General features: G+C 69.2%; 93 protein-coding genes and 1 pseudogene. 34 read left to right on the forward strand and 60 right to left on the reverse strand.

From position 1 onward, the window contains the following. Window positions 1–88 precede the first annotated feature (88 nt). From uvrB to ACFWQC_RS04775, 6 genes are all read right to left on the reverse strand, one after another. Window positions 89–2,230, reverse strand: a complete 2,142-nt coding sequence (gene uvrB / locus ACFWQC_RS04750; protein ID WP_378673785.1) for an excinuclease ABC subunit UvrB — start codon at window positions 2,228–2,230, stop codon at window positions 89–91. A gap of 166 nt (window positions 2,231–2,396) precedes the next feature. Next, window positions 2,397–3,578, reverse strand: a complete 1,182-nt coding sequence (locus ACFWQC_RS04755; RefSeq protein ID WP_378673788.1) for a sulfotransferase family protein — start codon at window positions 3,576–3,578, stop codon at window positions 2,397–2,399. Next, complete coding sequence (locus ACFWQC_RS04760) at window positions 3,571–4,365, reverse strand: SDR family oxidoreductase (protein WP_008360049.1); 795 nt, start codon at window positions 4,363–4,365, stop codon at window positions 3,571–3,573. The genes ACFWQC_RS04755 and ACFWQC_RS04760 overlap by 8 nt, the downstream gene beginning before the upstream one ends. Window positions 4,366–4,427: 62 nt before the next feature. Further along, window positions 4,428–6,827 carry a protein kinase gene (locus ACFWQC_RS04765; protein ID WP_378673792.1) on the reverse strand — a complete coding sequence of 800 codons (2,400 nt, stop codon included), beginning with the start codon at window positions 6,825–6,827 and terminating at the stop codon, window positions 4,428–4,430. A 44-nt stretch (window positions 6,828–6,871) separates the two neighbouring features. Beyond that, a complete protein-coding gene (locus ACFWQC_RS04770; protein ID WP_378673795.1) occupies window positions 6,872–8,038 on the reverse strand; it encodes a hypothetical protein in 1,167 nt (388 codons plus the stop codon). Further along, window positions 8,035–8,919, reverse strand: a complete 885-nt coding sequence (locus ACFWQC_RS04775; protein ID WP_378673798.1) for a TIGR03619 family F420-dependent LLM class oxidoreductase — start codon at window positions 8,917–8,919, stop codon at window positions 8,035–8,037. Before ACFWQC_RS04775 ends, ACFWQC_RS04770 begins: the two co-directional genes overlap by 4 nt. 46 nt (window positions 8,920–8,965) lie before the next feature. Here ACFWQC_RS04775 and ACFWQC_RS04780 point away from each other — a divergent pair, with 46 nt between their 5' ends. After that, window positions 8,966–9,451 carry a nitroreductase/quinone reductase family protein gene (locus ACFWQC_RS04780; protein WP_378673800.1) on the forward strand — a complete coding sequence of 162 codons (486 nt, stop codon included), beginning with the start codon at window positions 8,966–8,968 and terminating at the stop codon, window positions 9,449–9,451. Between the two features lie 13 nt (window positions 9,452–9,464). Then, on the forward strand, window positions 9,465–9,905 hold the full coding sequence (locus ACFWQC_RS04785) for a nuclear transport factor 2 family protein (RefSeq protein ID WP_378673803.1): 441 nt from the start codon (window positions 9,465–9,467) through the stop codon (window positions 9,903–9,905). Window positions 9,906–9,909: 4 nt separating this feature from the next. Here ACFWQC_RS04785 and ACFWQC_RS04790 read toward each other — a convergent pair whose 3' ends face one another. Further along, entirely contained in the window at window positions 9,910–10,299 is a 390-nt protein-coding gene (locus ACFWQC_RS04790; RefSeq protein WP_378673805.1) for a winged helix-turn-helix transcriptional regulator, read from the reverse strand. 63 nt (window positions 10,300–10,362) lie between these two features. On the opposite strand from ACFWQC_RS04790, the gene ACFWQC_RS04795 reads away from it, so the two are divergent. Further along, the gene (locus ACFWQC_RS04795; protein ID WP_378673807.1) at window positions 10,363–11,097 is read left to right on the forward strand and encodes an SDR family NAD(P)-dependent oxidoreductase; all 735 of its coding nucleotides are present in this window, start codon (window positions 10,363–10,365) and stop codon (window positions 11,095–11,097) included. A 261-nt stretch (window positions 11,098–11,358) separates the two neighbouring features. Here the strand turns inward: ACFWQC_RS04795 and ACFWQC_RS04800 are convergent, their stop codons facing one another. Then, window positions 11,359–12,672, reverse strand: a complete 1,314-nt coding sequence (locus ACFWQC_RS04800; protein WP_378673810.1) for an HNH endonuclease signature motif containing protein — start codon at window positions 12,670–12,672, stop codon at window positions 11,359–11,361. Between the two features lie 47 nt (window positions 12,673–12,719). Between ACFWQC_RS04800 and ACFWQC_RS04805 the strand changes: the two genes are divergently transcribed. Both ACFWQC_RS04805 and ACFWQC_RS04810 read left to right on the forward strand, forming a co-directional pair. Next, entirely contained in the window at window positions 12,720–13,061 is a 342-nt protein-coding gene (locus ACFWQC_RS04805) for a histidine phosphatase family protein (RefSeq protein ID WP_378673813.1), read from the forward strand. A 256-nt stretch (window positions 13,062–13,317) separates the two neighbouring features. Further along, window positions 13,318–13,821, forward strand: coding sequence for a hypothetical protein (locus ACFWQC_RS04810; RefSeq protein ID WP_378673816.1), 504 nt, complete (start codon window positions 13,318–13,320; stop codon window positions 13,819–13,821). Window positions 13,822–13,824: 3 nt separating this feature from the next. Here ACFWQC_RS04810 and ACFWQC_RS04815 read toward each other — a convergent pair whose 3' ends face one another. The 6 genes from ACFWQC_RS04815 to ACFWQC_RS04840 form a co-directional block, all read right to left on the reverse strand. Then, window positions 13,825–14,553 carry a class I SAM-dependent DNA methyltransferase gene (locus tag ACFWQC_RS04815; protein ID WP_378673819.1) on the reverse strand — a complete coding sequence of 243 codons (729 nt, stop codon included), beginning with the start codon at window positions 14,551–14,553 and terminating at the stop codon, window positions 13,825–13,827. Between the two features lie 73 nt (window positions 14,554–14,626). Next, the gene (gene pcaD, locus ACFWQC_RS04820) at window positions 14,627–15,409 is read right to left on the reverse strand and encodes a 3-oxoadipate enol-lactonase (RefSeq protein WP_378673821.1); all 783 of its coding nucleotides are present in this window, start codon (window positions 15,407–15,409) and stop codon (window positions 14,627–14,629) included. A 92-nt stretch (window positions 15,410–15,501) separates the two neighbouring features. Then, entirely contained in the window at window positions 15,502–16,083 is a 582-nt protein-coding gene (locus ACFWQC_RS04825) for a hypothetical protein (protein WP_378673824.1), read from the reverse strand. Window positions 16,084–16,232: 149 nt separating this feature from the next. Further along, a complete protein-coding gene (locus ACFWQC_RS04830; protein ID WP_378673827.1) occupies window positions 16,233–17,282 on the reverse strand; it encodes a 2Fe-2S iron-sulfur cluster-binding protein in 1,050 nt (349 codons plus the stop codon). After that, window positions 17,272–17,577: a hypothetical protein gene (locus tag ACFWQC_RS04835; protein ID WP_378673830.1), complete on the reverse strand. Its 306-nt coding sequence runs from the start codon at window positions 17,575–17,577 to the stop codon at window positions 17,272–17,274. Before ACFWQC_RS04835 ends, ACFWQC_RS04830 begins: the two co-directional genes overlap by 11 nt. After that, complete coding sequence (locus tag ACFWQC_RS04840; protein ID WP_378673833.1) at window positions 17,577–18,746, reverse strand: Rieske 2Fe-2S domain-containing protein; 1,170 nt, start codon at window positions 18,744–18,746, stop codon at window positions 17,577–17,579. Before ACFWQC_RS04840 ends, ACFWQC_RS04835 begins: the two co-directional genes overlap by 1 nt. 93 nt (window positions 18,747–18,839) lie before the next feature. On the opposite strand from ACFWQC_RS04840, the gene ACFWQC_RS04845 reads away from it, so the two are divergent. From ACFWQC_RS04845 to ACFWQC_RS04865, 5 genes and pseudogenes are all read left to right on the forward strand, one after another. Then, window positions 18,840–20,042, forward strand: coding sequence for an acyl-CoA dehydrogenase family protein (locus tag ACFWQC_RS04845; protein WP_378673836.1), 1,203 nt, complete (start codon window positions 18,840–18,842; stop codon window positions 20,040–20,042). A 23-nt stretch (window positions 20,043–20,065) separates the two neighbouring features. Beyond that, the gene (locus tag ACFWQC_RS04850) at window positions 20,066–21,142 is read left to right on the forward strand and encodes an acyl-CoA dehydrogenase family protein (protein WP_378673839.1); all 1,077 of its coding nucleotides are present in this window, start codon (window positions 20,066–20,068) and stop codon (window positions 21,140–21,142) included. A gap of 944 nt (window positions 21,143–22,086) precedes the next feature. After that, window positions 22,087–22,967 (forward strand): annotated as a pseudogene (locus ACFWQC_RS04855) (DUF222 domain-containing protein); the annotation flags it as partial. A 90-nt stretch (window positions 22,968–23,057) separates the two neighbouring features. Then, window positions 23,058–23,231 carry an HNH endonuclease gene (locus tag ACFWQC_RS04860; RefSeq protein ID WP_378674474.1) on the forward strand — a complete coding sequence of 58 codons (174 nt, stop codon included), beginning with the start codon at window positions 23,058–23,060 and terminating at the stop codon, window positions 23,229–23,231. Window positions 23,232–23,606: 375 nt separating this feature from the next. Beyond that, the gene (locus ACFWQC_RS04865; protein WP_378673841.1) at window positions 23,607–24,266 is read left to right on the forward strand and encodes a hypothetical protein; all 660 of its coding nucleotides are present in this window, start codon (window positions 23,607–23,609) and stop codon (window positions 24,264–24,266) included. 22 nt (window positions 24,267–24,288) lie between these two features. Here the strand turns inward: ACFWQC_RS04865 and ACFWQC_RS04870 are convergent, their stop codons facing one another. Further along, complete coding sequence (locus ACFWQC_RS04870; RefSeq protein ID WP_378673843.1) at window positions 24,289–24,741, reverse strand: MarR family winged helix-turn-helix transcriptional regulator; 453 nt, start codon at window positions 24,739–24,741, stop codon at window positions 24,289–24,291. A 58-nt stretch (window positions 24,742–24,799) separates the two neighbouring features. On the opposite strand from ACFWQC_RS04870, the gene ACFWQC_RS04875 reads away from it, so the two are divergent. Then, window positions 24,800–25,168: a VOC family protein gene (locus ACFWQC_RS04875; protein WP_378673846.1), complete on the forward strand. Its 369-nt coding sequence runs from the start codon at window positions 24,800–24,802 to the stop codon at window positions 25,166–25,168. Window positions 25,169–25,195: 27 nt separating this feature from the next. On the opposite strand, the gene ACFWQC_RS04880 is transcribed toward ACFWQC_RS04875, so the two are convergent. Beyond that, window positions 25,196–25,684, reverse strand: coding sequence for a DUF6234 family protein (locus ACFWQC_RS04880; RefSeq protein ID WP_378673849.1), 489 nt, complete (start codon window positions 25,682–25,684; stop codon window positions 25,196–25,198). A 41-nt stretch (window positions 25,685–25,725) separates the two neighbouring features. Between ACFWQC_RS04880 and ACFWQC_RS04885 the strand changes: the two genes are divergently transcribed. Continuing rightward, window positions 25,726–26,229 (forward strand): hypothetical protein, encoded by a 504-nt coding sequence (locus tag ACFWQC_RS04885; protein ID WP_378673852.1) that lies wholly within the window; start codon window positions 25,726–25,728, stop codon window positions 26,227–26,229. A 46-nt stretch (window positions 26,230–26,275) separates the two neighbouring features. Here ACFWQC_RS04885 and ACFWQC_RS04890 read toward each other — a convergent pair whose 3' ends face one another. The 4 genes from ACFWQC_RS04890 to ACFWQC_RS04905 form a co-directional block, all read right to left on the reverse strand. Beyond that, window positions 26,276–26,821: an AAA family ATPase gene (locus ACFWQC_RS04890; protein WP_378673855.1), complete on the reverse strand. Its 546-nt coding sequence runs from the start codon at window positions 26,819–26,821 to the stop codon at window positions 26,276–26,278. Between the two features lie 4 nt (window positions 26,822–26,825). Next, the gene (locus tag ACFWQC_RS04895; RefSeq protein WP_378673857.1) at window positions 26,826–27,647 is read right to left on the reverse strand and encodes an alpha/beta fold hydrolase; all 822 of its coding nucleotides are present in this window, start codon (window positions 27,645–27,647) and stop codon (window positions 26,826–26,828) included. Window positions 27,648–27,818: 171 nt separating this feature from the next. Next, window positions 27,819–28,928, reverse strand: a complete 1,110-nt coding sequence (locus ACFWQC_RS04900) for an NAD(P)H-dependent flavin oxidoreductase (RefSeq protein ID WP_378673860.1) — start codon at window positions 28,926–28,928, stop codon at window positions 27,819–27,821. Then, on the reverse strand, window positions 28,925–30,589 hold the full coding sequence (locus ACFWQC_RS04905) for an acyl-CoA synthetase (RefSeq protein ID WP_378673863.1): 1,665 nt from the start codon (window positions 30,587–30,589) through the stop codon (window positions 28,925–28,927). Before ACFWQC_RS04905 ends, ACFWQC_RS04900 begins: the two co-directional genes overlap by 4 nt. Window positions 30,590–30,637: 48 nt before the next feature. On the opposite strand from ACFWQC_RS04905, the gene ACFWQC_RS04910 reads away from it, so the two are divergent. Next, a complete protein-coding gene (locus tag ACFWQC_RS04910; protein ID WP_378673866.1) occupies window positions 30,638–31,441 on the forward strand; it encodes a crotonase/enoyl-CoA hydratase family protein in 804 nt (267 codons plus the stop codon). Window positions 31,442–31,453: 12 nt separating this feature from the next. On the opposite strand, the gene ACFWQC_RS04915 is transcribed toward ACFWQC_RS04910, so the two are convergent. The 6 genes from ACFWQC_RS04915 to ACFWQC_RS04940 are packed head-to-tail and all read right to left on the reverse strand — an operon-like array spanning window position 31,454 to window position 37,619. Continuing rightward, entirely contained in the window at window positions 31,454–32,077 is a 624-nt protein-coding gene (locus tag ACFWQC_RS04915; protein WP_378673869.1) for a cytochrome b, read from the reverse strand. Further along, entirely contained in the window at window positions 32,077–33,678 is a 1,602-nt protein-coding gene (gene fadD8, locus ACFWQC_RS04920) for a fatty-acid--CoA ligase FadD8 (RefSeq protein ID WP_378673872.1), read from the reverse strand. The genes ACFWQC_RS04915 and fadD8 overlap by 1 nt, the downstream gene beginning before the upstream one ends. A gap of 52 nt (window positions 33,679–33,730) precedes the next feature. After that, complete coding sequence (locus tag ACFWQC_RS04925) at window positions 33,731–34,447, reverse strand: PaaI family thioesterase (RefSeq protein ID WP_378673874.1); 717 nt, start codon at window positions 34,445–34,447, stop codon at window positions 33,731–33,733. After that, window positions 34,448–35,683, reverse strand: coding sequence for an NADH:flavin oxidoreductase (locus ACFWQC_RS04930; protein ID WP_378673877.1), 1,236 nt, complete (start codon window positions 35,681–35,683; stop codon window positions 34,448–34,450). Beyond that, window positions 35,680–36,537, reverse strand: coding sequence for an SDR family oxidoreductase (locus tag ACFWQC_RS04935; RefSeq protein ID WP_378673880.1), 858 nt, complete (start codon window positions 36,535–36,537; stop codon window positions 35,680–35,682). Before ACFWQC_RS04935 ends, ACFWQC_RS04930 begins: the two co-directional genes overlap by 4 nt. 32 nt (window positions 36,538–36,569) lie before the next feature. Continuing rightward, window positions 36,570–37,619 carry an LLM class F420-dependent oxidoreductase gene (locus ACFWQC_RS04940; protein WP_378673883.1) on the reverse strand — a complete coding sequence of 350 codons (1,050 nt, stop codon included), beginning with the start codon at window positions 37,617–37,619 and terminating at the stop codon, window positions 36,570–36,572. Between the two features lie 83 nt (window positions 37,620–37,702). On the opposite strand from ACFWQC_RS04940, the gene ACFWQC_RS04945 reads away from it, so the two are divergent. The 6 genes from ACFWQC_RS04945 (at window position 37,703) to ACFWQC_RS04970 (ending at window position 43,381) form a co-directional block, all read left to right on the forward strand. After that, complete coding sequence (locus tag ACFWQC_RS04945) at window positions 37,703–38,668, forward strand: Zn-ribbon domain-containing OB-fold protein (RefSeq protein ID WP_378673886.1); 966 nt, start codon at window positions 37,703–37,705, stop codon at window positions 38,666–38,668. 10 nt (window positions 38,669–38,678) lie between these two features. Beyond that, complete coding sequence (locus tag ACFWQC_RS04950; protein ID WP_378673889.1) at window positions 38,679–39,749, forward strand: thiolase domain-containing protein; 1,071 nt, start codon at window positions 38,679–38,681, stop codon at window positions 39,747–39,749. Continuing rightward, window positions 39,746–40,909, forward strand: coding sequence for a thiolase domain-containing protein (locus ACFWQC_RS04955; protein ID WP_378673892.1), 1,164 nt, complete (start codon window positions 39,746–39,748; stop codon window positions 40,907–40,909). Before ACFWQC_RS04950 ends, ACFWQC_RS04955 begins: the two co-directional genes overlap by 4 nt. Before the next feature lie 59 nt (window positions 40,910–40,968). Further along, window positions 40,969–41,775, forward strand: a complete 807-nt coding sequence (locus tag ACFWQC_RS04960) for an enoyl-CoA hydratase (RefSeq protein WP_378673895.1) — start codon at window positions 40,969–40,971, stop codon at window positions 41,773–41,775. 68 nt (window positions 41,776–41,843) lie between these two features. After that, window positions 41,844–42,812 (forward strand): NAD(P)-dependent alcohol dehydrogenase, encoded by a 969-nt coding sequence (locus ACFWQC_RS04965; RefSeq protein ID WP_378673898.1) that lies wholly within the window; start codon window positions 41,844–41,846, stop codon window positions 42,810–42,812. Window positions 42,813–42,874: 62 nt separating this feature from the next. Beyond that, window positions 42,875–43,381, forward strand: a complete 507-nt coding sequence (locus ACFWQC_RS04970; RefSeq protein ID WP_378674477.1) for a GNAT family N-acetyltransferase — start codon at window positions 42,875–42,877, stop codon at window positions 43,379–43,381. On the opposite strand, the gene ACFWQC_RS04975 is transcribed toward ACFWQC_RS04970, so the two are convergent. After that, window positions 43,372–44,595, reverse strand: coding sequence for a cytochrome P450 (locus ACFWQC_RS04975; protein WP_378673900.1), 1,224 nt, complete (start codon window positions 44,593–44,595; stop codon window positions 43,372–43,374). The genes ACFWQC_RS04970 and ACFWQC_RS04975 overlap by 10 nt on opposite strands. A 200-nt stretch (window positions 44,596–44,795) precedes the next feature. Here ACFWQC_RS04975 and ACFWQC_RS04980 point away from each other — a divergent pair, with 200 nt between their 5' ends. Genes ACFWQC_RS04980 through ACFWQC_RS04995 form a run of 4 tightly spaced genes read left to right on the forward strand, consistent with a single transcriptional unit; the run spans window position 44,796 to window position 50,455 of the window. Next, window positions 44,796–45,959 (forward strand): steroid 3-ketoacyl-CoA thiolase, encoded by a 1,164-nt coding sequence (locus ACFWQC_RS04980; RefSeq protein ID WP_378673904.1) that lies wholly within the window; start codon window positions 44,796–44,798, stop codon window positions 45,957–45,959. Window positions 45,960–45,961: 2 nt separating this feature from the next. Beyond that, complete coding sequence (locus ACFWQC_RS04985) at window positions 45,962–47,584, forward strand: GMC family oxidoreductase (RefSeq protein WP_378673907.1); 1,623 nt, start codon at window positions 45,962–45,964, stop codon at window positions 47,582–47,584. A gap of 34 nt (window positions 47,585–47,618) precedes the next feature. Beyond that, window positions 47,619–49,202 (forward strand): succinic semialdehyde dehydrogenase, encoded by a 1,584-nt coding sequence (locus ACFWQC_RS04990; protein ID WP_378673911.1) that lies wholly within the window; start codon window positions 47,619–47,621, stop codon window positions 49,200–49,202. Then, window positions 49,199–50,455: a hypothetical protein gene (locus ACFWQC_RS04995; RefSeq protein ID WP_378673913.1), complete on the forward strand. Its 1,257-nt coding sequence runs from the start codon at window positions 49,199–49,201 to the stop codon at window positions 50,453–50,455. Before ACFWQC_RS04990 ends, ACFWQC_RS04995 begins: the two co-directional genes overlap by 4 nt. Window positions 50,456–50,458: 3 nt before the next feature. Here ACFWQC_RS04995 and ACFWQC_RS05000 read toward each other — a convergent pair whose 3' ends face one another. From ACFWQC_RS05000 to ACFWQC_RS05065, 14 genes are all read right to left on the reverse strand, one after another. Further along, window positions 50,459–50,884 (reverse strand): nitroreductase/quinone reductase family protein, encoded by a 426-nt coding sequence (locus tag ACFWQC_RS05000; protein WP_378673916.1) that lies wholly within the window; start codon window positions 50,882–50,884, stop codon window positions 50,459–50,461. Window positions 50,885–50,949: 65 nt separating this feature from the next. Next, window positions 50,950–52,563, reverse strand: a complete 1,614-nt coding sequence (locus tag ACFWQC_RS05005) for an FAD-dependent oxidoreductase (protein WP_378673919.1) — start codon at window positions 52,561–52,563, stop codon at window positions 50,950–50,952. After that, on the reverse strand, window positions 52,560–52,997 hold the full coding sequence (locus tag ACFWQC_RS05010) for a carboxymuconolactone decarboxylase family protein (RefSeq protein ID WP_378673922.1): 438 nt from the start codon (window positions 52,995–52,997) through the stop codon (window positions 52,560–52,562). The genes ACFWQC_RS05005 and ACFWQC_RS05010 overlap by 4 nt, the downstream gene beginning before the upstream one ends. 15 nt (window positions 52,998–53,012) lie before the next feature. After that, complete coding sequence (locus tag ACFWQC_RS05015; protein ID WP_378673925.1) at window positions 53,013–53,870, reverse strand: NAD(P)-dependent oxidoreductase; 858 nt, start codon at window positions 53,868–53,870, stop codon at window positions 53,013–53,015. Continuing rightward, entirely contained in the window at window positions 53,867–54,631 is a 765-nt protein-coding gene (locus ACFWQC_RS05020) for an SDR family oxidoreductase (protein ID WP_378673928.1), read from the reverse strand. Before ACFWQC_RS05020 ends, ACFWQC_RS05015 begins: the two co-directional genes overlap by 4 nt. After that, a complete protein-coding gene (locus ACFWQC_RS05025) occupies window positions 54,628–56,112 on the reverse strand; it encodes an aldehyde dehydrogenase (protein WP_378673930.1) in 1,485 nt (494 codons plus the stop codon). Before ACFWQC_RS05025 ends, ACFWQC_RS05020 begins: the two co-directional genes overlap by 4 nt. After that, complete coding sequence (locus tag ACFWQC_RS05030; RefSeq protein WP_378673933.1) at window positions 56,109–56,708, reverse strand: hypothetical protein; 600 nt, start codon at window positions 56,706–56,708, stop codon at window positions 56,109–56,111. The genes ACFWQC_RS05025 and ACFWQC_RS05030 overlap by 4 nt, the downstream gene beginning before the upstream one ends. Next, window positions 56,709–56,903 carry a ferredoxin gene (locus tag ACFWQC_RS05035; protein ID WP_378673936.1) on the reverse strand — a complete coding sequence of 65 codons (195 nt, stop codon included), beginning with the start codon at window positions 56,901–56,903 and terminating at the stop codon, window positions 56,709–56,711. Further along, window positions 56,900–58,270: a cytochrome P450 gene (locus ACFWQC_RS05040; RefSeq protein ID WP_378673939.1), complete on the reverse strand. Its 1,371-nt coding sequence runs from the start codon at window positions 58,268–58,270 to the stop codon at window positions 56,900–56,902. Before ACFWQC_RS05040 ends, ACFWQC_RS05035 begins: the two co-directional genes overlap by 4 nt. Beyond that, complete coding sequence (locus ACFWQC_RS05045) at window positions 58,267–59,043, reverse strand: SDR family oxidoreductase (RefSeq protein WP_378673942.1); 777 nt, start codon at window positions 59,041–59,043, stop codon at window positions 58,267–58,269. Before ACFWQC_RS05045 ends, ACFWQC_RS05040 begins: the two co-directional genes overlap by 4 nt. A gap of 145 nt (window positions 59,044–59,188) precedes the next feature. Continuing rightward, window positions 59,189–60,421, reverse strand: coding sequence for a cytochrome P450 (locus tag ACFWQC_RS05050; RefSeq protein ID WP_378673945.1), 1,233 nt, complete (start codon window positions 60,419–60,421; stop codon window positions 59,189–59,191). Window position 60,422: 1 nt separating this feature from the next. Continuing rightward, window positions 60,423–60,971, reverse strand: coding sequence for a TetR/AcrR family transcriptional regulator (locus ACFWQC_RS05055; protein ID WP_378673948.1), 549 nt, complete (start codon window positions 60,969–60,971; stop codon window positions 60,423–60,425). 75 nt (window positions 60,972–61,046) lie between these two features. Beyond that, entirely contained in the window at window positions 61,047–61,835 is a 789-nt protein-coding gene (locus ACFWQC_RS05060; protein ID WP_378673950.1) for an enoyl-CoA hydratase/isomerase family protein, read from the reverse strand. A 9-nt stretch (window positions 61,836–61,844) separates the two neighbouring features. Further along, a complete protein-coding gene (locus ACFWQC_RS05065; protein WP_378673952.1) occupies window positions 61,845–63,452 on the reverse strand; it encodes a GMC family oxidoreductase in 1,608 nt (535 codons plus the stop codon). A 62-nt stretch (window positions 63,453–63,514) separates the two neighbouring features. Between ACFWQC_RS05065 and ACFWQC_RS05070 the strand changes: the two genes are divergently transcribed. Beyond that, entirely contained in the window at window positions 63,515–64,354 is an 840-nt protein-coding gene (locus ACFWQC_RS05070; RefSeq protein ID WP_378673955.1) for an LLM class F420-dependent oxidoreductase, read from the forward strand. Here the strand turns inward: ACFWQC_RS05070 and ACFWQC_RS05075 are convergent, their stop codons facing one another. Then, window positions 64,355–65,227: an alpha/beta hydrolase gene (locus tag ACFWQC_RS05075; RefSeq protein WP_378673958.1), complete on the reverse strand. Its 873-nt coding sequence runs from the start codon at window positions 65,225–65,227 to the stop codon at window positions 64,355–64,357. 87 nt (window positions 65,228–65,314) lie between these two features. On the opposite strand from ACFWQC_RS05075, the gene ACFWQC_RS05080 reads away from it, so the two are divergent. Then, the gene (locus tag ACFWQC_RS05080) at window positions 65,315–65,767 is read left to right on the forward strand and encodes a nuclear transport factor 2 family protein (protein WP_378673961.1); all 453 of its coding nucleotides are present in this window, start codon (window positions 65,315–65,317) and stop codon (window positions 65,765–65,767) included. A gap of 22 nt (window positions 65,768–65,789) precedes the next feature. After that, window positions 65,790–66,200, forward strand: a complete 411-nt coding sequence (locus tag ACFWQC_RS05085; RefSeq protein ID WP_378673964.1) for an RpiB/LacA/LacB family sugar-phosphate isomerase — start codon at window positions 65,790–65,792, stop codon at window positions 66,198–66,200. Window positions 66,201–66,224: 24 nt separating this feature from the next. On the opposite strand, the gene ACFWQC_RS05090 is transcribed toward ACFWQC_RS05085, so the two are convergent. The 6 genes from ACFWQC_RS05090 to hsaA are packed head-to-tail and all read right to left on the reverse strand — an operon-like array spanning window position 66,225 to window position 71,155. After that, window positions 66,225–67,175, reverse strand: coding sequence for a cation diffusion facilitator family transporter (locus tag ACFWQC_RS05090; RefSeq protein WP_378673967.1), 951 nt, complete (start codon window positions 67,173–67,175; stop codon window positions 66,225–66,227). After that, on the reverse strand, window positions 67,142–67,477 hold the full coding sequence (locus tag ACFWQC_RS05095; RefSeq protein WP_378673970.1) for an ArsR/SmtB family transcription factor: 336 nt from the start codon (window positions 67,475–67,477) through the stop codon (window positions 67,142–67,144). Before ACFWQC_RS05095 ends, ACFWQC_RS05090 begins: the two co-directional genes overlap by 34 nt. A 57-nt stretch (window positions 67,478–67,534) precedes the next feature. Then, window positions 67,535–68,116, reverse strand: a complete 582-nt coding sequence (locus ACFWQC_RS05100) for a flavin reductase family protein (RefSeq protein ID WP_378673973.1) — start codon at window positions 68,114–68,116, stop codon at window positions 67,535–67,537. Window positions 68,117–68,146: 30 nt separating this feature from the next. Next, window positions 68,147–69,043: an iron-dependent extradiol dioxygenase HsaC gene (gene hsaC, locus ACFWQC_RS05105; RefSeq protein WP_378673976.1), complete on the reverse strand. Its 897-nt coding sequence runs from the start codon at window positions 69,041–69,043 to the stop codon at window positions 68,147–68,149. Continuing rightward, entirely contained in the window at window positions 69,040–69,960 is a 921-nt protein-coding gene (gene hsaD, locus ACFWQC_RS05110) for a 4,5:9,10-diseco-3-hydroxy-5,9,17-trioxoandrosta-1(10),2-diene-4-oate hydrolase (protein WP_378673979.1), read from the reverse strand. Before hsaD ends, hsaC begins: the two co-directional genes overlap by 4 nt. 1 nt (window position 69,961) lies before the next feature. After that, the gene (gene hsaA / locus ACFWQC_RS05115; RefSeq protein WP_357351517.1) at window positions 69,962–71,155 is read right to left on the reverse strand and encodes a 3-hydroxy-9,10-secoandrosta-1,3,5(10)-triene-9,17-dione monooxygenase oxygenase subunit; all 1,194 of its coding nucleotides are present in this window, start codon (window positions 71,153–71,155) and stop codon (window positions 69,962–69,964) included. Window positions 71,156–71,344: 189 nt separating this feature from the next. Here hsaA and kstD point away from each other — a divergent pair, with 189 nt between their 5' ends. The 3 genes from kstD to ACFWQC_RS05130 all read left to right on the forward strand — a co-directional run bounded on the left by kstD (window position 71,345) and on the right by ACFWQC_RS05130 (window position 75,505). Next, a complete protein-coding gene (kstD, locus tag ACFWQC_RS05120; protein ID WP_378673987.1) occupies window positions 71,345–73,045 on the forward strand; it encodes a 3-oxosteroid 1-dehydrogenase in 1,701 nt (566 codons plus the stop codon). Next, window positions 73,045–73,941, forward strand: coding sequence for a MaoC/PaaZ C-terminal domain-containing protein (locus ACFWQC_RS05125; RefSeq protein ID WP_378673990.1), 897 nt, complete (start codon window positions 73,045–73,047; stop codon window positions 73,939–73,941). The genes kstD and ACFWQC_RS05125 overlap by 1 nt, the downstream gene beginning before the upstream one ends. Window positions 73,942–74,038: 97 nt before the next feature. Then, a complete protein-coding gene (locus ACFWQC_RS05130) occupies window positions 74,039–75,505 on the forward strand; it encodes an FAD-binding protein (RefSeq protein ID WP_378673993.1) in 1,467 nt (488 codons plus the stop codon). A gap of 467 nt (window positions 75,506–75,972) precedes the next feature. On the opposite strand, the gene pulA is transcribed toward ACFWQC_RS05130, so the two are convergent. The 4 genes from pulA to ACFWQC_RS05150 form a co-directional block, all read right to left on the reverse strand. Beyond that, entirely contained in the window at window positions 75,973–81,252 is a 5,280-nt protein-coding gene (gene pulA, locus ACFWQC_RS05135; RefSeq protein WP_378673996.1) for a pullulanase-type alpha-1,6-glucosidase, read from the reverse strand. A 144-nt stretch (window positions 81,253–81,396) separates the two neighbouring features. Next, the gene (locus ACFWQC_RS05140; RefSeq protein WP_378673999.1) at window positions 81,397–82,785 is read right to left on the reverse strand and encodes an alpha-amylase family protein; all 1,389 of its coding nucleotides are present in this window, start codon (window positions 82,783–82,785) and stop codon (window positions 81,397–81,399) included. A gap of 403 nt (window positions 82,786–83,188) precedes the next feature. Next, entirely contained in the window at window positions 83,189–83,758 is a 570-nt protein-coding gene (locus ACFWQC_RS05145; RefSeq protein ID WP_378674002.1) for a GNAT family N-acetyltransferase, read from the reverse strand. Next, window positions 83,755–85,023, reverse strand: coding sequence for an XRE family transcriptional regulator (locus ACFWQC_RS05150; RefSeq protein WP_378674005.1), 1,269 nt, complete (start codon window positions 85,021–85,023; stop codon window positions 83,755–83,757). Before ACFWQC_RS05150 ends, ACFWQC_RS05145 begins: the two co-directional genes overlap by 4 nt. 224 nt (window positions 85,024–85,247) lie before the next feature. Here ACFWQC_RS05150 and ACFWQC_RS05155 point away from each other — a divergent pair, with 224 nt between their 5' ends. From ACFWQC_RS05155 to ACFWQC_RS05170, 4 genes are all read left to right on the forward strand, one after another. After that, window positions 85,248–85,967: a TetR/AcrR family transcriptional regulator gene (locus ACFWQC_RS05155; RefSeq protein WP_378674008.1), complete on the forward strand. Its 720-nt coding sequence runs from the start codon at window positions 85,248–85,250 to the stop codon at window positions 85,965–85,967. 90 nt (window positions 85,968–86,057) lie between these two features. Next, complete coding sequence (locus ACFWQC_RS05160) at window positions 86,058–86,969, forward strand: radical SAM protein (RefSeq protein WP_378674011.1); 912 nt, start codon at window positions 86,058–86,060, stop codon at window positions 86,967–86,969. Window positions 86,970–86,988: 19 nt separating this feature from the next. After that, window positions 86,989–87,753 carry an AAA family ATPase gene (locus tag ACFWQC_RS05165; protein ID WP_378674014.1) on the forward strand — a complete coding sequence of 255 codons (765 nt, stop codon included), beginning with the start codon at window positions 86,989–86,991 and terminating at the stop codon, window positions 87,751–87,753. After that, the gene (locus tag ACFWQC_RS05170) at window positions 87,750–88,583 is read left to right on the forward strand and encodes a phosphotransferase (protein WP_378674017.1); all 834 of its coding nucleotides are present in this window, start codon (window positions 87,750–87,752) and stop codon (window positions 88,581–88,583) included. The genes ACFWQC_RS05165 and ACFWQC_RS05170 overlap by 4 nt, the downstream gene beginning before the upstream one ends. 20 nt (window positions 88,584–88,603) lie before the next feature. Here ACFWQC_RS05170 and ACFWQC_RS05175 read toward each other — a convergent pair whose 3' ends face one another. The 6 genes from ACFWQC_RS05175 to ACFWQC_RS05200 all read right to left on the reverse strand — a co-directional run bounded on the left by ACFWQC_RS05175 (window position 88,604) and on the right by ACFWQC_RS05200 (window position 95,465). Further along, the gene (locus ACFWQC_RS05175) at window positions 88,604–89,767 is read right to left on the reverse strand and encodes a lipid-transfer protein (protein ID WP_378674020.1); all 1,164 of its coding nucleotides are present in this window, start codon (window positions 89,765–89,767) and stop codon (window positions 88,604–88,606) included. Further along, the gene (locus ACFWQC_RS05180) at window positions 89,764–90,147 is read right to left on the reverse strand and encodes a MaoC family dehydratase (RefSeq protein WP_378674023.1); all 384 of its coding nucleotides are present in this window, start codon (window positions 90,145–90,147) and stop codon (window positions 89,764–89,766) included. Before ACFWQC_RS05180 ends, ACFWQC_RS05175 begins: the two co-directional genes overlap by 4 nt. Continuing rightward, window positions 90,144–90,572 carry a Zn-ribbon domain-containing OB-fold protein gene (locus ACFWQC_RS05185; protein WP_378674026.1) on the reverse strand — a complete coding sequence of 143 codons (429 nt, stop codon included), beginning with the start codon at window positions 90,570–90,572 and terminating at the stop codon, window positions 90,144–90,146. The genes ACFWQC_RS05180 and ACFWQC_RS05185 overlap by 4 nt, the downstream gene beginning before the upstream one ends. Next, complete coding sequence (locus ACFWQC_RS05190) at window positions 90,569–91,096, reverse strand: MaoC family dehydratase N-terminal domain-containing protein (protein ID WP_378674029.1); 528 nt, start codon at window positions 91,094–91,096, stop codon at window positions 90,569–90,571. The genes ACFWQC_RS05185 and ACFWQC_RS05190 overlap by 4 nt, the downstream gene beginning before the upstream one ends. Then, a complete protein-coding gene (locus ACFWQC_RS05195) occupies window positions 91,093–93,273 on the reverse strand; it encodes an acyl-CoA dehydrogenase (protein ID WP_378674032.1) in 2,181 nt (726 codons plus the stop codon). Before ACFWQC_RS05195 ends, ACFWQC_RS05190 begins: the two co-directional genes overlap by 4 nt. A 65-nt stretch (window positions 93,274–93,338) precedes the next feature. Beyond that, window positions 93,339–95,465 carry an acyl-CoA dehydrogenase family protein gene (locus ACFWQC_RS05200; RefSeq protein ID WP_378674035.1) on the reverse strand — a complete coding sequence of 709 codons (2,127 nt, stop codon included), beginning with the start codon at window positions 95,463–95,465 and terminating at the stop codon, window positions 93,339–93,341. Window positions 95,466–95,636: 171 nt separating this feature from the next. Here ACFWQC_RS05200 and ACFWQC_RS05205 point away from each other — a divergent pair, with 171 nt between their 5' ends. Continuing rightward, window positions 95,637–96,272 (forward strand): TetR family transcriptional regulator, encoded by a 636-nt coding sequence (locus ACFWQC_RS05205; RefSeq protein ID WP_378674038.1) that lies wholly within the window; start codon window positions 95,637–95,639, stop codon window positions 96,270–96,272. 4 nt (window positions 96,273–96,276) lie between these two features. Here the strand turns inward: ACFWQC_RS05205 and ACFWQC_RS05210 are convergent, their stop codons facing one another. Together ACFWQC_RS05210 and ACFWQC_RS05215 are read right to left on the reverse strand one after the other, a co-directional pair. After that, on the reverse strand, window positions 96,277–97,119 hold the full coding sequence (locus ACFWQC_RS05210; RefSeq protein ID WP_378674041.1) for a hypothetical protein: 843 nt from the start codon (window positions 97,117–97,119) through the stop codon (window positions 96,277–96,279). Further along, on the reverse strand, window positions 97,097–98,200 hold the full coding sequence (locus ACFWQC_RS05215; RefSeq protein ID WP_378674044.1) for a hypothetical protein: 1,104 nt from the start codon (window positions 98,198–98,200) through the stop codon (window positions 97,097–97,099). Before ACFWQC_RS05215 ends, ACFWQC_RS05210 begins: the two co-directional genes overlap by 23 nt. Window positions 98,201–98,444 lie beyond the last annotated feature (244 nt).

Consider the following 98,444-nt stretch of genomic DNA (forward strand, 5'->3'; position numbering starts at 1 on the left):
GACCAACACGGTCCCATCTGCGCTAGATGGAGCCGTGTTGGTCTCGACACGCCTCCGCCTAGCGGCTCCGGCGGCTCGACCAGCGAAACTACTTGGTGGCTTCCATCATCTGCCGCAGCTCCTTCTTGAGGTCGGAGATCTCGTCGCGCAGACGGGCGGCGACCTCGAACTGGAGCTCGGCGGCGGCGCCCTTCATCTGCTCGGTGAGGTCACCGATGAGCTGGGCCAGGTCGGAGGAGGGGAGGCCGACGAGGCCGCGCTCGCGGGCCTCGCGGGCGGCGTCGCCGAGCATCGGGGTGGGAGCCTTGGCGTTCGTCTTGCCGGCCCGGCCCTTGGCCTCGGTGCCGGCCCAGGTGTTGAGCAGCTCCTGGGTGGACTCCTCCTCGCGGGCGAGCATGTCGGTGATGTCGGCGATCTTCTTGCGCAGCGGCTGCGGGTCGATGCCGTTGGCCTCGTTGTAGGCCGTCTGGATCGCGCGGCGGCGGTTGGTCTCCTCGATCGCCGACTCCATGGAGGGGGTGATCTTGTCGGCGTACATGTGCACCTGACCGGAGACGTTTCGGGCCGCACGGCCGATGGTCTGGATCAGCGACTTGTCCGAGCGCAGGAAGCCTTCCTTGTCGGCGTCGAGGATCGAGACCAGCGACACCTCGGGAAGGTCGAGACCCTCACGGAGCAGGTTGATGCCGACCAGGACGTCGTACTCCCCCAGCCGCAGGTCGCGGAGCAGCTCGATCCGCTTGAGCGTGTCGACCTCGGAGTGGAGATAGCGTGTCCGGATCCCGGCATCGAGCAGGTAGTCGGTGAGGTCCTCGGACATCTTCTTGGTGAGCGTGGTGACCAGGACGCGCTCGTTCTTGGCGACCCGGTCGTTGATCTCGCCGATCAGGTCGTCGATCTGGCCCTTGGTCTGCTTGATGATCACCTCGGGGTCGATCAGGCCGGTCGGGCGGATGATCTGCTCGACCACGTCAGGTTCGCCGCCGTCGCGGGTGACCAGATCCAGCTCGTAGTTGCCCGGGGTCGCGGAGAGGTAGATCGTCTGGCCGATCCGCTCCAGGAACTCCTCCCACTTCAGCGGCCGGTTGTCCTGGGCGCTGGGCAGCCGGAAGCCGTGCTCGACCAGGTTGCGCTTGCGGGACATGTCGCCCTCGTACATTCCGCCGACCTGCGGGACCGCGACGTGGGACTCGTCGACGACGAGGACGAAGTCCTCCGGGAAGTAGTCGAGCAGACAGTTGGGTGCCGAGCCGCGCTCACGGCCGTCGATGTGCATCGAGTAGTTCTCGATCCCGGAGCAGGACCCGACCTGCCGCATCATCTCGATGTCGTAGGTCGTGCGCATCCGCAGTCGCTGGGCCTCGAGCATCTTGCCCTGCTTCTCGAAGGTGTTCAGCTGCTGGTCGAGCTCGGCCTCGATGCCGTTGATCGCGCGCTCCATGCGTTCGGGGCCGGCGACGTAGTGGGTCGCTGGGAAGACGTAGAGCTCTTGGTCCTCGGTGAGGACCTCGCCGGTCACCGCATGCAGCGTCATCAGCCGCTCGATCTCGTCGCCGAAGAACTCGATCCGAACCGCGTGCTCCTCGTAGACCGGGAAGATCTCCAGGGTGTCGCCGCGCACGCGGAACGTGCCTCGGGTGAAGGAGAGGTCGTTGCGGGTGTACTGGATCTCCACCAGCCGGCGCAGGATCGAGTCGCGGTCGTGCTCCTCCCCCACCCGCAGCCGGATCATCCGGTCGACGTACTCCTGCGGCGTGCCGAGACCGTAGATGCAGGAGACGGTCGAGACCACGATGACGTCGCGCCTGGTCAGCAGCGAGTTGGTGGCCGAGTGGCGCAGCCGCTCGACCTCCTCGTTGATCGAGGAGTCCTTCTCGATGTAGGTGTCGGTCTGGGGGACGTACGCCTCAGGCTGGTAGTAGTCGTAGTAGGAGACGAAGTATTCGACCGCGTTCTCCGGGAAGAGCTGGCGCAGCTCGTTGGCGAACTGGGCGGCGAGGGTCTTGTTGGGCTGCAGCACCAGTATCGGGCGCTGCAGCTGCTCGGCGGTCCAGGCGACCGTCGCCGTCTTTCCGGTGCCGGTCGCGCCGAGCAGGACGACGTCCTTGACGCCGCCCTGGATCCGCTTGGTGATCTCCGCGATCGCGGCCGGTTGGTCACCCGAGGGCTGGTAGTCGGAGACCACCTTGAACGGGGCGACACGACGCTCGAGATCAGTGACAGGACGCATGGGATCCAGGCTACGCGGAGGCACCGACATTTCCCCGTCGGTCAAGCCGCGAGGCCGTCCACGGCCGAGCGTGTCGAGACCAACACGGTCCTGTCGAGCGGCGAGGGGACTGTGTTGGTCTCGACACGTCTCCGCCTAGCGGCTCCGACGGCTCGACCAGCGGGTCCTACTCGAAGGCGGAGCGCACCTGATCCTCGGTGAGGCCGTAGTCGGCCAGGCTGTAGTCGTGCTTGGGCCGGGCGCTCCCCGATCGTGACTCGGCGTCGATGCGGGAGACCTCGGCGCGGGCGGCGTCGCTCCAGGGGATGTCGAAGTGGGCGTAGATGTTCTCGACGGTGCCGACCGGGTCCTTGACGAACCCGCGGTAGTCGACGTCGAGGAACTGCGCCGGGTCGTACCTCTTCCGGGCCTCACCGAAGGAGCGCCACGAGCGGGAGAGCATCTCGAGCTGGGTCTGGCCGATGATCTCCCCGATGAAGGTGGTCGACATCCCGGCGGTCGCCTCGGCGGAGAGCGAGCAGCCGGAGGCGACCGAGACGACCGGGTCGCGGTGGGTGACCACCACGAGTGCGTCCGGGTAGACCTCCATCAGCGCGTCGAGCGCGACCAGGTGCGAGGGGTTCTTGAGCACCCAGCGCTTGTCGGTGTCGTTGAGCCCGATGAGCTGCAGGGTGCGGCGGTGCAGCTCGTACGCATCGCGCCAGTCCTGCTTCGCCAGCCAGGCCGAGTAACGCGGGACGTGGGCCAGGGACTCGAACGAGATCGACTTGCCGCTCTGGCGCAGCACCCGCCAGCACTCCTCGACGCTGGTGGCGTCCATGTAGTGGATCCCCATGAACTCGGGGTTGGTGACATGGTGCTGCCGGTAGGCGTTCTGCAGCGCGTTGAAGACCGGGTCCTGCTCCCATGTCTCACAGGGCGGCCGCGGCTGGGGGAACTCGGTCAGCCAGGTCTCCAGACCCTGGTGCGCCGGGTCGGCGGCGAGCAGCCGGTGCAGGGCCGTGGTGCCGGTGCGGACGAGGCCGGTGACGAAGATCGGGCGCTCGATTCGTACGTCCTGGTGCTGGGGGAACTCCGCGAGCCGGGCCTGCGTCATCAGCCGGCCCACGAGGGCCGACTTCACCTGGGACCGATGGAAGTAGTTGCCGACCGGGGTCAGCCCTGCCTCGGGCGAGGCGAGGTCCTCGACCAGGAGCCGCAGCCCCTCCTCGTGGTCGGTCCCGGAGCTGTGTTCAAAATATTCGGCGCTCAGCCCGGTGGTGCGGACAGCGGCGGCGCAGATGTCCTCGTACGTCCCCACATCCGCCCGCTCACGCTGTGTCGTCTTTCCTGGGCCAGTCTCAGTCATGGAACTCCCCGCAGTCCACGTTGAGCACGGTCCCGGTGACGGCGGAGGCCAGGTCGCTGCCCAGGAACAGGGCCGCCCGGGCGACCTCCTCGGGGGTCGCGAGCCGCTTCAGGTCGGTGGGGGCGGCCTTCTCGGCGTACACCTCCTCGTGGGTGCGCCCCGACTCCGAGGCCATCCAGTCGAAGTAGGCCTTGTTGACGTCCTCGTAGATGTAGGACGGCGCGACGGAGTTGACCCGGATGCCGCGCGGACCGAGCTCGGTAGCCAGCGATGAGGCGAGGTGGGCGAGCGCGCCCTTGGAGAGCTTGTAGCCCGCGAACTCGGGCTGGCTCTGGTAGAGCACCGCGGAGTTGATCATCACGATCGCACCGCCGGGCTTGTCCGGGGTGGCCGCGAGCGCGTCGGCGAAGAGCGCCGAGAGCCGCAGCGGGGCGTACACGTTGGACTCCTGGGCCAGCCGGAGCGCATCGAGCGGGATCTGGGTCAGCGGGTCCATCGGCGGGATGCCGAAGGCGTTGTTGAGGAGTACGTCGACGCGCCCGAACTCCTCCAGCGCGGCGTCGACCAGGTGCCGGCGCGCGTCCTCGTCGGTGATGTCGGTCGGCACCACCAGCGCACGTCGTCCGTGCTCCTCGATGACGCCGGCCATCTTCTGCAGTCGCTTCTCGGTGCGGCTGGCGAGCACCAGGTCGGCGCCCATCAGCGCAGCCTGCTCGCCCAGCGAGCGGCCGAGGCCGGGGCCGACCCCCGAGAGCACGACGACCTTGCCATCCAGGAGTCCAGTCATGGCGCCTAGACTAGAACGTGTTTCACTTTTGCGGAAGGGCCAGCGGGAATGACCAGCCTGCCTCAGGTCGGGAAGCTGAACCGGGCGACCTCGTCGACCCATTCGGCGTACGCCCCGACCTCCTTGGGCACCTCCTGGACCCGGACGAGGTCGGCATGGGCGCGGAGCACCCGCGACCAGTCCGCGCACAGCCCGCAGGTCGCGCGGCCGCACTCGGCGGTGTGCTCGCGCGCGACCTTCTCGAGGAGCTTGCGGAAGGTGCCGTCGTCCTCGCCGGCGGCGAGTGCTTCCACGACCGCACCGAGCACGTGGACCGACTGTGCCGGCGCACCCACCAGGATCGCCATCAGGATCCCCAGCGCGTGATGGCCGGCGGGATCGACACCGGCCCCCTTCACCGGCGCCGTGCGCGCGAGGCGGTAGACGGCCAGCAGCTTCCGTGCCCCTCCCGGCGTGGCGCAGAACCTGGCGAGCTCGCTCATGAACAGCGCCTCACCGGGGGCCATCTCCAAGCTCTCGACCGTGACCGGGCCCCGGTCGCCGGCACCGGCGGTTAGAGCCGAGGGCCACGACGGCACCGCCTGCCGCATCAGCGAACGCATGAACCTCACTGCCGGGTCGCCTGCGAAGGCCCGCAACCCGAACGGCACGTCGAAGACCCGGGCCAGGTACGCAGCCGGCTCCGCCACCCGGCCCGCGATCGAGCGCTGCATCGCCTGAGCGTCAACCGCCGCGACGACAGCGACGCCCTCCTGCGAGCCCAGCTCGTCGATCGCCCGCAGCACCCCGGCTGCGGTCGCCGGGTCGCACCGGTCGAGGTCATCGACGTAGACGACGGTGCGCAGCACCGGCGAGCTCGGCGGCGGCCCCGGCGGGGCGGCGCGCAGGGCGGCCTCGTAGGCCGCAACCTCACGGTCCATCGCCGCGAGCGCCATCGTGGTGGTCATGGGCTGCGCGCCCCGGCGCTTGCCGCGGGCGCCGTCGTCGTCTGGCAGCCCCGCCAGCGCGGCACGCAGCTCGGCGGTCCGTCGCTGCGCGGCCTGATGCTTGGTCACCAGCGGCGGTGGGGCGCTGCGCCCGTCGCCGCGGACGGCGTCGAGCACGGCGCCCGCGACATCGCCCTCGGCGAAGCGGCGGGCGTCGAGGCGTACCTGGCGGGTGCGGGCGGAGTAGGCCTCGTCGCGCTCGACGAGCCAGTCGATGCGCTCCTGCACCTTCCGCATGAAGGTCGACCTGCCGCTCCCCGGCTGGCCCTGGATCGCCACCGAGAGCGGCAGCTGGGTGTGGTTGGAGGCGAGCAGCCGGGCCATCCGGTCGACGTCGGCGCCGTGGCCGAGTACGTCCTCGTCCTGGTCGGGCCACTCGGGCACCGCGACCACGGGGCCGATGACGACCGGCACCTCGGCGGTGTCCCCGGACGCCTGCGACGGGTTCGAGGCCGGCGACAGGGGCGGCGGGACCGGCATCGGGACCGGCATCGGGACCGGCATCGGGTTGGGGGCCATCTCGGACCGTGGCTTGGTGATGGACTCGGGATCCGGTTCGGGCTCGGGATCGGGCCGAGGGTCGGACTCAGATGTGGATCCGGCGTCGGGTTCAGGATCGACCATCTCCGCCAGCGGCGTGACGGGAAGCCCGAGCTCCTTCTCGACCCCCTGTAGCGCCTTCGCGAAGTCGGCGGCACTCCAGTGCCGCCCGGCCCGGCGCTTGAACATCGCCTTGCGCAGCGCTTCCTCGAACGACGCCGGAACGTCGTCGCGGTCGATGGACAGCGGGTCGTACTCCCGGATCCGCTCCGCCAGCGCCGCGGGGGCGTGGTCACCATCCGGCCCCTCGAACGGCGTACGTCCCGCGAGCAGCGTGTAGCAGGTCGCGGCCAGGCTCCAGATGTCCGCCCAGGCGCTCGGTTCGGGCGGATCGGAGAGCATCTCCGGCGCCATCCACGGCAGCGAGGTCGAGTCGGCGCCGCCAGGGCGACCAGCCGAGGAGAGGCCACCGAAGCCGACCAGCTGCGGCTCCCCGCCACTGGTCATCAGGATGTTCACGGGCTTGAGGTCGCCATGCAGGATCCCGTGCCGGGCAGCGACGTCGAGCGCTCCGGCCACCTTGATCGTGATGCTCAGTGCCTCGGCGACCGGGAGCCGCTTGCGCTTCCAGCGGGTCTGCAGGTCGCCTCCGGCGCGATGGTCCATCACCACGAAGCAGCGGTCGTCATCACTGACGCCGACGGCGTGCAGCGGCAGCACGTGGGGGTGGGCGGCGAGCTCGGCGACCTCCTTGGTCTCTCTGGCGAGCGCGTCCTGGGTCTCGCCGCTGAGCAGGTCGTTCCAGACCTTGACGGCGACGTCGCCCTTCTCCTGCGGCCACTCGTAGAGGAAGACTTCCGAGGAGCCGCCGGCGCCGATCAGCCGACGGTGACGGAAGCCCGGGATCGTCGGCGGCTCGTGGTGGGGACTGGCCATGGGCGGCAAGCATAGGCGTCCTACGCCTTCGCGTCGCGCCCCGCTCAGCTGAGCATCCTGCGCGCAACCGCCCGCTGACGTGCGGCAATCCGCTCTGCATACCCCCTGGGGCTCATCGTCTCGGCGTACGGGAGCAGGTCGCGTACGTCCTCAACAGCCACCTTGTGAACCACCGGCCCGTCGGCGGCAGTGAGGTCGCGTTCGAGCCGCTGCCAGCGCAGCATCAGCGAGCCGGTGCGGTGGCCGGTGGTCTCGAGCCAGTTCGCGATCGGCCTGCCGTCCAGGGGCGGCTGCTCGGAGATCACGAAGCGCATCACGCCATCGGGGTCGGTGAGCGCCTGGGCCTTGGTGAGACTGGTCTGGTGGGTCTCGTAGTCGGTCGAGGCGTACCAGTCCGAGCCGACCTGGATGCCCTGGTAGCTGCAGTCGTCGCAGCGCGGCACCTCCACCACGAGCGCCTCGTCCTCGGCCAGCTCGTAGTGACCGATCGAGGAGAACTGCGACTCCAGCCCGCCCGGGGTCCGGGCCGGGACCGTGAGCGTGTTGACCGGCTCCTTGTACTGGAAGAACTGGGGGAAGGCGAACCAGGTCTGGATCGAGCCGGTCAGCGACCGGGCGGCGACCTCGTACTTCTTCCGGAGCAGCTCCTGGGTGAGCGGGCGCCGCGGCCGGCCGAGGGTGTCTGGGCGCTCGATGGTGATCGCGCCGCGGGTCTCGGTGTCCCAGTCGTTGAAGACCTCGCGCACGATCAGGGTCTTCGCGCCCGGCTCGGCCACATAGGTGAACTCGAAGGACCCGGTGTCGTCGAGCTGGAGCTTGCGGTCGTCGAACGCCATCAGGCTGGTCGCGGCGGAGTCCGCGGTGTAGGCGCCGCCCATCACCTGGAAGGAGAGGTCGGCACTGGTCCCGCGACGGCCACGGACGACGTACTCGACGCCTTCTCGCAGGTAGGCGTTGAAGTAGATCGCATCGGGGTTGTCCAGGCCCTGCTTGGAGAACTGGTGGGTCGGGTTCACGAAGAGCGGCTGCTCGAGGTCGTAGTCGAAGGCCGTCTGCATCGCCATCCGGATCCGGCCGGAGAGATACTCGTAGCCCTCGAGCCTGTCGGCCTCGGTCCGAATGAAGGGCGCGTTCGCGATCAGCTCCTCCGCCTCCGCGATCGCCCGCTGGAGCGGCTCGGTCAGGCCGTACGCCGCGCTCTGCTCGGTCACTGCGCAGCCTTCGCGATGATGTTCTCCCCGTACCACTCCAGGTGCTTGATCTTCTTCTCCAGCGGCTCGGGGTCGGCGCCCTTCACATACGGGTCACGGAACCCGACGATGCAGTCGGTGACGCCCTTGTCCTCGAGTCGCTTGATCCCGTCGAGGTCGTACGCGTCATAGCTGATCACGTGGACCTCGAAGTCGTCACGGGTGTCGCCCTCCTCGCGCCGGATCTCGGCCAGGCGCACCAGGAGACGGTCGAGCTCCTCACCGTCGCCGCCGGCGTGCATCCAGCCGTCGCCCTTGAGGACCGCGCGGCGCAGGGCGGCGTCGGCGTGGCCGCCGACAAGGAGGGGGATCTTCTCGGTCGGCGCGGGGCGCTGCTGGAGCGGCGCGAACTCGTAGAACTCACCGTCGTAGCCGAAGAAGTCGCCGGAGGGATCGGTCAGGCCACGCAGGATGTCCATGCACTCGTCCATCCGCTTGCCGCGGCGCTTCCAGTCGACGCCGAGGGCGGCGAAGTCCTCCGGCCACGGGGACAGGCCGACGCCGAGCCCGAGCCGATTGCCGGAGAGGGAGGCGAGGCTCGAGGCCTGCTTGGCGGCCAGCACCGGCGGGCGTACCGGCAGCTTGACCACGAACGGCGTCAGGCGCAGCGTCGTGGTCACCGCGAAGAGATGGGCGCACAGGATGAACGCCTCGATGAAGTCCTTGCCCTGCAGGAACTCCCGGTCGCCGGTGTCGGTGTAGGGATAGGTGGAGTCGGACTCCTCGGGATAGATCAGGCTGTCGGCCACCGTCATGCTGGTGTAGCCGGCGGCCTCCGCCGCCTGAGCCAGCGGTGCGTAGTAGTCGGCCTGCGTCATTGCCTCGGCATAGGTGAAGCGCATGCGCCAACACTAGAACGTGTTCTAAGTTTCTGCCAGAGTGTTCGTCATGTCGCCTTCTCTCGAACGTCCCGCAGGCTTGGACTCGCCGCTGACGGCGAGAGTCATCAAGTACGGCGCCCGCGCCAACACCGCGCTGTTCAAGCTGACCAACGGCCGCGTCGGCGGCACCTGGCGGGTGATGGCCGGTTGGCGCAAGCCCGCGCCCGTGCTCCTGCTCGAGCACGTCGGCCGTAAGTCGGGCCGCACCTTCACCACTCCCCTGCTGTTCATGCGCTCGGGAGCGGACCTCGTGGTCGTCGGCTCCCAGGGCGGACTTCCGAAGGACCCGCAGTGGGTCGCCAACCTGCGGGCCCAGCCCGACGTCGCGGTCCGCGTCCCTCGTGGCGGGCGCCGGCTCGTCCGGGCACGTGTCGCCGACTCCTCCGAGCGGGCTGAGCTGTGGCCACAGCTGCTGGAGACGTACGCCGACTTCGAGACCTACCAGACCTGGACCGACCGGGAGATCCCGGTCGTCGTCCTCTCGCCCCGCTGAAGGAGACATTTTCATGACTGCGCACATCAAAGGCGTTCAAGAGCTGATCGACCGCGCCGAGATCACCGACGCGCTGACCCGCTACACGCTGGCCGTCGACGACGGCGACTGGGACGCGCTCGACACGGTCTTCGCCGCCGACGCCACGATCGACTACTCCGAGTCCGGCGGCACCGTCGGCGAGATCGCCGACGTCAAGAAGTGGCTCGCCGCGATGCTGCCCGCGTTCTCCCAGAAGCGCCTGCACACCATCGGCCAGGTCTCGATCACCTTCACCGACGAGGGCGCGGACGTGGTGGCGTACTTCGACAACCCGATGGTCATCGCTGACGGCTCAGGCGGCGAGCGTGTCGTCGAGGTGGGCGGCCGCTACCGGCACTCCTTCGTGCGTACGCCGGACGGCTGGCGTTCCCGCCACCTCCATGAGGAGGTCTTCTGGACCCGCGGCTTCTGAGATCTCAGGCCGCCCGGCCCCGGATCACCCAGTCCGCGAGCCCGGCGAGCGGCACCAGCAGCTCCCGGCCACGGTCGCTGAGTCCGTACTCCACACCCGGCGGCACCGTCGGGAAGACCGTACGCGTCACGATCCCCTTCTCCTCCAGGACGCGCAGCGTCCGGGTGAGCATGCGCTGGCTGATCCCGTCGACGCGGCGCCGCAGCTCGTTGTAGCGATGCGGCCGCTCGGCCAGCATCATCACGATCAGCAGCGTCCACTTGTCCCCGAGCATCTGCACGGCCTGTGTCACCGGACAGGTCTCGTACTCCCCCGCCGGGACCTTCTGCGGCAGGCCGGGCCCGAGCGCCGCGCTCACGATGTGTCGGGGCACATCGGTGTTCCCATCTGACATTGAAGTGCCTTCTTCCGCGAACGCCGCCGGGCGGCGAGGGTTGCTGACATCAGCAACCTATCCATGAGGGAGAAGAAGATGAGCACGATCGCGGTCCTCGGCGCCGGCCCCGGCCTCAGCATGTCGGTGGCGAGGAGGTTCGCCAAGGAGGGGTACGCCGTCGGCCTGGTCTCACGCAGCACGGACCGGCACCTGGGCTATCTGGAGGAGCTGTCGGCGAGCGGCGTACCCGCTCTCGCGGTTGCCGCCGACCTGCGGGCGCCAGGCGCCGTCGCCGATGCCCTCGCCGAGATCACGGCGGCTCTCGGACCGATCGACGTCGTCTACCACGGCCCCGGCGCCCAGAACCTGAGCGCACCCACGGTCGGGATCCTCGAGTCCGAGCCCGCCGACGTCCGTCGTGCGATGGCCGAGACCCTCGAGCCGGCCGTCGAGGTGGCCAACTTGGCCCTCCCCACGATGCGCTCGCGCGGCGGCGGCGCGCTGGTGTACGTCTCCGGGCTCAGCGCGCTCGTCCCCTTGCCGTTCCTCGGCCCATACGCCCCCGCTTCGGGCGCCCTACGAACCTACGCCCGCACCCTGGCCGCCGCGGCAGCCGAGGACGGAGTGCACGTCGGCTCCCTCGTCGTCGGCGGCCTGATCGAGCGCGGCGACATCCACCGGATGCTCACCGACCCCACCACTCCCACCGCGTACGCCACCCTCGACCCCGACGAGCTCGCCGACGCCGTCTGGCGCCTGGCCTCCGGCGAGGAGCAAGAGCTGGTCTTCGACGTGCTCACGCAGCCTGGCCAGTGAGCCCCTCGCACACAAGTCGCATGGGCCCCATGGGTTCTGAGCAACACGATGTCCGGGTGACCCATCTCGTACGTCCCCGTCAACCGGACGATCTGCCGGCCCTGACCGAGGCACTGCTCGAGCAGCAGTCGCTTACCCGGCTCTGGGTCTCTACGAGTCGAGAGGCTGGACCGAGTTGCTCCGAGCCGCCCGGACTGGCTCGCCGACGCACCCGGACGTGAAGGGCTTGAGGTCGCCGTCATGGTTCTTGGCTGAGGGAGCTCAGGCGGCGCCGGCCCCGAGCCGTTCGTAGCTCCCGTCGGGGTAGCGGATGTACTCGATGCCGAGCGGCGAGCGCCAGATGAAGGTGCCCGGAGTGGGCTGGGAGTAGGTCCAACCGCCGAAGGTCTTGAGGCGGTGGTGGCTGCGGCAGGCCTTGGCAAGGTTGGAGCTGGTGGTCTGGCCGCCGGCGTCGTACGCCTCGAGGTGCTCCGTGTCAGCCAACCAGGCCGATCGGGTGCAGCCTGGGTAGACACATGTGCCACCAGCGATGAGCGCGGCCTGTTCGCGCTGCGTGACCGACGGAGCGTAGCCGTCGCGAGTGACCTCGGCGTTCAGGTCGATGACCTTGACGGGGCGCACGACGGTGCCGGGGGCAATGGCCCACTCATCAACGCGTTCGAGCGGGACGACAGCGCCGTAGTTGTCGACGCTGACCAGACCGGTCCCGCGCAGCTCGCCTTGGTCCACGTGGCAGTAGAGATGGAGCACACGAGCCGTGCCCGACTCGCTACTGCCGGAGGTGTAGCGGCGGGCGAGCTCGCCGAGGGCCTTCGCTCGCCGGCGGTCGAGAGACCATCCGGCGAAGCGGTCGTCACCTCCGAGGTCCTTGGCGATCGTGGCCACCGCGTTCTCGAGGTCGGCGGCGTCGGCGAGATCCATGGTCGCGTCGACATGAGCGTGGCCGGTGACCGGTCCGTCGCCGAGGTGGCCGGCGTCCTCGTCGAAGAGCGTGGGCGCGTCGAGGTCGACGTCGACCCGGAACTGTTCCGCCTTCTCCTCGGCCGCTAGCGCAGCACCCTCGGGATCGAACGTCCCAAAGGCCTTCTCGACCAGACGCGAGATGGTGACTCGACCTCGTTTGTGCAGGATCGGCGCGACCTGGGCATCAACCCACCCAGCCGCCTCCGGCGACAGCTTCTTGGTGAGGTCTGCGACCTGTCGCGCCCGCCATCCTTCGACCGAGTAGTCCAGGACCCGCGCCCACGCCCTCGGCAGGCGCTGAGCCAACTCCATCACGTCACCGGCCAGCCGCCGTACGGATCCCAACGGCATCCCCAACACCGGCCCCAGCTCCATGACCGCGAACTCCGAGACCTCGACAGCACCTTCGCCCGCAAGGTTGAGTGCACGGTCGCCGAAGAGCCCCGCATCGCGATCGTAGGCGACATCATCAGGCCCTCGCGGTGGCCGCTCCAGCAGATACGCCGCAACCAGAACGAGCCGGTCGTTGGCTGCCTTGATCTCGTCCGCGCGGGCCTGGGCAAGGCTGTCGAGAAGGTTATGAGTGGGGGTTGTCCCGAGCCGTGATTGCATGCCCAATTCTACCTCTGACCTGCGGAAAGAGGAACCTGATTCGGGCGGTGGCTGTAGGTGAGGCACTTGGCGGTTGCGCGATTGATGCCATGTTCCATAGCCCGCTCGGTCGAGCAGCCAAGGCTGCGGAGATCGTCGCCGAACTCCTTTCACTGCCAACCGTCGAAGTCGCCGACCTGGCCGAGGTTCACCACGGGGACATGGCAGGCCTGAGCGACAGATCGACAAACGATTCCCAGGAGCGTTCAACGAGCGCGACCGCGACAAGTACATCTGGGCCTTTCCCAACGGTGAGAGCTACGCCGACGCCGAGTAGCGCGCTACCGCAGCACTCAACACGATCGCCGATACGGGTACTCGCCGGCCGGTCATCGTCTCGCACGAGATGATCGGCCGGATGCTCCTCAAGCAGTTGCTCGGGCCGGAGCCGCGCACGGCCCTTCGCCGAAAGACAACCGAACAACGTCGTTGACGTCGTCGCCCCGCGCTCCGCTGAGCGCACCACCACCGTCGACTAGGCACAGCCACCCCCAGCCCGAACCTGGGGAGCGCACCCTCGACCGCCATTTCCCCACCTTCGAGGCCCACCTTCGAGGCTGAATCAGCGATCGGCGGCGGCGCACGCATTCGACGTAGTGTCGACTCATGGAGATCAGCAGTCCACTGCCCCCACCGGATGCCGTGTCAGCTGCGGTTCTTGCGCTCGCAGCCTCCAAGCAGCCGAGGACGTTCGGCGAAGGGCTAGACCTGCTGAGGTCGGCTGGAATCGGCAACGGGGCGGTGGCCCGGACCGAGAATGACGCCTCCAGGTTTGCCGTAGAGACCACCGAGGCATGGCACACGACCAACTCAGGCCTGATGCTCGACTCGAGTGGGGCCGTTGAGCACTTCTGGTCCCACCTCTGGGTTGCCGACGTTGCCGACGGACTCCGGCCCGGTTTCGCTGCTCTCATCGAGTCGATCACCGTTGTCCTCGGTGCCGCCGACGACGATGACTTGAAGGCGGACGGCTCGCATACTGCGTACTGGCAAGGACATACGGCCGAGGTCGAGCTCTACCTCCACGCCGAGAGACCCCCGGCCGTTGCCGCGGCACAGATCGGGATCACGTGGGCTGATGGCACGGTCCGCGCCGCTCGAGTGACCTGATCGTCAGGCAATCGCAAGGGCCAAGAAGACATGCTCCTTGCCAGGACGGTCCGGGGCGTCGCGTACGTCGCTCACGGCAAAGCCGTGGGCGAGGAGGTCGCGCTCGATCTCCGGGCGGTCGCGGAAGCGGAGAGTGGAGAACGAGGTCAGGATCTCGTCGCCGATGGTGGTCGACCCCTCGAAGGTGACCAGCGGGAGGTCGACGACGGTGACCGTGCGAGTGACGACCGCGGCACGGCCATCTGGGAGGTCGACGGTTGTCGGCGCGATGTCCCAGTCCTCCCAGGCCCGGACCTCGGGCCGACGGGTCTCGAAGACGAACCAGCCGCCAGGACGGAGCGCGGCGTGGACCGCGGCCAAGGTCTCGGACCAGTCCGCGTCGGAGACGAAGACCTGGGCGACGTTGCCGGTCATGACCGCCATGTCGGCAGTGCCGGAGAGGCCGGCGAGAGCGGTTGCGTCGCCGTTGATCCAGGTGACCCGGTCGGCGTATGGCTTGGTGCGGGCGACGTCGAGAGATGCCGCGGCTGGGTCGAGGCCGACGACAGTGATCCCTTCACCTACCAGCCGAACGGCGAGTGAGCCCGTCCCGCACCCGATGTCGATGACGTGACGGGCACCGAGCTCATCGGCGATCGCGACATAGGCATCCAGGTCGGAACGGTCGTCGTCGAGGACGTCGTAGAGGACTGCTTGACGTGGGTCCGCGAACGCGGCATCGGGTTCTCGCATCGGCTCCGAACCTAGCCAGGTCGCGCACCTGGACGCACCTGGTTATCCACCCGAGACCGTTCGGCGGTGCCCGTCAGGTCGCTTCGAGGTGGTCGATGATGGCGCGGGTGATGATCTCGGGTTGCTGGGCGTTGGCCAAGTGTGCCGAGTCGGGGACCACCAGGAGCCGGCCGTCCTGGACGGCATCGGCGATGGCCTCCAGGTGCGGGGTCGGCGTGGCGGGGTCGTCGGCACCGGCGATGGCCAGGGTCGGGGCGGTGATCGCGGGGAGATCGGGGCAGAGGTCCATGGCGGCGATGACCTCACAGCAGCCGGCGTAGCCCTCGTCCGGGGTGGCAGCGACCGTGGCCTCGCAGGTCGCCTTCACCTCGGGGTTCGCCTCGAGGAATCCCGGTGTGAACCAGCGGGTTACGACCGCCTCGGCGACGGCCTGAGTGCCGTCGGCTCGCACCGTGGCCGCACGGTCATGCCAGGCGGAGGAAGGGGCCAGATGTGCTCCGGTGCACAGGAGGACGAGGCGGTCGACGCGGTCGGGGTTGCGCGCGGCGAGGCGCATCCCGGTCATGCCACCCAGGGAGAGGCCCACGAAGTGGGCCCGCTGGACGCCGAGGCGGTCCAGGAGGGCGACGACGTCGTCGGCCAGGTCGTCGATCGCGTATGGGCCAGCGGGCACGGGCGAGGACCCGTGTCCGCGGGTGTCGTAGCGCACCACGCGGAAGTGCCGCTCGAGGTCAGGCAAGTTCTCGTCCCACATCGCGTGAGTCGCGCCCAGCGAGTTGGACAGCACCACCACCGGACCGTCCGGCTGGCCCGAGACGACGTGGTGCACTCGGATGGGTTCGTAGGTGGCGTCCATGCCCGAGAATCTAGGATCGCCGACCTGTTGTTGGGAAGTACCGATTCGCGGACGATTGATACGCCCGGCGTATCAACCTCCGCGCGGCGCGCTCAGCCGAGGCCCGGACGGGCGTGCAGACCGCCGCCGGACTCGTAGAGCAGACCCTTGTCCTTGATGAGCTGGCCCGCGGCGGCCAGGATCGGGCTGTCGCCCACGGCGGAGCCCGCCATCGAGGCGATCGCCTCGAACATCTTGATCGCGGCGTCGTCCACGGCCGGCCAGTTCCACTCCGAGGGAGCGGCGCCGACCGGCTCGACGGCGTGCCACCGGGCGGCACGGGCCTCGGCCATGGTGGTGAGAGTGCTCCAGCCGAGGCCGCCGAGGCCGACGACGCCACCGAAGTTGAGCCCGATGAGCCCCCAGCCGTTGCACTGGTACTCGAACGCTGAAGGACCGAACTCGGACTCGTCCAGCTGCACCCGGGTGATCACCGGCTCGGGGCCGGTGTTGGGGGCGTAGAGCTTGAACGCCGGACGCGCGGCCAGCAGCGAGGCCGATGCCGTCGTGGTGATCTCGCTCAACGGCTGGCCAGGTGCCGAGTAGGCGTCGAAGACTCTGAAGCCGAGGTCGAGCGCATAGCCGACGACGAAGCGCCGATCGTCCTGGGCGGCGTAGAAGTTGCGATTGAACACGTTGGGGGAAACCTCGCTTGAGCCCAACCGGTCAGCCGACGACGTTCCTCGGGGTGACTCGGTGGGATGTGATTCGGGCAGCGCGACACTATCGCGCCACGCACGTCGACCTGGCAACCGGTTGGTGATCTGTGTCTCTCGCGAGTCCCTCAGGAGTAGGTGCCGCGGACGGTGTCGGTGGTCGGCAGCGACTGGCAGCCCAGCCGGATCCCGTCGTCGAGGTCCTCCTGCTCGAGCACGTCGTTGCGAACCATCTTCACCTCACCCTCGAGCAGCCGGAACGCGCACGCCGAGCACTCGCCCTCGCGACAGGAGTAGGGCGCCTTGACGCCCTTCGCCTCGAGGAAGTCGAGCATCGGAGTTCCCGGGTCCCAGTCGTCGTACGTCGAGGTGACGCCGTCGAGCTCGATCTCGAGCTTGACGGGCTGCTTGGGCCGGTCGTCGACGACCTCGGCCTCCGCCTCCTCGACCGGGGCGACCTCGCCGAACGGGTTGCCGCCCAGGGAGGCGAACTTCTCCTGATGCCGCCGCGCCCGCGGGAACTCGAGCTCCTTGAGCGCCGCGACCGTCGCCTTCATGAACGGAGCCGGCCCACAGACGAAGGCGTCGTACGTCAGATGGTCGGCCGCGAACGCCTTGAGCTGCTCACCGGTCGGCAGGCCCTGGACCGACTCGAGCCAGTGGATCACCTGGAGCCGGTCGGGGTGCTCGGCGGTCAGCCGCGCCCACTCCTCGGCGAAGATCACCGAGCGCTCGTCGCGGTTGGCGTAGAAGACCACGATCCGCCCTGTTCCCTCCCTCAGGGCGGATCGGGCGATCGAGATGATCGGGGTGACGCCCGATCCGCCGGCGAAGAGCAGGAAGTCTGCGTCGATGTCGGCAGGGGTGAAGATCCCGCTCGGCGGCAGCACGCGGAGCGTGTCCCCGGGGCGCAGGTTGTCGCAGATCCAGTTGGAGGCGTAGCCGTCCACGGTGCGCTTGACGGTCACCGTGAGCGGGTCGCCCGGCGCGCTGGAGAGCGAGTAGCAGCGTGCCGCCAGGCCGTCGCGGTCGCTCGGCACGGCGACGGTGAGGAACTGCCCCGGCTTCGGCTGGAAGGCGTGCCGCACGTCCTCGGGGAGCTCGAAGACGATCGAGTGCGCGTCGGCGGTCTCCTTGACGATGTCGCTGACGGGCAGCAGGAAAGAGTCAGTAGCCATCCTCGGCTCCGATCTGGATCCGGCCGTCGGCGACGGCTGCTTCGATAGAGGCTGCCAGACGAGGGCAGCGGGCGTGGACGAGCCGCGCGCCGTCGGCGGCGGCCTTGCGGCGTACGAGATCCGGACACTGGGCCTGCGCCTCGGCCGTCCACTGGACGGAGGTCTGGTGCTCGCTGTTCTTCTTCACCCCGACGCGGGCGAGGCAGTCGAGGCACTCCACCTCGACCAGGCGGGCCTGGGTGTAGAGCCGCTGGTCCTCGACGGTCTCCTGCGACGTGGGGACGAACGAGGCCATCAACTGACCCCGGCGTCGCTCGACTCAGGGCTCTCCGCCTTCTCGGCCTCGATCCGGCGCAGGTTCTCGGCGACCTCCTCGTGCCAGAACTCGTTGGCCTTGGTGGTGTCCACCTCGAACTCGAACCGGGCACGCATCTCGGGCTCGATGTCGGCGACGTCGACGTAGAACTGCTCGTACCAGCGGCGCAGCTGGTAGACCGGGCCGTCCTCCTCGCACAGCAGCGGGTTCTGCACCGGCGCCTTGTTCTCCCAGATCGCCACGTCCTGGAGGAACCCGTCGCCGAACATGTCGGCGTACTTCTTGCCGATGAAGTCGGCGGTCTTGTCGTCGAGACCCTCGGGCTTCTTGACCGTGATCCCGTACTGCAGCAGGAACGAGTCGGGGCCGGTCGGGATGTGGCAGTTGATCAGGATCACCTCGGTCACGAAGCCCTTGTAGTCGACCTCGAGCCAGTTGATCATGTACGCCGGGCCGTAGTAGGTCGCCTCGGACTTCAGGAACATGTCGGCGTCGCCGTAGCCGCCGGCCACATCCGGGCGCCCCTTCGATGCCATGTACTGCGTCGCGGTGTGGTCCTCGAAGACGTTGCGGAAGTCGGTCGGGAAGGCGAAGTGCACGTAGTAGAAGTGCGCCATGTCGACCACGTTGTCGATCAGCTCGCGGCAGTGGCTGCCCTTGATCGGGACCGTGTTCCAGATCCAGTCGGTGTAGACCTCGCGGTTGCTGACGTCGGGCAGCTCCGGCGGCAGGATGTCGTAGTCGGCCTTCGAGCCCTCGGGGTCGTGCCAGATCAGCAGCGAGTCGTTGCGGATCACCGTCTCGTAGGCCTTGGTGCGGGCGCGCAGCGGCACTCGACGGGCGTAGGGGATCTGCTTGCAGCGGCCGTCGGCGCCCCAGCGCCAGTCGTGGAACGGACAGCCGACCTCGTCGCCCTTCACCGCGCCCTGGGTCAGGTCACCGCCCATGTGACGGCAGTAGCCGTCGAGCACGCCCAGCTCGCCCTTGGTGTTCTCCCAGACCACCAGCTTGCCGCCGAACGCCTCGACCGCGTGGGGCTTGCCGTCCCTGAAGTCGCTGGCCAGACCCAGACAGTGCCAACCGCGCGCGAAGCGCTCGGGCTGGGTGCCGTGGTCGAGCGTGCGGGTCTGGGTGGTGAGGTCGGCCATCGTCGTACCTTCCGCTGGGTCATCTGGGTAACGCACCGGCCCTGTTCGCGCTGGGCCCTGGTCAAGAAGTGGAACCTGTTCTAGTTTTATCACATGCATGTGGCCTTGACACCCGCCCAGGAGCAACTTCGCTCAGAGCTCACCTCCTATTTCGCCCAGCTGGTCACGCCGGAGCGCCGAGCTGCGCTCGCGCGGGCCTCGGGCGAGTTCGGGGATGAAGGCGACAAGGAGGTCTATCTCTCGACCATCCGCCAGATCGGCGCCGACGGCTGGCTCGGGATCGGCTGGCCGAAGGAGTACGGCGGCCAGGACCGCTCCATGGTGGAGCAGCTGATCTTCACCGACGCCGCCGCCGTGGCGGGGGTGCCCATCCCCTATCTCACGCTGAACACGGTCGGCCCCACGATCATGCGGTTCGGGACAGAGGAGCAGAAGGCGTACTTCCTGCCGAAGATCCTCGCCGGGGAGCTGCACTTCTCGATCGGCTACTCCGAGCCGGGCTCGGGGACCGACCTCGCCTCGCTGCAGACCAAGGCGGTGCTCGACGAGGGGTCGGGCGAGTGGGTGATCAACGGCCAGAAGATGTGGACGTCCCTGATCCAGTATGCGGACTGGATCTGGCTCGCCTGTCGGACGGAGCCGGAGGCGTCGCGCCACAAGGGGCTGTCGATGATCCTGGTGCCGACGTCGTCCGAGGGGTTCTCCTACACGCCGGTCCAGACCGTGGCCGGCGTCGGCACCTCGGCGACCTACTACTCCGACGTCCGGGTGCCGGCCTCGAACCTCGTCTCCTCGCGCGGCGGGGGCTGGGCGCTGATGACCAACCAGCTCAACCACGAGCGAGTCGCGCTGACCTCGGCGGCGCCGCTGGTCCACTCGCTCGGACTGGTGAAGGAGTGGGCGCTGACCACGGTGCTCCCTGACGGCGGCCGGGTGATCGACGCCGAGTGGGTCCAGCTGGCCCTCGGGCGAGCGCACGCACGTATCGAGGCACTGTCGCTGATCAACTGGAAGCTTGCCTCGGACGCCGACCACGGGGTCGCGCTCTCGCCGGCCGAGGCGTCCGCGACCAAGGTCTACGGCTCCGAACTGGCCACCGAGGTCTACCGCACGCTGATGGAGATCGTCGGACCGCACGCGGGTCTCACGGCCGACTCCCCTGGTGCTGTGCTGGCCGGCCGCCTGGAGCGGTTCCACCGCTCCTCGCTCGTCATGACCTTCGGCGGCGGCACCAACGAGATCCAGCGAGACATCATCGGCTACGTGGGCCTCGGCCTCCCCGCCGCCAAGCGTTGACCATCCCGACCCGAGGACACCTCATGGACTTCTCCTTCACCACCGAATCCGACGACGCCGCCGAGCTCGCGGCGAAGATCGTCGGCGACGCCACCACGCTCGAGCGGCTACGTACGGTCGAGGCGGCCGCCGGCGACCGCGGCCGCTTCGATGCCTCCCTCTGGTCCGCCCTCGGCGAGGCCGGGCTGCTCGGGCTGCATCTGCCCGAGACGTACGACGGTGCTGGGCTCGGGCTTGTCGAGCTGTGCCGGGTGCTGGTCGAGGCCGGGCGGCAGGTCGCGCCGGTACCGCTCGCCGTGCACGGGCCGTGCGGCCTGTTCCTCGCCGAGACAGCGGCGGACGCCCTGACAGGCGTCGCCGACGGATCCCGGCTCCTGACGGCCGCGGTCGCCGAGGAGCACACCCACCTGCCCGGCGTCCCCATGGTCGTGGCCACGGGCGACACCGTGACCGGCGTGAAGACGGTGGTCAGGGCCGGGATGATCGCCGATGCGTTCCTGGTGACCGCGGCATCCCCGGACGGCACCGTCGGGGTCTTCCTGGTCGAGGCATCCGCCGAAGGCGTCGACCGCCGTGCGCAGCACACCAGCGACGGCGACGTCACCGCGCTGGTCTCGTTCGCCTCGGCCCCCGCTCGTCGTGTCGGGGACTCCTCGGCCGCTTCCCGGCTCGGCTCGCTGCTGACCGTGGCGGCGGCCGCCGAGCTGTTGGGAGTCACCGAAGGAGCCCTCTCGCTCACGTCGTCCTACGCCAAGACCCGGGAGCAGTTCGGCCGCGCCATCGGCACCTTCCAGGCCGTCTCCCAGCGGCTGGCCGACGGGTTCATCGACGTACTCGCCCAGCGGCTCACCCTCTGGCAGGCCGTCTGGCGGGTCTCCGCCGGCCTCCCCGCCGCCGACCAGGTCGCCGTCGCCAAGCTCTGGGCCGCCGACGCCGCTCACCGGCTCGCCCACACCACCGTCCACGTCCACGGCGGTGTCGGCATCGACCTCGACGGCGAAGCCCATCGCTACTTCACGACCGCCAAGCGCTTCGAGTTCGTCTTCGGCGGGGCTACCGAGCAGGCGCTGCGTATCGGACGATCTCTCGCTGCATCCTGATCGGGTACTGATCTTCTGAGGGGCCTGGCGGATGCCGGGCCCCTCTTCTTGGCTGGTTGCCTGTGCTGTATCGCGGCAAACGACCTCGATGTGCGATAGCGCTTCGACCTAGTTGCGACGGCTTTTGCTCTCTTGATGCTGGGTAGACGCCGAGGCGGACCGACTGCGGGTTGCATGGGCACCAACGGGTTGTGCTCTGGCGCGCTGCTCGAAACCGCACTCACCCACGAAACTGTGTCCTCGTCACGGTCGCCACTGCCCTGCGCTCCGTCCGGAACATGGGTGCCGGCGCGGCGCATGGGCCCTCCCCCGGCCTCGCGAGGCGGCTCGAGCACTGCTCCGCGCAATGGGGAAGACGTGTCGGTGTCGGGCGGTTTGCGAATCTTCGCTGGCCGCCTTCGGGTGGGTCGGCTTGATGTGTGTCTGTTTGGTCTCGTGTCGGGTTCCAGCACGGGTGGGGCCAATACGTTGTTCGGGTTGGGAGATTTAGAGCAGGGTGCCTGGGGTGGGTGCGATGTGGCTGTCTTGCGGGCTTCCAGCAGCGGTCTGGGTTTGGGATTGGGATATCTGTCCCTGATTGGGTTTCGAGCTATTTCCGTGGCTTTGACTTTGCGTTGTGTGGTAGGCTCGGCGCAGGCGTAAACGTGAAGGCCGACCACCTCTCAAGAGGCGTGCCCTATCCATCCGAGACACAACGGATGGCGGGTAATCCAGGGGAACCAGGGGCGTGACCGCCGAGCTGCGAGGGTAAGTAATAGCCCGTACTGCCGGGCCTCCGAGACCAGCGAACCAACCGGGATTCTGCACAGGCAGAAACCCTTGAGTTCGTACGTCGGGAGGTGACCGTGATGACCACGCTGCAACAGCCACAACACCCCGTGCTCGGGGCCGTGGTCGCGATCACTGCCGCGCTTGATGGGGTTACGGCGGCGAACCCTTCGTTCATGGCCACCGACCAGAAGGCCGCCACCCTGCTCGAGATCGCCCGCGCGAAAGCCCAGCTGGCTGAGCTCGAGCTCCGGGTCATCGCTACCGCTGACGACGTCACGGCTGAGTCCGGGGCCCGAGATGTGGCGGCGTGGCTGCATCACCACACCCACCAGCGCCCCGAGACCCTCCGCGCTGACCTCCGCCTCGCCGAGGCCCTGGACCGTTCCTACGGGCTGGTCGCGGCGGCGATGCGCGCCGGCGACTGCAACCCGGCCCAAGCTGCCGTGATCGTGAACGCGCTCGATGAGCTTCCTGCCGATCTCGATCCCGAGATCAAGACGAAGGCCGAAGAGGCCCTGGTCGGCTATGCGACCCGGTTCGCCCCCCCCAGCTGCGCCGCCTGGGCCGCCGGATCCTCGACGTCATCGCCCCTGAGATCGCCGAGGCCGAAGAAGCCCGACGGCTCGCCGCGGAGGAGGCCCACGCGCGGAAGAAGACCCGGCTGTCTATGCGCCGGCTCGGGGACGGCACCACCCGTGTCACCGCGGTCATCCCGGACGCGGCAGCCGACCGGCTGGCCACCAACCTGGAGGCGTTCGCCTCACCCCGGCGCGACGACGGCACCCGCACCGAGACCGGCGACTACCTGCCCTACGACCGACGGCTGGGCCGGGCGTTGTGCCAGATGCTCGAGACCCTCGACCCGACCCGGCTCCCGATCCACGGCGGGGACGCCACCACGGTGATCGTGACCATCGATCTCGGCCAGCTCCGCACCGAGGCCGGCATCGCCCAGATCGTCGGCGGCAGCCCGATCACCGCTGCCGAGGCTAGGCGGCTGGCCTGCACCGCCAACATCATCCCCGCCGTACTTGGGGGTGCCTCGGAGCTGCTGGATCTCGGGCGCAAGGAACGTTTCTTCACCGCGTCCCAACGCCGTGCGCTCCTGCTCAGGTCGGCGACGTGTGAGGCCGAGGGCTGTGACATCCCGGGCACGTGGGCCGAGGCCCACCACTGGATCGCCTGGGCCCAAGGCGGCCCAACCGACCTCGACAACGCCGCCCTGCTCTGCAGTCATCACCACCACCGCGCCCACGACGCCGCATACCTCCACGAACGCCTACCCAACGGCGACATCCGCTTCACCAGACGCACATAGAAGTGCCAGGATCGCGAAGATCGGCACCAGTAGCAGACCGCGGCGGTGGCGATAGATCGAGACCGGTACATCGCGGGCCGGGCTGTCCATCTCGCCGGCCGCGCTGTGGAAGATCACCTGGGCATCATCTCCGCCCCACCTGTTGGACACGCGAGCATGGACGCGCCACATCTTCGTCGCGGCTGTCTGTGCGGTATCGCGCCAAGTAACCACAGTGTGCGATAGCGCTGCGGCCTATCAGCCACGTGCGAGAGGGCGGCCGGGATCGGTCTTGGACGAAGGCCGGTCAAATCTCGTGCGGCGCAGGCGGATGCGTGTCATCATCGCTCGCAATCAAGAGCACTGCTCTCACAGTCTTCACCGAGGAGCTCCGCAGTGACCGTCCCCCACGTCTCCCCCGACCGCCGCACCCAGCTGGGCGCCGTCGCACTTGCGATCGCCGGTGTCCTCTTTGTCGTCTACGAGGCCGTTGCCCCACGTGCCGACGAGACCACGCTCGACGGAGCGGCGGCCTGGGCCTCCGCCGGCTGGAGCATCGCGCACATCAGTGCCATCGTCGGCCTCATTCTCATCCCGCTCGGCTATGGCGCGATCCGTCACGTCCTCGACGACACACCACAGGAGAGGACCGCATATCTTGCCGCCGTCATCGGCTACATCGGCTCCGGTCTGACCATTTCCTACTACGGCGCCGAGGTCTACGGACTCAGGGCCATCGGTGAGCGCGCTGTGGCCGACGGCGACCCCAGCCTGACCGAGGTGGGCAACGACTTCCGCCTCGATCCGACTGCGGTGACCGTCTTCACGATCGGGCTGCTGCTCGTTGCCGTCGCTGCCGTGCTCGCCGCGATCGCGGTCTGGCGCTCGGGCTCCCTGCCCCGCTGGAGCGCCGTCCCGCTCGCTGCGCTCCTGGCCACCATGCTCCCCCAGTATTTCCTTCCGCACGCTGGGCGGATCGTCTGGGGCGTACTCGTCGCCGTCGCGTCCTTGTGGCTTGCCACCGCGCTCTGGCGGGCTTCGGGGGGCCGCTCGTAGCCTCCCCGCAGCTGTGGGTCGGTCAGGCGCCTTCGCCACCATCGCGTAGCGAATCGATCATGCCTTGCAGGATCCGGAACGCGTCGGACTGATCGGCCGGGGTCATGCCGGTCAACATCCTGAACTCGACAGAACGGACCGCGACGGTGGCCTCTTCGAGCTTCCGCCTGCCTTGGGGGGTGAGCTGCGTGGGGAGGACCTTTCCGACAGGCGCCTCCGTCGGCCTGGTCACGTCACCGCCTCGCTCCAAGGAGCGGAGCAGGACGTTCATCGTCTGCCGAGTGACGAACGCGCCACGCGCGAGCTCGGAGTTCGACAGACCCGGTCGCTGGGCCAACAGCTCCAGGCAGGCGTAGTGCGTCACGCTCATCCCGAGCGGGCGCAGCACGTCCTCCATGGACGTACGCAGGGCGCTCGACGCCTCCTTCAGCAGGTAGCCCAGCGACTTGTCCAGGTCGACCCCTTCTTGACTCATGTCAGTATTCTGACATAGTTCGTTGTGTCAGATAACTGACACAACTCAAGGAGCATCCATGCCCGTCACCGGACCCGACTTCATCTCGCTGCAGGCGCGCGACCTCGACGCGTCGCAGGCGTTCTACGAGCACTACCTCGGCCTCGTCCGCTCGCCGGCCGGGCCCCCGCACGCCGTCGTCTTCGAGACGAAGCCCATCGCGTTCGCGCTTCGCGAGGTCGTCCCGGGCACCGATCTCGCATCCGTCGCCCAGCCCGGCATCGGTGCCGCGATCTGGCTGCATGCCACAGATGTCCAGCCGATTCACGAGGCTCTCGTCGGCGACGGCCACGCCATCGTCTCTCCGCCGATCGACGGCCCCTTCGGACGCACGTTCACGTTCGCCGACCCCGATGGCTACCAGATCACGCTCCACGACCGCACCTGACGGCCGCCGGTCCGACGGCAGGCAGCGTCAGCCACCGACACACTCGTCGTTGTCGCCGCCCGAGTAGCAGGGTGGGGCGCTGTAGCCGTCCTCCACGTGTTCCGGCGCCGGCAGATGAACCGCGCCGGGGATGTAGGAGATCACCACGATCCCAGTCCCACAGGCGACCAGGAGCGCCTGCCAGAACGACCCGAGCACACGCCGACGCCGGTTGAGGGCATGGGCGACTACGCCACAGAGGAGCGCCGCGACAGCGATCGCACCCCAGACCCGGTAGGCAGTGATGTTCGAGGGGTCGACCTCGGGCTGATCGCCGAAGAAGACCAGATAGACATCCAGCCAGTTCATGACCAGCTTCCCGAGCGCGACAACCACGACGACGGACGCCAGCGCGGTGGCGAACGGTGACCACCGCTGGCGAGTGATGCGCCAGCGGGTGCTGACCGGACTGTCGAAGGCGAGCATGCGACGAGTCTCGCGCCCCTGGAGCGCGGCGTGATGAGCCTGCGTACTCAACTCCTTGACCTTCAAGCCGCTCGAAGCCTCAGGATCGGGCCATGACCAGGACGACTGCTGCTGACCCGACGATGGCTGCCATCACCGCTGCTGTGACCCTCGGCCGTGAAGGCGACGTCGCCGGGGCGAGGCAGGAGCTGCTCGCGATCTGGCGCGACGTCGGCGTGCTGGGAGACCCGTTCCACCGGTGCACACTGGCCCACTATCTCGCCGACCTCTACGCCGACCCGGCAGAGGCGCTGGTCTGGGACGTACGCGCCCTCGACGCCGCCGACGCGCTCACCGACGAGCGCGCCCAGGAGCACGATGCCGGTCTTCAGGTCGCCGGCTTCTATCCCAGCCTGCACCTCAACATCGCCGACAACCTCCGCCGCTTGGCCGCCTTCGACCTCGCAGCCGAGCACATCGGCAAGGCGACGGAACGTTCCGTCGCGCTCCCGCAAGGGTCGTACGGCGACATGATCCGCACCGCGATCCACGGTGTCCGCGATGCGATCACGGCTCGCGACACCACGCCGCGGTCGACCTCTCCGACCGTCGGCTGAACCGGATGACGGCTGCGGCCGTCATGACGAGTCCAGGCAATCGACGTCAGGCGACGGGGCTCGCCTCGGTCATCGAGGCGAGCCACCGGCGGGCTGCGCGGTGCGACCGCACCCGGATCAGCCTCACGCCAGGATGGGCGGCCACCTGATCCGGGAGCTCCACACGCAGCCTGTTGCGAGTTTTCCACGCCCACAGCACGACATGCTCGCGATCGGTGAAGATCGATCGCAGCGGCGGCTCGACATTGCCGTTCCACAGCTCCGTACGACGCACCCGGCGTACCAGCGTCCGGCGGATCACCTGATACATCGTCAACGGCGTGGGAACGTCAAGCCACACGATGACTTCGACACGTTCGAGGATCAGCGGCTTCGCGGCGGCGTACTGAAGCTCGCTCACCCACGCCGGCCTCGCGACGAGGGCCCTGACGTCGTCGACGAACTCGGGTCGCGGAGTCCAAGCAGGTCCATGATGAAGCGCGTCGAGCTCCATGTACGGGATGTCCAGGTGTTCGCTGATGCGCTTGGCGAGGGTCGACTTCCCGGAGCCGGACACGCCCGCCACCGCGATCCGGGTCGGCAGACCACTCACGGCGCTACGCAGCCTTCGCGATCGTGCCGAGGATCGCCGACGCGGCAGCTTCGGGGGCCTTGATGGGGATCCAGTGGCTGACCCCGGTCAGCGCGATGAACTCGTAGGGACCGGTGACGGAGTCCTCGTTGCCCTCCAGGGCCGTCCGGCCGATCGCGACGTCGCCATCGCTCCAGAGCATCGTCGTCGGCACCGAGACGCGGCCGAAGCGCGGGGCCAGAGGCAGGGCGCGATACCAGCCCAGACCACCGGGCAGCGCGCCGTAGTCGACGATCTCCTCCCGGAACCGCTCGACGTCTTCGTCGTTCCAGCCGCTTCCCCGCATCATCCGCTCCATCCGGCCGCCTCGCCCGGAGACCAGCTCGGGCAGCAGCGGGATGTTGAAGAGTGCCATGTAGGTCGACTTGCGCCGCTGCGGGCCCTTCATCGACCGGGCGAACGGGACCGGGTGCGGCACCGACATCGCGGTCCAACTGCGGACCAGGTCGGGGCGCTTCGCAGCCACTCCCCAACCGACCGCACTCCCCCAGTCATGACCGGCCAGGTGCACCGGCCTACCGATCTCGTCGATGAGCGCCACCACGTCCTCGACCAGCCGGCCGGCGCCGTAGCCGAGGCGCGTACGCGGCCGGGCACCCGGCGAGTAGCCGCGCTGGTCCGGGGCGATCGTGCGGAAGCCGGCATCGTGCAGGATCGGTGACACCTCACGCCAGCAGGTCGCGCGCTCCGGGAAGCCGTGCAGGAGCACGACCGGGTCGCCGTCGGCGGGGCCCGAGTCGATCACGTCGAAGGTGAGTCCGTCACGTACGTAGCTCGAGATCGTCACGCGGCCATCCTGTCAGTGCCACTCCCGCCGCAGTGGCGGGGTCGTGGTGTGCGGTAGCGGCGTCAGCAACCAGAGTGTGCGATAGCGCGCTGAGATAAGGCGCGGCAGAACCACGACATGAAGAAAGGCGCCGGCTCGGTCGACGAGCCGGCGCCTTCGTGAGGTTGCGGACTATCCCTCGGCGATCGCGTCCAGGCGCTTGACGGTGGCCTCGAACTCGGCGATGAGGTCGGCCATGACCGCGGCGACGGGGCGTACCTCGTTCATCCGGCCGACGATCTGCCCGACCGGCATCGCGACGACCTCGGGATCGCCGGCGGCATTGATCCGGTTGTGGGCGTCGGAGACGAGCAGGTTCTGCAGCGGCATCGGCAGCGGCGCCGGCGAGCCCTCGGCCTCCCAGGCGTCGGTCCACTTCGACTTCAGCAGTCGAGCGGGCTTGCCGGTGTAGATCCGCATCCGGCGGGTGTCGGCGGAGGTGGCGCGGGTGAAGGCACTCTCCCAGCCGGCGTGGGCGTTGAGGTTGCGATACTCGCTCGTCCCGAGCCAGATCGAGCCCGTCCAGACACCCTGCGCGCCGAGCGCCAGCGACGCGGCGATCTGGCGACCCGAGCCGATCCCGCCTGCACCCAGCACCGGCACGTCCGGCCCTACCGCGTCGACGATGTCGGGCTGGAGCACCATCGAGGCGATCTCCCCGGTGTGCCCGCCGGCCTCGTAGCCCTGGGCGACGATGATGTCGACGCCGTTCGAGACGTGCGAGACCGCGTGCTTCGGGGCACCCGCGAGGGCGGCCACCTTGACCCCGCGCTCATGGGCCTTCTCGATCACGTCGTTGGGCGGGGTGCCGAGCGCGTTGGCGATCAGCACCGGCCGGTGCTGCAGCGCGACGTCGACGTGCGAGCGCGCGGTCGAGTGCAGCCAGCCGAGGACGCCCTCGCGCCCCTCCCCCTCCGGCAGCGGCGGTACCCCGAGGGAGAGCAGCGTCTTGTCGACCCACTCGGTGTGCTCCGCCGGGATGTAGGCGGACAGGTCGGTCGAGGTGCCTTCGGTCGGCACCTTCATCGGCATGACCACGTCGACGCCGTAGGGCTTTCCGTCGGTGTTCTCATCCATCCACGTCAGGGTGCGGTCGAGCTCCTCGGCGTCGTTGAAGCGTACGCAGCCCAGCACGCCCAGCCCGCCGGCCTTGGAGACCTCCGCGGCCACGTGCTCCGAGGGGGTGAAGGCGAAGATCGGGTAGTCGATCCCGAACGCCTCGCACAGTGCCGTACGGATCATGCCTTTGCTCCTTCGGGGTCCTGCTCTGTTGCGGTCGCTTGGGTGGCCAGGGCGATCTCCTTGGCCTTGGGGTACTGGGCCTTGCCCGTGGCGTTGCGGGGCACCTCGTCGACGATGGTCAGTGCACGCGGCAGCTTGTAGCCGGACAGGTGAGCCCGCAGGAACGTACGCAGCCCCTCGAGCTCGATGGTCGCGCCCGGTCGCGGCTGGACGACCGCCGCGACGGCCTGGCCGTAGCGCTCGTCCGGGATCCCGACGACGAGCGTGTCGTAGACGTCGGGGTGCGCCTTGATGGCGGCCTCGACCTCCTCGGGATAGACCTTCTCGCCGCCGGTGTTGATGCAGTTGGAGCCTCGTCCGAGCAGGGTGAGGCGGTTGTCGGTCTCGACCCGGGCGTAGTCCCCTGGGATCGCGTAGCGGATGCCGTCGATCTCGATGAAGGTCTTCGCCGACTTCTCGGGGTCCTTGTAGTAGCCGACCGGCACGTGGCCCTTGCGGGCGGTGCGGCCGATCTTGCCGACGTCGGTGGCGAGGTCGAGCGGGTGGCCGTCGTCGCCGATCACCGCGGTGTGGGCACCCGCGGTCACCACGGGGCCGTCGGTCGAGAGCGCGGAGGCGTCCTGCAGGCCGGTGCCCTGGAAGCCAGTCTCGGTCGAGCCGATCGAGTCGGTGAAGACCGCGTTGGGGAAGGCCCTCATCCAGCGTTCCTTGACCGACTTGGAGAAGATCGCGGCCGAGGAGGCGATGGCGAACAGCGACTGCCCGTCGAAGCTCTGCCCGTTGCCGGGACCGGCCTCGTACGCGTCGATGAGCGGCACCGCCATCGCGTCACCGGTCATGAACATCATCTGGACCTTCTCGCGGTCGACGATCTCCCAGGTGCGTACCGGGTCGAACTTCGGCTCCAGGATCGTCACCTGGCCGGCGAAGAGGTGCATCAGCAGGCTCGCCTGGGCACCGCCGTGCATCAGCGGGCTGAGCGGAAGGGTGATGAGCCCGTCGCCGGCGGCCTGCTTGGACTGGTCGTACTCCTCCAGCGGCACACCCGTCATGAAGTCGATGCCGCCGCCGAGCACGCGCCAGAAGTCCTCGTGGCGCCACATCACGCCCTTGGGGAAGCCGGTGGTGCCGCCGGTGTAGATGACATGGATGTCATCGGGGCTGCGCTCGCCGAAGTCTCGCGCGTCGGACTGCCCGGCCTGGGCCTCCTCGAGCGTGACGCCGCCGAACGGGCTCAGATCGGAGTCGTCGTGGGGCTCGAGCGGGTTCGGGACCGCGACGAACGTCGTCAGGCTCTCGACCTTCGGGGCGACCTCGGCGACCAGCGGCGCGTAGACACGGTCGTGGACCAGGGCCTTGAGGTCAGCGTTGCCGAAGAGGTACTCCAGCTCGCCGGCGACATAGCGGAAGTTCACGTTGATCGCCACGGCCCGGATCTTGAGGATCGCGAGCAGGGCCACGACGTGCTCCACGGAGTTCTTGGAGTAGAGCCCGACGTGATCGCCCTTCCCGATCCCCTGGCCGGCCAGGTAGTGGGCCAGCTTGTTGGACTCACGCTCGAGCTCTGCGTAAGTCACTTTGCGGTCGCCGACTTGGACCGACACCTTCTCAGGCGCGGCGTCGACGGCGTGTTCGAAGAGGTCAGCAAGGTTCAGCGCCATGACTGCGAGACTAGAACACGTTTCAGTTTTCCGCTAGGGTCTGATGTTATGCCGATCACAGAATCTTCTGCTCAGCCGCACGCGATCGTCGAGCAGGACGGCCACAAGCTCATCGTCACCATGAACCGTCCCGAGCGACGCAACGCCCTCTCCTCCGAGATGCTGCGGATCATGGAGGGCGCCTGGGACCGGGTGAACTCCGACCCGGAGATCCGGGTCTGCATCCTGACCGGCGCGGGTGGCTACTTCTGTGCCGGGATGGACCTGAAGAAGGCCGACGAGAAGCCGCCCTCGGAGTCGTTCGAGGAGGGCTTCGACCCGACGGTGATCAAGGGCCTGCTCAAGGGCTTCCGGCTCACCAAGCCGCTGATCGCCGCCGTCGAGGGCCCCGCCATCGCCGGCGGCACCGAGATCCTGCAGGGCACCGACATCCGCGTCGCCGGCGAGTCGGCCAAGTTCGGCGTCGCCGAGGCCCGCTGGTCGCTCTATCCGATGGGCGGCTCCGCGGTCCGTCTCCCCCGCCAGATCCCCTACACCGTCGCCGCTGAGCTGCTGCTGACCGGACGTACGCTGCTCGCCCCCGAGGCCAAGGAGCTCGGCCTCATCGGCCACGTCGTCCCCGACGGCACCGCGCTCGAGAAGGCCCACGAGCTCGCCGACATGATCGCCGCCAACGGGCCTCTGGCCGTCCAGGCGATCCTCCGCACCATGCGCGAGTCCGAGGGCAAGCACGAGGAGGAGGCCTGGGCCGACGACGCCAAGGTGGGCGCCGCCGTCTTCGCCTCCGAGGACGCCAAGGAGGGCCCCAAGGCCTTCCTGGAGAAGCGCAAGCCCGAGTTCAAGGGCCGCTGAGGCGGACCGGGCTCAGCCCCGGTCCCGCCGGACGTACGCAGCCCCCGGAAGCATCCGGGGAAGCAGCCCGCGACGCAGCACCAGCAGGAGATGGGCGCCGAGCGCGACGAAGAAGGCGATGTGGGCTGCCACGTGCAGCGCGACCAGGTCGTCGGAGAACGCCACCAGTGCCAGGCCGGTGATCGGGACGACGAACATCAGAGTGAGCAGTGCCCGCTCGGTGACATGGGCGACTCGGCGGTCAGCTGCGGTAAGGCGCGGTGACCACGGCGGCAGCGAGGCGATCATGCGCCAGGCCACCCGGAAACCGCCGAGCACGAGGATCGACAGGCCGAGCAGGATGTGCAGCTCAGCAAGGCTGATGCCGTCGACACCGATGCCGCCACCCCACAGTTCGGACCAGGCAGCGTCGAGCGGGTCCGCCTCCCGGGCCTCGCATGCGTCCTCGAGCCGGTCCAGACGCTCTTCCTCGGCGTCGGAGGTGTCACCGCCGCTGCGGTCCTCCCCCAGCGGGTCGCAGTCGGCATCAGTCGACATCGCGTAGCCGACCACGAACTGCAGCGCGAAGGCTGCGACGCTCAGCCAGTGCAGGGTCTTGGTGACGACCCCATAGCCCGTTGCCGTCGCGCCTGTCATCAGGAGTCAGCGTAGCGAGCCCGCAGGGCCTTCTTGTCCGGCTTGCCGAGGGCGGTCATGGGGATCGCGTCGATCTCGATGACCGACTTGGGCGCCTGGACGGAGCCCTTCCGCTCCTTGACCAGGGCCTGGATCTCGGCGACGACCGCATCATCAAGAGCCGATCCGAGGCGTACGACGACGACGGCTGTGACGGCCTCGCCGAACTTCTCGTGCGGGGTGCCGATGACGGCGACCTGGGCGACCGCGGGATGGGTCGCGATGACGTCCTCGACCTCACGGGGGAAGACGTTGAAGCCGCCGGTGACGATCATGTCCTTGGTGCGGTCGACGATGTACCAGAAGCCGTCCTCGTCCTGCCGGGCGACGTCGCCGGTGTGCATCCAGCCGTCCCGGAAGGTCTCGGCGGTGACCTCGGGCAGCTGCCAGTAGCCACCGGAGAGCAACGGTCCGGCGACGCAGATCTCGCCGGGCTCGCCAGGAGCGACCGGCTGGCCGTCCGCGCCGAGCAGGGCCGTACGGACCAGGGCGGACGGCCGGCCGCAGGAGGTGAGCCGATGAGTGAGCGGCTTCCCGTCGTCATCGACGTGGTCGCCCTTCGCGAAGTAGGTGATCGCCATCGGCGCCTCGGACTGACCGTAGTACTGGGCGAAGATCGGGCCGAACCGCTCGATCGCCTCGGCCAGGCGTACCGGGTTGATCGCGGAGGCGCCGTAGTAGACGGTCTCGAGCGAGGACAGGTCGCGGGTGCGGGAGTCGGGGTGGTCGAGGAGCGCGTAGAGCATCGTCGGGACCACCATGAGCGAGGAGATCCGTTCGCGCTCGATGGTCTCCAGGACGGCGGCCGGGTCGAACCTCGGCATCACGAACAGGGTGCCGCCCTTGATCACGACGGGCACGAAGAAGGCGGCGCCGGCATGCGAGAGCGGCGTACACATCAGGAAGCGGGGCGCCTCGGGCCACTCCCACTCCGAGAGCTGCACCTGGGTCATCGTCGCGAACGACCCGGACAGCCCGATCACTCCCTTCGGCTTCCCGGTCGTCCCGCCGGTGTAGGTGATCGAGGTGACATGGTTCGGAGGCAGCAGTCTCGCGGCGAGCGGCTCGACCGGATAGGTCTCCGCGGCGGCGACGAGGTCGACTCCGATATCGGCCAACTGCGGCGGGACCGGCCCGATGGTCAGCACCCGCTTCAGCCCCGGGCACATCTTCAGCAGCTCGACGGCACGGTCGGCGAAGTAGGGGTCGATGATCAGACCGGTGATCTGGGCGTCGTTGATGACGTACGCCTGGTCCTCCGCGCTCCCCAGCGGGTGCAGCGACGTGCGCTGGAACCCCTGGGTCTGACCGGCACCGAGGATGAAGAGCACCTCGGGACGGTTGAGCGCGAGCAGCGCGGTCGCCGAGCCGGTGCCGGCGCCGAGCGCCTCGAAGGCCTGGACGTACTGGCTGATCCGCGCCGCCACCTCCGCCCCGGTCAGACTCACCGGAGCATCGGAGGTCGAGCCTGTCGAGACCATCATGATCGGACGGTTCTTGTGGCGCTCCAGCGCCGAGACCATCAGATGACCGTTGTGGGGACCGATGCGGCTGGTATCCATGCCCGCACCCTACCGCGAAAGTAGAACGTGTTCTAGGGGTGCTGCCGGCCGATCAGGCGTCGCCGACGTGGTCCCGGTCGGCGGCGGCCATCGCCTCGCGTGCCCAGCGCGGCAGGATGAAGATCCCCTCCGCCTCGACGCACACCACCGGCTCGGAGCCGTCGGCCGGCCGAGTGAGCAGCCGGCCACGTACGACCGCCTTCACTCCTTCGGTCGACTCGATCCGAGCCTCCCCGCGCAACGGACCCAGCGGGGTCCCCTGCTTGTAGACGATCGTCAGGGTGCCGGTCATCCCAGGGCGACCACCGGCCGAGGCGGCCTCGCCGAGCAGCTGGTCGAGGATCAGCGCCGAGACACCGCCGTGGACCAGTCCAGGCGGGCCCTCGTAGGCCGGCCCGAGCGAAAAGTCGGCCCAGACGTCCTCGCCGTCGCGCTGGACGGCCAGCGGCGGGGCGAAGGCGTTGCCCTTCCCGACCACCGGGTTGCCGTAGTTGCGGAAGCCACCGTCCGCTCCGAACCGGACCCCGTGCGGGCCCGGCAGCGCCTCGGCGAGCAGCTCGTCGGTCAGCGCCTCGACCCGGCGGCGTACGTCATCGAGGACCGCATCCGGGACCTGGGTGCGCACGACCGCGTCGACGAGCCTGCGCACCGAGTCAGTCAGCGGGACCAGGGTGGCCTCCCGCTCCTTGACCTCGGCGTCGGTCATGTCGTCGTGGACGTATCCGGCCGGAGCCTGCGGGTGGTGGGCGCGTCCGTAGTGCATCGACATCTAGGTCCTCGTCTCCTGGATCGGATGCGCCTCACGGTAGACGTGCTCGGTGTCGAGGTGGCAATGGGTCCCCGGATAGATGGTCGACATGCACAGGTTGCAGTGGGTGCATCGCGACACGGTCGCGGGATCGGCCCGGAGGCGGTTGACCAGGTCCGGCTCGCGGAGCAGTGCGCGGGCCATCGCGACGTACTCGAAGCCCTCGTCCATCGCGGTCCGCATCCCGGTCAGGTCGGTGACCCCGCCGAGAAGGACCAGCGGCATGCTCAGGGCGCGGCGGAACTCGCGGGCGCTGTCGAGGAAGTAGAGCGGCTTGTAGGGGTACTCCTTGAAGAAGCCCTTCCCCACCATCCGCATGCCGATCCTGATCACCGGGTGCAGTGGCATGTTGGCGGCCATCTCGCGATAGGGAGCGTCGCCGCGGAAGAGATACATCGGGTTCATGAACGAGGAGCCGCCGGTGAGCTCGAGCGCGTCGAGGTGACCATCGGACTCCAGCAGGCGCGCGAACTCCACCGACTCGGGCAGGTCGAACCCGCCGCGGTAGCCGTCGCGCATGTTCAATTTCGCGAGCACGGCGACCTGACCACCACCCACATCGGCTACCGCCTCCCGTACCGCGGCCAGGATCCGGCGCGGGAACGCGGCCCGGTTGGCCAGCGACCCGCCGAACTCGTCGGTGCGCGAGTTGAGGCGCGGACTGAGGAACGAGCTGGGCAGATAGTTGTGGCCCAGGTGCACCTCGATCGCGTCGAAGCCGGCCTCGACCGCCATCCGAGCCGCGGCGCCGTGCTGCTCGACGACCCGGGCGAGGTCCGCCGCGGTCGCGGCGCGGTTGAACGCCATCCCGAGCGCGTTGAAGGACCGCGTCGGCGCCAGCGACGGCACCCCGTTGGACTTGGCGTTGGCCACCGGACCGGCGTGACCGATCTGGGCCGAGATCTTGGCGCCGGTCGCGTGGACCTCCTCGGTCAGCCGCCGCAGCCCGGCCAGGGCCTCCGGGCGCCAGTAGATGCAGTCGGCATGCGTACGTCCCTCCGGGGACACCGCGAGATAGGCGACCGTGGTCATCCCGACGCCGCCCTCGGCGACGGCGAGGTGGTAGTCGATCAGCCGGTCGGAGACCAGCGCCCCGGGCGAGGCACCCTCGAAGGTCGCCGCCTTGATCACCCGGTTGCGCAGGGTCACCGGACCCAGCGTCGCCGGAGCGAGCGGGTCGGTCGTGGAGTCGGTCATGCGCGCACCTTCCTGAACTCGCGCATCCTGCGCAGATAGCCCCTCAGCCGCCGCCCGGGCACCGGCCGCGGCCAGTCGTCGGCCCGGAACCAGGCGTCGCTGCCCCCGTCGACCACGACGACGCTGCCGACCATGAAGTCGGCCGCGGGGCCGAGCATGTGGATCACCCAGTCGGCGAGCAGCCCCGGGTCGCCGAAGCCGCCGGCCGGGACCGGGAAGGACCTGATCGCCTTCGCCTCCCCCGGCGTCGCGAGCTGCTTCTCCAGCAGCGGCGTCAGCACCGCGCCCGGCGCGATCGCGTTGAGCCGGATCCCCGATCCCACCCAGTCCGGCTCGACCGCGCGCCGCCGCACCCAACGGGTCACGGCGACCTTCGAGGCGCCGTAGGCCATCGCCGGCGCCTGCTTCCCGAAGATCCGGTACGCCTTCAGCGCCCGCTCCGCGTCGCCCTCGAGCAGCGCGGCCACCGCCCGGCCCGGGATCAGAGGCATCGTCGTGGTCGAGTTGCTGGAGAAGACCACGACCTTGGCGTTCCCGGTGGCCGCCAACGCCTCGCGCCAGCCCTCCAGGAGCTCGACGACGCCGAGGTAGTTGACCTGGGTGATCAGCGCGGGCCGTTCGCGCCCCGGCGCCGGCCCGAGCCCAGCCGCAAGGACGGCGCCGTCGAGTCGGCCGTCGGATGCGGCCAGGACCTTCTCGGTGGCGGCACGCCGGCCCTCTGCCGTCGACAGGTCCGCGACGACGTCGGCGTCGTGGAGGTCGACCGTGACGACGCGGTGCCCCGCGGCGAGCAGCCGGTCCACCACCGCGGCTCCCATCCCGGAGGCCGAGCCGGTGACGACATAGATGCCCACTCAGCGTCTCCTGCCGTCGCTGGTGGCGCGCATCATCCGAGCACGTCCGCGATGCGGTGGACATCGGCGGCCGAGCCGAGGCTCAGCAGCAGGGTGGTCACACCGGTCTGCTCCCACTGCGCCACCTTGTCGCGTACCTCGCCCTCGGTGCCGATGATGTGCAGGTCGTCGACGAGTTCGTCGGGGATGAGGGCGGTGGCCTTCTCCTTCTCGCCGGTCAGGTAGAGCGCCTGGACCTGCCCGGCGAGCTCGGCGTAGCCCATCCGCTCGAAGACCTGGTTGTGGAAGTTCTGCTCCTTGGCGCCCATCCCGCCCATGTAGAGGGCCGCGAACGGCTTCATCGCCTCGAGCGCGGCCTGCTTCTCCTCCGCGTCCGCGACGATCTGCAGGTGGCAGGTCGCGGCGATCTCGAAGTCGTCGGCAGTACGCCGCGCCCCTGGTCGTGCGAAGCCCTCGGCCAGCCAGTCGGCGTACATCGGGGCGGACCTGGGGGTGTAGAAGATCGGGATCCAGCCGTCGGCGATCTCGGCGGTCTGGGCGACGTTCTTGGGGCCTTCGGCGCCGAGCCAGATCGGGATGTCGGCGCGCAGCGGGTGCACGATCGGCTTGAGTGGCTTGCCGAGCCCGACCGACCCCTCGCCCGTGAAGGGCAGCGGGTAGTGCGGCCCGGCGTTGGTCACCGGAGCCTCCCTGGCAAGCACCTGCCGGATGATCGAGACCACCTCACGAGTCCGGGCCAGCGGCTTGCCGAACGGTTGGCCGTACCACCCCTCGACCACCTGCGGGCCGCTCACGCCGAGCCCGAGGACGAACCGGCCGCCGGAGAGATGGTCGAAGGTCAGCGCGTGCATCGCGATCGACGTCGGCGTACGTCCGGACATCTGCACGATCGAGGTGCCGAGACGGACCCGGGAGGTCTCCCGGCCCCACCAGGCCAGCGGCGTGAACGCGTCGCTCCCCCAGGCCTCGGCGGTGAAGATCGCGTCGAACCCGGCCTCCTCCGCGGCGGCGACGAGCTCCCCGACGCCGGTCGGTGGCTGTGCTCCCCAGTAGCCAAGCTGTAGCCCCAGCTTCACTCTCATCGACTCCTTCGTCCGCGGCTCCGCCGCCGATCGGCAGGGCGTACGGGTTGTGGCCAATACTAGAACGTGTTTCACTTTCTACCATGAGTCGCACTCTTCAGGCACCCGTGACGGTCGCCTTCGACTACACCAGATCCACAGGCCCGGTGATCGGCCGCTTCCTCACCGGACTACGAGACACCACCATCGTCGGCGGCCGCCTCGGCGACGGTCGAGTCGCGGTCCCACCCCCTGAGTACGACCCGGCCACCCACCAGGCCGTGACCGAGTTCGTCGAGCTTCCCGACACCGGCACGGTCACCTCCTGGACCTGGGTCAGCGAGCCCGTCGCCGGCCAGCCGTTCGAGAGGCCGTTCGCGTACGCCCTGATCACCGTCGACGGCGCCGACACCCCGTGGCTGCACGCCGTCGACGTCGCCTCCCCCGACGACATCGAGACCGGGATGCGGGTCCGCGCCAGATGGGCCGATGAGCGGACCGGGTCGGTCAACGACCTCACGTTCGTCGCCGACTCTGTTGGTCTCGACACGCCTCCGCCTAGCGGCTCCGGCGGCTCGACCAGCGAGACCGCAGTGAGCCGGATCGTGACCCCGGTCAGCCTCGACTACCACTACGCGGCCTCGCCGGAGGAGTCCTCGTTCTTCCGCGGCCTGGCCGAGGGCCGGATCCTGGGCCAGCGCTGCCCGAAGTGCCGCAAGGTCTACGTCCCGCCGCGCGGCGCCTGCCCGACCGACGGAGTGCCGACCGCGGAGGAGATCGAGCTCTCCCAGGTCGGCACGGTGACCACCTTCTGCGTCGTCAACGTCCCGTTCCTGGGACAGAAGATCAAACCTCCGTACGTCTCCGCGTACGTCCTCCTCGACGGCGCCGACATCGCGCTGCAGCACCTGATCCTGGACATCCCGGCCGAAGAGGTCCGGATGGGGATGCGGGTCGAGGCGGTCTGGAAGCCGCGCGACGAGTGGGGCACCAGCATCGAGAACATCAGCCACTTCGCGCCGACCGGTGAGCCGGACGCGGACTTCGACAGCTACAAGCACCACCTGTGAGGAGCGCTCAGTGAGAGACGTTGCCGTCGTCGGGTTCGCCCAGCGACAGATGAAGGACTTCGACGGGTCGCCGAGCATGGCCGAGCTGCTCGTGCCGATCCTGGCCGAGTGCTACGAGCAGACCGGATGGGCCAAGAAGGACATCGGGTTCTGGTGCTCGGGCTCGTCCGACTACCTGGCCGGAAGGTCGTTCTCGTTCGTGAGCGCGATCGACGCGATCGGGGTGCTGCCGCCGGTCAACGAGTCGCACGTCGAGATGGACGCCGCCTGGGCGCTGTACGAGGCCTGGATCAAGATCCAGACCGGCGAGGTCGACACCGCGCTGGTCTTCGGCTTCGGCAAAGCGTCCGCGGGCGTGCTGCGCCGGACGCTGACGCTGCAGCTCGACCCCTACACGATGACGCCGCTGTGGCCCGACACCGTTTCCCTGGCCGCGCTCCAGGCGCGCCTCGGGCTCGACGCCGGGCTCTGGGACGAGACCGCGCTGGCCGAGGTCGTCAACCGGTCGCTGACGGATGCGGAGAAGAACGAGTACGCCGTCCGGGCCGGCGGCTCCTCGGTGAGCGAGCTGCTCGCCCGGTCGATGTTCGCGGACCCGCTGCGCAAGCACGACTGCGCTCCGGTGACCGACGGCGCGGCCGCGATCGTGCTCGCCGCCGGCGACCGGGCGTACGACGCCAACCAGCGTCCGGCCTGGATCACCGGGATCGCGCACAGCTCCGACGGTCTCCACCTCGGCACGCGCGACCTGACGATCTCCGGATCGGCCCAGCGGGCAGCGGCTGCCGTGGGCGGGACCGCGGGTGTCCAGGTCGCCGAGCTGCACGCGCCGTTCAGCCACCAGGAGCTCGTGCTGCGCTCGGCGCTCGGACTGGGTGATGACGTACAGATCAGTCCTTCGGGTGGAGCGCTCGCCGCCAACCCGATGTTCAGCGCCGGCGCGATCCGGATCGGCGAGGCGGCCAAGCGGATCTGGGACGGGTCGGCCGACAAGGTGCTCGGCCACGCGACCAGCGGTCCGGCACTGCAGCAGAACCTCGTGTGCGTGATGGAAGCCCAAGAGAACGGGAGTGGCAAGTGAGCAAGGTTCCCGCGGCCGTGATCGGGATCGGCCAGACCCACCACCGCGCCAAGCGCGAGGACGTCTCGATGGCCGGGCTGTGCCGTGAGGCGATGGATCGGGCACTCGAGGACGCCGGGCTGACCCTCGACGAGGTCGACGCCATCGTCATCGGCAAGGCACCGGATCTGTTCGAGGGCGTGATGATGCCCGAGCTCTACCTCGCCGAGGCGCTGGGCGCGGCCGGAAAGCCACTGCTGCGCGTGCACACCGCCGGCTCGGTCGGCGGCTCGACCGCGATCGTCGCCTCCTCGCTCGTGCAGGCCGGCGTCCACAGACGCGTCCTCACCGTCGCCTTCGAGAAGCAGTCGGAGTCCAACGCGATGTGGGCGCTCTCAGTGCCGATCCCGTTCGTGATGCCGGTGCATGCCGGCGCGGGCGGCTACTTCGCCCCGCACGTACGCTCCTATATCCGCCGCGCCAACGCGCCCTCGCACATCGGCGCGATCGTCGCCGCCAAGGACCGCAACAACGCACTGAAGAACCCCTACGCGCACCTGCACAACGAGGGCACCACGGTCGAGTCCGTGCTCGCGTCGCAGATGCTCTGGGACCCGATCCACTACGACGAGACCTGTCCGTCCTCCGACGGTGCCTGCGCGATGGTGATCGCCGCCGAGGACGTCGCCAAGACGTACGAGGCGCCCGCCTGGATCCACGGCACCGTGATGCGCTCCGAGCCCACCTCGGCCGCCGAGCGCGACCAGGTCAATCCGCAGGCGGGTCGCGAGGCCGCGGCGGCGCTGTGGAAGGCGACCGGGATCACCGACCCTGCCCGCGAGATCGACTGTGCCGAGATCTACGTGCCGTTCGCCTGGTTCGAGCCGATGTGGCTCGAGAACCTCGGCTTCGCCGACGAGGGCTCGGGCTGGAAGCTCACCGAGGCCGGCGAGACCGCCATCGGCGGCAGCCTCCCGGTCAACATGAGCGGCGGCGTGCTCTCCTCCAACCCCATCGGCGCCTCCGGCATGCTCCGCTTCGCCGAGGCCGCCCTGCAGGTCAGGGGCCGGGCCGGCGAGCACCAGGTCGACGGCGCCCGCCGGGCGCTCGGGCACGCCTATGGCGGCGGGTCGCAGTTCTTCTCGATGTGGGTCGTCGGATCACAGCCCCCGACCAACTGACCTCGTCGAGTCGGCTCGTCCTGATGAGCCGACTCGACGCGTGCTGAAGGAGTTCTGAGATGGCGTATGTCGAGATGGAGCACCCAACCGAGGACGTCGCGGTGGTGCGGCTCAACCGGCCGGAGCGGATGAACTCGATGGCGTTCGACGTGATCGTGCCGCTGGTCGCCCGCCTCAAGGAGATCTCGGCGGCCAACTCGGTGCGTGCGGTGATCCTCACCGGGGCCGGCAACGGCTTCTGCTCCGGTGCGGACCAGAGCGGCGAGAAAGGCCGGATGCCGGGGATCGAGGGGCTCACCGCGGTGTCGGTGGCGCTGCGGGCGATGGAGATCCTGGAGGACCTGATCCTCACACTCCGCACCATGCATCAGCCGGTCATCGCGGCGGTCAACGGCGCCGCGATCGGCGGCGGGCTGTGTTTGGCGCTTGCCTGCGACATCCGGGTGGCCGCCTCGTCGGCGTACTTCCGCGCGGCCGGGATCAACAACGGCCTCACCGCCAGTGAGCTGGGGCTCTCCTACCTGCTCCCCCGGGCCGTCGGTTCCTCCCGCGCCGCGGAGTGGATGCTGACCGGACGCGACATCGACGCCGACGAGGCCGCGCTCGCCGGCCTGGTGTCCCGCGTCGTACCCGACGACGAGCTGATCGAGAGCTGCCTGGAAACCGCGAGCGCCATCACCCGATGGAGCCGCCCGGGCGTCGAGCTCACGAAACGTACGCTCATCGATGCGCAGAGCGCTGCGGGCTTTGAGCAGCACATGCACGGCGAGGGCCTCGGCCAGCTCCTGGTCCGCCTCCTCACCGACAACTTCGAGGAGGCAGCCGCCGCGCGCAAGGAGAAGCGCTCACCACTCTTCCGCGACTGACCCCGGCGAAACCGGATGTCGGCCTCCGGCCGGAGCGCTAGCGTTGCTCCGCGAGACAGGAGGCAGCGATGCTGGCGCTGACCCAGAGAACGTACGGTGGGCTGGATGCGGTCGAGATGGCTGATCTCCCGGTGCCCGAGGCGACCGCCGACGAGGTGCTGGTCGAGGTCCATGCCTGCTCGCTGAACGGGTCCGACCGGGAGAACCTCGCCGGCTCGCCGTTCTACTCGCGCGTCGGCGGCCTGCGCCGACCCCGACAGCCGGTGCCGGGATCCGACATCGCGGGTGTGGTCTCAGCGGTAGGGCGGGAGGTGAGCGAGTTCTCCGTCGGCGACGAGGTCTTCGGGGAGCTGGCCGGCTACCGCGGCGGGCTGGCCGAGTATGTCGCCACGAAGCCGCGGCTGCTCGCGCGCAAGCCGGCCGGAATGACGTACGTCGAAGCCGCCTCCATCCCGCAGGCCGGTTGCATCGCCTGGCGCGCCGTCGAAGGACGAGTGCATCCGGGCGACCGGGTGCTGGTCAACGGCGCGGGCGGTGCGGGCGGACCGCTCGTCGTCGGGCTGGCCAAAGCCCGGGGCGCCGAGGTGACCGCCGTCGACCGGGCCGACAAGGCCGACTTCATGCATCGGATCGGCGCGAGCACCACCGTCGACTTCGAGGCCGAGGACTGGGCCGATCACGCCGACCACCGCGAACGCTACGACCTGATCGTCGACCTGGTCGCCCACCGCTCCCCACTCCGCGTCCACCGCGCCCTGCGCGCGGGCGGCACCTACCGGATGGTCGGCGGCTCGACCCGGATCCTGCTCGCCGCCCTGCCTGCCCGCCCGCTCGTCAAGGCACGCACCGGCAAGGATGTCGGCGTACTCGTCGTGCCCCAGTCGCGCGAACTCCTCGAGGCGATCACCGCGCTGGTGACGAGCGATGTCGTCACGCCCGTCATCGACAGCACGTTCCAGCTGAGCGAGGCGGTGTCGGCGTACGCACGTCTCGCAAGCGGCGAGAACCAGGGCAAGATCGTCGTGACCATGCGCTGACGCGCCACTCCCGTTCCGTCCATCTCAACCACGGCCTCCGATAACGTGCGGGGGTGAGAGCGATGACCTATGCCGGGCTCAGCAAGCTGCTCGTCGTGCCGGACGGGTTCGAGGCGCCGCGGGTGCTCACCCACGGCGACCTGACTGCGCGGCCGCTGTCGCGCGAGTGCCTGGCCGATGACGTACGCGCCATCAACGCCGACCGCGAACTCATCAACGCGACCCGGGGTGGCGGGTGGCCGGAGGGGCCGACGTCGGAGGAGGACGACTACATCGACCTGGTCTGGCACGAGGGCGAGTGGAAGGAGAACAAGTCGTTCTCCTACGTCCTGGAGACGCCCGGACTCGGCTACGTCGGGTGCGCCTATCTCTATCCGCTGGGCATCCGGCAGGAGCTGAGCGACGAGCTGGCCACCTACGACGTCGACGTCAGCTGGTGGGTGACCACGGAGGCGTACGAGCAGGGGCTCTACGAGGTGGTCCACGAAGCACTGAAGAAGTGGGTGCCGGCGAGTTATCCGTTTCGCCGGCCCCACTTCTCCAATGTGAAGATCCCTGGTCAGGCGTAGGTGACCGGAAGCTCCTTGATGCCGTTGATCCACGCGTGACGCAGCCGGCGCGGTGCGCCGTTGGGCTTCAGGTCGGGCATCCGGTCGGCGAGCACGTCGAACATGATCCGCACCTCCATCCGCGCCAGGTTGGCCCCGATGCAGTAGTGGGCGCCGTGGCCGCCGAAGGCGAGGTGGGGGTTGTGCTCACGGGTGATGTCGAAGGTGTCGGGGTCGTCGAAGACGTCCTCGTCGTGGTTCCCGGAGGCGTAGTAGAGCCCGACGCGCTGCCCGGCCTTGACGAGCTGGCCGCCGACCTCCACGTCGTTGATCGCGGTGCGGTGGAAGACCGTCACCGGGGTCGCCCAGCGGATCACCTCGTCGACCATCGTGTCGGGCCGCTCCTTCTTCCACAGCTCCCACTGGTCAGGGTTCTCGAAGAAGGCCTGCATGCCGTGAGAGATCGCGTTGCGGGTGGTCTCGTTGCCGGCGACCGCGAGCAGGATGACGAAGAAGCCGAACTCGTCATCGCCCAGCGCGCCGCCCTCCAACTCCGCGTTGACGAGCTTGGAGATGATGTCGTCCTTGGGGTCGGCCTTACGCTCGGCGGCCAGCATCATGGCGTACGTCAGGATCTCGATCGAGGCGGCCTCGGGGTCGGCGTCGTACTCGGGGTCGTCGTAGGCGAGCATCTGGTTGGACCAGTCGAAGAGCTTGCGCCGGTCCGCCTGCGGGACGCCGAGGAGCTCGGCGATCGCCTGGAGCGGGAGCTCGGCGGCGACCTCGGAGACGAAGTCGCCCTCACCCTTGGCCAGCGCGTCGTCGACGATGCCGTTGGCCCGCTCGATCAGGCGCTCCTTGAGGGCGTTGATCGAGCGCGGGGTGAACCCGCGGCTGATGATCTGACGCAGCTTGGTGTGGTCGGGCGCGTCGTGGTGGATCAGCATCGCGCGCTGCAGCTCGACCTGCTCGCGAGTCATGTCCGGCGCGAACCGGATGATGACGCCGTTCTCGTTGGTGCTGAAGTTCTCGCTGTCCTTGGAGACGGCGAGGATGTCCTCGTGCTTGCTGACCGCCCAGAAGCCGGTGTCGAGGAACCCTGCTCGCGCCTCGGGCTTCTGCTCGATCCAGAAGACCGGAGCCGTACGTCGCAGCTCCATGAACTCCTGGAGCGGGATGCGCTCCTCGTTGAGCACGGGATCAGTCGGATCGAAATCCACGGGGAGAGCGGTCACGGGTGTGCTCCTTCGAGGTCTTTTCTGTAACACGTTCTAGTTTATGTTCACACAGTGCCCAGCATCACACAAGGGTTGCGCCAAACGAGAACACGTTCTACTTTGGAACAATCGAGTGTAACCGGTGTCACGTCATCAGGCGTGACGGTGCGCGCCCGCGCACCAGCGACTTGTCGAAACCCCCCGAAGAGCGAGGTTCCATGGGCACGCCCGTCATCGTCGAAGCCGTCCGTACCCCCATCGGCAAGCGCAAGGGCTGGCTCGCGGGCCTGCACCCGGGTGTCCTGCTCGGCGCCGCCCAGGTCGAGTTGCTCAAGCGCGCCGGGATCGACCCTGACCTGGTGGATCAGGTCATCGGCGGCTGCGTCTCCCAGGCCGGCGAGCAGTCCAACAACATGGTCCGCCGCGCCTGGCTCCACGCCGGGCTGCCGATCCACACCGGCTCCACGGTCATCGACGCGCAGTGCTCCTCGGCGCAGCAGGCCACGCACCTGATCAACGCGATGATCGCCTCCGACCAGATCAAGGTCGGCATCGCCTGCGGCATCGAGTCGATGTCACGCATCCCGCTGGGCGCCAACGTGCCCAAGGGCGCCGGCGATCCACGTCCCGCAGACTGGAACATCGATCTGCCCAACCAGTTCGAGGGCGCCGACCGGATCGTGAAGAACCGCGGGTTCTCCCGCAACGAGGTCGACGAGTTCGGGCTCTGGTCGCAGGTCAAGGCGCGCCAGGCGCGCGACGCCGGGCACTTCAAGAGTCAGATCTTCGCCGTCGAAGCCCCCATGCTCGACGACGAGGGCAAGCCCACCGGAGAGGTACGCACCGTCGCTGAGGACCAGGGCATCCGCGACACCTCGCTCGAGAAGCTGGCCGGGCTCAGCCCGGTGCTCGAGGGCGGCACCCACACCGCCGGCACCTCCTCGCAGATCTCCGACGGCGCCTCGGCGCTGCTGCTGATGGACTCCGCGGTCGCCGCCTCGCTCGGGCTGAAGGCTCGGGCGCGGATCGTCACCTCCAACCTGGTCGGATCCGATCCCTACTACCACCTCGACGGCCCCGTCCAGGCGACCGAGAAGGCGCTGAAGGACACCGGGATGACCATCGGCGACATCGACATCGCCGAGGTCAACGAGGCCTTCGCCGGCGTGGTCATGTCCTGGGCCAAGGTGCACCAGGTCCCCGAGGAGAAGATCAACGTCAACGGCGGCGCGATCGCGCTCGGCCACCCGGTCGGATCCACCGGCACCCGCCTGCTCACCGCGGCGCTGCACGAGCTCGAGCGCCGCGACGCGAGCACCGCGCTGGTCTCGATGTGCGCCGGTGGCGCTCAGGCCACCGCGACGATCATCGAGAGGATCTGATCGTGCCCAAGTCCAAGCTCACCGAGGCCGAGTACGTCGTCGTCGGCGCCGGCTCGGCCGGCTGTGCCGTCGCCGGCCGCCTGGCGGCCGCCGGCAAGTCGGTCATCCTTCTCGAGGCCGGGAAGAACGACAGGCGCAACTACCTGGTGACCAAGCCCGGCATGATCGGCCCACTCCACGCCGAGCCGCGACTGAAGAAGCTCGTCGACTGGGGCTACCACACGGTCCCCCAGCAGCACGCCCGCAACCGCGAGCTCCCTCAGCCGCGCGGCAAGGTGCTCGGCGGCTCCTCCTCCATCAACGGCCTGCTCTGGGTCCGGGGCAACAGGGCGAACTACGACGCCTGGGCGGCCGAGGGCAACACCGGCTGGGACGCGGACTCGGTCAACGAGGCGTACCGGCGGGTCGAGGACTACGAGGGCGGCGGCTCCGACTACCGCGGCGCGGGCGGGCCGATCAAGGTCATGAAGCACCCGCGGCCGACCGAGGCGTCGCTCTCCTTCCAGCGCGCCGCCGCAGAGACCCTCGACGTGAAGGTTCTCGACGACTACAACGGCGCCGAGCAGGAGGGCGTCTCGACGTTCCAGCAGAGCGCGATCGACGGGCTGCGCTACTCGGCCTCGCGGGGCTACCTCCACGACCAGGAGCTGGCTAGCCTGACCACGCTCACCCAGGTGCACGTCTCGAGGATCGTGATCGAGAACGGCCGCGCGAAGGGGGTCGAGATCCTCACCAGGCAGGGTCCGCAGACGATCTCGGCGACCCAGGAGGTCATCGTCTCCGCGGGCGTCTTCGGCTCCGCCCAGCTGCTGATGCTCTCCGGAATAGGTCATTCCGACCACCTGGCCGAGCACGGGATCCAGGCCGTCCACGACCTGCCGGTCGGCGACAACCTGCACGACCACATGTTCGTGCCGACCACCTGGGAGATGCCGACCGCGCTGCACCGCGGCACCGCCGGCTACTTCGGCAAGGCGGTCCTCAAGGAGCAGACGGTCGGCAGGTCGATCCTCGGCCACACCGTCTTCGAGACGGTCGGCTTCGTACGCACCTCGCTGGCCACCGACGTACCCGACCTGCAGCTGCACGTCCTCCCCTGGGCCTACCCCTCCCCCAACCAGGACGCGCCGATCCGCCACGAGGTCGACCCTCGAGCGGCACTGACAGTGATGTCGTCGCTGATCTACCCGCGCTCGCGCGGGACGCTGCGGCTGCGCAACGCGGACCCGACCGCCGAGCCGCTGATCGACTTCAACTACCTCGCCGAGCCCGACGACAAGCGCGTCCTGCTCGAGGGCGTGGAGATGATCCGCGAGATCATGGCCGCCCCGGCATTCGGCGACCAGGTCAAGTCGGAGATCCACCCCGGCAAGGCGATCGACGCCGAGGCCATGAAGGACGAGGTCACCAACCGGGCGACTTCGATCTACCACGGCGTCGGCTCCTGCCGGATGGGCGTCGACGAGCGCGCCGTCGTCGACCCGCAGCTCCGCGTACGCGGCATCGACGGACTCCGTGTCGCCGACGCCTCGATCATGCCGTCGATCATCGGCGGCAACACCAACGCTCCCGCGGTCATGATCGGTGACCGTTGCGCGACCTTCGTCCTTGACGAAAATCTGTAGAGCCGTCCTCGACAACCGCTGATCGGAAGCAGACATGAGCACTGACACCGCGAAGACAGCAGACGTACGCCGCCCCGACTGGATCACCGAGGAGCTGCTGGCCGAGCTGGTCTCCCGGGTTCCGTCCTCGACGGGTGCGTCCTGGAAGCTGACCGAGGTCTACACCGGTGAGGTGCTGGTGGCGCTGCCGCAGTCCTCACCGGAGGACGTGGAGCGGGCCGCCGCGGCAGGACGGGCCGCCCAGCGCAAGTGGGCGGCGACTCCGCTCCCGGAGCGGCTTGCCGTCTTCAAGCGCGCCCACGAGCTGATCCTGCGCAACCAGCACAAGATCGCCGACCTCATCCAGGCCGAGTCGGGCAAGGCCCGGCGGATCGCGTTCGAGGAGGTCTGCGACCCGCCGATGGTGATCTCGCACTACCTCAAGCGGGCGCCGAAGCTGCTCAAGGACAAGAAGCGCCCGGGCGTGATGCCGGTGCTGTCGAGCTCGATCGAGCGCCACCCGCCGCGGGGTCTGATCGGGATCATCGCGCCGTGGAACTTCCCGTTCGCGACCGGTCTCTCCGATGCGATCCCGGCGCTCATGGCCGGCAACGCGGTGCTGCTCAAGCCCGACAACAAGACGGCGCTCTCGCCGCTGTTCGGGATCTCGCTGCTCGAGGAGGCGGGCCTGCCGAAGGGCCTGTTCCAGGTGGTCTGCGGCGAGGGGCCGGACGTGGGCCCGACCATGCTCGACAACGTCGACTACGCGATGTTCACCGGCTCGACCGCGACCGGCCGGGTGATCGGCGAGCAGGCGGGGCGCAACCTGATCGGCGCCTGCCTCGAGCTCGGCGGCAAGAACCCGATGATCGTCCTCGACGACGCCGACATCGACGAGACCGTCGGCGGCTCGATGTTCGCCGTCTTCGGCAACACCGGCCAGATCTGCATGCACATCGAGCGGATCTACATCCCTGAGGCGATGTACGACGAGTTCCGTGACAAGTTCGTCGCCGCCGTCGCGGGGATGCGGATCGAGGCGGCGTACGCCTTCGGGCCCGACCTCGGGGCGCTGGTCTCCCCCGACCATCTGGCGCGGGTGCAGTCGCACGTCGAGGACGCGGTCACCAAGGGCGCCACCGTGCTGACCGGCGGCAAGGCTCGTCCCGACATCGGGCCGACCTTCTTCGAGCCGACGATCCTGGAGGGCACCACGAAGGAGATGCTCCACGGGGTGACCGAGACGTTCGGGCCGGTGGTCTCGCTGCACCGCTACTCGACCCTCGAGGAGGCGATCGAGCTGGCCAACGACACCGACTACGGGCTCAACGCCTCGGTGTGGACCACGAACTTCAAGCGCGCCCAGGCGATCGCAGCGCGGATCGAGTCGGGCAACGTCAACATCAACGACGGCCTCGCCACCGCGTACGCCTCGAAGTCCACCCCCTCGGGCGGCATGAAGCAGTCCGGTGTCGGTGCCCGTCACGGTGACCAGGGCCTGCTGAAGTACACCGAGACCCAGAACGTCGCGACCCTGAAGAAGCAGGTCATGGGGCCGCAGGGCAAGCAGACCTTCGACGACTATGCCAAGCAGATGCAGACGTCGCTGCGCTGGATGCGGAAGCTCGGCATTCGTTGACCTCTGCAGAGCTGATCCGCTCCCGCTACGCCGAGCTGACCCGGGAGGAGCTCGCCGAGCTCGTCCGCGAGCTCCTCCTGATCGGCCAGCTGATCGACCGCTCCGGGATGGCGTGGTGCATCTCCGCCTTCGGGCGTGAGGAGATGCTCCGGATCGCGATCGTGGAGTGGGCCGCCGCCTCGCCGATCTACACCCGGCGGATGCAGACCGCGCTGGGCTATGCGCCGGCTGTGGCGGGTCAGGGGGACGTACCGACGATCTTCAAGGGTCTCCAGCTCGACATCGGCGCACCGCCGCAGTTCATGGACTTCCGCTACACCGTCCACGATGCCCACCACGGCGAGTTCCACCTCGACCACTGCGGTGCACTGATGGACGTCGAGCCGATGGGCGAGGAGTACGTCCGCGGGATGTGCCACGACATCGAGGACCCCACCTTCGACGCCACCGCCATCGCGACCCACCCCCGGGCACAGGTGCGCCCGGTCCACCGGCCGCCGAGGGTGCCGGCCGGTCGGACGCCCCACTGCCGCTGGACGGTGACCATCGACGACGCCAACCCCGAGGCGGTGGCGATCCCCGAGCTGGCCGTCAACGAGCGCTCCCGCGCGGCCGGGCTCGAGCTGGCGCCTATCGATCCGTCCGAGTACGGCGCCGCCGACTACGCCGGGCCGCTGGTCTCCGACCTCGACCTGGCCGGCTTCTCCCGCTCGGCGCTGGTGCGCATCGCCGACGAGGTCTGTCTACAGATGGCGCTGCTCGACCGTGGCTTCACCCTCGCGTTGGAGTCCCGGGTGACGTCGCCCGAGCAGCTCGTCGAGATCCGCCGCAAGCAGCTGGTCGGGGTCGCCGGCATCGCCGGCTCACGCCTCGCCCGGGCACTCTCCCTGCCGCCGGACACCAAGGGCGCCCTGCGGCTGCTCGCGCTCCATCCGATGCTCAACCCCGCTGCGTACGTCTCGGTCGAGGTGGCTGCCGACGCGCTGGTCGTCCGGCCCTCGGCCGCCGACGAGGACGGCGCCTGGGTCTCGCTGATCGGGCCGGAATGGTTCGTTCCGCTTCAGGTCGCGGTGCAGGCCCTCGACCCTCACCTCGACGTGGAGGTGAGCGACCTCGAGGACCGCTGGCGGGTCGAGGTCGTACGCCGCCCCGAACCCGCTCCCGAGGCCGCCGAGGTCGCGGTGGTGCGGTTCAGCACCGGCGCGGACTTCGCCTTCGAGCCGCGCCGGTCGCTGCCGATCACACCGGTCTGAGGCTCAGCGCCGCCGCAGCGCGAGGACCGGGATGACCCGCTCGGTCTTCGCCTCGTACTCGCCGAACCCGGGGCTCATCGCCTTGAAACGCTCCCAGGCCTCATCGCGCTCGGCGCCCTTCAGCTCGCTGACCTCGACCTCGACGACCCCCTCGTCGGGGGTCTCGATCTTGGTCTCCGGGTGAGCGAGAAGGTTGTGGTACCACGCCGGGTTCTCGGGCGCGCCGGCCTTGGAGGCGGCGATCAGCCAGGTGTCGGGATCCGGGTGGAGGTTGGCCACCGGCGAGACCCGCTCGGTGCCGGTCTTGGCGCCGGTGTGGTGCACGAGCACGAGCCCGCGCCCGAAGGGCACTGAGGTCACGTTGCCGTCGTTCGAGCGGAACTCGTCGATGATCGACTGGTTCCAGTCCTTGTAGTCGCTGCCAGACATGGAGTGCCTTTCCCCCGAGGAATCGGTTTTCACCCACTCTTGCAGACATGCCCAATGGGCACCGGTCAAACGCGTGCGAGGGCCGCGATCCGCACCTGCTCCTCCCGGTCGGTCACCTTCACCCGTGGCCGGCCGACCTCCTTGCCGGACTCGCACTCGTGGGTGTCGAGCGTGTTCCAGCCGGTCTGGTCGACGACGATCACGCCACGCTCGGCCAGGAGGTCGTCGAGGGACTCTCCGGCCGGATCGGCGAGCGAGCCGGCGGCGTAGTCGTCCAGGAGGGTGCGTACGGTCTCGGCGGCGCAGGCGCGGTTGGTGCCGATCACTCCGCTGGGACCGCGCTTCGCCCAGCCCGCGGTGTAGGTGGCCTCGGCCCCGATCACCCGGCCGGTCTCGTGCAGGAAGCGGCCGGTACCGGCCTCGTTCGGGACGCCGGCTACGCCCGCGGAGCGGTAGCCCGTGGCCCGGACGACCAGCCCGGCCTCGACCTCCTCGCCGCTGGCGAAGCGCACCCCGGTGACGGTCTGCGTGCCGAGGAGCTCGGTGGGCGTCAGTCCGAAGCGGAGGACCAGCCGCTTCGCGGCGTCCGTACGCGGCCGGGCGGCCAGGTCGCGGAGCAGGTCGGCCTTCTGGAGCGCCCCGAAGGTGTGGGCGTTGCGTTCGATCGTGTCCGCCTCGGTCGGCAGGGCGGTCAGGTCCGCCTCGTCGACCACGACGTCGATGCCCAGGGCGTCGGCCAGCGCCCGCAGCTCCGGGCTGGTGAAGGCGGCGTGCTCGGCGCCGCGGCGGGCGGTGACGACGACCTCGCGGATGCCGCTGGCCGCCAGGGCGGAGAGCGCGGCCGGAGCCAGGTCGGAGGCCGACAGAGCCGCCTCGTCGGCCAGCAGCAGCCTGGCCAGGTCGAGGGCGACGTTGCCGTTGCCGATGATGACGGCCCGCTCGTGCGCGAGCGGGAAGGTGAGCTCGGCTCGGTCGGGATGGCCGTTGTACCAGCCGACGAGCTCCGCTGCGGAGGTCGACCCCGGCAGCTCCTCCCCCGGCAGGCCGAGGCTGCGGCCCTCGCCGGCGCCGGTGGTGTAGACCACCGCGTGGTGGGCGCCGACCAGCTCCTCGTGGGTGACGTCGCGCCCGATCTCGACGTTGTAGCGGGTCCGCACCCGGCGGTGGCGGGCCGTCTTCGCGAAGCCGGAGACGATCTCCTTGGTGTCCAGGTGGTCCGGCGCGACGCCGTAGCGGACCAGGCCGTAAGGGGTCGCGAGCCGGTCGATGACGGTGATCTCGACGTCGCAGCGGCGGGTGGCGGCGAGCTCCTCAGCGACGTACCAACCCGCCGGACCGGCCCCGACCACGGCCACCTTGAGCGGTCCGTTGCCGGTGATCTTGGGTCCCAGCGACGGCAGCGGCGCGGGCTCCTCCTGCTCGCCGGTGAACTCGAAGAAGGCGGCGTTGATGTCGACGTAGGGCGCGAACGCGTCCGGGACCTCGTAGTCCGGGAAGATCGCGTTGACCGGGCAGGCGTCCTCGCAGGCGCCGCAGTCGATGCACTCGTCGGGATGGACGTAGAGCATCTCGGCGGCGCCGAAGCCCGGCTCGTCGGGCCCGGGGTGGATGCAGTCGACCGGGCAGACCTCCACGCAGGAGGCGTCGTTGCAGCACGACTGGGTGATGACGTACGTCATGAGCGCTGAGCCTTTCCCTGGGCCTTCCGCTGAGCTTCCCTCCGGGCCTTCCCGATGGTCTCCTCGACGACCGTGTTCATCCTGGCACCGTTGGGCCAGCCCGCGTAGTGGCTCAGGAAAACCACGATCTCGCGCAGCTCGTCCTCGGAGAGCTCGCCGTTGGCGTACGCCGCGGGCACCTGGATCCCGAGCACGTCCGCCGCACCCTGGCCGGCGAGCAGGCCGATCAGCAGGAGCCGGCGATCGCGGGTGCTCAGGCCCGGGCGCTGCCAGATGTCGCCGAAGAGATGGTCGGCGGTGTAGCGGAAGAAGTCGCCCTCGCCGTCGGCCATGTCGAAGCCGTAGACCTCCTCCATCTTGCGCAGGCCCTTGGCGCGCTGCTCGGGAAGGTCGGCGAACTTGTCGGTGCCATCACTCATGTGCTCTGTAGTCATGTGTCCGTTCCTTGTTCAGTCCTTGGGCAGCCCGAGCCCCGGCGCCAGGCGCTCGAGCGCGAGCCGGGCGAGAGGCACCTCGACGCCGAGCTCCTCGGCGAGCGCGATCGCGAAGCCGAGGTCCTTCTCCCCCAGTGCGACCACGTGGCCGAAGACGCCGTGCCAGAAGTCGGTCTCCTCGATCGGCGCGGTCGTGTCGCGGTGCATGATCGCGCCCGGCCCACCGGTGATCGCGTCGGTGTGGCGTACGACGTCGCCGAGCGCCACCAGGTCGAGCCCGGCCGCCTCGGCTAGGCGCTGAGCCTCGGTGGCGGCGGTGAAGGAGGCGAAGTGGAGCAGGTTGCGGGCCAGCTTGAACCTCGTCCCGGCGCCCACCGGGCCGGCATGGACCACCTTGGAGCCCATCGCGGTCAGGACCGGACCTGCCGCTGCGTACGCCTCGGGGCTGCCGCCCACGAGGATGGCCAGGGTGCCCGCCGCGGCTCCCATCGGGCCGCCGGAGACGGGGGCGTCGAGGACGTGTACGCCGTGGGGCTCGGCGGTCGCGGCCAGTTCCTCGGGGGTGTCCGGCGCGACCGTGGAGTGCACGATGACGGTCAGCTGGTTCTCGCCGGGGCGGCGGCCGGCAACGGCCAATGCCTCGGTGAGCACCTCGCGGACCTGGTCGTCGTCGCGCACCATCACGCTCAGCACATCGACCGTCTCGGCGAGTTCGGCGACCGAGCCCGCCGCCTTCGCACCCGCTGACTCGAGCTCGGCGACCGGCTCCGTCGCGATGTCGTGGACCCAGAGCTCGATCCCGTCCGTGCCCGCGAGCTGGAGCGCCATCGGCTTGCCGATGTTGCCCAGCCCGACAAACCCCGCGCGGGTCATAGCCGGAACGTCCCGCCACCGTCGACGGCGATGATCTGGCCGGAGATCCACGAGGAGTCCTCGGAGAGGAGGAACTTCGCGGTCCCGACCATGTCCTCGGTGGTGCCGAGGCGCTTGATCGCCATCTGCTTCGTCATCTCCTTGGCCGCGTCACCGGCCTGGGTGCGGGTCGCCTCGGTGTCGGTCGGCCCCGGCGCGATCGCGTTGACCCGGATGTTCATCCCGCCGAGCTCGTGGGCGAGCTGCTGGGTCAGCCCGTTGATGCCGACCTTGGCCAGCCCGTAGAAGCCCGAGTAGAGGTAGGCGGCGGTCGAGGACTGGTTGACGATCGCCCCGCCGCCCCGCTTCTGCATCGCCGGGTAGACGGCGCGGGTCATCACGAGGGCTCCGTTGAGGTTCACGCTCATGAACTTCTCGTAGTAGTCCCAGTCGACGGTGATCAGCAGGTCGAAGGCCATGTCGCCGTAGATCGCGGCGTTGTTGACCAGCCCGTCGATCCCGCCGTACGCCTCGGTGGTCTCGGCCACCAGCGCGGCCGCCGACGCGTGGTCGGAGACGTCGCAGCGTACGAACCTGGCGACGCCACCGGACGCCTCGATCTCCTTGGCGACCTGCTGCCCCTTCTCCTCGTTCAGGTCGGCGACGACGACGGCGGCCCCGTCGGCGGCGAGCCCCTTCGCGTACGCCTCGCCGATTCCCTGCGCCGCCCCCGTGACGACGATGACCTTGCCCTCGAACCTCATGGTCTCTCCTGTGCTCATGCGGGCTCCGCGATCAGCTTGGTCTCCAGGTACTCCTCGAAGCCCTCGACACCCATCTCCCGGCCGAGGCCGGACTGCTTGTAGCCGCCGAAAGGCGCATCTGGGCCGAACCACTGGCCGCCGTTGACACCGATGGTGCCGGTGCGGATCCGGGCGGCGACCGACTTCGCGCGCTCCAGCGACCCGGACTCCACCGAGCCGGAGAGGCCGTAGGGCGAGTCGTTGGCGAGGCGTACGGCATCGTCGTCGCCATCGTGCGGGATGACCGTGAGCACGGGGCCGAAGATCTCCTCGCGGGCGACGCGGGCGGAGTTGTCGAGGCCGGCGACGACGGTCGGCTGGATCCAGAAGCCGTCGGCGAGGTCGCCGTCCTGGACCGCGACGGCGCCACCGGTGACGATGCGGCCACCCTCCTCCTCGGCGAGCGCGAGGTAGCCGAGGATCCGGTCGCGCTGGACCGCCGAGATCACCGGACCACAGATGGTGCCGGGATCGGCGGGGTCGCCCGCGCCGAGGGAGGCCATCGTCGCCGCGGCCACCTCGACGGCCGCGTCGTAGGACTCACGAGGCACCAGCAGTCGGGTGGTCAGGGCACAGCCCTGACCTGCGTGGACGGACACCGAGAAGGCCGCCATCGAGGCGGCCGAGGCGACGTCGGCGTCATCGAGGACGATCGCCGCGGACTTGCCGCCGAGCTCGAGGAAGACCTTCTTCAGGCTCGGCGCCGCGGCCGCCATGATCGCCCGGCCGGTGGCCGTCGAGCCGGTGAAGGAGACCAGGTCGACCCGCGGGTCCTCGGCCAGCATCGCGGCGACCCGGTTGTCGCGCGGGGTGACGACGTTGAAGACGCCCGGCGGGAGGTCGGTGTGCTCGGCCGCCAGCCGGCCCAGCTCCGCGGCCAGCCATGGCGTGTCCGGGGCGGGCTTGAGGATCACCGTGTTGCCCGCCGCCAGCGCCGGTCCGATCTTGGCCAGGTTGATCTGGTTGGGGAAGTTCCACGGCGTGATCGCGGCGACCACGCCGACAGCCTCGCGCCGCACCGTGCGCCGCGAGGAGATGCCCATCGTGACCCCGACGCCAAGGTCCCGCTCCCACTGGAAGGACTCGGCGAGGTCGATGGTCCACTGCAACGTCTCGACCGGGGTGTCGAACTGCGGCCCGGCGACCAGGAACGCGGGCGCGCCGACCTCGGCGGTCGTCAGCTCGCGCAGCGCCTCGGCGTTGTCGAGGATCGCCCGGTGGAGCTGGCGCAGGCACCGGATCCGCAGCGCCACGTCGGTCGACCAGTCGGTCTCGTCGAAGGCCTTGCGCGCGGCGGCGATCGCGGCGTCCATGTCCTGGGCCGTCGAGTCGGGCGCGCGCCCGATCTCCTGCCCCGTGGCCGGGTTGAGGATGGCGTACGTCTCGCCGGAGCTGGCCGCGCCGAGCTTGCCGTCGACGAGCTGCCGGGCGGGCGGGTTGGTCGGGGTTCGGGTCGTCACACGGACTCCTGGGTCACGAATTTCCCGGCCGCCACCGGCGGCGGCCAGACGGTCGAGGGCAGGTCGGCGAGGCGGTAGTGGCCGGGCTGTTCGATGCCGTTCAGCGACATCCGCTCCAGCAGACCGGCGGTGGCCTTCTTGGCCTTGACGATGTCGAGGAAGGTGGTTGCGGTCGACCCGAGATCGAACCAGTCCCGCTGCCAGGCGACCTCCAGCCCGTCGCCGTCGGAGCGCGGTGCGACCCCGAACCAGGAGCCGCCGATCCCGAGGATCTCGTACTCCTCGCCGGTCGCGTCGTCGACGATCCCGGCCCGCTGCCGCCAGAAGCCGATCACCATGGCGTTGACGTCGTCGATGACCGTCGCCTGGTAGTCGTAGTGCCAGCCCTCGAGCCCGGCCATCTCGGTGCCGAGCGCCCACTCCCGGATCTGCTCGCGGCCCACGGCCATGAAGTGCTCGTCGGGGGTGTACATCCAGCCGTACGTCGCGTCCTCGGCATACACGTCGGCCAGCGGTGCCCAATCACCCTCAGCCTCTGCTTTACGGTTAAGGCCGAGCCAGTCGGCCCAGAACCTCTCGATCTCGGCGCGGTCCATTCAGTCCTCCAGGGTGAGAGCGAAAGCAGGGCAGTACTTCACGGCCGCACGCGCGGCGGGAAGCTGCTCCTCGGACGGTTCGGTGATGCGTACGACGACCTGGTAGCTGTCGTCGTCGAAGGCGAAGAGCTCCGGGGCCTCGGCGAGGCACTCCTGGTGCCCCTGACAGAGCCCCGGGTCAGCGGCGAGCTTCATGCGCTGCCACCACCCACGGGCCGCCGCCGGTAGCGGACCCGGCAGGGCTGCTGGAGCTGGATCACCATCTTGGTGAAGTCGTCGGCGTACGACTCCAGCGGCTGCGCCGCCTCGAACGAGTAGTCGCGCAGGATGACCGAGAAGATCGCCTTCATCTGCATCATCGCGAACGCGTTGCCGACGCAACGGTGCTTGCCTGCGCCGAACGGGATCCAGGTCCAGCGGTTCTGCATGTCCTCCTGGCGCGGGTCGATGTAGCGGCTCGGGTCGAAGGATTCCGCCTTCGGGAAGTCGGCCTCGATCCGGTTGGAGACCCGTGGCGAGGCGGCGAGCAGGGTGCCGGCCGGGATGGTCTCGCCGAGCAGCTCGAAGTCCTCGCGCACCAGCCGCATCAGGATGATCAGCGGCGGGTGCAGCCGCAGCGTCTCCTTGAGGGCCGCCTCGAGCGCCGGGATCGAGCGCAGCGCCTGGAAGGAGACGTCGCTGCTGTCGGCGTACAGCTCGTCGAGCTCTTGGACGACATCGCCCATGACCTCGGGGTTCCGCAGCAGCTCGATCATCGCCCACGACGCGGTGCCGGAGGAGGTGTGGTGGCCGGCGAACATCATCGAGATGAAGACCCCGGTGATGGTGTCGGTGTCCATGTCGATCGAGATCAGCACGTCGAGCAGATCCCGCTCGTCCTTCGGCACCTTCCCACGCTCGACGCGCTGGTCGATGATCGCCTGGACCAGCGCGACGAGCTTCTCCCGGGCGGCATCGCGCATCCGGAAGCTCTCGATGTCGGCGTACGCGTCGACGTACGCGATCGCGTCCGTGCCGTGCTCCAGCTCGTGGTAGTGCTGGGCGAAGGAGGAGTCCAGCTCCTCGCGGAACGGCTTCCCGACCAGGCACGCCGAGGTGGTGTAGATGGTCAGCTCGGCGAAGAAGTCGAGCAGATCGATCTCGCCCTCATCGCCCCAGCCGGCGATCATCCGGCGGATCTCCGCCTCGATGGTCTGTGCGTGCCCGCGCATCATGTCGCCGCGCAGCGCCTGGTTCTTCAGCATCTGCTGCCGCTCCTCCGGCGAGGCGTCGAAGACGACGCCCTTGCCGAAGATCGGCGTCATGAACGGGTACGCGGCCGCCTGGTCGAGCACCTCGTCGGGCGCCCGGAAGAACGCCTCGTTGGCCTCGGCACCGGTGACCAGGACGACGTCCTTGTCGGCAAGCCGAAAGCGCCCGAGGTCGCCGCACTCCTCGCGGACACGGGAGAACAGCGAGATCGGGTCGACCCGCATCTCCGGCAGGTGCCCGGTGCCGCGGATGATCTCGGGGACGCTGGGGTCGAGGTCGTCCAGGACGGTGGAGACGGTGGGTATCGTCATCGTGGCTCCTGCACAGGGGCTTCGGGGTTGACGTCGATGGTGCTGATGTGGACTCCGCGCTTGGCGGTCACGACTGACGTGATCGCGTCGGCCAGTGCCCGGGCCTTGAGGAAGTGCGGGTGGCGGGCGAGGCCCCATCTGACCCACTGCTCCAGCACGAAGCCGCCGAGCTCGGCGGGCCACTCGTTGCCGATGTCGGAGTGGGTGGGGCCGGGTCGCACGATGGACGCCCTCACCCCGGTGCCCTCGAGCTCCATCTGGAGGGCGTTGACCATGCCTTCCAGGCCCCACTTGGAGGCTGCGTACGCTCCCATGAACGGTCGCGGCCTCAACGCCACGTCGGAGGAGAGGAAGACCAGGTCGCCGCGCTGCCGCTCGATCATCCCGGGCCCGAAGGCGCGCAAGACCCGGTGGGCGCCGAGCAGGTTGACATCGACCTGGCCGGCGAAGGTCTCCGTGGGGACGTCGACGGTCGCGCCCGGGTGGGTGACACCGGCGTTGCTGACCAGGACCTCGACGTCGCCCAGGTCCGCGGTGACCTTCGCGGCGAACTCCGCCACCGAGTCGTCGGAGGTCACGTCGAGGGGGTGCGCGACCGCCTCTCCCCCGTCGGCACGGATCGCGGCGGCGATCTCCTCGACCCGGTCGAGCCGCCGGGCGCCGAGCGCGACCGGGAAACCGGCTGTGGCCAGCGCCCTCGCGGTCTCCGCGCCGATCCCGGAGGAGGCCCCGGTGATCACCGCCGGACGGCGGTCGGGCTGGGCGTACTTCATGTGTCCTCCCGGGATGCTGACCGAGGTAACTCGGCGAATGCGTACTGACCTCGCGGAGTTCCACGAAGTAGGTGGTTGCCGACCGAGATACCTCGGTGAGCATCCGACGCGCTGACCGAGTTACCTCGGTGAGCATCCGCCCCGCTCATCGCACCCTCCGGGTGAACGTGACAGGCAGCTGCGCGAACCCACGCACGCTGGTGGAGTGCACCCGGACAGCGCGATCGGTGTGGACCTCGAATCCGGGCGTACGCCGCACCAGCTCCGCCAGCACGACGCGGGCCTCGAGCCGGGCGAGGTTGGCGCCGAGACAGAAGTGCCGGCCGACGCCGAAGCTCATGATCCTGCCGAGCTCGTCGGCCGGGCGATGGATGTCGAAGACGTCCGGCGCGGTGAAGACGCGCTCGTCACGGTTGGCCGAGCCGAGCAGCACGAGCAGCTTCGACCCGGCGGGGACGACCTGGCCGTGGAGCTCGACGTCCTCGGCGACGTAGCGGGCCAGCATCTGGCTGGAGGTGTCGTGGCGCAGGGTCTCCTCGATCCACGCGCCCACCGGCGCGGTGTTCCCGGGATCGGCGAAGACCTCGGCGAGCTGAGAGGGGTGGGCGCCGAGGTGGAAGAGCGCGTTGCCGAGCAGCTTGGTGGTCGTCTCGTTGCCGGCCACGACCATCAGGAACAGGAACGCGATCACCTCGTGGTCGAGCAGCCGGTCGCCGTCGACCTCGGCCTCGATGAGTGCCGAGGTGAGGTCCTCGCTGGGCTGCTCGCGCCGCTGCGCGACCATCTCGGCGTAGTAGCCGATCAGCTCGAGCGCGGCCGTCATCCCGGCCTCCGGCACGTCGCGTACGCCGTCCTCACGGTGCACCACCAGGTCGGCCAGGCGCCGCACCTCGTCGCGGTCGGCGACGGGGACACCCATCATCTCCGAGATGACGTCCATCGGGAGCTTGCCGGCGAGCTCGGCGATCCAGTCCGCCTCGCCGGTCTCAGCGCAGGCCGCGACCAGCGCGTCGAGGTAGTGGTCGGCGAGCGCCTGGATCTGCGGGGTGAGCTCGCGTACGCGGCGCGGCGTGAACCCGGCCGAGACCAGCTTGCGCAGCCGGGTCTGCTCCTTGCCGTCCAGGGCCAGGAAGGACATCACCCGATGGGCCTCGCCGTTCCAGGCGCTGGCGTCGAGCGAGACGCCCATCCGGTTGGAGAAGGTGATGTCGTCCTTCACCGCGGCGTGCACGTCGGCGTGCCGGGAGAGCGCCCAGAAGTCGTCGGAGGCGTTGTAGTAGAGCGGCGCCTCGTCCCGCAGCCGGGCATAGACCGGGTAGGGGTCCTCGTGGAAGTCGTAGTCGTAGGGGTCGAAGATCTCGGTGGTGGTGCTCGTCATCTCACTCCTTACCGACGATCACGGCGACGACCGGGGCGAGCCGGTCGGCCATCTCGTCGTAGGTCATCAGGCCCATGCCCGCCTGCAGCAGCGCTCCGGAGAAGGCGAGCAGCAGGGCTTCTCGCTCGGCCTCTGCGGCACCTTCGCCGAGCGCCGCCTCGAACCGGGCAGCGAACTCGGCCCCGATCCGCAGCCGCAGCCGCTCGACATCGGCATCGCTTCCCAGCAGCGCCGGCGTGACCGCCGCGGCGAGCGCCGGCTCCTTCGCGATCCGGGTCGTGAGGCTGCGTACGGCCGCCTGCACCCGCTCCACGCGGGTTCCGGTCTCCTCGACCGCCGGCGTCTCGGCCAGATGGCGCCAGAAGAGCTCGGCGAAGAGATGGTTCTTGGAGGCGAGGTAGGTGTACGCCGTGGCCGGGGAGACCCCGGCCCGGGCAGCGACCGAACGGACGGTCAGTGCCTCGTGCCCTACCTCGCGCAGCTCCTCCAGACCTGCGGCGAATACTCGCTCGACCGTCTCCGCCTGGCGGGTGCTCGTTGCGCTGGACACGTGTCCAGATTAGAACACGTTCTTGTTTCGGGCAAGGGGGTGACCACGAGGAATCGGAGTCCCGTTGTCCCCGGCTCAGGCCCCGGGCGGAAGCGTGGTGAAGTCGGGCTCCCGCCCCTCGGCGAAGGCGACGAGCGCCTCGATGTTGGCCGGCCCGCCGAGCAGCTCGGCGAACTTCGCGTTCTCGAGCTCCCGGGCGGCCTCGATGCCAGGACGCAGCGACGCGGTCATCGTCTCCTTGACCGCGACCAGGCTGCTGATGGGACGCGCGGCGAGCGTGGCGGCATGGTCCCAGGCGGTGTCGAGCAGTTCCTCGGGCGAGGTGACCCGCCAGACGAGCCCCATCTCGTGGGCCTCCTCGGCACTGAACCACTCCCCCGACATCAGCATCCAGGCGGCGTTCTGGCGGCCGATCAGCCGCGGGAACAGGAAGCTCGAGGCCGCCTCCGGCGCGACCCCGAGCGTGGTGAACGGCGTCTTGAACCTCGCCTCCGTCGAGGCGAGGACCAGGTCGGCGAAGCCCAGGAGCGTCACGCCGATGCCGAGCCCCAGCCCGTTGACGGCGACGACCAGCGGCTTCGAGAACGCCGCCAGGGAGTCGACCAGGCCGATGAACCCGTGGGCGGCGCTCTCGTCGCCACCCGAGGCGGTCTCCTTCATCTCGATCAGGTCGGTGCCCGCCGAGAAGGCACGACCGGTCCCGGTCAGCAGCACGACCGCCACCTCCGGGTCCTCGTCGGCCTCGCGCAGCGCCTCGGCGAGAGCGACGTAGAGCGCCTGACTGAACGCGTTGAGGTGGTCTGGACGGTTGAGGGTGAGCGTACGGACGCGGTCGCGGTCATGGCTCAGCAGCAGGTCGGACATGTGCGTCTCCTATCGGCCCAGGATCAGGTCGGCGGCGCGCTCGCCGATCATGATCGAGGGCGCGTTGGTGTTGCCGCCGGTGATCGAGGGCATCACGCTCGCGTCGGCGACGCGCAGGCCGTCGATGCCCAGCACCCGCAGCGACGGGTCGACCACGGCTCGCTCGTCCGACCCCATCCGGCAGGTGCCGACACCGTGGTAGACGCTGTGCACGATGTTGGGCAGCAGCTCACGGGTCGCCTCATCGGTGGCGTACGGCGGGCCGGGCGAGATCTCGCCCTGGTTGTCCCCGAGACCGACCATCATCTCGCGCACCTTCGCGATCCCGTCCAGGAGCACCTCGGTGTCCTTGCCGGACTTCAGGTAGGCCGGGTCGAGCAGCGGGTGCGCGAGCGGGTCGGCGCTGGCCAGGCGTACGGTGCCGCGGCTCTCGGGGTAGATCAGCGTGGGCAGGATGCACAGACCGGGCTTGTTCGTCGGCGGCCGGATGGCCTTGTCGCCGTCCTGGTTCGGGAACGGGTAGACCCAGTAGAGGACGTGCAGCTGCAGGTCGGGGACCTGATCGGCCACGGCGCTGCGTACGAACCCGAAGGCCTCGAACTGCGAGCCGGCAGCCCAGCCCTTGCGGGTGAGCCGCGACTTCGCGAAGCCGGCGGCGAAGTAGGCCGGTGTGGGCCGCCGCAGCGCCGAATCCATCCGGAACGAGACCGGCACGAAGAGGTGGTCGTGGAAGTTGTCGCCGACGGGAAGGTCGGCGTGGACCTCGATGCCGTGTTCGCGGAGGTGGTCGGAATGACCGATTCCGGAGAGCATCAGCAGGTGCGGAGAGCCGTAGACCCCGGCCGCCACGATGACCTCGCGGCTCGCCCGGATGGTCTGCTTGTCGCCGTCGGCACCGACGACCTCGACGCCGGTGGCGCGCGAGCCCTCGATCCGTACGCGGGTGACCTGGGCCTTGGTCAGGATCAGCAGGTTGTCCAGGGGGTCTTCGCGCAGGTAGGCCTTCGACGTCGAGTAGCGGCGACCCTCGGAAGCACTGAGCTGGACGACGCCGACACCCTCCTGCTCCTTGCCGTTGTAGTCGTCGAGCGCGCTGACCCCGAGCCGCTTGGGCGCCTCCTCGAGCCAGGTCTGCGTCGCCGGGGTGAGGTCCTTCTGGTAGCGCACCTTCACCGGTCCACCCGCGCCACGGAACTCGTCCCCGCCGCCCTCGAAGTCCTCCATCCGCTTGAACGCCGGGAGCACGTCGTCGTAGGACCATCCGGTAGCGCCGTCGGCCGCCCAGTCGTCGAAGTTCTGGCGGTTGCCGCGTACCCAGAGCATGCCGTTGATCGAGGACGAGCCGCCCAGCACCTTGCCGCGGGTCATCGGGATGACCCGGTCGAGGGCGGCGCTCTGCGGGACCGACCTGTAGCCCCAGTCGACAAGCTTCTTCAGCTGTGGCGTGGAGAGCATCGCGGCGACCGCACCGGGGAGCTCGAGCAGGTTCTTGATCCCGAACGCGGTGTCCTTGGTGCCCGCCTCGATCACGATCACGCTGGCACCGCTCTCAGCCAGCCTGCGGGCGGTGGCGCAGCCCGCACTCCCGGCCCCTACGACGATGTAGTCGGCTTCCATGTTCACTTCTCTCTCCCGGTGATCCCTTCCGCAAAGACTAGAACACGTTCTACTGTTGTGTCATGCGCCACGGCATCGTCCTGTTCACCTCGGACCGCGGCATCGCGCCCGCCGAGCTCGCCACCGCCGCCGAGGAGCGTGGCTTCGACACGTTCTACGTGCCCGAGCACACCCACATCCCGGTGCGACGCGACGCCCTGCACCCCACCGGCGGCGCCGAGCTCCCCGACGACCGCTACCTGCGTACGCTCGACCCCTGGGTCACGCTCGGGACCTGCGCCGCGGTCACCTCGCGGATCGGGCTCTCCACGGCCGTCGCGCTGCCGGTCGAGTCCGACCCGATCACGCTCGCCAAGACGATCGCGACCCTCGACCACCTCTCCGGCGGCAGGGTCTCGCTGGGGGTCGGCTTCGGCTGGAACACCGACGAGCTCGCCGACCACGGCATCCCTGGCGACCGCAAGCGCACCGCGCTGAAGGAGTACCTGGAGGCGATGCGGGCACTGTGGACGGAGGAGGAGGCCGCCTACGAAGGCGAGTTCGTCTCCTTCGGTCCGTCATGGGCCTACCCGAAGCCACCACAGGGCCGGATCCCGACGATCGTCGGCGCCGGCGGCGGCCCCAAGACGCTGCGCTGGATCGCTCGCAACGCGGAGGGCTGGATGTCGACCCCGACCGAGGCCGGCATCGGCGAGAAGGTGAAGACGCTGCAGGACGAGTGGGAGTCGGCGGGCCGCGAGGGCAAGCCCGAGGTACGCGTGCTCGTCGCGAAGCGGCCGACACCGGACGACCTGGCCGAGTGGTCGGTCGCCGACGAGCTGATCTGGGGCGTCCCCGACACCGAGCCGGCCGGCGTACTCACCTACCTCGACAAGCTCGCGGGCAGGCTCGACCTCGTCTGATCAGTCCAATCGCTCGCGCAGGAACCCGACGATCCGCTCCAAGCCGCCGCGCGAGGCCGGCGAGATGCCCGGCAGGGTGAGATAGGCATGGGTCGCCAGCCGAGGACAGTGCAGGGAGACCTCCACCCCGGCCGTACGCAGCGCCACGGCGTAGCGCTCGGCGTGCGAGCGCATGGGGTCGAACCGCGCGGTGAGCACCAGCGCGGGCGGCAGGCCCGCATGCGAGGTCGCTCTCAGCGGCGAGACCGACCACTCCTCGGCGAGCGACCCGTCACCGCCGAGGTAGTGGTCCACGATCCCGGCCAGTCCCGGGCCACGCAGGCCGACGAGGTCGACGAGCGGATAGATCAGCACCTGGCCACACACCCGGGACTCGCCCTCGTCACGGGCGCGCAGCGCCAGGACCGCGGCCAGCGTGCCCCCGGCACTGTCGCCCAGCACGGCAATCCTCCCGGGGTCCGCGCCCAGGTCGTCGGCGTTCGCCACGGCCCACACCAGCACGCTCCAGCAGTCCTCGACCGCGGCCGGATAAGGATGCTCCGGCGCGAGCCGGTAGGCCGGTGCAATGACGACGGCGCCGGCGCGGGCCGCGATCCGGCCGGCCATCCAGCGCGACTGCTCGGGCGAGCCCCAGCACCAGCCGCCGCCATGGAAGGCCAGCACGATCGGCCGCCGCCCCGCGGCCGGGGCTCGCGGGGTGTGGACGCGCAGCCGGATCTCGCCGACCCATGCCTCCCGCACCACCACGTCCGGGTCGTCGGCTCCGAAGACCCAGGTCAGGTGGCGATTCGCCAACAGCGCCGCCCGCCGCTGGCGCAGCTCGACCATCCCGTCCACACCGCGATCCTGCACCTCGGCGGCGGTCTTCGTCATGACGTACGGCCGACCGGTGATGGAACGTCACCGCACAGCTCGCACAGACACCGCCCAGAATAGAACACGTTCTACTATCATCGGCGCATGAGTGACATCAGCGAGATAGAGCAGCTCAAGTACCGCTACGTACGCCTCCTCGACACCAAGCAGTGGGACGAGTTCGCCACCTGCTTCAGCGACGACGCCACCGCCGACTACGCCGGGCTCTCGTTCACCTCACCCACCGAGCTGGTCGACTACATGCGCACCAACCTGCCCGCGGAGATCATCACGATGCACCACCTCCATCACCCGGAGATCGCGGTCGACGGCGATGCGGCCACCGGTCGCTGGTATCTCTACGACAAGGTCTTCGCCCCCGCCTACGAGTTCGCCCTCGAAGGCGCCGCCTTCTACGAGGACCGCTACACCCGTACGCCGCTCGGCTGGCGCATCGCTCACACCGGCTACCAGCGCACCTGGGAGCTCACCACCAGCCTGAAGGACCAGCCGAGCGCCAAGTTCACCGGACCCGGCGGACCGGCCACGCACGCCTGAGCGCGGGGGTAGGTTCGGCACCATGCGGATCGCCTTCGGAACCGACGACGAGAACGAGACGACCCGAGCCGTGCTCACCGAGCTCCGGGAACGCGGGGAGGTCGAGGTCGTCGAGACCGACTCCTGGCCCGACCTCGGCGCCGGCATCGGCCGGGCGGTCGTCGAGGGCCGCGCCGACGTCGGCGTGGTGATGTGCTGGACCGGGACCGGCACGGCGATCGCCGCCAACAAGGTCCCCGGCGTACGCGCCGCGCTCGCCTGGGAGCCCTGGATCGCCCGCAACGCGCGCCTGTGGAACGACGCCAACGTCTTGGCGATGAGCCTCAAGCGCCTCGCCCCCGACGTCGCGGTCGAGGTCACCCGAGCCTTCCTCGACGAGACCGATCCCGACCCCGAGGAAGCAGCCGCGATCAGGCGCCTCGACGAGCTGTGAGCGCGGGAGAGTCGACGCCGGCGCTCACCAGTTCACCTCATGGCACTGCCGGGTGGGGGCGGTCTCGGTCTGGAGGGTGGCGTGCTCGATCCGGTGCCGGCTGGCGAGCATGGCCTGCGCATCGGTCAGCACGGCTTGCGCATCGGTGCCGGGATCCAGGACGAGATGAGCGGTGGCGACATGCATCCCGGAGGTCAAGGTCCACACGTGCAGGTCATGAACGCCGTCCACGCCCGAGACGGCTTCGAGGTCGGCGACGACCTGGTCGACCTCCATGCCCTCAGGGACGTGCTGGCCGAGGACCGCCAGGACCTGACGGCCCAGGGCGACGGCGCGTACGGTGACGAAGACCCCGATCGCGACGGCCACGGCGGTGTCCCACAACGGCTGCCCGGTGGCCGCGACCAGCAGTCCGGCCACGATCACCCCGACGCTTCCGGCGGCATCCGCGACCACCTCGAAGTAGGCGCCCTTGAGATTGAGCGACTCGCTCGCCCCCGCGCGCAGGAGCAGCATCGAGACCAGGTTGATGGCCAGGCCGATCGCGCCGACCACGAGCATCGCCCCGGTCTGGACCTCGGATCCCTCCCCGATGCGGCCGATCGCCTCGAGCACGACATAGACCGCGACCCCGAGCATCACCAGGACCGTGAGCCCGGAGGCGAACACCTCGACCCGGTAGGAACCGTAGGTGCGGCGACCGGTGGTGTCGGCGCGGGTGGCGATCCGGGTGGCGACCAGCGCCGCACCCAGCGCGACGACGTCCGCCGTCATGTGCCCGGCGTCGGAGATCAGTGCCAGCGACCCCGACCACAGGCCCGCGACGAGCTCGACGACCAGGAACGCCGCCACCATGGCGAAGGTGACGGCCAGTCGCCACCGGTGCCTGCCGCCCGCGTGGCCCACCGCGGCGCCGTGACCATGTCCGTGACCGTGGCCCATCAGCAGCAGCCCTGCTCGGCGGAGTCGCGGCATGCCTCCGGATCGGTGACCAGGATCAGGTCGTGCAGGTCGGCCAGCGCATGCGCGAGGCGGCCGTCGGCGAGCTCGTAGCGGGTCCGCCTGCCCTCGGGGACGGCGACGACCAGGCCGCAGCCGCGCAGGCAGGCCAGGTGGTTCGACATCGACTGACGCGTCACGCCCAGCGACTCGGACAGCTCCGCCGGGTAGGCCGAACCCTCCCGCAGCTGCATCAGCACCCGGGCCCGGGTGGCATCTGAGAGGGCGTGCCCGAACCGGGCGAGAGCGTCCAGTGACGAGGTGGTGGCGGTGACCATGCCGCGACAGTACAGCGAAACCTGTATTCAGCAAACGCTGAACCATGAGAGAAGTGGTCAGTCGAGCTCTCGGTAGTTGCTGCGGAAGAAGAGCAGCGGCTCGGTGGCGGCGCCCTCCTCGAGGTCCAGGACGCGGCCCACGACGAGATAGTGGTCGCCCTCCTCGTGGACCGAGTGGACGGCGCAGTCGAGATACCCGACCGCCCCGGCCAGGTGTGGGTCGCCGTGATGCTCCGACGGGGTCCAGGAGATGTCGGCGTACTTGTCCGCGGCACGGGAGGCGAACTGGTTCGAGACGGCCTCCTGGCCGGCGGCGAGGATGTTGACCGAGAAGTGCCCGGCGCGACGGATCCGGGCCCAGGCCCGCGAGGACTTGGTCGGCGCGAAGAGGATCAGCGGCGGCCGCAGCGACACCGAGGAGAACGACTGGCAGGTCATCCCGACCGGGCCTTCCGCGGTCTGCGCAGCGATCACGGTGACCCCTGAGGCGAACCGGCCCAGCACCGTACGGAACCGGGCGTCCGCCTCCGCGTCGGCAGGGGTCTCCGGTGGAGACGGTGGCGCTTCGAAGTCGAAGCGACCGTGGAAGGACTCGATCAGCTCCGGATGCGGCCAGCTCTCGGCGGCATCGGGAGACATCCCATCAGGCACCTCTATACGCATACCCGATCACTGGCCTACGCCGAAGTCGTGACCCCAGTACGAGACGGCCGTGGACTCCCGGGCGACCCACTTCTGGTCGTCGACCTGCAGTCCCTCGGTGCCGAACTCGATGTCGAAACCACCCGGCGACTTCACATAGAAGGAGACCATCTCGTCGTTCATGTGCCGCCCGAGCGTCGCCGACAGCTTCGCGCCGTACTTCTTCACCCGCTCCAGCGCGCGGCCGACGTCGTCGAGCTTGTCGACCTCGAGCATGATGTGGACGCACTTGGAGTCGTTCGGGAACGGCAGGAACGCCAGCGAGTGGTGGCGCGGGTTGATCCCGAGGAAGCGCAGCCAGATCTTCGTGCCGGGCTCCTTGCCGGCGAACTCGCCGGGCATGCTCATCGAGTCGCGCAGCCGGAACCCGAGCGCGTCACGGTAGAACTCCAGCGCCTCGACGTCGTCGGAGACCGGGATCACCACATGGCCCATCCCCTGCTCGCCGGTGACGAAGGTGTGGCCGTAGGGCGAGACCGCGGGGCGTCGCTCATAGGTGATGCCGTGGAAGAGCTCGAAGACGTTGTCGAAGGGGTCGCGGAAGCGCAGCATCTCCTGGACCCGGCGCTCGGCGAGCTCCTCGGGGGTGCCCTCCTCCACCTCGACCCCGGACTTCTCCAGGTGCTCGCGGGCCTGCGCCAGCGCGGTGTGGTCGGCGACCTCCCAGCCGACGCAGCTGAGCTGGTCCACCTCGCCCGGCTCGATCACGAGTCGGGCCGAGACCTCGTCGATGCGGTAGTAGAGATGTTCTGGGTTGGGGCCCTTGGCCTCGATCAGCCCGAGGACCTTGCCGGCGAACGTACGCCACGCCTCCAGGTCGGTGCTGGTGACGCGTACGTAGCCCATGGACTTGATGTCGATCACTTCGTACGCTCCTTGTGCCTCTTCAGGCTGTGCCGTTTGAGAAACGTGACCGCGATCTCGCGGAACTCGTCGGCGGCCTCGATCTGTGCCCAGTGCCCACAGCGCGGGAAGACATGCAGCTGTGCCCTGGGGATCAGCTTCAGGGCGGGGAAGGCACCGTCGAGCGGGTTGACCCGGTCCTCACGGCCCCAGGTGAGCAGGGTGTGGTGCTTGAGCTGGTGCGCCTCGCGCCACAGCATGCCGTCCTCGGCGGTCTCGGGGTTGTAGAACGACCACCCCATCGACGCCATCGCCTCGCGCGCGCCGGGCGCGGTCGCGTCCGCGAACCGCTCCTCGACCAGCTCGTCGGTGACCAGCTTCTGGTTGACGACCATCGTCGAGATGAACGCCTTGAGCGCCTCCCGGGTCGGGTCGCTGGAGAAGTCCATCAGGCGTTGTACGCCCTCGGTGGGATCGGCATGGAAGAGGTTGAGCGAGAGCCCACCCGGCCCCATCAGCACCAGCCGCCCCACCCGGTCCGGGTAGGTCAGTGCGATCCGCATCGCCGTCCCGCCACCGAGCGAGTTGCCCAGCAGGTGCACCTTCTTCAGGCCCAGCTCGTCGAGGAGGGCGATCACCGCGTCGCCGGCGAAGCGGTAGTAGTTGCCCACCACCTCCGGCTTGTCGGAGGCGCCGAAGCCCGGCTGGTCGACCAGGATCGTGCGAAAGTCGGCCGCGAAGCCCTCCAGGGCCGAGCCGAAGTTGGACCACGACGAGGCCCCGGGACCCCCGCCGTGAAGCATCACCAGAGGCAGCCGATCATCCTCGGCGGTGCGCATCTCCTGGGGCGCCAGGTCGTAGTAGCGCAGCGAGATCTCCCCCGCCGCCTCGGTCTTGATCCGGACGTCGCGTGCGACGTCATCCTTCACGAGCACCATCTCAGTACATCCCCGGGTCGACCTTGTGCCCGAACTCGGAGGCGCCGTACATCTGCAGCGCCCGCTCGGGATCGTTGGCGGCGTGGACACGGCCCGCGTGGGCATCGCGCCAGGCCCGCTGGAGCGGGGTGCCGTTGGCCAGCGCCCGGCCGCCGGAGGCCTCGAAGAGCAGGTCGATCGCGTCGATCGCGCGCTGGGTGCCGAGCACCTGGTCGCGGCGGATCCGCAGCCGCTGGGTGATCGGGATCTTCTCGCCGCGGGCGACATAGGCCTGCTGCTCACGGATGTTGCCCATCAGCAGCGCCCAGGCGGCATCGATGTCGGAGGAGGCGGTCGCCACCCGCACGGCGGCGAAGGGGTCCAAGGAAGCCTTCTCGCCGTAGGAGGCGCGGACCCGGTTCTGCTGCATGGTCACGTGCTCTTCGTAGGCGCCGCGGGCCATGCCGATGATCGGGGTGGTGATCGTGGTCGTGAACAGCGAGTGGAACTGCAGCTTGTAGAGGTCACCGGTGTTGACCGCCTGCCCGGGACCCTTGCAGCGTCCGGTCTCGCCCATCGAGAGCGTGAAGGTCTCCGGGATGAAGACGTCCTCGACCACGATGTCGTTGGAGCCGGTGCCGGCCAGACCGACGACGTTCCAGACGTCGACGATCTCGTACCGCTCGCGCGGCACCAGGAACGTACGGAAGTCGACCACCTGGCCCTCGTCGTTGAAGACGAGGCCGCCGAGCAGGACCCAGGTGGCGTGGGCGCAGCCGGAGGAGAACGACCAGCGGCCGGAGAGCGTGAAGCCGCCCTCGGTGATCGCCGCCTTGCCCATCGGAGCGTAGGAGGAGGAGACCCGGGTGTCGGGGTCCTCGCCCCAGACCGCCTGCTGGGCCTCGTCGTCGAAGAGCGCGATCTGCCAGGGGTGCACGCCCAGGACGCTGGAGACCCAGCCCGTCGACCCGCACGCCGAGGCGATGTCGCGCACACAGGTGTAGAAGTCGACCGGGTCGGCCTCGAGACCGCCGAACCGGGCCGGCTGCAGCAGCTTGAAGAAGCCGACCTCCTCCAGCTCCTTGACGCTCGACTCGGGCACGACCCGGAGACGCTCGGTCTCCTCGGCGCGCTCCCTGATCGTGGGCAGCAGGTCCTGCACCCCGTCCTTGACGGTCTGTGCGTCCTTGTGGGGGCGCTGTGTCGGTTCGCTCACCGCTCTGCCTTCCTGCATGGTGTCCCAATGTCCTCGGACGGCGCGGTTCGTGCGCTGCCGATGGATCAATACTAGAACACGTTTCAGTTTTGTCGAGTCCCCGGGCGTGTTTCGTCGACTGTCGTCTATGGTAGAACGTGTTTCAGTTCTTAGATAGCGCCGCCTGATGGCACGAGGTTGAGGAGCACCATGGGACAGTCCGACGAGGAGACCTACGACGTCGTGGTCGTGGGCGCCGGAGGCGCCGGGATGACCGCCGCACTGGCGGCCGCGCACCGTCACGGGCTCGAGACCGTGGTCATCGAGAAGAGCGCGTACTTCGGTGGCTCGACGTCGCGCTCGGGTGGCGGGGTCTGGATCCCGCGCAACCATGCCCTCGAGGCGGCCGGGCAGAAGGACTCCCCCGAGGACGCCAGCCTCTACCTCGAGTCGATCGTCGGCGACGTCGTGCCTAGCGACCGGCGCGAGACGTTCCTCGACCGCGGCCCAGAGGTGCTCTCCTTCGTCTGCGAGAAGACACCGGTGCGGTTCAACTGGGTCCCCGACTACGCCGACTACCACCCCGAGGCCCCTGGCGGCCGCGGTGCCGGCCGCTCCGTCGAGCCGGTCCCCCTCGACGCGCGGGTGATCGGCTCCGAGCTCGATCGGCTGCATCCGCCCTATACGAAGTCGCCGGCCAACATGGTGGTCACCCAGGCCGACTTCCGCAAGATCAGCCTCGGCATGCGCACGATCAGGGGCCCGATCACGATGGTCAAGATCGCGGTCGCGCGGATCCTCTCCGGCCTGCTCGGCAAGAAGATGTACGCCATGGGCGCGGCGCTCGCTATCGGGCTGCGCAAGGGGCTCCTGGATGCCGGCGTCGAGGTCCGCTACGAGACCGAGCTGGTCGGCCTGGTCACCGAGGGCGGCCGGGTCGTCGGCGTCGAGGTACGCCACGGCGAGTCCGGTCCGACCACGGTGATCCGGGCGCGCCGCGGCGTGATCCTGGGCTCGGGTGGCTTCGAGCGCAACCTGGAGATGCGGGAGAAGTACCTGCCCGCCCCGACCTCGGTCGAATGGACCACCGGCGCCTTCTCCAACACCGGCGGCGGCATCCTGGCCGGGATCGCGGCGGGGGCCGACACCGACCTGATGGACGAGTCCTGGTGGGGGCCGACGATCCCGTTCCCCGGACGGCCGTGGTTCGCGCTCGCCGAGCGCAACCTGCCAGGCTCGATCATCGTCAACAGCGCGGGCAAGCGGTTCATGAACGAGGCACTCCCCTACGTCGAGGCGGTCCACGAGATCTATCGCGGTCAGGAGACGGGCATCTCGCATGTTCCGGCGTGGCTGGTCTTCGACCAGCGCTACCGCAACCGCTACATCTTCGCCGGTCTCGGGCCGGGCCAGCCGTTCCCGGGCCGTTGGCTCAAGAGCGGGGTCGTCGTGAAGGCATCTTCCGTCGAAGCGCTCGCGGAGAAGATCGAGGTGCCTGTCGACGGGCTCCGCGAGACCCTGGCCCGGTTCAACGGCTTCGCCGAGTCCGGCGTCGACGAGGACTTCCACCGCGGCGAGTCGACCTACGACAAGTACTACTCCGACCCCACCGTCAAGCCGAACTGCTCGCTCAACGTCATCGACCAGGCCCCGTTCTATGCGGTCAAGATGGCTCCCGGCGACCTCGGCACCAAGGGCGGTCTGGTCACCGACAAGCGCGCCCGCGTGCTGCGCCCCGACGGCTCCCCCATCGAGGGCCTGTACGCCGCCGGCAACGTCTCCTCCGCCGTCATGGGCCGCACCTACGCCGGCCCCGGCGCCACCATCGGTCCTGCCCTGGTCTTCGGCTATCTGGCTGCCGAGGACTGCGCCGTCTCGCTCGAGAAGCCCGAGGACAAGGAGCACAGCTGATGCCCATCGACCCGACCAAGGCCATCGGCGCGGAGCTGCCGTCCCAGTCGTTCTCGTGGAGCTCCTCCGACGTACTGCTCTACCACCTCGGCATCGGCGCCGGATCGCGTCCCGGTGACGCGACCGACCCGGCGTCCCTGCGCTACACGCTGGATTCCGACGCCCTGACGGTGCTGCCGTCCTTCGGGGTCGTGGCGCCGACCTTCCACGTCACCGAGCCGCCCTCGCTCGACCTGCCGGGCTGCGACATCGACCTCGCCTCGGTGCTCCACGGCTCCCAGGAGATCCACGTCGACGGCCCGATCCCGACGTCGGGAGAGGCCGTCGTCTCGACTCGCATCGTCGAGGTCTGGGACAAGGGCAAGGCCGCCGTCATCGTGCAGGAGGGTGTCGCCACGACCGCGTCCGGCGAGCCGCTGTGGACCGTCAGGAGCTCGATCTTCGTACGCGGCGAGGGCGGCTTCGGCGGTGAGCGCGGGCCGTCGACGTCGCTGCCGGTTCCCGACCGCGCGCCGGATGCCGTGGCTGCGTACGACGTCACCGAGCAGCAGGCGCTGCTCTACCGGCTGTGCGGCGACCGCAACCCGCTGCACGCCGACCCCGCCTTCGCCGCGAAGGCCGGCTTCCCGAAGCCGATCCTGCACGGGCTGTGCTCCTACGGGATCGTGCTGCGCGAGGCGACCGCGCTACTCCTCGACGGGGACGCCACCCGGGTCGCCGGGTTCGGTGCCCGGTTCGCCGGGATCGTCTTCCCCGGCGAGACGATCTCGATCGAGGCCTGGGACGAAACCGGGCAACAGGCCGGGAAGATCCTGATCAGAGCCACGATCTCGTCGGCAGACCCGGCCCGCGACGGCGCCCCGGTGCTCGCCGACTGCTACTTGGGGGTGCGATGAGCCGCGCGAGCTGTAACACGCTGTTCGTAGGACTACTCGCCCTATTAGAACGACCGGATAGTCCTACGAACGACGTGTTACACGGGAGGGCGGCAGCATGAGCGGAACGGCACTGCCCGACGTACTCTCCCCCGCCGACGTCGAGGAGCGCTTCGGGGGCTGGTCGGAGGAGACCGACGTGATCGTGGTCGGCTTCGGCGTGGCCGGCGGGGCCGCGGCGCTGGAGGCGGCCAGGGCGGGCGCCCGCACGATCCTCCTGGAGCGCGCGGCCGAGCCCGGTGGCACCTCGGCGATGGCCGGTGGCCACTTCTATCTCGGCGGTGGCACCGCGGTGCAGAAGGCGACAGGGATCGAGGACTCGGCCGAGGAGATGTTCAACTACATCCGCGCGGTCTCCAAGGAGCCCGAGGACGACAAGATCCGGGCCTACTGCGACGACTCGGTCGAGCACTTCGACTGGCTCGAGGCGCTCGGCTTCGAGTTCGAGCGCACCTTCTGGCCCGGCAAGGCCGTGATCCAGCCCGGCACCGAGGGGCTGATGTACACCGGCAACGAGAAGGTCCACCCCTTCCGGGACCTCGCCGTCCCGGCGCCCCGCGGCCACAAGGTGCCGGTCCCGGGCGACACCGGTGGCGCCAAGCTGGTCGTCGACCGGATGGCCGACCGCTTGGCCGAGACCAACGCCAAGATCCGCTACGAGACCGGTGCCACCAACCTGGTGATCGAGGACGGCCGGGTGGTCGGTCTGGCCTGGCGCAGGTTCGAGGAGCGTGGCGCGATCCGTGCCAAGGCGGTGATCCTCGCCGCCGGCGGCTTCGTCGGCAACGCCGACATGGTCGCCGAGCACACGCCTCGGCTCGGCGAGAAGCTCTTCCCGCTGGCCTCCACCTACGACGACGGCCTCGGGCTGCGCCTGGGCGCCTCGGCGGGCGGCCGCTGGCGGTTCATGGACGAGCCGTTCCAGACCGCGCCGTTCTACCCGCCCTCGGTCCTGCTCACCGGGATCATCGTCAACAAGCACGGCAAGCGGTTCGTGGCCGAGGACTCCTACCACGCGCGTACGGCCGCCTTCGTCATGGAGCAGCCGGACTCGGCCGCGTTCCTGATCGTCGACTCGGCGCACATCGAGCATCCGAAGATGCCGTTGTGCCCGTTCATCGACGGCTGGGAGACGGTCGAGGAGATGGCGGCCGGCCTGGGCGTACCTTTCGAGACCCTGAACGCGACCCTGACCTCCTACAACACCCACGCCGCCGGTGGCGAGGACCCGGAGCTCCACAAGGCGCCGGAGTGGACCGAGCCGCAGGACACCGGTCCGTGGGGCGCCTACGACCTCTCCCTCGGCAAGGCGATGTACGCCGGGTTCACCATGGGCGGCCTGGCGACCACCGTCGAAGGAGAGGTACGCCGCGAGGACGGCTCCGCGATCGCGGGCCTGTACGCCGCCGGCGCCTGCGCGGCCAACCTCGCCCAGGACGCCAAGGGCTACGCCTCCGGCATGCAGCTCGGCGACGGCTCGTACTTCGGGCGACGGGCCGGCCGGCATGCCGCCGCGCTGGAGTGACCGGCCTCACAGCATCGGCAGGGTCGGCGATCCCCGGTCGAAGACCCTGCCGGCGGCCAGCTAGTCTTTACAGAAGCTCACCAGGCGGAATGTTGCCATATCACATATCCATTCGGACATGAAGAGCTTCGGTAAAAATTGGGACCTTCGACCCTACGCGCGTTGTCGTCTCGGCTGGTTATGTATACGCGACGCCACGGGCATCGCCGTATCCGGTTCTCCCGACGCGTCCGCAGGCCATCGGTCCCCACTCGACGCCTGTCGCCGAACTAGCCGAAAGGAATCCCCATGTTCGACTTCCGGAGCCCGGCCGGCCTCATGGTCATCGCCGCCCTGGTCGTCATCGCGCTCGTCGTGGTCGGCGCCATCGCCGGCAACAGCCCCTCCTGATCTGACGCCGAGCTTCCTGACCAGGAAGCCGCAGGCCCCGGCTCGACGAGCCGGGGCCGCGCCCGTTGTCGAGCGGGTCAGCGGGTGAAGACAGCCACGGTCCGGGCAGGCACCGTGAAGGTGCCCGAACCCGACTCGAACCTGGCCCCCTTCACGACGTCGTCCGAGCCTTCGGCCTGGGTCGGGTGCAGCCGGTAGCCCGCACCCGCGGCGCCCGCTACCTTCTGCTGCTGCCTCGAGGTGGTCGCGTTGAAGACGACCACGAGGTCACCGAGGCGCATGGTGATGACGCCCGGCGTCTCGTCCTTCCCCGAGAGCGGGAACCCGAGCTTCTCCTGGACCTGGCCGGTGGTGGAGAGGTGGAAGGCCGGCTCGTCCGTACGGATCCTCAGCAGGTCCTGGTAGGCGGCCGAGGCACCGTCGATCTCCGAGCAGCCCGGCGCCGAGGTCGAGGCCAGCAGCGGCTGGGCGAAAGGCCACTTGTCCTGGTTGTCCGCAGCCGGTGGCAGACCGCGACCGAAGCCGTTGCCGGCGTCGCAGTCCCAGTGGATGGCGTTGAACCAGTCCCCGGAGTCGTAGGAGTTGCGGTCCAGCGACTTCGAGCGGAGCAGGTCGGTACCGGCCTGGGAGAGCGCCGGGCCCTGGGAGAGCGCGGCCGTCGCCATCGCGAGCACCTGCATGCGGGAGCGGTCCGCGGCGCTGGTCGAGGCGGGCAGCTTGAAGGCCAGCGCATCGTAGAGCGACTCGTTGTCGTGGGCGTCGGCGTAGGCGAGCGCGTCTCCGGGCTCGTCCGCGTAGCCGGCCGGCGAGCCGTTGTAGTCGACCTGTGAGCCCTTCACCTGGTTGCCCGCGGTGTCGGTGAACGAGTAGTCGGCGAGGTTGCCGGACAGTCCGACCTTGATCAGGTCCTGGTAGTGCAGCAGCCGCGCCCGCTGCTGCGCCTCGGTGCCGTTGGCGGTCGAGGTGTTGGGGTCGGTGTAGAGACCGCTCGCGAAGCCCTGGACTCCCGGGTCGGCGTCGAACGGGCCGCCGCCGCGTACGGCATCCCTGGCGCGGTCACTGAACGTGGCGATGCCGGTGCCCGCCATGTTCTTCTGGGTGGCCTGCACGAAGCGGGCGTCGTCGGCGATCTCGCCGAAGTTCCAGCCCTCGCCGTAGAGGATGATCTTCTTCCCGTCGACGCCGTCCTTCTCGAGCGTGAGGGTGTCGAGGGCCTCGCGGACGGCCAGGATGTTGGCCTTGGGGTGGTGTCCCATCAGGTCGAAGCGGAAGCCGTCGACCTTGTACTCCTTGGCCCAGGTGAGGATCGAGTCGACGACGAGCTTGCCCATCATCGCGTTCTCGGGTGCGGTGTTGGAGCAGCAGGTGGAGTTGGCGACCGAGCCGTCGGCGAGGAGCCGCTGGTAGTAGCCGGGCACGATCTTGTCGAGCACGGACGTCTTCGCCTGGCCGCTGCTGGTGGTGTGGTTGTAGACCACGTCCATGACGACGCGCAGTCCGTCCTCGTTGAGCGACTTCACCATCTGCCTGAACTCGACCGTCCGGTCGGTGCCGTCCGGATCGGTGGCGTAGGAGCCCTCCGGAACGGTGTAGTGGTAGGGGTCGTAGCCCCAGTTGTACGCATCCTTGGCCGCTGCCGCGGCGACACAGTCCTGCTGCTCCTCGCTGTCCGGCGCGTAGGAAGCGAGGTCGCAGTCGGGCGTGGTCTGGTCGCTCGTCCTCTCCGGGATCGTGGCGATGTCGAAGGCCGGCAGCAGGTGGACGTACGACGTGCCGGCCTCGGCCAGCTCGCGCAGGTGCCTCACCCCGTCGCTGTCCTCGTCGGCGAAGGCGAGGTAGCCGCCCCGGTGCTCGCTGGTCTCGTCCTCGACGGAGAAGTCGCGAATGTGGAGCTCCTGGATCTGGGCGTCCTTCATCGCCACGGCCTTCGGCTTCCTCAGGGTCGACCAGCCGTTGGGGGCGAGCGACCTGTCGCCGAGGTCGACGACGAGGCTGCGCTCGGAGTCCGCAGTGAGCGCGACCGAGTAGGGGTCGGTGACCTTGTTGGTGACGAGCTTCTGCACGCTCGGCGCCCACACGGTCACGGCGTAGCGGTACTCCTTGCCGCGCCAGGCCGCGGCGGAGCCGGTCACCGACCAGACGCCGCTGACGTCGTCACGGCGCATCGGAACCCTCTTGGCGCCGAGCTGGAGCGAGACCTCCTGGGCGGTCGGTGCCCAGACGGACAGGGTGACCCTGCCGCCCTTGAACACCGGCCCGAGGGACGCCTTCTCCGCCTTCGTGGCGTAGAGGTCGTCGAGGATGCCCTGCGTCTGGACACCAGTGCCCGTGACCAGGGCACCGTTGCCGATGCGCTGGGTGAGCACGACCTGGCCGGCGAGCGCCTCCCGGATCCGGTCGCGGTCACGGGTGTCGACGGTGAAGGCGGCGTAGTCCTTCAGGTGCGGGAAACGCGCCTTCTGCTCCTCGCTCAGCGTCGCGGCCTGGAGCCGCAGCCAGCGGCCCTCGCTGCTGAGCGCGCCGCCCTCGACGGTGATGCCGCCGTCGCGGTCGTAGACCAGCTGCGTCGACAGCGCCGAGCCGCTCGCCATCTCCTTCGGCAGCACGACCGTCTCCCGGTCGATCCACTGTGCCTGCGCCTTGGACAGGTCGAGCTCGGGTGCCGAGCCGACCGACGGCAGCAGGTAGCCGGTGTCGCCGGAGTTGAGCCACACCTCGTGGCCGTACGTGGTCAGGTCGAGCGAGCGGTCGTTCGGGATGTCCTTCTCGTCGCCCTTGTGGACGATGTAGTTGAGCGAGGTGGCGCCGTCGACCAGCGCGACCTCGAAGGTGACGCCGTAGGCGTCCTTGCCGGTGGGCTGCAGCGGCTTGGACCAATCGGTCGGGCTGGCGGCGCCGGTCCAGGTGTGCAGGCCCCAGCCGTCGTAGTCGCCGTCGGCGCGGTGCAGATGGATGACCGCCTTGGACGTGTCGGGCGCCGGGTAGACGCCGTCTGGCCTGGTGGTCTGCTGGCCCTCGCTGCCGGTCTCGACCCAGACCTCGCCGGTCTCGGCGAGATCGATCGTCCGCGCGCCGCCGTCGGCGGTGCCGTCCTTCTCGACCGTGTACGTCACCGAGGACGCGCCCTCGGGAAGCTTCACCCAGGCGAAGGCGCCGTAGGCGTCGCGGCCGCTGAACTCACCGCTCTGGTGTCCGGCCCGCAGGGTCCAGCCGGTGTAGTCGCCGTCGGCGCGGCGGTAGTGCACGACCGCGTAGTCACGGTCGACGGCACTCGGGTTCTCCGCCTGCGGAGCCGCTCCGGCCGTCGTCCGGGCGAGGTCGCTCGCGGTACGGCCGTCGCGGTCGACGACCACGGCCTTGTAGCGCAGAGCGGTGCCTTCGGTGACGTTCGCGGGGACGTACTGGGTGATCTTGTGGGGCGCATGATCGACGGAACCGAGGGTGCGCCACTTTCCGTTGCCGATCTGGGCGGCGAAGACGACACGAGCGCCGGTGGTCTCCCCCGGGTCGGCGGAGAGAGTGACCGTGCCGGTGGCGCCGGGGTCCGGAGCGGTCAGCGACAGGGTGGGCTTCGCGGCGGCCTCCGGGAGCTTCGCGTCGGCGCGCAGGACGACCGATGAGAGCGCCGGGACGCTCACCTCGATCGTGTCGTCGGCCGCGGCCTCGGTGGCATCGCCGCCGTAGACCGTCTCGAAGGCGGCCGACTCCACGGGCAGGGTGACGGTCTTCGCCTCGGTGGCGTTGTTGACCGCGACCACGTACTCCCGGTCCTCTCCGGTGCGCGAGAACGCGTAGACGGAGTCCTTGGCGTAGAGCTCGTGCTGGGTGCCGTCGGTCAGCGCCGGGTGGTCCTTGCGGAGCTTCGCCAGCGCGGCGATCGCGGTGTAGACCGGATGGGTGGTGTCGTACGCGTCGTCGGCATGCGTGCAGTCGGTGCCGATCTGGTCGTCGTCGAGGTAGTCGGCGACCTTCGAGCCGAACAGCGTCTGGCGGGCGTCCTTGTCGCCCCCGGCGCCGGTGAAGCCCTGCTCGTCGCCGTAGTAGACGACCGGGTTGCCGCGGGAGAGGAACATCAGCTCGTTGGCGAGCCGGGTGCGCTGGACGAGCTCGGCGTCGGTCGCGCCGGGGTGGTCGGCCGCGAGGAAGGTGCCGATCCGGCCCATGTCGTGGTTGCCGAGGAAGGTGACCTGCTCGTAGGCGTTGGCCTTGTCGGTGGCGTACTTGTAGTCGTCGGCGAAGACCTTCGCGAGCCGGTCGGCGGGAGCGTCCAGCGAGGCGTAGGCGCGGGCAGCGTCCTGGAACGGGAAGTCCAGGGTGGCGTCGAGACGGCCGCGGGTGACGTACGGCGAGGTGACGTCGCTGTCGGCGGAGTAGACCTCGCCGAACATGAAGAAGTCCTCTCGCCCCTGCTTGGCGGCGTACGCGTCCAGGGCGGTCGCCCACTCGGTCCAGAAGTCCAGGTCGACGTGCTTGACGGTGTCGATGCGGAAACCGTCGATGTCGAAGTCGCGGACCCACCTCTGGTAGATCTTCGTCATCCCCTCGACGACCTCGGGACGCTCGGTCCACAGGTCGTCCAGGCCGCTGAAGTCGCCGTACGTGGTCGACTCGCCCTCCCAGGTCGAGTCGCCGCGGTTGTGGTAGAGCGTCGGGTCGTTGAGCCAGGACGGCACCATCTCGCCGGTGTTGGCCGGGGTGTATGGGAACGAGTCCTCGTCCACCTTCGCGCTGTCCGAGGACGGCTCGGCGTCGTCGAACGGACGGCCCTCGGTGTCGAGGTACGGGAAGGCGCCCTTGGGGCGGTAGCCGTACATCTTCTCCGCGTAGTCGACGGTGTCGGCGGTGTGGTTGGTGATGACGTCGAAGAAGACCTTCATGCCCTTCGCGTGGGCCGCGTCGACGAGGGTCTCGAGGTCCTCGTTGGTGCCGAAGTGGGGGTCGACCTGGGTGAAGTCGGTGATCCAGTAGCCGTGGTAGCCGGCCGAGGCGTTCGCGCCCTCTCCCTGGACGGGCTTGTTCTTGAAGATCGGCGCCATCCAGATCGCGGTGGTGCCGAGGCCCTTGATGTAGTCGAGCCGCTCGGTGAGGCCCTGGAGGTCGCCGCCCTGGTAGAAGCCCTTGTCGCCTCTGTCGAACCCGGTCTCGGTACGGCTGCCGGTCAGGCCGCCTTTGTCGTTGCCGGTCTCGCCGTTGGCGAACCGGTCGGGCAGCACGAAGTAGAACTGCTCCTTCGTCGCCTCGTGACGGGCCGGCTCGGCGGCCAGCTTGGCGTCCGACGGCGGCTTCGGGGCCGCGGCGGTCGCCGACTCCGACGTGGCCGTCTGCAGCACCGTGGCGAGCAGTGCGGTCGCGAGCACGGTCGCTGCGGTCCGGGGCGCGCCGTGTGCGCCACTTCTTCGATTCACCTTTGAGGGCCTCTCTGGAATGTGCGGGGGCATGCGGTGGAGACCGACCGTCCGGCGCCCATGGGGGTCGGCGCCGGACGGTCGACCGAGGGGATGTCAGCCGCAGGTCGTCGCGCCGACGTGCAGCGCGAGGGCGGTGTTGGCGCCGAGGGTGGCGGTGAACTGGCCGGAGCCGTTCACGGCAACGCTCTTGCCGCTCTGGACGTCGCAGTAGGTGCCCGCTGCCAGCGACGTCTGGAAGGTGCGGGTCAGCGACGAGGACTCGTGGTTGATCGCGACGTACGCCTTGCTGCCTCGCCCGAAGGCGATGGCGTCGGCGCCGTTGTCCCACCAGTTGGTGACGGCCTGGCCGCGGGCGGTGTTGCGGAAGGCGACCATCTTCTTGATCTCGGGCCAGGCGTGCTGGCACTTCCAGCCGTCCTGCCAGCAGGCGTTGACGGCGCCGGCGTTGGGCGGGCCGGCGTCCTTGTCGCTCCACTCGTAGCCGGAGTGGATGTCGGGCGAGCCGTAGGGCCAGGCCAGCATGAAGACGTTGGCCAGGGTGTAGTTGGCGCCGTCCTTGTAGTTGAGGGTGTCGCCGCCGCGCTCGGTGTCGTGGTTGTCGACGAAGACGGCCGAGCTGCCCGAGGACATGTAGCCCCAGCCCTCGCCGTAGTTCTTCAGGTAGGCGAGGTTCTCGTTGTTGAAGACCCGCTTCAGGTCGCGGGCGTAGCGGAACTCCTGGACGTCGCCGTTGCCGAGGTACTCGCTGGGCGAGACCGCCTCCCCCGCGCCGAAGATGGCCTCCTGCTTCCAGTAGACGTTCGGGTTGCTGAGGCGGGACTTGATGTTGGCCAGGTCGGAGGCGGCCATGTGCTTGGCGGCGTCGATCCGGAAGCCGTCGACGCCGAGCGAGAGCAGGTCGTTGAGGTAGCCGGCGATCTTGCCGCGTACGTAGTCCTCGCCGGTGTCTAGATCGGCGAGGCCGACCAGCTCGCACTCCTGGACGTTGGTGCGGTCCTGGTAGTTGCTGATCGTGGCCGTGCAGTTGTCCAGGTCGTAGCTCGAGTAGAGACCGGGGTAGGCGTACTTGCTGTACGACGAGCCGCCGGTGCCGGTCCCGGAGCCCGCGGACATGTGGTTGATGACGGCGTCGGCGACGACCTTCACGCCGGCGGCGTGACAGGTGTCGATCATGTTCTTGAAGGCGGCGCGGTCGCCCAGGCGGCCGGCGATCTTGTAGCTGACGGGCTGGTAGGACGTCCACCATTGCGAGCCCTGGATGTGCTCCTGGGGCGGGGAGACCTGGACGTAGCCGTATCCGGCCGGGCCCAGGGTGCTGGTGCATTCGCGGGCCACCGAGGCGAAGTTCCATTCGAACATCACCGCGGTGACGTCCTTGTCTCCCGGTGGCGCGGCCTGTGCTGGGGCCGAGACCGGGATCGTGAGCGCGACAGCAGCTCCCGCCGAGAGGGCAAGTGCGGCAGCCATGGACTTTCGGGCCATGGATCCTCCTAGGTCGAAGGCAACGCGCCGTGTCCGGATGGGGGTGGTGAGGTGACACAGCGCGGCTGAATCTTGCTGCAAGATCTTGCAGGCCGACCGTATGAGTGATGCCGGTCACACGTCAACCCCTGCGGGGAGACAACTCAAAGAAGCAGCGCCAGGCGGAGCCGGGAAACTGCAAGAGTTTGCGCAAGTTTCAACAGCACAGCACCAGCCCGCGCAGAAGCGCCGCGCTGGCTCCTGGAGCGGACGCGATGGTTGCCGTCGACGTCAACCCGTCTTCGTAGCCGGCGAGAACGGTGACCTGAGCTCCGCCGCCGGGCGTTGCGCGGTGGAGGCTGCCGCGAGGAACTTCTCCAGGCCAGAAAAGCTGGTTGCCACCTCGGTTCCCCGGACGGGAGGGTCACTCGGCCGCGGGCTGCCACTCACCTTCGAGTAGTGAGAACGAGGCACTGTCACGCCAGGCTCCATTGGTGTGTACATGGTCGCGGATCGTGCCCTCGCGCCGGAAGCCGAGCGACTCGACCAGCCGCATGCTGGCGGTGTTCTGCGGGCCGATGTTGGCCGTAAGTCGGTGCAGGCCGAGGTCTCCGAATCCGAACTCGATCATCCGCGACACCGCCGCTCGGGCGATGCCGCGGCCCTGCCACTCGGGTCGCAATGCGTAGCCCAAGTCGGCGGCCTTGACTCCTCCTAGGCCGAGACGGACGAACCCGATGACAACCTCGGGCGAAGCCGACTCGGTGATGGCGAGGTAGTACTCGCAACGCGGAGTGTCGAGCTGTCGCTCGAGGATCCCATCGAGCATGGACTGCGCCTCATCTCGGTCACGAGATGCGAAACTGAGCCAGTGCGTGACCCGGTCATCTCCGACAATCGCAAGTACGCCGTCGGTGTCGCCCGCCTCAAAGTCCCGCAGCATTAGCGAGCCCGCAGTCAGCTTGAGTGGCTGTGACGGCGTACGTCCTGTCATGGACGCATCGTCAGCGGTCGAGCGACGAACGCATCTATCTGGCCTCGTAGCTCGTCGGTGGCTTTGCCATCGGAAGCCGCATCAACCGCATCTCCGACTCGTTGGACGCTCTTGACGACGCCTCCGATCCGCAGGTCCCGTGGAAGTTCGAGCACGGGCGCGATTGACTCGGCTGCCCCTTCCACCTCGCCGTTGGCGATCCGGATGATCGCTTGGTCGCATCGTGCTCCGGCTGCGTCGCCGAAGGCCCAGGTGTCTCGTGTGTCGTCTGCGTACGCGTCGACTGCTTCTTGTGCGGCACCAACGCTTTCAGGATGGTTGGGTAGCCAGCTCAAGGCGTCAGCGGCGTAATAGGCGGCCCGTGCGTCGGTGAAGGTGAGGATGCCGCCGAGTCCATCGAGATCGGTGGGTTCCATGCTCTCGGCGATCTCATCGGCACGGTGGATGCTCTGGGTCGCCTGCTCCTCATTGCCGAGGCGGGCCCAGGCTCGTGCGCCTGACGACTCCAGCCACAGCGTGGCGCTGTTCACCGCGTTCGTCGCTAAACCTCGCTCTACGTAGCGCAGCGACTCCTGAGACCGACCGTCCCAGTAAGCGATCAGGGCCATCAGCCCGTTCAGCCACGCCGCAACGGTGGTGTTCCCGGCCTGCTCAGCGAGGATCAATGCCGTGCGGGCCTGAGTGACGGCGGCTCGCGGGTCACCGAGATCATGGGACGCTTTGGCAAGGATCCCACCCGTGACGGCGCCGATGCTGAAGAGCTGGGCGGCGTCGCCCGGTCGGCGGGGGCTCAGGATCGCCTGGTGAACGGCGTCCTGGAGCGTGACCAGCGGGTTGATCAACTCGGGAAGAGCCTGCACTGGGTAAGCCCGCGCGAGGTCGCGCAACTCTTCTTCGAGCAAGGAGTAATCGTCGATGCCGGGCATGTTGAGTGCTAGGTGGCGGGCCTTCTCGGCAGCCATGGTGAGAGCCTCCTGGTAGCTGGGTCGTCCGGCCGGCACGGTTGCGGCTGGATCGTGGGGTCCGAGAAGGGCCACGACCGGATGGCCAAAAGCGCTCTCCAAGGCCCGCGCGATCGCTGGCGTCGGCTGAACGTCGCCGAGCGCGCGGGTGCCAAGTCGCCGCGCGTGATCCTCGGAAAGCGTTACAGACCGACCACCGGCCGTCGCCGAGGCACGTTCAACCGAACGGGCGACATCACGCCAGGTCAGACCGCGCTCGATCTTGATTGCCTCGAGCGTCGTACGAGGTGCAGCTGATGTCATCTGGTCGTCCTCCTGTTCACACCTTGCCCGAGCAAACGGCCCGGCGTCAGTGGCTCCAGCCCGAATGTCGGTCGATGTCCGCCGATATCGGTCGATGTCTGCCGGGTGTTCGTGGAGATGTCGGTCCCGTTCCCTCAACGCTGGATATCGGCGAAGAGCGCCAGCGACCTGTGAGACGCCACGAGCATACGTGGCCGCGGTTGCCACCAACCGGAGGAAATCGAATGAGATCTCGGCGTGCGGCCCCCGGACGTCCGCGGCATGTCCCCAACACCAGCGCCGTAGCGCCACGCGACCAGGTACTCAATGCAGCGGCGGAACTGTTCGTCACTCGGGGCTTCGCGGCTACCTCGACCCGGGAGATAGCTGAGCGGGTCGGCATTCGGCAAGCGAGCTTGTATTACCACTTCGCCGGAAAGGACGAGATCCTCGCCGAACTCTTGCAGCGCTCCGTTCGTCCCACGGTGGACAAGATCGAGAAGATCGAGGCGCTAGTACCGCCGGAGACCCACGCGACCGCGCTCTATCTCCTCGCGTTGATCGACATCCGGACTCTGGCCGATGCGCCCCACAACGTCGGCATCCTCTATGCCCAGTCTGATGTGACCAACAGTGAGGTCTACGCCGAGTTCCAGCACACCCGCCGCGAACTGGTTGACGCCTATGGCCGCATCGGACTCCAGGCCGCCTCAGTTGACGTGACCGCTGACATCGACGCCCCAGAGCTGGGCGAGATGTTGATGCACTCGATCGAGGTCGTCACCGGCATCCGCAGCGACGGGACGGCAATGACCCCACAGCGAGCGAATCGCATCGCATCAGCGGTGCTGAGGACGTGCGACGTATCTAACGAGACCATCGCCGCCGCGGCCTCGGCAGCATTCGAACTCCTTGCTGAGTTTCACCACGAAACCGCCAGCCCCATGGCGGAGAGCACCCTCTAGATCTCCTCGCCGGCCCGCTGCCTCAACTGACTGTTGCGGCGGGTTGGCGAGGCCAGCACAGTCGAAACTCAACCCTGCGAGGAGCACCCAATGATCGAGATCATCGAGGATGTCCGCCCGGCCGCGAAGAGCCGTCTCGGGTTCGTGTGGCTGGAGATCACCGGCCGCTGCCAACTCGAGTGCGTCCACTGTTACGCCGAGTCTGGGCCGGGCGGGACCCACGGCACCATGACCGTCACCGACTGGGAACGGATCATCGACGAATGCGTGGACCTCGACGTTTCCATGGTGCAGTTCATCGGCGGCGAGCCAACCCTTCACCCTGACCTGCCAGCTCTCGTCGGGTACGCCCTCGCGCGTGGCCTGGAGGTGGAGGTGTTCACCAACCTGGTCCACGTCTCCCCAGCGATGTGGGACACGTTGGATCAGCCGGGCGTACGTCTCGCCTGCTCCTGGTATTCCACCGACCCTGCCCAGCACCTGCAGATCGTGCGTCGCAACACGCACCCTCGCACCAAGGCCAACCTCGTCGAGGCGACCCGGCGGGGCATCCCGGTGCGCGTCGGCATCATCGGGATGCTCGACTGCCAGGACCTCGATGCCGCATCCGCCGAACTCGCCGCGCTCGGTGTGACCGATGTCGGCGTCGACCACCTGCGGCAGGTGGGCCGGGGCACCCGCGACCAGGAGGCCTCCATGGCGCAGCTGTGCGGCAACTGCGGCGACGGAGTGATCGCCGTCGGCCCCGACGGCGCGGTGTGGCCGTGCGTGTTCTCCCGTTGGACGCCCGTCGGGAACGTTCAGGACGCCACCTTGGCCGACATCCTGGTCGGGCAGCCCATGCAGGACATCGGCGCGAAGCTCGCAGAAGAGTTCTCACCACGCGAGATGCCGTGCGTACCGAAGATGTGCAATCCGCAGTGCGGCCCGTCCTGCTCTCCAGCCTGCCGCCCCGCCAACAACTGTCGGCCCGTCGGTGCCTGTGTCCCCGGGTACCGCTGAGGCATAGGACACTGGGTTCATGCTCGCGACCCGCGCTTACGTCCCCGACCACAAGCTCCCCGCCGGTGACCCCGGCCGGTGGCCATGGCCGTACGACGTCCCGGGTGTCGCCCAGCTCGCCCGGGAGGGCATGACGTTCTCCAAGCCGATCACCTTCCTTGTGGGGGAGAACGGCTCTGGGAAGTCGACTCTGGTGGAGGCCTTCGCCGAGGCATGGGGGCTGGACGCGCACGGTGGCCGCGCGGGACGCAAGTACGTCAACGACCGCCCCAAGACCCCGCTCGGCGAGGCGCTCGACTTCGACACCACCATCGCCGGCGGCGCACACCGATCCGGGACCCGCACGAGACGCCGCGGCTACTTTCTGCGCGCCGAGACCGCGTTCGGGTTCATGAACGCCGTCTCAGGGATGCGCGGCTACTGGGACGAGGACACCTCCGAGATGTCGCACGGCGAGGGGTTCCTCACTGTGTTCGACAACATGTTCACCGACCCCGGGTTCTATCTGATGGACGAGCCCGAGGCCGCACTGTCGTTCACCTCCAGCGTGGAGCTGGTCGCTCGGATACACGAACTCGGCGCCACCGGGGCGCAAGTCATCTGCGCGACCCACTCACCCGTCCTGGCCGCAACGCCCGGCGCCGACATCATCGAGGTGGGAGAGCACGGGTTCCGCCATGTCGAGTGGGACGAGCTCGACCTGGTGTTCCACTGGCGCCGCTACCTGACCGACCCGCGCGCCTATCTACGTCACGTCATCGACGAGGAGACCACCCACCGGTGAGCACAACCCTCAGCCCTGCCGATCAAGCCCACCGACGGCAGCTCACCGAGGAGCACTTGGATTCCGCGAGCAGACTCGGCTGCGTCCTGGATCAAGGACGGCAGTGGGGCTGGTACGACCGTTCCGTCTCCGGCCGGGCGACCCGCGCCGAGCAAGAGGTGTGGATTCGCACCGTCACCGAGCAAGCCCAGTGGGTCGACATGCTGTTCTGGACCGGCAATCTCGAGGCCAACAAGATCGTCGGCGTCCCCAAGCCGATCGTCCTCGCCTCCTCCGAGACCCGCGACGAGGACCGCCGGTTCCGTACCGAGGTGATGACGCTGGTCGACCAGGCCCCCGCCTCGCCGATTCCTGCAGCGACGACACCTCCTGCCGTCGACGACGCATGGCTGGACCAACTGCGTACATCACTCGAGGCGCTCGCGGCCGCGTCGACGACGCGGGAGGCAAAGATCCAGGACGACGTCACTCAGCAACTGCGTGAGTACTTCGGCGACCGCATCGACCCCCAGGTCGAGCGTTGGGTGACCTCCCACGGCGACCTGCACTGGGCCAATGTCACCGCCCCCAGCCTCGTCATCCTCGACTGGGAACAGTGGGGCCTGGCGCCGCATGGCTACGACATCGCCACCCTGTACTGCCACAGCCTCCTCGTGCCCGAAACCGCGGCGACGATCCGGCACCGTTTCACCCGCATGCTCGACTCACCCGACGGGCGTCGCTCACAGCTCCTCGCGATCGCCCGCATGCTCAGCCGCACCCGTATGGGCGACTACACCGACCTGGTCGTCCCGCTCCACCGGCTTGCCGACGAGATCCTCGGCCGCTGATTCCTACCGCTACGCCCACATCAACGTTGCAGCACCAGTCCGCTCGTTGGTACGCCCGTGCCCGCGGTGACGAGCACATGGGCTGCGCCGGCGACCTGGTTCACGGAGGTGCCGCGCACCTGCCGTACGCCCTCGGCGATGCCGTTCATACCGTGCAGGTACGCCTCGCCGAGCTGGCCACCATGGGTGTTCACGGGCAGCCGACCACCGAGCTCGATGGCCCCGTCGCGTACGAAGTCCTTGGCCTCTCCCCTGCCGCAGAAGCCGAGCTCCTCCAGCTGCATGAGTACGTAGGGGGTGAAGTGGTCGTAGAGGACGGCGGTGTCGATGTCGGCCGGAGCGAGACCGGACTGGCGCCACAGATCCCTGGCGACGACGCCCATCTCGGGGATGCCGATCTCGTCGCGGTAGTAGGAGGTCATCACGTACTGGTCGGCGGCGCTGCCCTGGGCGGCCGCGGCGATGGTGACCGGCGGATTCGGCAGGTCGCGGGCCCGCTCGGGGCTGGTGACGACGATCGCGACGGCGCCGTCGGACTCCTGGCAGCAGTCGAGGAGGTGCAGAGGGTCCGCGATCATCCGGGAGGCCTGGTGGTCCTGGAGGGTGATCGGCTTCTCATAGAAGAACGCGGCGGGGTTGGTCGCGGCGTGGCGCCGGTCGGCGACCGCCACGGCACCGAAGTCTTCGCTGGTCACGCCGTAGTCGTGCATGTAGCGGCGCGCCTGCATGGCGACCGTCGCCGCAGGGGTCGAGAGACCGAGCGGGTAGGTCCAGGCGTTGTCGATGCCGTTGGTGTTGACCTGCTGCGCGGCCCACGGCTGCACCTGCCCGAAGCGCTGCCCCGAGCGCTCGTTGAAGCCGCGGTAGGCGACCACCACATCGGCGACACCTGTCGCGACCGCCATCGCGGCCTGCTGGATCGTCGCGCAGGCCGCGCCGCCGCCGTAGTTGATCCGCGAGAAGAACCTCAGGTCACCGATCCCGAGCTCGCGGGCCAGCGCGATCTCGGCACTGGTGTCCATGGTGAACGTGGTCAGCCCGTCGACGTCCGCCGGGGCGAGTCCGGCGTCGTTCAGGGCGGCTCTGGTCGCCTCGACGGAGAGCTGGAGCTCGGACCTTCCTGACTCCTTGGAGAACTCCGTCGCACCGATACCGACGATCGCCGCCTTCCCGCTCAGGCTCATGCCGCGACCCTGACCGTTCCGGTCACGTGCGCACCGAGCGACACCGCGCCGGTGACAGTGATCGTGGCGATCCCGTCGGTGACCTCGGTGACCTCGCCGGAGAACGACAGCGTGTCGTAGGGGTAGGCCGGGGCGCCCAGCCGGATCGCGATGCCCTTGATCTGCACGTCGGTCCCTGCCCAGTCGGTGACGTAGCGCTCGCACAGCGCCGTCGAGGTCAGGATGTTCATGAAGATGTCCTTCGAGCCGGCCGCCTGGGCACGGTCGCGGTCGTGGTGAACGTCTTGGAAGTCCCGCGTCGCGATCGCCGTCGAGACGACCAGCGTCGGGGTGATCGCGAGCTCCCAGACGGGAATCTTCTCTCCGGTACGCACCTTCATGGCCTCCTCCAGATCGGGAGCGTCAGCTCCTCGTCGCGATGTCCTGAGCCTGTCGAAGGGATCACGTTCCAGTCGATGACGAGCCGTTCGCCGATCTGTAGAGCGTCCTCGCCCTCGGATGGCACGCCGGTCACCTCCGCCACGATGCGTACGCCCTCGGGCAGGTCGAGCAGCGCCACCACCAGCGGGAGCTTCTTGCCGGGCAGCTTGGGCGCGTGGATCACGGTGAACGAGTAGACCGTCCCCTCGCCGCTCGCGACGACGTGACCGCGGTCGTAGGCGTCGCAGTCGAGGCATGCCGGACCCGGCGGGTGCCGCAGGGCGCCGCAGGCGTTGCAGCTCTGGATCCGGAGCTCCTGCTTGGCGGTGCCTTCGAAGAAGTACGCGTTGTCCCGGCCGATCACCGGGCGCACCGGGCCGCTCATGGCTTGGCCTTGGGGACGAACTTGAGGACGCGGAACAGCATCGTCGCGACCCGCTCCTCGCCTACGTACCAGGTGCTTCGCGACGTCACGAAGTAGCCGATGCCCATCCCGGTCTGCTTGGGGCCGACGACGGAGTCGAGCGCGGTGGTGACCCGGACCTGCTCGCCGACGCGGAGGTAGCGGTCGTAGCTCTGCTCGGAGTTGGTGCCGAGGACGCCGTTGAAGCCGGCGTCGGTGAGCACGTTCATCATCGCGTGCAGCGGGTCGCGGTCGGGGTGGCGACCGCCCTGACCGTACATCGTCCACACCTGCGCCATCGACGGCGGCGCCTCGCCCTGGTGGAACCGCTCGGACTCCAGGCCCATCGCCTCGAGCCAGTTGTTGACCGTGGGCTGGTTGACCAGGTCGCGGGCGTCGCGCTCGGCGGCCTCGCCCCACGCCTTGACCTCCTCGGCGGCGGCCATGATCTTCTCGTGGACGGCCTCGTCCACCAGGCTGTGCCCATCTCGGGGCGTCGCGCTCATCGCGGCACCCTCGGCATCCCGAGACCGAACATCGCGATCAGCTCGCGCTGTACCTCCTGGACGCCGCCACCGAAGGTGAGCACGAGATTCCGCTTCGCCTGGGCGTCGAGATAGTCGAGCAGGCTCTTGGTGACGGGATCCCCGGGATCGCCATGGCGATGCACGAGTGCGATCAGGTCGGCGAGCAGGTGCTGGACCTGGTCGGCGGCGAAGACCTTCGACGAGGACGCGTCGGCGACCTCGATGTCCCCGGCCTCCGCGGCCTTGGCTACCTCCCAGTTGAGCAGCTCGTTGACCCGGAAGACGGCGGTGGTCTTCCCGATCAGCGCGCGTACGTCCGGGCTGTCGGCGACACCCTGCGCCACGGCCCAGCGGAGGACCCGGTCGCGCAGGCCCTCGATCCGGCCAGCGGGGCCGAGCATGACGCGCTCGTGGTTGAGCTGGGTCGTGATCAGCTTCCAGCCCTTGTTCTCCTCCCCCACCAGCATGTCGGCCGGGACGCGGATGTCGTTGAAGTAGGTCGCGTTGACGTGGTGGGAGCCGTCGGCGGTGATGATCGGGGTCCAGGAGAAGCCCGGGTCGGTGGTGTCGACGATGAGGATCGAGATGCCCTTGTGCTTGGGAGCGTCCGGGTCGGTGCGTACGGCCAACCAGATGTAGTCGGCGGCGTGGCCGCCGGTGGTCCACAGCTTCTGGCCGTTGACGACGTAGTGGTCGCCGTCCCGCCTGGCCGTGGTGCGCAGCGAGGCCAGATCGGTGCCCGCCTCGGGCTCGGAGTAGCCGATCGCGAAGTGAACCTCACCGGCGAGGATCCGGTTGAGGAACATCTCCTTCTGCTTGTCGGTGCCGTAGCGGATCAGCGTCGGGCCGACCGTCTGCAGGGTCACCGCCGGCAGGTGCACGTCGGCGTACTGCGCCTCGTTGGCGAAGATCGTCTGCTCGACCTCACCGAGGCCGTGGCCGCCGTACTCCTTGGGCCAGCCGACGCCCATCCAGCCGTCGTCGCCGAGCTGTTTGATAAGCTTCTGGTAGGTCGGGCCGTGTCGGTCCCACGATCCCTCAGGGCCGGGATCGCCCGGCTCGTCCTCGCGCGAGAGGCCTGCGAAGTAGGCCCTGACCTCGGACTTCAGGCTGCGCTGCGCCTCGGTGAGCTCGAGGTTCTTGGCCTCTGCGGTCTCGACGGGGACGTCGGCGGCCGAGGTGTTGAGCTGGTGGGCGATGTCGGTGCCCCAGGTCGTGAACGCGAGCAGCGGGTACGTCACGTCCACACCCATGCCGCCATGGAGGTGATGGCAGGTGCGGAAGGCGTACGGCGCGACCTGGCTGGCCCAGTAGGCGGCGACCTTCAGGTCGGTCGTGGCGGCTCGCCGGTCCGCGATGGCGGCGACCGCGTTGTCGGCGGCGAGGTCGAGCGTGCGCGAGGCGACGTAGACGTCGGCCATCTGCAGCGCGACGGCCTGGAACTCCGCGAGGGCACGGCCGAACTGCTGCCGGTTGCTCACGTAGCCGGCGGTCAGATCCCGCGCACCGGCGAGCAATCCTGCGGCCGTCACGGCCAGCCCGGCGGTCGCGAGTCCGGTCAGGGCTTCGAAAGCACCCTCGCCCAGCAGTTCGGCGGGGGCGTCCGCGAGCACGACGGTGTGCTGCGGCACCTCGCCCGAGGTGCTCGCGGAGGCCAGCGTGACGCCAGGTCCGTTCGGGTCGACGAGCACCACGACCGGCTCCCCAGTGTCGGCGGCGGTCGCGGTGACCAGAAGGCGGGAGCTCTCAGCGGCGTACGTCACCCCGGTCTTGCGACCGCTCACGGTGCCGTCCCGGTAGGTCGCCGACGGTGTCTCAGGCCGTCCCGGCTCGAGCCACGCCGGGGTCAGCAGCGTCTCGCCGCTCGCCACGCCGGGCAGGATCGCGCTCTGCTGCTCCGGCGTGCCGTGACCGGCCAGCGTCAGCGCACCGACGGCGAGGGTCTCCCAGACCGGCACCCGCACCGCATGGCGTCCGGCCTCCCGCAGCAGCACCGCGACCTCGGCCGGCCCGAACCCCTCACCGCCCTGGGCCTCCGGCACGGGCAGTGCGGTCAGGCCGGCGCTAGCCCAGGCCGACCAGTCACCACGGTCGGACTCTCGGGCAAGGACCTCGGCCACCACGCTGCGTACGGCATCGAGCGTCTCGTCTCCCATGAGCCAAACTGTAACGTGTTCTAGTTCTGATCGCGAGGGGGCTCGCTGTCCTATCCCGGCAGGACTTATCGGGGCAGGCCGAGGATCTGCTCGGCAGCCACGTTGCGGAGCACCTGGGTGGTTCCGCCGGCGATGGAGAGGCAGCGGGTGAGCTGAGACTGGTGCAGGTCCTCGCGGACCTGCGGGTCGTCGGTGAGCGCCAGCGGGCCGAGGAGGTCGACGACGAGCTCGGAGGCGTCCTGGCGGTTGCGTACGGTCAAGAGCTTGGCCACCGAGGACTCCGCACCCGGTCCGCGCCCGGCGAGCGCCTTGAGCGTGGAGCGGACGCCGAGCAGCGCGCAGACCGTGGAGAGCGCGACGGCACGGCCGACCCGGGCGAGATCGGCCTCACCGCGATCGCCGGCGAGCGCCACCGCGCGCTCGACACTGCCGCCGAGGTTGGTCGAGGCCATCGCGACCCGCTCGTTGGCCAGCGTCGTACGGGCCAGGCGCCAGCCGCCGTCGACCTCGCCGACGACGAGCTCGTCGGGCACGAAGACCCCGTCGAGGAAGACCTCGTTGAAGAGCGCGTCACCGGTCAGCTCGCGCAGCGGGCGGACGTCGATCCCCTCGCTGCGCATGTCCACCAGGAAGTAGGTGATGCCCTTGTGCTTGGGGACGTCTGGGTCCGTACGGGCCAGGCAGATGGCCCAGTCGGCCTCGGCCGCCAGGGAGGTCCACACCTTCTGGCCGGTCAGCCGCCAGCCGCCGTCGACCCGCTCGGCGCGGGTGGCCAGCGACGCCAGGTCGGAGCCGGCGCCGGGCTCGCTGAAGAGCTGGCACCAGACGATCCGGCCGCGCAGCGAGGCTTCGACGAACCGCTCACGCTGGGCGTCGGTGCCGTGCTTGAGGATGGTTGGCACGGCCCAGCCCGCGATCTTGATGTCGGGGCGGGACACCTCGGCCGCGGCGAGCTCCTCGTCGATCACGAGCTGTTCGACAGGACCGGCACCGAGGCCGTACGGAGCGGGCCAGTGCGGCGCGAGAAGTGCGGCGTCCACGAGCGCGTCACAGCGCTCCGCCTCGGGAAGCGCCGCGATCGTCGCGACGGCCTCCCGCACCCGGGGACGGACCGCCTCGTCCTTGCCGTCGAGGTCGACGCGGACCGAGCGGCGTACCCCGGCCACGGCGTGCCGGGCCAGCGCGACCGCGTGGGCGTCGCCGCCACCGAGGAGGCTCCGCAGCGCGACCGCGCGGCGCAGGTAGAGATGGGCGTCGTGCTCGAAGGTGAAGCCGATGCCGCCGAGGACCTGGATGCAGTCCTGGGCCGCCCGGACCGCTCCGTCGAGCGCGGCGACGCCGGCGACCTCGGCAGCGAAAGCCCACTGGTCGACGTCGCCACCCTCGGCTGACGCCGCCGCGTCCCAGGCGGCAGCGGCCGCCGCCTCGGCGGTCTCCAGCATCTGGGCGCACAGATGCTTGATCGCCTGGAACGAGCCGATCGGCGCCCCGAACTGCTCGCGCACCTTCGCGTACTCCACGGCCGTAGCCAGGCACCACTGCGCGATACCGGAGGCCTCCGCGGCGGCGAGCGTGAGGGCCGTGCGCCGCACCGCCCCGCCGTGCAGGCCCGAGACCTCGACCACCTCACTCAGATCGACGTCGACCCGCACCTCGGCGACCCGCCTGGTCAGATCGGGGCCCACCTGGGGACGTACGTCCACCTGCTCGGCCGCCAGGAAGAACCAGTGCTCCTCGTCGTCGCCGCCGCGGGCACCGAGCAGCAGCTGTGCCGCGCCGCCGCCGTCATAGACGACAGGAACCGTTCCCTGGAGGCGGTCACCGAGCTCGAGCACCGGGTCGAGCGCGATCCCGCAGCCGCCGGCGGTGACGGCCCCGACCACGTCGCCGAGCCCGGCCGCGCCCGCAAGGAAGGCGGCGACCGTGCTGCCGAGCAGCGGGCCCGGAAGCAGCTCATGAGCGCAGGCCTCGAGCGCGACGGCCGCGTCCAGCAGTGTCCCGCCACCACCGTTCGGCTCAGGTGCCGCGATGCCGGCGACGCCGTACTCCTCGACACCCCGCCACACCTCGTCGAAGTCCGCGGAGGCGGTGCCCTCTGCGGCGCGGGCGATCGCGATGCCACCCAGCCCCTTCGCCCAGTCGCGCAGGCTCTCGCTGAGGGCTTGGTGTTCGTCGGTGATGCCGATCGGCACAGGGACCTCCTACTATTTCCGTCTGGTTCTGCGGCCTTCAGGAATAGAGACTGATGTAGAACGTGTTACAAGTCTAGACTCACGGAGGAACGTGTTTCACTCTCTGGCGCCGTTGCGGTTAGCCTGAGAGCCACAGATCGAGATCCGGTCATAGTCCTAGGGGGACAACCAGTGACGTCCGTCAGCACGGAGCCACGCGACACCGATGGCCCGACTCCGGCCACCCCACCCACCGGCGGTTCCGCGGCCCAGCGAGAGCGCCGCCGGCGCATCCTCGACGCCACGATCAGCCTCGCCGCCGAGGGTGGCTTCGACGCCGTGCAGATGCGCGCCGTCGCCGAGCAGGCCGAGGTCGCGCTCGGCACCCTCTACCGCTACTTCCCCTCGAAGATCCACCTGCTGGTCTCCGCGCTGGCGCGCGAGTTCACCAAGGACGTCGACCGCTCCGCCGTCCGGGCGACGCCGGGCGACACCGCCCACGAGCGGATCATGTACGTCCTCAACCGACGCACCCGCGCCCTGCAGAAGCAGCCCAAGCTCACCGAAGCCCTCGTCCGCGCCTTCATGTTCGCCGACCAGTCGGTGACCGGCGAGATCCACGAGGTCGGCACCAGCCTGACCACCGTCATCGCCCGCGCCATGCACGGCACCCCCGACCACGGCGAGGTCACCGAGGAGGAGGCCGCCATCATCCGGATCATCTCCGACGTATGGCTCTCCGCCCTCATCTCCTGGGTCACCGGTCGCATAGACGAGAAGGACGTCGAGAAGTCGATCGACGTAGCCGTACGCCTGCTGCTGCGCTGAAGGATCACGTCGGGCAGTAGTCCGGGTCCTTCTTGCGCGCAGCCCAGTCCTCGGGCGTCATCGCCTGATCGCAGACGATGCTCCAGGTCAGCTGGTACGGGTTGCCCTCAGATGAACCGGTGATGCCGAAGGGGCGGTCACCGGGTGCCTCGATCGTCATCGTCTCGCGCTTGCCGTGATCGACGTAGTCGGCCTCGAGCACCCATTGGCACGTCGGCCCTGCGCTGGTCGCCTGGATGGAGATGACCACCGTCTCGCCCTTCGCGAGCGTGACCGTCCCACCGTCGAAGTACGCCGAGCCGTCATCGACCGAGGTCAGCTCCGGCACCTCTGCGTCGATGGCGGTCGTCAGCTCGATCTTCTTGCCCTCGCCCTGAGGGACGTCGTCCACGACGGTGCCTTGGCGGATCATCTCCGTGCAGGCACCGGTCCGCGAGGGACGAAGGTCGGTGATCACCACCGGATCACTGTGTCGCCCGATGAGAGTCACCTCCCAGGTGATGCGGCCGGCGGCGTACCACTCGTGCTGCGCCTCCCATTCGGGATCGTTGACCTTCTCACGCGCATCGGTCTGGTCGCTGAACGTCACCGACTCCGTCTGCGGGATCAGCACCGGACCGCTCAGCGGCTTACGCCGTACGTCCACGACCTTGATGCCGCTGCCCGGCTCGCTCCAGCCGTCGGGCAGAAGGCCGGCGAACAGACTCTGCAGCCCGGAGCTGAAGGTCGCGCCCAGCGCAACCAGGATCACGCCGACCACCCAGGTGGCCGGCTTCCTCACCAGCGAAGCCAGCCGCCCCTGCCGGAGTGCGTCGGTCTCGGTCTCACGAGACCGCTTCTTCGACATCAGTCCTTGCTCCTCTCGAGAGTCGTAGCGCGAGCAGCACGGCGACGCCGGTGATCCAGCCGAAGCAGGCCCCGAACCGAACGCCCTGGGCAGCGGTGTCGAGTGCCCAGTAGTGGCTGGCCGTCGCGAAGTCGTCCTGCGGAACGAGTGCGCCTTCGAGCAGGCCGACGAGCGCGGCGAGCACGGCCACTACAGCCCAGAGCTGCACCACGACGCAGAGCCCACCCGGTCTGCCTCTGCGCTGCCAGCCTGCCACGACGAGCGCGACCACCAGCCAGACCAGCACGACGAGGACAGCCGAGGTCAACGTACGCGGCAACCAGACCGACGTGTCGAAGCTGCCACTGAGCGAATGAGGGTTGTGCGGCGCGGAGAGGCTGGCGTGAGCGAACCAGACCAGGCGCACCCAGGCCTGGCGCGGGTCGATGTCCGCCCCGAACGGGTCATCGTCCGGGCCGTGGTCCCAGACGAACCCGCCGACGAGTGCCAGTACGAGTGTCGGCAGCGCACCCCAGGTCGCGACCTGCGCCGCCCGTGGCCAGCCGCGCTCCGTCGCGGTGGCGGGATCATCGGTTTCGCGTTCACCGTGCAGCGCGAGCGCGGCGATCCGAGCGAACGCCGCCGCCGCGTACGCCGCATACCCACCGAAAACTCCCACGACCAGACCGAGCCAGATCCCGTCGTCGGGCACCGCCCAGATGACCGTCTGCAAGGACTCGAGCCCACCACGGATCCCCAGGACCGTCTGGACCACCACGAAGAGGTTCGTCAGGCCTCCGGCGAGAACGCTCACGCACAGCACCCGGCCGGCCACGGCGTAGACGCCGTCCGAGGCGGTCCGCAGGCTCGCGTAGACCAGCGCCAGGAGCAGGACGACGAACGCCACCGTCGGCCATCCGGACGTGGGTGCGACGGGATAGCCCTCGTTCATCACCGCCGATCCCCACAGGAAGGAGAACCCGTCCACCATCCGGCCGAGCACGTCCCCGAACCAGGCATGTCCCCGTGCGCTCCACAGAGCCGAGATGTCGCCGACATAGACCGGGATCGCGAGGGCCAGGCTGTAGAGGAACGCGAACACACCCAGCACCACAACGGTGGCGAACGCACTGCGTCGTCGAGACAAGTTCTGATGGCCTTCGGTTCGTCCCCGCTGACTGAAACCTTCCTGCGGAAGTATGCCGGAGACGAGCCTCTCGCGTGGCCGACTCACCCACGCCGAGGCGTCACCCCCGGGGGCCGGGGGGGGGCCCCGGGGGCCGCGGGGGCCCCCGTGGGGGGCGCGCCACCCCCCGGGGGGTGGGCGCGGGGGGGGGGAGCCGCCC

This window comes from Nocardioides sp. NPDC058538 (genome assembly GCF_042719275.1).
In the GTDB taxonomy this organism is placed as follows: domain Bacteria; phylum Actinomycetota; class Actinomycetes; order Propionibacteriales; family Nocardioidaceae; genus Nocardioides.

Bases quoted from the DNA above. Each gene is read 5' to 3' on its own strand.
- uvrB (WP_378673785.1), bottom strand. From the start codon at position 2,230: ATGCGTCCTGTCACTGATCTCGAGCGTCGTGTCGCCCCGTTCAAGGTG.
- ACFWQC_RS04755 (WP_378673788.1), bottom strand. From the start codon at position 3,578: ATGACTGAGACTGGCCCAGGAAAGACGACACAGCGTGAGCGGGCGGAT.
- ACFWQC_RS04760 (WP_008360049.1), bottom strand. From the start codon at position 4,365: ATGACTGGACTCCTGGATGGCAAGGTCGTCGTGCTCTCGGGGGTCGGC.
- ACFWQC_RS04765 (WP_378673792.1), bottom strand. From the start codon at position 6,827: ATGGCCAGTCCCCACCACGAGCCGCCGACGATCCCGGGCTTCCGTCAC.
- ACFWQC_RS04775 (WP_378673798.1), bottom strand. From the start codon at position 8,919: ATGCGCTTCACCTATGCCGAGGCAATGACGCAGGCCGACTACTACGCA.
- ACFWQC_RS04780 (WP_378673800.1), top strand. From the start codon at position 8,966: ATGTCGCCTTCTCTCGAACGTCCCGCAGGCTTGGACTCGCCGCTGACG.
- ACFWQC_RS04785 (WP_378673803.1), top strand. From the start codon at position 9,465: ATGACTGCGCACATCAAAGGCGTTCAAGAGCTGATCGACCGCGCCGAG.
- ACFWQC_RS04790 (WP_378673805.1), bottom strand. From the start codon at position 10,299: ATGTCAGATGGGAACACCGATGTGCCCCGACACATCGTGAGCGCGGCG.
- ACFWQC_RS04795 (WP_378673807.1), top strand. From the start codon at position 10,363: ATGAGGGAGAAGAAGATGAGCACGATCGCGGTCCTCGGCGCCGGCCCC.
- ACFWQC_RS04800 (WP_378673810.1), bottom strand. From the start codon at position 12,672: ATGCAATCACGGCTCGGGACAACCCCCACTCATAACCTTCTCGACAGC.
- ACFWQC_RS04810 (WP_378673816.1), top strand. From the start codon at position 13,318: ATGGAGATCAGCAGTCCACTGCCCCCACCGGATGCCGTGTCAGCTGCG.
- ACFWQC_RS04815 (WP_378673819.1), bottom strand. From the start codon at position 14,553: ATGCGAGAACCCGATGCCGCGTTCGCGGACCCACGTCAAGCAGTCCTC.
- pcaD (WP_378673821.1), bottom strand. From the start codon at position 15,409: ATGGACGCCACCTACGAACCCATCCGAGTGCACCACGTCGTCTCGGGC.
- ACFWQC_RS04830 (WP_378673827.1), bottom strand. From the start codon at position 17,282: ATGGCTACTGACTCTTTCCTGCTGCCCGTCAGCGACATCGTCAAGGAG.
- ACFWQC_RS04835 (WP_378673830.1), bottom strand. From the start codon at position 17,577: ATGGCCTCGTTCGTCCCCACGTCGCAGGAGACCGTCGAGGACCAGCGG.
- ACFWQC_RS04840 (WP_378673833.1), bottom strand. From the start codon at position 18,746: ATGGCCGACCTCACCACCCAGACCCGCACGCTCGACCACGGCACCCAG.
- ACFWQC_RS04845 (WP_378673836.1), top strand. From the start codon at position 18,840: ATGCATGTGGCCTTGACACCCGCCCAGGAGCAACTTCGCTCAGAGCTC.
- ACFWQC_RS04850 (WP_378673839.1), top strand. From the start codon at position 20,066: ATGGACTTCTCCTTCACCACCGAATCCGACGACGCCGCCGAGCTCGCG.
- ACFWQC_RS04870 (WP_378673843.1), bottom strand. From the start codon at position 24,741: ATGAGTCAAGAAGGGGTCGACCTGGACAAGTCGCTGGGCTACCTGCTG.
- ACFWQC_RS04875 (WP_378673846.1), top strand. From the start codon at position 24,800: ATGCCCGTCACCGGACCCGACTTCATCTCGCTGCAGGCGCGCGACCTC.
- ACFWQC_RS04885 (WP_378673852.1), top strand. From the start codon at position 25,726: ATGACCAGGACGACTGCTGCTGACCCGACGATGGCTGCCATCACCGCT.
- ACFWQC_RS04900 (WP_378673860.1), bottom strand. From the start codon at position 28,928: ATGATCCGTACGGCACTGTGCGAGGCGTTCGGGATCGACTACCCGATC.
- ACFWQC_RS04905 (WP_378673863.1), bottom strand. From the start codon at position 30,589: ATGGCGCTGAACCTTGCTGACCTCTTCGAACACGCCGTCGACGCCGCG.
- ACFWQC_RS04910 (WP_378673866.1), top strand. From the start codon at position 30,638: ATGCCGATCACAGAATCTTCTGCTCAGCCGCACGCGATCGTCGAGCAG.
- ACFWQC_RS04915 (WP_378673869.1), bottom strand. From the start codon at position 32,077: ATGACAGGCGCGACGGCAACGGGCTATGGGGTCGTCACCAAGACCCTG.
- fadD8 (WP_378673872.1), bottom strand. From the start codon at position 33,678: ATGGATACCAGCCGCATCGGTCCCCACAACGGTCATCTGATGGTCTCG.
- ACFWQC_RS04925 (WP_378673874.1), bottom strand. From the start codon at position 34,447: ATGTCGATGCACTACGGACGCGCCCACCACCCGCAGGCTCCGGCCGGA.
- ACFWQC_RS04930 (WP_378673877.1), bottom strand. From the start codon at position 35,683: ATGACCGACTCCACGACCGACCCGCTCGCTCCGGCGACGCTGGGTCCG.
- ACFWQC_RS04940 (WP_378673883.1), bottom strand. From the start codon at position 37,619: ATGAGAGTGAAGCTGGGGCTACAGCTTGGCTACTGGGGAGCACAGCCA.
- ACFWQC_RS04945 (WP_378673886.1), top strand. From the start codon at position 37,703: ATGAGTCGCACTCTTCAGGCACCCGTGACGGTCGCCTTCGACTACACC.
- ACFWQC_RS04960 (WP_378673895.1), top strand. From the start codon at position 40,969: ATGGCGTATGTCGAGATGGAGCACCCAACCGAGGACGTCGCGGTGGTG.
- ACFWQC_RS04965 (WP_378673898.1), top strand. From the start codon at position 41,844: ATGCTGGCGCTGACCCAGAGAACGTACGGTGGGCTGGATGCGGTCGAG.
- ACFWQC_RS04970 (WP_378674477.1), top strand. From the start codon at position 42,875: ATGACCTATGCCGGGCTCAGCAAGCTGCTCGTCGTGCCGGACGGGTTC.
- ACFWQC_RS04980 (WP_378673904.1), top strand. From the start codon at position 44,796: ATGGGCACGCCCGTCATCGTCGAAGCCGTCCGTACCCCCATCGGCAAG.
- ACFWQC_RS04990 (WP_378673911.1), top strand. From the start codon at position 47,619: ATGAGCACTGACACCGCGAAGACAGCAGACGTACGCCGCCCCGACTGG.
- ACFWQC_RS05000 (WP_378673916.1), bottom strand. From the start codon at position 50,884: ATGTCTGGCAGCGACTACAAGGACTGGAACCAGTCGATCATCGACGAG.
- ACFWQC_RS05005 (WP_378673919.1), bottom strand. From the start codon at position 52,563: ATGACGTACGTCATCACCCAGTCGTGCTGCAACGACGCCTCCTGCGTG.
- ACFWQC_RS05010 (WP_378673922.1), bottom strand. From the start codon at position 52,997: ATGACTACAGAGCACATGAGTGATGGCACCGACAAGTTCGCCGACCTT.
- ACFWQC_RS05015 (WP_378673925.1), bottom strand. From the start codon at position 53,870: ATGACCCGCGCGGGGTTTGTCGGGCTGGGCAACATCGGCAAGCCGATG.
- ACFWQC_RS05020 (WP_378673928.1), bottom strand. From the start codon at position 54,631: ATGAGCACAGGAGAGACCATGAGGTTCGAGGGCAAGGTCATCGTCGTC.
- ACFWQC_RS05030 (WP_378673933.1), bottom strand. From the start codon at position 56,708: ATGGACCGCGCCGAGATCGAGAGGTTCTGGGCCGACTGGCTCGGCCTT.
- ACFWQC_RS05035 (WP_378673936.1), bottom strand. From the start codon at position 56,903: ATGAAGCTCGCCGCTGACCCGGGGCTCTGTCAGGGGCACCAGGAGTGC.
- ACFWQC_RS05040 (WP_378673939.1), bottom strand. From the start codon at position 58,270: ATGACGATACCCACCGTCTCCACCGTCCTGGACGACCTCGACCCCAGC.
- ACFWQC_RS05045 (WP_378673942.1), bottom strand. From the start codon at position 59,043: ATGAAGTACGCCCAGCCCGACCGCCGTCCGGCGGTGATCACCGGGGCC.
- ACFWQC_RS05050 (WP_378673945.1), bottom strand. From the start codon at position 60,421: ATGACGAGCACCACCACCGAGATCTTCGACCCCTACGACTACGACTTC.
- ACFWQC_RS05060 (WP_378673950.1), bottom strand. From the start codon at position 61,835: ATGTCCGACCTGCTGCTGAGCCATGACCGCGACCGCGTCCGTACGCTC.
- ACFWQC_RS05065 (WP_378673952.1), bottom strand. From the start codon at position 63,452: ATGGAAGCCGACTACATCGTCGTAGGGGCCGGGAGTGCGGGCTGCGCC.
- ACFWQC_RS05070 (WP_378673955.1), top strand. From the start codon at position 63,515: ATGCGCCACGGCATCGTCCTGTTCACCTCGGACCGCGGCATCGCGCCC.
- ACFWQC_RS05075 (WP_378673958.1), bottom strand. From the start codon at position 65,227: ATGACGAAGACCGCCGCCGAGGTGCAGGATCGCGGTGTGGACGGGATG.
- ACFWQC_RS05080 (WP_378673961.1), top strand. From the start codon at position 65,315: ATGAGTGACATCAGCGAGATAGAGCAGCTCAAGTACCGCTACGTACGC.
- ACFWQC_RS05085 (WP_378673964.1), top strand. From the start codon at position 65,790: ATGCGGATCGCCTTCGGAACCGACGACGAGAACGAGACGACCCGAGCC.
- ACFWQC_RS05090 (WP_378673967.1), bottom strand. From the start codon at position 67,175: ATGCCGCGACTCCGCCGAGCAGGGCTGCTGCTGATGGGCCACGGTCAC.
- ACFWQC_RS05095 (WP_378673970.1), bottom strand. From the start codon at position 67,477: ATGGTCACCGCCACCACCTCGTCACTGGACGCTCTCGCCCGGTTCGGG.
- ACFWQC_RS05100 (WP_378673973.1), bottom strand. From the start codon at position 68,116: ATGTCTCCCGATGCCGCCGAGAGCTGGCCGCATCCGGAGCTGATCGAG.
- hsaD (WP_378673979.1), bottom strand. From the start codon at position 69,960: ATGGTGCTCGTGAAGGATGACGTCGCACGCGACGTCCGGATCAAGACC.
- kstD (WP_378673987.1), top strand. From the start codon at position 71,345: ATGGGACAGTCCGACGAGGAGACCTACGACGTCGTGGTCGTGGGCGCC.
- ACFWQC_RS05125 (WP_378673990.1), top strand. From the start codon at position 73,045: ATGCCCATCGACCCGACCAAGGCCATCGGCGCGGAGCTGCCGTCCCAG.
- ACFWQC_RS05130 (WP_378673993.1), top strand. From the start codon at position 74,039: ATGAGCGGAACGGCACTGCCCGACGTACTCTCCCCCGCCGACGTCGAG.
- ACFWQC_RS05140 (WP_378673999.1), bottom strand. From the start codon at position 82,785: ATGGCCCGAAAGTCCATGGCTGCCGCACTTGCCCTCTCGGCGGGAGCT.
- ACFWQC_RS05145 (WP_378674002.1), bottom strand. From the start codon at position 83,758: ATGACAGGACGTACGCCGTCACAGCCACTCAAGCTGACTGCGGGCTCG.
- ACFWQC_RS05150 (WP_378674005.1), bottom strand. From the start codon at position 85,023: ATGACATCAGCTGCACCTCGTACGACGCTCGAGGCAATCAAGATCGAG.
- ACFWQC_RS05155 (WP_378674008.1), top strand. From the start codon at position 85,248: ATGAGATCTCGGCGTGCGGCCCCCGGACGTCCGCGGCATGTCCCCAAC.
- ACFWQC_RS05160 (WP_378674011.1), top strand. From the start codon at position 86,058: ATGATCGAGATCATCGAGGATGTCCGCCCGGCCGCGAAGAGCCGTCTC.
- ACFWQC_RS05165 (WP_378674014.1), top strand. From the start codon at position 86,989: ATGCTCGCGACCCGCGCTTACGTCCCCGACCACAAGCTCCCCGCCGGT.
- ACFWQC_RS05175 (WP_378674020.1), bottom strand. From the start codon at position 89,767: ATGAGCCTGAGCGGGAAGGCGGCGATCGTCGGTATCGGTGCGACGGAG.
- ACFWQC_RS05180 (WP_378674023.1), bottom strand. From the start codon at position 90,147: ATGAAGGTGCGTACCGGAGAGAAGATTCCCGTCTGGGAGCTCGCGATC.
- ACFWQC_RS05185 (WP_378674026.1), bottom strand. From the start codon at position 90,572: ATGAGCGGCCCGGTGCGCCCGGTGATCGGCCGGGACAACGCGTACTTC.
- ACFWQC_RS05190 (WP_378674029.1), bottom strand. From the start codon at position 91,096: ATGAGCGCGACGCCCCGAGATGGGCACAGCCTGGTGGACGAGGCCGTC.
- ACFWQC_RS05195 (WP_378674032.1), bottom strand. From the start codon at position 93,273: ATGGGAGACGAGACGCTCGATGCCGTACGCAGCGTGGTGGCCGAGGTC.
- ACFWQC_RS05210 (WP_378674041.1), bottom strand. From the start codon at position 97,119: ATGTCGAAGAAGCGGTCTCGTGAGACCGAGACCGACGCACTCCGGCAG.